The sequence below is a fragment of the Berryella intestinalis genome (assembly GCF_000814825.1).
GTDB lineage: Bacteria > Actinomycetota > Coriobacteriia > Coriobacteriales > Eggerthellaceae > Berryella > Berryella intestinalis.
The window spans coordinates 1,666,959-1,781,867 of record NZ_CP009302.1 but is presented as its reverse complement, the minus strand read 5'-3'; the positions used below and the strand labels follow the sequence as shown (position 1 = coordinate 1,781,867).

The following is a 114,909-nucleotide window of genomic DNA, read 5'->3' as shown; positions in this document are numbered from 1 at the left end:
TATCTGGTTCGCCCGACGACCGTCGAACAGGTGAAGTCCGTGGTCGATCTGTGCCGGGAGGGCGGCGTCGACCTGCATGTCATCGGGTTGGGCAGCGACCTTCTGGTGGCCGATGCGGGCTTGCGCGGCGTGGTTATGGAGCTGTCCGACAACTTCTCCGAGATTCATGTGGACGAACGGGGGCTGGTTTCGGCTCAGGCGGGGGCCAGCAACGCTTCGGTGGCCCAGGCGGCTCTGGAGGCTGGCCTGACCGGATACGAGTTCGCAAGCGGGATACCCGGCACGGTGGGAGGCGCCGCGATCATGAACGCGGGGGCCTACGGGGGCGAGTTCGCCGACGTCGCGCTTTCGTGCGCGTGCGTGACCCGCGAAGGCGAGCTGCACGAGGTTCGCGCGGCGGAGGCCGACTGGGGGTATCGCCACAGCCGTATGGACGACGAGGGCATGGTCGTGCTGGCCGTGCTTCTGAAGCTCGATCCCGGTGACAGGGACGAGATTCGGGCGCGCATGGACGACCTTGCGCAGAGGCGCTGCGCCAAGCAGCCCCTCGAGATGCCCAGCGCCGGTTCGACGTTCAAGCGCCCCGAGGGACATTATGCAGGCAAGCTCATTCAGGATGCGGGCTTGCAGGGCGTTGCGGTCGGCGGGGCCGAAGTGTCGAGGAAGCATGCGGGGTTCGTGGTGAACACGGGAGGCGCTACCGCCGAGGATGTTCGAGGGCTGATCGGGCTGGTCCGCGATTCCGTGTTCGACGAGTCGGGCGTGCTGTTGGAGCCCGAGGTTCGCATGTGGGGCTTCGATCGGTAGCAGAGCCGCTTCGCTTCCGTCCGACTTACGCGGGCTGGGCATAGACGAGGGTCCTTTCGTTTTCGGGGCTCATCCGGTAACTGCAGGTGCAGAATGTGAACAGCTGCCTGGTTGCGGGATGGGCCTCGTCTTCGTCGAGGACGAAGGCAGCACCCTCCCGCACCGTTGCAAGATACTCTGAAAATGCGTCCCCATCGGAAAACCGCAGGAGCTTCTCGGGGTTCGAGCCCGGCATGGTTCTTGCCCCGAATACGCTGAGGACGCGGACCTCGTCGCGCGAGAGCAGGTACACGGTGCGATGATCTCGGGCGAAGCCGATATCGGCGTACCGGGAGAAGTCGGCGAAAAGACGGTCGGACCATCCCATGTTATGCCCGCTTATCACCACGTGCCGGGCGTCGAGGCCCTCGGCGGCGCAGGCGGCGTCCAGGTAGGGGCATCCCGCCGGATCGGGGTGGCCCCACGCATCGTGGTCGAGGTAGAACAGCGGATCGGATAAGGGGGCCTGCGCCACCGGATAGCTGATATGCGTTCCGGGAACGTGGATCCATGCGACGATGTCGGGGTTCGCTGCGCTCCAGGCGTCCCAATCGACGACGGGGACGCCGCCTGCCCCGTCCGCCCCGCTGCCTTCCCCGCGAACTTGCTCGGCTATCGGCGCGAACCAGCCGCTTTCGGCGGAGGGGTCGTCGGGCCGAGGGGGCGATGATGCAAGGTCGCTTGCCAACGGCGCGAGGAACACCGCCGAAAGGAGCGCCGCCGACGTTATCCCGATCGTCGCCGATGCCCATTCGAGCTTTCGGGAGGTCGGCGTCGGGCCGAGCCGCCGCGCAGCTCGGCCCTCGACGGGTCTTCGCCGCCGCTTATCTGCGGCGCGGTATCTTAAGCGCGCCACCCGACATGCGCCTCCTTTTCAGCTCGCAGGTCAAGAAGACGGACCCGCATCCGACCGCGATCAGGCCGAGGAGCCCGGCGACCCACCAATACGGGATCAGGGCGTTGCCCGTCTTGTCGAAGGGCTTCCCGTCGCCGCGATCGTCCTTTGCCGGCTCGTCTCCTTTGGCGATGAGATGGCGCGTCGTGTTCGAGGTGTTCGGCAGGGGGTCGCCCTTCTTCCAACCGGGTTGATAGCGCACCTGGTTGTCGAGGTGGTCGATGCTCCCTTCCGGGTTTTCGCTGACGCGCACCGTGAAGGAGAGCGTGGTTGCAGATCCGGGTTCTATCCTGTCGATAATCCAGCTCACAGTGCGGCTCGATGCGTCGAAGGAGGCGGAGTGTCCGTCGGGGAGACCGCCTTCGACCAGCTCGCATCCGTCGGGGAGGGGGTCTTCGACGCGCACTTGGCTTGCGGCGTCGCTGTCAGGCGACCCTTTATGGGAGACGTCGATGAAATACGTTATGGTGTCGCCTGGTTTCACGAGGGTTCCGGAGCGGGGGTCCGATCGCTTCACGACATGGAGCTGGGCGGGTGCATGCGCTTTCTCCGCGACGGGGTGGACGGTGGTGCTGGTCGCGTTGTTCGGCTGCCCGTTTGCGGGATCTCCCGGCTTCGTCGAGGGGTCGCAGCCGCCGTAAAACGCGGTGTTCAGGATGACGGATCTGTTCTGAGCGGCCTCTTTCGATACCGTTGCGCGGAATCTCAGCTCGATTCTCTTGTGCGGCGGAAGGCTCGGCACGGTCCACTCCACGTATGCCCCGCTGCGATCCGACGCCTCGACGTAGGCGCCTTGCGCAGTTGCCGAGCCCTCGACGTAGGAGGCTCCTTCGGGGACGGGATCGCGTACGAGGGTGCGGGCGCTGGGGGCGCTTCCCGTGTTTTCCACCGTGACGAGATACTCGATCTCGTCGCCGGCTTTCACGGGCGTCCCCGAAGCCGGAACCGAATGCTTCTGCGCGGTGACGAGGTCTCCCGTTGTGGGAACGATATCGGGGGTCACGGGGGGAGACGGCGGCTGGGGCGGATCGATCGGCTGGGGAGGCTCGGGCCTCTCTATCCGCACCGACCCCTTCGCATCTGCGCGGTGCCGGTTGATGAGCGTTTCGGCGGTGTTCTCGACCGTGGAGGCCTCGGCATCGCCTTTCGCCGACGTTTCGATGACCAGATGGTACGTTTCTCCCGCGAGCGGCATGGAGCCGGCGAGCCAGGCCGGGTCGAACCGGTACGAGAGCTCTTTGCGCTCTGCGTTCCATTCCAGCTTCCCGGCGGCGCCGGTCACATCTTCTTTCTTGCCGTTTTGCTCCTTCACGACTTTGGCGGCTCGGTATTCCAGTGCATCGGGCAGATGATCGACGATTTCGAAGCGCCTGTACCTGCTGAGGACGTCTTCTCCGAGCGTGCCCACCTTCTGGCTGACATCCCATACGACGGGCTGGCCCGCAACGACGGTTTCCCGATCGGCCGTTTTCTGCGGCGCGGGAGGGGCTCCGGCTCCAAGGCTGGCGCTTGCGAAGCTGAACCAGCCGGTGAACGGGGCTTTGACGGTGAACCGCCCGTCTTGATACAGGGTGACGGCGTTTTTGGTGTACGTGGGCTTTCCCAGATGGTCCTCGAATTCGTTGCTGACGGGGTAGGCGTGGATGTACTCGGTGCCCCCTATCGTCACGGATTTCGTCCTCATATTGGTCTGCTGCGACAGGGCGATCTTTTTCGTGTCCTTTGCGGGAACGAGGACGCTTTCCGAGCAGATGTCGCCCGATGCGGGAAGGTCGGGATAGTCTTCGACCTTGGAGGGGGGATAGTAGTTGAGGGAGCAGAAGGTTAGGTAGCTGCCCGACAACTCGACGGGCCGCTTGTCCGAGCAGTAGAAGAACTCGATGCTCATGTCGGTGTCGCGCATGTTGAACAGATACCCTCCCGCGTAGAGCAGGTCGGGAAGCTGGATGACGGGACAGTCCAGCTTGGGCCAGATCTTGACGTACGTGCCGGCGATGGAGAACCTCGCGCCGATAGGCTCGTTCTCGTACACGCCGACGCAGGGGTACTCGAAGGTGGCCGAGATCTTGTCGCCCGGCTTCCAGGTGCGCCCCTCGAACTCGAACGTGGTTCCCTGCGTGGCGAAGTCGTCGCATCCGAAGAAGCTGTGGAGGCCGCCTCTGAGGATGGGGAGCGTGGCTTCGCCTCCGACCAGCTCGTCGTTCGCGTACAGTTTGGCGACATGGGTGGTTTTGCTGGCCGCAGGTTGGCTGTCGACGAGTCGCGCGGGCTGCCTCACGTTCATATGGTGTTCGGCGATGGAGGGATCGGACGAAAGTCCCGTCGATATGACCAGGGGGTTTCGTGCGTTTCCGTTATCGGCCTGGACGGTTTCTATCGGTACGGTCACGCAGAGCCCTTCCGGGACGGCGGAGGGGGCTGCCCATGCGGCAACCGCGACAAGCGAGGCGGCCAGGAACGCGGCGAGGCGCCGCTGCGGAGGGTGTTTCGCGCGCTGTGCCGACAGGGTGTCCGATCGTCTCATAAGGGCTCCTAACGTAGTTGTTGCGTCTCCGAATGACGACAGGCTAGAAGCCCGTTCTATCGGCGGGCCATCGGGCTTGAGGTCGATTCCCAACCGATCGCCTTTCGCGATGCGGTCGGTTTTCGGCGGGATCCGACGAAAACTGCTTTCGCTTTCGGGCGCTCCCAACTGTCCGCTTATCGGTTTATCCCCGCATTTGATCAAGACGGGCGCAGACAGTGCGTTCGTCTCGGTACAATGGGTCGGTTAAGACCCCGCCTTAACGGCGGTGCGGCACGACATGAAGGAGATCCCATGTGCGGAATCGTTGGGTATACCGGCTCTCGGCAGGTTGCGGGCATCTTGCTTGAAGGTTTGAAGCGGCTCGAGTACCGCGGTTACGATTCGGCGGGCGTCGCGGTTGAAAACGAGGGCTCGCTGCACGTGGTTCGCCGCAAGGGCCGTGTTGCCGAGCTCGAATCCGCCGTGAAGCAAAGCGAAGTGGTGGGAACCTGCGGTATCGGGCACACCCGCTGGGCCACCCACGGCCGCCCCAGCGAAGCGAACGCCCATCCCCATGCCTCCAACGACGGGCGCATCGCAGTGGTGCACAACGGCATCATCGAGAATTTCGCCGAACTGCGCGACGACCTGGCATCTCGCGGCTACGCATTCGGCAGCGACACCGATACCGAGACCGTCGCCCATTTGGTGGAAGACGCCTACGAGGGCGACCTTTTGGCCGCCGTGCGCACCGCGACCGAACAGGTCGTCGGTTCTTACGGGCTGGCGGTGACCTGTGCCGACGAGCCGGGCGTCATCGTGGCGACGCGCAAGGACTCCCCCCTCATCGTGGGGAAGGCCGAGGACGGGTGCTACGTGGCCTCCGATGCGATCGCGATGATCGACGCGACGCGCGACGTGGTGGTTCTCGAGGACGGCTGGTTCGTCCGGATGGACGGGGACGCCATCGAGTTCTTCGACGGGGCGCTGAACCCCATCGAGCCGACGGTGACGCACATCACCTGGGATATGGACGTCGCCGAGAAGGGCGGATACCCCGACTTCATGCTGAAGGAGATCCACGAGCAGCCGCGCGTCATCCGCGATACGTTGGCCGGGCGCCTGGTGAACGGCCGATTGGAAATCGACGAGCTGGGCATGAGCCCCGAGGAGCTGGACCTGATCGATCGCGTGTACGTGATCGCATGCGGGACGAGCTACCATGCGGGGCTGGTGGCAAAGGAGCTGATCGAGGGCTGGGCGCGCATCCCCACCGAGGTGGAGGCTGCAAGCGAGTTCCGTTACCGCAACCCCATCATCACGCCCACCACGCTGGTGGTGGCGGTGTCCCAGTCGGGCGAGACGGCCGACACGCTCGCGGCGATCCGCGACGCCCGTGTGAAGGGCGCGCGCGTGTTCGGCATCACCAACGTTTTGGGCTCTCCCGTTGCGCGCGAATCCGACGGCGTGATCTACACGAAGGCGAACAAGGAGATCGCCGTGGCGTCGACCAAGTCCTTCCTCGGTCAGATCGTGAGCCTTACGCTGCTTGCCCTGCTGCTGGCCCAGGCCAAGGGGAAGCTCAAGATGAACCAGATCCGCCTGCTCTTCCGCGAGCTGGCCGATACCGCCGAGCAGGTCGAATGGATTTTGGCCCACGCTGACGAGGTGAACGAGGCGGCGCGCGCCTGCGCCGAGGCCCGCTCCGCCCTGTTCGTGGGCCGCGGCATGGGGGCGGCCATTGCGCGCGAGGGTGCCCTGAAGCTGAAGGAGATCAGCTACCTGCACGCCGAGGCGTACCCGGCCGGCGAGATGAAGCATGGTCCGATTGCGCTTATCGACGAGGGATTCCCCGTAATCGTTGTCGCGACGAAGAGCCCCGTGTACGATAAGACCGTCTCCAATATGCAGGAGAGCAAGGCGCGTGGGGCGACCATCATCGCGATCGCCACGGAAGGCGACGAGGACATCAAGGCTCATGCCGACCACGTCATCTACATTCCGAAGGTGCGCGACGCGTTCTCGGCGATCACGGCGAGCGTTCCTTTGCAGCTGCTGGCCCGCACCATCGCCGTTATGCGCGGGTGCGACGTCGATCAGCCCCGCAACCTTGCAAAATCGGTGACGGTCGAGTAAGGAACACATGGGCGAAAACGAGCGAACGGCGGCCGGCGACATCGGAGCCGAGATGCAAACGCGCGAAGAGGCGCTCGAGGCCGTTGCGCGCCAATCGGCTTCGTTCGCCGACGGCACGGTGGGTCTGGGCGTCGATATCGTCGAGATCGACCGCATACGCCGGATCCTCAAAAGGAGCCCGGCGTTTTCGAAACGGGTCTTTTCGGACGAAGAACGCGCGTACTGCGAAGGGTCGTCCATCCCCGCCACCCATTTCGCGCTGCGTTTCGCCGCGAAGGAAGCGGTGGTCAAGGCGCTGGGCACCGGGTTCTCGCGCGGCATAGGCGTGCGCGACATCGAGGTGGGGCGCCTGGCTTCGGGCAGGCCCTGCGTCAAGCTGTACGGCGCGGCGAAAGAGGTGGCCGACGAGCTTGGCGTGCGCGAGATGCCCTTGTCCCTTTCGTTCACCCATACCGACGCGGTGGCGTGCGCTCTGGCCATCACCGAGCGCTCGGTGCGCGTCGCCGAGGAGCGCGTCGATCAGAAACGGCAGCTTGCGCGCAAATTCAAGGAGACGCGCAAGATCCTGGACGAGCTGTAGCCATGGGCTGCTTGCCGGACAGCCCGGATCGCGAAAGGCCGCGGCCGATGGGATTTACGATCGGGCGGGCCGCCGACCTGCTGCCGTTTCCCGCCTCCGACACGCACAAGTACGCGCGGGGGAAGGTCGTCGTGGTGGCCGGCAGCCCGCGATATCCCGGTGCGGCGGTCCTGGCGGCGCGCGCCGCCCAGCGGATGGGCGCCGGATACGTCGAGGCGGTCGTGTCCGCCCCGGCCGTTCTGCCCGTTCGGATAGCAGGCCCCTCGCTGGTCGTGTCCGATCGGGGCGAATGGGATCCCCCGGTTTTGGAATCGGGTCCGGGAAGGCCGCTGGCGGTGCTGGTGGGGTGCGGGTTCGATGCCGCAGGCGATGCCGGGGAGTGCGGCCGCCTGCTTCGGCTTGCGCTCGATCGGGCCGCGTGCCCCGTGGTCGTCGATGGCGGGGCCCTCGGTCTGGCGGCATGCGACGAGATGCGGCGCGCGCTGCGTCTCCGAGCGGGCAGGGGGGTCGCCACGGTGCTCACGCCCCATGCGGGCGAAGCCGCGCTTCTGGCCGAGGCGGCCGGGCTTCCTGGCGATTTTCTGTCAGACCCTCCGTGGAGGTTCTGCGAGCGCCTGGCGCAAGCTTATAGTGCCATAGTGTGCCTGAAGGGCCCCGACACCTTCGTTTCGGACGGAAGCGAAACGTATGCGATCGATCAGGGAGGGCCCGAGCTGGCGAAGGCGGGGACGGGGGATGTCCTTGCGGGAATGGCGGCGGCGCTTTCGGCGCAGCGGCAGGGGGATGTCCTGTGCGCGGTTACGACGGCTGCGCTGCTCCATGCGGAGGCCGGGCGCCTCGCGGCCGATCGGCGGACCTCGATCGGCGTGATCCCCGAAGATGTGATCGACGAGCTGGGCTCGGCCATCCAGCGGGTGGCTTCTTTTCGATAGGAAGGCGTTTCAGGTGAGCGACGAAACCTTGGACCTGTTCGACGGCGGCGAGACGGAGGGCAAAGAGCAGGTGCGCGAGCGCATCGAGGCGCTGCGGCGCGAGGTCGAGCACCATACCTACCTGTACTACGCCAAGGACGCCCCCGAGATATCGGACGCGGCGTTCGACTCGCTCATGCGCGATCTGCGCGAACTCGAGGCGGCGAACCCCGAGTTCTTCGACCCGTCGTCGCCCACCCAGCGCGTGGGCGGGTACGTGGGCGACCAGTTCGCCCCGGTTCGGCACGAGAAGCGCATGTATTCGCTGGACAACGCCATGGATCTTGCCGAGCTCGACGCATGGTTCGACCGCGTCGAGGAGTTCTTCGGAGAGCTTCCGGCGCTGAACTGCGAGCTGAAGATCGACGGTTCCGGTATCGCACTCACCTACGAGGACGGGGTCCTGGTGCGCGCTGCGACGCGCGGGGACGGCACCACGGGCGAAGACGTTACCGTGAATGTGCGTTCGATCAGGGACGTTCCCTTGCGCCTGAGGGCGGAGGGCCTGGAGGGGGTAGCCCGCGAGGGATCCCTCGAGGTGCGCGGCGAGGTGTACATGCCCAAATCGAGCTTCGAATCCCTCAACCGCGCGGCGGAAGAAGAGGGGCGCCCGGCGTTCGCCAACCCGCGCAACGCCGCTGCGGGCAGCCTGCGGCAGAAAGACGCTGCGGTGACGGCTTCGCGCGACCTGTCGACGTTCGTCTACGCCATCGCCGACGAATCGTCCGTGTCGGCGGCGGGTCAGTCCGATCTGCTCGCGTGGATGGGCGAGTCGGGCTTTCATGTGAACCCCGACGTCGAGCGCTGCTCGTCGAGAGGCGAGGTGAGGGAATTCTGCGAACACGCGCTCGAACTGCGCGAATCGCTTCCCTACGAGATCGACGGCGTGGTGGTGAAGGTCGATTCGTTCGCCTTGCAGACGGCTATGGGGTTCACGTCGCGTGCGCCGCGCTGGGCCATCGCCTACAAGTTCCCGCCCGAAGAGAAGACCACGGTCCTGCGCGATATCACCGTCCAGGTGGGCCGCACCGGCAAGCTGACGCCGGTGGCAGAGCTCGATCCCGTCGTGGTCGCCGGCTCCACGGTGGCGCGGGCCACGCTGCACAACGAAGACGAGGTGGTCCGTAAGGACGTGCGCATCGGCGATACCGTGGTGATCCGCAAGGCCGGAGACGTCATCCCCGAGATCCTCGGCCCCGTGGCGTCCCTGCGCCCCGGGAGCGCCGTTCCGTGGCGCATGCCCGAGGCGTGCCCGAGCTGCGGAAGCGCGGTCATTCGCGAAGAGGGAGAGGTCGACTACCGCTGCATCTCCATCGACTGCCCCGCCCAGTCGGTCGAGCGCCTGATCCACTGGGTGGGCAGGGGCGCGCTCGACATCGACGGCATGGGCGAGGAGATCGTGGGGCGCTTGGTGGAAGTGGGCCGCGTGACCGACGTCGCCGACTACTACACGCTCGACGAGGACGAGCTGGCCGCACTGGACATGGGGCGCCTCAACAAGGAGGGGCAGCCCATCCGGTTGGGCCGTACGGTGGCGAAGAAGCTGGTCGACCAGATCGACCAGAGCAGGCTCCGCCCGCTTGCGCGCGTCTTGTTCGGCCTGGGGATACGGCATGTGGGAAAGGCCACGGCCGAGACGATCGCCGCAGCGTACGGGACCATCGACGCGCTGATGGAGGCGACCGAGGAGGATCTGGCGGCGGTCGAGGGCGTGGGCCCCAAGATAGCCCACAGCATAAGCGCGTTTCTCCATACGCCGAAAAACGCCGAGGTGATCGCGCGGCTTCGCAAGAACGGCGTGGTGATGGCCGATGAGCCGGCCGACGGGGGAAACGAGCTTGCCCAGACCCTGGAGGGGCTGACGTTCGTGCTGACTGGAGCGCTGGTCGAGTCGGGCATGACGCGCGACGAGGCGGCCAGCGAGCTGAAGGCGCGCGGCGCGAAGGTGTCTTCGAGCGTCTCGAAGAAAACGAGCTACGTCATCGCAGGCGAGGCGGCCGGATCGAAATACGACAAGGCGGTCTCTTTGGGCGTGCCCGTGCTGGGGGAGGCCGATCTCATGACCATCATCGAGACGGGGAACCCTCCCGCCGCATCGTGATGTCCGCTCCTTAATTTATTCTACTAGAGAATAGTTTCGATTGACTATTATCCTCGTTCTGGGGATACTTAACCATGCAATAGCGGAGGTCGGATCCGCATCCGACCCCATTTGGGGGAAGCAAAACCAGAGGAGGACATCGAATGAAGAAGCGTGCGCTCGTTGCGGTGGCGTGCTCGGTCGCATTGGCCGGAGCCCTCGCGTTGACGGGGTGCGCCGGCACGGGATCGTCGGCGGGTTCGTCGGACCAGAAGTCGGATTCGTCTGCCCAGCCGGTCCAGCTCACCGTGTTCGCGGCTAACTCGCTGGAGAAGGCCCTGCCCGAGGTTCAGGCGCTGTATACGGCCAAGACGGGCGTGACGTTCGCCGACACGCAGTTCAAGGCTTCGGGTGACCTGGTCAGCCAGCTGCAGGCCGATTCCAAGGCGGCCGACGTCCTCATCACCGCCTCTACGGCCACGATGGACACGGCCGTCTCCAACAAGTCCGTCGACGAGTCCACGCGCCTCGATATGTTCAAGAACGACCTCGTGCTGGTCGCCGCTTCCGGCTCCGGCATCAAGGTCTCTTCGGTGGCCGATCTCGCGGGCGACTCCATCTCGTCGTTCGCCCTGGGCGAGCCCAACGCGGTTCCCGCCGGGAAGTACGCCGTTCAGTCCCTCGAGGCCGCAGGGCTGTGCACCACGGCAACGGATGATGCCAAGAAGATCTCCGTGACGTGGGCCGACACCGTTGCCTCCAAGGTGAACGCCGGCGCCGACAAGGTCGGCACGGTCGCCAAGTACGTGGCGAGCGGCCAGGCCCAGGTCGGGTTCGTCTACAGCTCCGACGTGTACCGCTACGACGGCATCGAGGCCATCTTCACGGTTCCGGCCGACACCCACAAGGCCATCAAGTATCCGGGGGCCGTGTGCGCCGACACTGCGAATTCCCAGGCGGCAGCCGACTTCCTGAAGTTCTGCATGGAGGACGTCGAAGCTCAGAAGGTGTTCTCGAAATATGGTTTCGAGCTTGCCGCGTAGATCGGCGGTCGGTTCTCGAGAGGATCCGAAGCACCGGCATCTCGCCGGTGCTTCTTCTGTACAGGGAGGACTCGTGCGTAGTTGTTCAACGGGGCGCTCGGCAGCCCGTGCGATCGGCAGGTTGGTCGCCGTCGGATTGACGGCCGCCTTCCTCGCGGCCGCATGCGCTTCGACCGCGTGCGCCGACGAGACTCCCGTCGGGGGAGCCTCGTCGGCGCGGATCGCGTCGGCGTCGGGCGAGGCGGATTCGCCCGCAGTGTTCGCGGACGCGGAGGGGCGGCCCCTTTCCGCAGGTACGGGCGATGCATCCGAAGTGGAGGGCGTCGTGTCGGTGTCCGAGGACTTCTCCGCCTCCACGCTCGAGCATTGCGATTTCGGGATCGAGTCGTTTTCCCGGCAGAACAAGGGGACCAACCGCGCCGTGGGCGGGGTCTCGATAGGGTACCGGTGGCCCATGGCCTCCGAGCGCGCCTTCGCTCTCGTTGCAACCCGTGATGCGGTCATCGTCTACGTTCCCGCTTCGGTCGCCTCCGAGCTGGGCGTAGACATCTCCGACAAGCGCTTCCAAAGCCGCTTCCTCGCGCAGGTCGAAGCGCTCGACCGGGGTGCGTCGAGCGGCGGGGCGCTCATCGATCCTTCGGGAAAGACGTGCTATTTCACCAGCAGCAAGACGGTGCTGGCGGGTGCGTTTTCGTACGGGTTCGCCCAGGAGGCGGAAGGGAGCTTCTACGCGACCAGCCGCCTGGACGGCTCCGACGACGGAAGCGCGGGCGGCCTGTTCATGGAGACCGGCCTGCTGAAACCTGCAGCCGATGTGATCGTGGTCGAGAAGCCCGAGGGCGCTGCGGCGGTCGCGGCGTTCTTCTCGTCCCTCGACTGGAGCCCTCTGTGGGTGTCGCTGCGCACGACGGGCGCCGCCATCGTGTTCATCTTCATCCTGGGCCTGTTCGCGGCATGGGCGACCATGAGGGTCTCCGATCGGCTGAAGGGCGTCTTGGACACCCTGTTCACTGTTCCCATGGTGCTTCCCCCGACGGTATGCGGCTTCCTGCTGCTCCTTCTGTTCGGAAACTCCACGGCGACGGGCCGTTGGCTCATCGAGCACGGCATCGACGTGGTGTTCACCTGGCAGGCGGCGGTCATCGCCTGCGTGGTGGTGGGCTTTCCCATGATGTACCGCACGGTGCGCGGGGCCTTCGAGAACCTCGACGCGGCCATGCTGGATGCGGCCCGGACGCTGGGGTGGGGCGAGGCGAAGGTGTTTTTCCGCCTCATGCTGCCTTTGGCATGGCCCTCCATCGCGGCGGGAACGGTGCTCGCGTTCGCGCGCGCCATGGGCGAGTTCGGCTGCACCCTGTTCTTCGCGGGAAACTATGCGGGGATCACGCAGACCATCCCCATCGCCATATACTTCGACTGGATGGGCGGCAAGTCGGATGTCGCCCTGTTCTGGGTGCTGGTGGTCATCGTCTTGTCGTTTTTGGTGATCCTCCTCATCAACGTGTACTCGTCGCGCACGCAGCGCTTCAAGAAGAGGTTGGGGGATTAGCGTGGCCATTTCGATCGACATACGCAAGAAGCTCGATGCGTTCACGCTCGAGGCGGCGTTCGAGGCGGGAAGCGAGACCCTCGGGCTTCTGGGGGAAAGCGGCTGCGGGAAGTCGATGACGCTGCGCTGCATCGCCGGCGTCGAGACCCCCGACGAGGGCAAGATCGTCGTCGACGGAACCGTGTACTTCGATTCGGCCGCTGGGATCGACCTGTCCGCCCAGCAGCGCAAAACCGCGCTGCTGTTCCAGAATTACCTGCTGTTTCCCCATATGACCGTCGAGCAGAACATCGCGGCGGGCATGGGGAAGGCGACGCGCGCCGAGCGGGACCGGGCCGTGGCCGAGCAGGTGCGCCGGTTCGCGTTGGCGGGTTTGGAGAAGCGCTATCCGCTCCAGCTTTCGGGCGGTCAGCAGCAGCGCGTGGCCCTGGCCCGCATGCTGGCGGCCCAACCGGGCATCCTCATGCTGGACGAGCCGTTCTCGGCCCTCGACCCGCACCTTAAGGCGGGGCTCGAGCAGAACCTCTCGCTTCTGTTCGATCGGTTCGAGGGGACGGTCCTGTACGTGAGCCACGACATCGACGAGGCCATCCGCCTGAGCGATCGGATCGCGGTCATCGAGCAGGGTAGGATCAAGGAGCTGTCAACATCGTCCGACTTGGTCGATTCGCCCAAATCCGTCGCCTCGCTCAAGCTTTCGGGCTGCAAGAACATCGTTTCGGTCGAGCGCGCCGCAGATGGCAGGATACGGGTCCCGGCATGGGGTGTCGAACTCGACGTTGATCGCCCCCTTCCTTCCCGAATCGGGAAGGCGGGTGTGCGGGCGTTTCGCATCGAACGGGCCGAAGGACCGGGCGTCAACTGCTTCCAGGTGAGGGTGAAGCACGCAATCGATTCCCGCTTCGACCGAACGTGCCTGGTCGATCTGGTGGGCAAGGAGGGCTCGGCCTGTCCTCTCGCAGAGGACGGCGAGCTTCTGTCCGAAAGCGATCTGGTGTGGCGCATAAGCAAGCTGGCTGAACACGAGGAGCGCCTGCCTCGGCCGGGCGATGTGCTGTGGGTGCGCATCCCTCCCGAGCAGATCTACGTCGTCTCCGATTAGCGTCAGAGCCTCGCGGGACGGACGGCCCCGTTTCGGGCCGTCCGTCCCGCGAACCGTGACGAACGGCAACGAATCGGTTTCGCCATCCTTACCGTGACGTGATTATGCGCACCCAAGAATGAATCGCGCGGCGGGTCGCGTATACTGGCGCGTAAGAATCGAGGGAGCCATGAAAGACGGACACGGCCGAACAATCGACTACCTGCGCATCTCGCTGACGGATCGGTGCAATCTCCGCTGCATCTACTGCATGCCGGAAGAGGGCATCGATCTCATCGAGCATGAGGACATACTGCGCATCGAGGAGATCCAGCGCATCGTTCGGGTCGCGACGCGTATCGGCATAAAGAGCGTCAGGCTCACCGGCGGAGAGCCCACTGTCCGCCGCGGCATCGAAGATCTGATCGGCGATATCGTTTCGCTGCCTGAGATCAGGAACGTGTCGCTCACCACCAACGGGATCCTGCTGCCCAAGATGGCGCGCCGGCTGAGGGAGGCGGGGCTTTCGCGTGTGAACATCTCGCTCGACACGCTCGATAGACGGCAATATGCCCAGATCACGCGCCGCGATCGCCTTCCCGAGGCGCTTGCGGGCATCGATGCCGCCCTGGAAGCGGGCCTCGACCCGGTGAAGATCAACGCGGTCACGGTGCGCAGCCTGAACCAGGATTACTTCGACTTCGCCAAGATGTCGATCGAGAGGCCCCTGCACGTCCGCTTCATCGAGTACATGCCGGTGGGCGAAAGCGCCGGCTTCGATGGCTTGGGCTGGGGCGAGCGGGATGTCTATCCCAGCGAGCAGCTGGTCGCAGACATCAACGCGCGAGCGGTCGAGCGGGGGTTCTTGCCGCTTGAGGCCCTCGACGGCGCGAGCGGTCCGATCGGGTGGGGTCCGGCCCGCTACTTCTCGTTTTCGGGGGCGAAGGGCACGGTGGGGGTGATTTCGCCCCGGTCGCGGCATTTCTGCGGGGATTGCAACCGCTTGAGGCTGACGGCTGACGGGAAGCTGCGGCCCTGCCTGTTCTCCGATCGCGAGTTCGACGTGCGCGCCGCTTTGCGCACCGGGGGAGAGGAGGCCGTGTATGCGGTATTCCTCGAGGCGCTGGGCGAAAAGCCCGACGATCACCACGATCGGGTCGGCACCGAGCGCGGTATGAGCCAGATCGGGGGGTAGGTCCGTTTTCGCAGGCGTTCCGACACCCCGTGGGCCACGGGCGCGGGGCCTGCCGTCACATCCGTTTCCAGAAGCGAGGAGCATCATGTCCGAACAGCAGCTTACCCATATCGACGACAAGGGCGACGTCCGCATGGTGGACGTGTCCGAGAAGGCCGACACCCAGCGCGTCGCCGTTGCGGAGGGGTTCATCTCCATGCGTCGGGAAACCCTCGACCTCATCGTCGAGGGCAGAGCCGCCAAAGGAGACGTTTTGGCGTGCGCCCGCGTCGCCGGCATCATGGCGGCCAAGCAGACCAGTTCGCTCATCCCGATGTGCCATCCTCTGAACATCACCAAAGCGAAGGTGGAGTGCACGCCGGTCGGCCCCGGGGCGCGCGATGACGGCAGGACGGGCATCCATGTCCTGGCGACGACGGGCGTCACCGGCAAGACCGGCATCGAAATGGAGGCGCTCACGGCGGCCGGCGTGGCCTGCCTCACCGTCTACGACATGTGCAAGGCGGTCGATCGCGGCATGGAGATCGGAGAGATCCGCCTTCTGCGCAAGGAAGGCGGCAAGACCGGTCTGTGGGAGCGCGACCCCGAGAAATCGTAGCGCTTGCCGTCGGGCGGCCGTCAGCGTCCCTCATTTGTTATACGCGCTTTACTTTATCGCCATCCGATGGTAGGTTAGCTGCGAGTACGGTTCGACTATCGAAGGCGTCGGGGTTTCGTCGGCGCTACATTTGGAGCGCTTATGCTAGACACACAGACCGCCCAGGCTGAAAACGGGGTCTCTCGGTGCCGGGCGGTTCGGTGCGCTTGGGCTGCCCTGGGCTTTCTCTGCTTCGGGCTTGCGGTAATCGGGTTCGTGGTGCCGCTCATCCCCTGCACTCCGTTCCTGCTGGTGTCCGCCTTCTCCTTCGCGCGCAGTTCGGAGCGGCTCGATCGGTGGTTCAAAACCACCAGGCTCTACCGCATGGTGCTGGAGAATTACGTCGCCAAGAAAACCATGACGCTGAAGGCCAAGCTCACCCTGCTCGTGCCGGTGACGATGCTTCTGGCCTTCGCCTTCGCGATGATGGGCTCCGCGCCCGTCGGACGCGCTATCGTGGCCGTCGTCTGGGTCGGCCACATCGTGTACTTCGGCTTCATCGTGAAGACCGAGAAAAGCGCGTCGTAGCCCGCCGTTTCCTCAGCGCGGCGCTTTTTCGCCCCCGTTTCGAAAAAAATAGCTCAATATGGGTCAGGAAACGCTCCCCCGATCCGTTTCGTAAGTGAAAGCGGAAATGCGAGGCGGCAACCGCAGGGCGGGCGGTCCTTTCGGGCCGGGGCGCCCTTGCGGCTGCGGCGAAGGAGGTAGACGGTGGGGCTGGGCGAGGAGCGCGACGACGAGGCGAGGGCCCGGCGGGCGGTGTCGCTGTACGCCAACCTTATCCTGAGGCTGTCGTATACCTATCTGGGATCGTCCCATGACGCAGAGGATGTGTGCCAGGTGGTTCTCATGAAGCTTCTGAACTGCGACACGCCGTTTCGGGATGCGAACCACGAGAAATCGTGGGTGATACGGGTGGCGTCGAATGCGTGCAAGGATCTTCTGAGATCGCGTCGCAGCGCACGGATCGTGGCGTTGGGCGAGGTGCCCGAAGTGGCCGCTCCCGAACCGGACGAGGCGTACCGCGAAGTGCTCGATCACATGATGGGGCTTCCCCTCGGGTACCGCGAGGCGCTGTTCCTCCACTACGTCGAAGGCTATTCGGCCGCCGAGATTTCCCGCATGCAGGGCAAGTCGGAATCTGCCGTGTTCAAGGCGCTGAGCCGCGGGCGGCAGATGATCCGCGAAGCGATCGAGGGAGGATGCGATGAACGATCCTAGGATGGGCGGTTTCGCCGAGCGCGAGGGCGAGGCGATCAGGGAGGCGTTTGAGGGCCTGTCGTTTTCCGACGAGCAGAAAGAGCGGCTGGCGCAGCGGCTCGCCGCGGGGGCGCCGTCGGCGAAGATCCTGCGGTTCTCGCCGGCGAAGCGGCGCTATCGCTTCGCCGTGGCCGCGGCAGTGGTCGCCGCGATGGCCCTGGGAGGCGGCGCCTATGCGGCGGCCGGAGGACTCGTCGGCGTCCAGCAGTTCGCCGACCGCGTGTTCAACGGAGCCCCGGCGCAGACCGAGCTGCTGGGCACGGTGGGCCATCCCGTCGGGGCCTCTGCGCAAAGCGGGGGCGTAACCGTCACGGCCGATGCGGTGATGGGCGACGCGCACGGATACGCGGTGGTGTACAGCATCAGCCGCGACGACGGCAGGCCCTTCGAAGGCGTCGAGCCTCTCGAAAACGGCCTTCTCCCCCTCGGATTCGACTATGCGGACCTGAACGTGGTCGGAATGAGCGGGGCGTACGGCGAATCCTATTTTTACGACGAAGATCCGTCCGACAACGCGATCCAGTACGTTGAGAAGATGACGGTCGATTCGCCCGCCGGGGGCTTGGTGGGCAAGACCCTGCGCAGCTCGTTTAAGGGCTTGTTCATCCTTCCCGCAGACGGGCAGCGTCGCTACCTGGCGGAAGGGGTGTGGGAATTCGGGTTCGAGCTGCTGTATTCCGACGCTTCGGTTTCGTTTCCCGCCGGACAGAGCATAGCCGTATCCGAGGGGGCGGCTACGCTGAGGGAGCTGTCGGTGTCTCCGATTGCGCTGTACCTTTCGTGGGAGGAAGCCTCGGCGCCCGACCCGGACGCCGACACTATGCCCGCGCCCGACGTGAAGGTGGTCATGAAAGACGGCAGCGTCGTCGCTTGCGATATCGAGCGCGCCGGCGGTTCCGCGGAACCCGGCGACGGCAAGGTCGTCTGGTCGCGCAACGTGTTCTTCGATCGGATCATCGATCCGAGCCAGGTGGAGTCGGTGCAGGTCGGCGGCGCATCTTTCAAGCCGGTGGCCTGAGGACGGGGCGGCGCCGACGCGCGAGTATAAAAAAGCACCCGGATCGGGTGCGTAACGAGGGGGCTGTGATCAGCCCCCTCTTCGATTTCAAGTGGTGCCCGAGGCGAGAGTCGAACTCGCACGAGTTTCCCCAACGGTTTTTGAGACCGCCGCGTCTGCCATTCCGCCACTCGGGCGCAGGGTTGAATTATAGCTCATGAGCCCAACCGATGCGAGCCGGTTCCCGTCATCATAATTTCCAAACGCCGGCTTCGCCGAAGCCGACCCCTTTTGTGCGCCCGGCGCATTCGGGGGGCTCCGTCGGCGTCGGGGCTTGTTCGAGCGCGGCCCGTGCGCCGGGGCGTGAGGGAGCGCGCCTACGCCTTGAACAGGTTGCGCTCGCGGATCTCCTCGCGCACCGTGCGCAGCATGAGGTCGGCGTCGTCGAGGCCCAGGTGCCGCTCTGCTTGGTCGGGAGCGAGGGTTCCGCGCCGCCGCGCCCAGTTCTCCAGCGCGGCCGGCTTCGCGTCGAAGGGCATGAACTGCGTTTCGCGGTCGAGGTTGCGGCAGATGTCCCGCGTGTCGATGGGGATGATGCGCCCGGCCTTGCGCCCTTCGGCATACCCTTTCAGGTTCAGCATGAACCACGAGTCCTCGAAGGCGGCGTTGTGGGCCATGTAGGGATGGGACTCCAGGACCTGGAGCAGCTTCGCCTGGAGTTCGGGGTTCTCGCGCAAAGGCTTTTCGTCCTTCACGTTGTCCCAGGTGATTTTATGGATGTTGGCCAGAGGGACGCCTTTTTGCTCGTACTCGGCGGGAAGCCCGCAGAACAGGCTGGCCGCTCCGTACGGCTCGGCGTCGGCTTTGAGCTCCATCAGCTCCCATCCTATGTTGATGATGCGGCCCCGATCGGGATGGCGCGAGGTGGTCTCGATGTCGATGCCCACCACGGTTCCGCACATGCCGTTTCCCCCGGCGTAGGCCGTGGCGATGGGCTGGCGGCGCTGGACGGTTTCCTTCAAGACGGTTTCGGGCCGGCAGCGGCGCAGCTTGGCGATGGCGCGCACCAGGTCGTCGTCGGACAGCCCGCGGGACAGGTTCAGCCCGCGCATGCGCTCGACACGGTCGCTTTCCAGCTGATCGGCCAGCTCTCGGTTGCGATCGGCCAGTTCCAGCACGAGGTCGAACCCGAATCCGGGGTTGTCCTGGGTCATGAAGGCCTCGGTGAGGATCTTGATGGCCTCTTCGTTTTTCGCGCATTCGGTTTCGATCGCCTCGTCTCCGAATGCCAGCAGGAAATCGGGGAAGGCGAAGGCGTTTGCGTGCTCGAGGGCCTGGTCGATGTTCATGGGAATCCCTTCGGTTCGGATGGGCGCGCGGTGCGTCCGCTCGCGGGTTGGTCGGGAATAATCCTAGCACGAGGGATGCCCTCTGGGCCGTTCGCGGTTAATCTAGGCATCGAGTCGATAGATGCGGCGTTCGCGCGGCCTCGTCGTCCGCGTCGCGCGGTTTTGCGCGAAGGCGGGCGCACGGGCGGGGCGGGCGTCGTTGGAACCGAAGCGGAAGGCGGGGACGGCATGGATGAACGCGAGCTGCTCGCGGCGGCGGACGAGTACCTGGAACGGCATTGGGACGATGTGCTGCGCGATATGGGGGAGCTCATCTCCATAGAGAGCGTGGAGGATCTGACGGCCGCGCAACCCGGCGCTCCCTTCGGTCCCGGCCCGCGCGCTGCCTTGACCTGCGCGCTGGACATGGCGGCCGGCTACGGCTTCGAGGTATGCGACTGCGAGGGGTATCTGGGCTACGCCGACGCGGTGGGGCTCAGCGCCACCCAGATCGGCGTGATCGGGCACGTGGACGTCGTTCCGGTGGGGTCCGGCTGGGCGTATCCCCCCTTTTCCCTCACGCGCAAAGACGGGTTTCTCCTGGGGCGCGGCACGAGCGACGACAAGGGGCCGATGGTCGTGGCCTTGCACGCCGCCCGCCTGGTCAAAGACGCGTGCGGTCCCTTGCCCTACACCGTGCGCCTCATGTTCGGGGCCAATGAGGAGACGAACATGAAAGACGTCGAGCACTACCGCGCGCATCATGCCGACCCGGCGTTTCTGTTCACGCCCGACGCGGAGTTCCCCGTTGGATACGGCGAAGCGGGCATCTGCAGCGGGACGGTCGAGGGCCCCGTCATCGAGGGCGGGGACATCGTGGAGTTCGAGGGGGGCGCGGCGGTGAACGCCGTGCCGGGGCAGGCCCGCGCGGTCGTGCGCAGCCCCCGCGCGCTGGCCTCGAGCGGCGAAGTGGAGGCGACGGCACTCGGGGACGGCATGTTCGACCTGTTCGCGCGGGGAAAAAGCGCGCATGCCTCGACGCCGGAGCTGGGACGCAACGCCATCGGGATCCTCGTGGGCTACCTGCTTGAAAACGGGGTGGGAACGCCCGAGGAGCGCGCGTTTCTGGAGTTCGAGCGAAGGCTGCTGTCGGCAAGCGACGGATCGGGCTTGGGAATCGAGGCGCACGATGACGATTTCGGCGACCTCACCTGCGTCGGAGGGGTGGCGTCGCTCGTAGACGGAGACGGGCGTCTGCGCCAGACGATCGACTGCCGGTATCCCACCACGACCTCGGCCGCCCTCATCGCCCAGCGCGTGGCCGCCGCCGCTTGCGAAGCGGGCGCGACCTTCTCGCTCGACCACGATAAGCGGCCGTTTCTGACGAGTCCCGATTCCGAGGCCGTTCAGGCGCTTTTGGGCGCGTACCAGCGCGTGACCGGGCGCGACGACGGGGCTTTCACCATGAAGGGGGGCACCTACGCGCGGCTGTTCACGCGCGCGGCCAGCTTCGGGCCCGAGATGCCCGACGAGGTCCGCCCTGCCTGGGTGGGGACGATGCACGGTCCTGACGAGGGGATAAGCGAGGAAACTTTGAAAGACGCGTTCAGAATTTACGTGTTGTCCCTCGCCGCTCTGATGAAATGCGCCCTGTGACCCACTCCGCTTGCTCTATAATCGGTGTCGTGTAACCAACCGCAGGACAGCCCTTTCGCCCAGGGGCTGGTGTTCGAGGAAGGTCCGCTGTGCTTAAAGCGATTATCGTTGACGACGAGGCCCCTGCCCGTTCCGAGCTCAGGTTTCTGCTTGACGAGCTTGGCCAGACCGAGGTTGTGGCCGAGGCCGCAAGCGTGCGCGAGGCTATCGAGAAGCTGAAGGAATACCCCTGCGACGTCATGTTCCTCGATGTGAACATGCCCGAGGCCACCGGGCTGAAGCTCGCCGACGGCCTGCAGCATCTGAAGTTTCCCCCCGCCGTGGTGTTCGTGACCGCCTACAGCGAGTACGCGCTGGACGCCTTCAAGGTGAATGCCGTCGATTACCTGGTGAAGCCCGTTGAAACCGAGCGCCTCGCCCAGGCCATCGCCCGCGTGCGCGAAAACGTCGCGCTGCACCTCCAGGCCCAGAAGTCCGAGCGCATCCCCGTCGAGAAGGGGGGCAAGAAGATCTTCATCCCCATCGACAGCATCCGCTTCGTCATGGCTCGCGACGACTACGCCTACCTGCAGACCGACGACGACCGTTACTTCTCCACGGTGAGCCTGGCTCAGCTGGAGAAGCGGCTGGACGGGCACGGCTTTTTCCGCGTGCATCGCGGCTACCTGGTGAACCTCTCGCTGGTCGAAGAGGTCGAGCCGGTGACCGGGGGAACGCTGTCCCTCGCGCTGAACGGCGTTGACGAGCGCATCCCCGTTTCCCGGCGCCGCGTGTCGCTTCTCAAGAAGGCGTTGGGATTGTAGCGGACGCTTCGTGTACGAGGGAAGGCCCCAAGCAGCGGTGCTTGGGGCCTTCTGTTTGGAGGATGGCGTTGGGGGCGCCGTCCGGGCCGTGGGAATCGGCCTGTCGGCGTTTTGGTAAAATGGCACACGTATCTGCATTTACGCGTTCCTCAAACGGACGAGAGGATTTCCTCAGATGATTTCCGTGGAAATGGAAAAACTGTACCCATCGGGCAAGACCCTGGTGAAAGAGCATATCGCGAGCCGTATCCACGCCAAGGACGCCTCGGTGTACGACTTCTCCGACGAGGCGCTGGAATGCGCTCGCAACTACATGGGCTGGACCGACCTGGCCAGCAACCCCCCGTGCCCGTTCGCCGATATCCGCGCATTCGCCCGCGAGGCCGTTGAGGCCGGGATGACCGACGTGGTCCTCATCGGCCAGGGCGGGTCGACCCAGGCTTCGATGACCATCACGAAGTACAACAAGGTGGATTCGTCCGACATCCGCTTCCGCACGCTGGACTCAGACTCCCCGGTGCGCCTGCGCGAGGTTCTTGCCATCGTGGATCCGAAGACCACGATGGTGGTCATCTCGTCGAAAAGCGGCGGGACCGTCGAGCCCCGCCTGATGCTGGCGGCGGTGCGCGAGGCGTTTTGCAAGACCCTGACCGAAGAGGAGATGCGCCGCCATCTGGTGGCTATCACCGACCCGGGGTCCGAGCTGGAGCGCCAGGCCCGCGAAGAGGGCTGGCGCGCGGTGTTTTCCGGCGAACCCACGGTGGGGGGCCGCTATTCGGCCCTGTCGGTGTTCGGCCTTCTGCCCGCCGCGCTCGTGGGAATCGACATCGAGCACATGATGGCCTGTGCCCTCGAGGCGGAGCGCGCCTGCAGCGAGGACTCCATCGACAACCCGGCCATCGGGCTGGCATCGTTTCTGTACGACAACTACCTGAAGGGCCGCAACAAGTTCTCGGTGCTCACGCAGAAGCGCGGCCGCGTTCTGGGCCTGTGGATCGAGCAGCTGGTGGCCGAGAGCCTGGGCAAGGAGGGCCAGGGAATCCTTCCCAACATCGAGGTCGACTCGCTTCTGCTGTCGTCGGATCCGGGCGACCGCAGCGTGGTGATGTACCAGACCAAGAACGATTCGTGGGACGAGATGCGCAACTTCGAGATGAGCCTCTCGTACGTCGACCCCACCATCCCGCGCATGAACTACCGCATCGAGTCGGTCGAAGAGCTGGCCGAGCACTTCGTGGTGTGGGAGTACGCCATCGCCATGTGCGGGTACCTCATGAAGGTCTGCCCGTTCGACCAGCCCGACGTGGCTTCGGCCAAGTCGGAGGTCCTGAACATCCTCGAGAACGGCGAGCCGGCTCCCGACTTCGTCGAGCACTTCATCGGCGCGTGGGACATGGGTGAGGCCGAGGTGCGCGTTGGGTCCCGCCTTGCGGGCCCGGGCACGATCCGCGAATCGCTGCGCACCCTGTTGGGGTCGATCGAGCCGGGGGATTTCTTCGCGCTGAACGCGTTTCTGCCGTTCACGGGCGAGGGTCGCCGAGAGGCGCTCGAGGTCGTCCGCCACGGCGTCGCCGAGGGGTTCGGCGTGGTGTCGTGCCTGGAGGTGGGCCCGCGCTACCTGCATTCGACGGGCCAGCTGCAGAAGGGCGGCCGCAACGACGGGGTGTTCCTCATCCTTTCCGCCGACGAGCTGAAAGACATTCCCTTGCGCGACACGGTGGCCCCGAGTTTGGGGGCGCTCGCCAAAGCCCAGGCAGTGGGCGATTTCGTGACGCTTTCCTCGCGCGATCGGCGCGTGGTGCACCTGCATCTTCCCGATAACTCCGGCGTCACGCTGCGCGCGCTGGCCGCCGAGGTGACGTCGGTGGTGAGGGAGATCCGGGAGCTGCGGGAGGCTTAAGGGCTGCGGAGAGCGGCGGATCCGGGGCGCGTGGCGCGGTTCGCTGTCGGTTCGGATGTCGAAGCGATCCTTCCTGCGAACGCGGGAGGGATCGTCTGTTTTAGGAGGTTGCTATGATCGAAGCTCTCGACATTCAGGTGAAAGGCGTCGTCCAGGGGGTCGGTTTCCGCCCCTTCGTCTACCGCTTGGCCAAGCGCTACCTGATCAACGGATGGGTGCTGAACGCCGTCGACGGGGTGACCATCCATGCCGAAGGGGAGCGGGAGCATCTCGACGGCTTCGTCATGGAGATAGCCGACAACGCCCCTGCGGCCGCCAAGGTCGAGCGCATCAAGATGCGCGATGCCGTGCTGGAGGGCTTCACCGAGTTCGAGATCAGATTCTCCGACGACGGGGCCGCCGAAGCGACCACGCTGGTATCTCCCGATCTGGCGACCTGCGAAGACTGTCGGCGCGAGCTGTTCGATCCCGACAACCGGCGGTACCGCTACCCGTTCATCAACTGCACGAACTGCGGGCCGCGCTTCACCATCATCAACGGGCTTCCCTACGATCGCCCGAAGACCTCGATGGCCGACTTCCCGATGTGCCCCCGATGCGCGAAGGAGTACGCCGACCCGCTTGACAGGCGCTTCCATGCGCAGCCGGACGCCTGCTTCGAATGCGGGCCCCATATCAGCTGGTGCGAGGTGGTCGACGGCACGGCGGGCGAGGTGACGTGGGGCGCGACGCGCGAATCGAGCGACCGCATCTTCTCCGAGGCGGTGCGGGTCCTGTCGGCCGACGGCATCGTCGCGGTGAAGGGCCTGGGCGGCTTCCACTTGGTGTGCGATGCATCCAGCGAGGAGGCGCTGGCCAAGCTGAGGGCGCGTAAGAAGCGCGACGGTAAGGCGTTTGCGGTGATGGTGGCCACGGTCGAGGACGCCCGCGCCTCGTGCGAGGTGGACGGCTCCGAGGCGGCTCTCCTCGAGTCGCCGGCGCGCCCCATCGTGCTTCTGCGCAAGCGGGCGGACGCCCGCTTGGCGGCGGGGTTGGCCGACGGCCTGCCCGATCTGGGCGTTATGATGCCCGCCACTCCGGTCCAGCACCTGCTCATCCACGACTTCGCCGAGGCGACGGGAAAGCGCATGCTGGTCATGACTTCGGGCAACGTCCACGACGACCCCATCGTCACCGACGATGGGGCGGCTCGCGTTGCGCTGTCCCGCATCGCCGATGCCATCCTGGGAAACGACCGGGCCATCGAGTCGCGCTACGACGATTCGGTCGTGCGCGTTCTGAGCGTTCCCGGCACGGATGCCGCGGGCGAGCCCAACCGGGCGGTTCAGTTCTTCCGCCGCGCCCGCGGGTTCGCGCCGGCACCCCTGCGGCTCGAGTTCCCCGGCGATGCGGCAAGCGCCCCTGCGGCCGAAGGCGAAGGGGCCCCTGCGCCTGCGGGCGAGCGGGGGGAGGCCGAAACGGGCTTTGGCTCCGATGCGCGCGGGGGCGGCGCCCCCTGCATCCTGGCCTGCGGGTCCGAGCAGAAATCGACGCTGGCCCTCACGCGCATCCCCGAAGTGTTCGTGTCCCAGCATATCGGCGACGTCGAAAACGTCGAGACCTACGATGCCTGGTTCGAGGCGAAGCTGCGCTACGAAAGCCTGTTCGAACTGAGCCCGACCGTCGCGGCATGCGATGCCCATCCCGAGTACCTTACGGCGAAATGGGCGCGCGAACAGGATATTCCCGTGATCGAGGTACAGCATCACCACGCTCACATCGCCTCGGTGATAGGGGAGCACGGCATCGACGGCGCGGTGTGCGGCATCGCGTTCGACGGAACCGGGTACGGCGCCGACGGGGCCCTGTGGGGCGGCGAGGTGCTGCTGGCCAACCGTTCCGACTACGAGCGCTTCGCGAACTTCTCGTACGTCCCGATGCCGGGGGGTGCGGCTGCCATCGAGAACCCGTTGCGCATGGCCTACGGCGTTTTATGGGCGTTCGACCTGCTGGACCACCCGGCGGCTCGGCGCGTCCTCGACGAGCTGGGGGATCAGGCCGCGGTATGCGACCAGATGATCGAGCGGGGGCTGAACGCGCCTTCCACCTCGTCGGTGGGCAGGCTGTTCGATGCGGCTGCCGCGCTTGCGGGGGTGTGCGCCCATCCCACCTACGAAGGGGAGGCCGCCATCCTGTTCGACGCCGCGCGCTGCGGTGAGTCCCGCGTCGAAGACGACGAGCGCTACCGTATCGCCATCACGAAGAACGCCGCGCTTCCCGACAGCACCGCCCACGACACCTCGGCGGTTCTGCTCGACGCGAGCCCGACGTTCTCGGCGCTGCTGGACGACCTCGAGGCGGGGGTGTCCGTCCAGACCGTCTCTCTGAGGTTCCACGCCGCCTTCGTGCGCGCGATGGTGGACGTCGCCGAGCTGGTGCGGGGTGTGTACGGGATCTCGACCGTTGCGCTGTCGGGCGGGGTGTTCATGAACCGCTACCTGGTCGAGCGCGGGCTTGAAGAGCTGGGAGCGGCGGGGTTCACCGTTGCCATCAACGCCGAGTTACCTCCGAATGACGGATGCATATCCTTCGGCCAGGCGGTGGTAGCATCGGCCGTGTGTTAGTACCGTGCAAACGGGCCGGAAGCGCGGGGTGCGCTGCGGCGAGAGGGGCTATTCTGGAATCGACCGGAAAGAGGGTTTGGGTATGTGCCTAGCGATTCCCGCTCGTATCACCGAGCTGAAAGAAAACAACATGGCCGAGGTGTCCATCATGGGCACGACGCGCGACATCTCCATCGACCTCACCCCCCAGGCGGGCCTGGGCGACTACGTGCTGGTCCACGCGGGCTTTTCCATCGAGGTGGTGGGCGAGGCCTACGCGAAGGAGACGCTAGCCCTCATCGACGAGATGTCCGAGCTGGTCGACGATTTCGAGGCCAGCTCCCAGGCGGCGGTCCGCTGATGGAGCGCTCGGCCGATCGGGGAGCCGGCGCTTCCGAGAAGGGCGCCGCGCGCATGGAAGAGGAGCTCGCGCGTTTCAAGGACCCCGTGCTTGCTCGCAGGATGCTCGACGCGATCGCAGCCTTTTCCCCTGGTGAAGCGGTGCTTATGGAAGTGTGCGGGACGCACACGGTATCCATCGCGCGCAGCGGCATCCGCGACCTGATGCCCGCGGGGGTGCGCCTCGCATCGGGGCCGGGCTGCCCGGTGTGCGTCACATCGAACAGCGACATCGACACCGTCATCGCCCTCGCGCGCGTTCCCGAGGTCATCATCGCCACGTTCGGCGATATGACTCGCGTTCCCGGATCTACGTCCAGCCTGCTGAAAGAGCAGGCCGACGGGCGCGACATCCGAATCGTGTACTCGCCGCTCGACGCCCTCAGAATCGCGCAGGACAATCCGGGTCGCGAGGTGGTGTTCGTGGGCGTCGGGTTCGAAACGACCACGCCCCTGGTGGCCATCGCCGTTAAGCGGGCGCTTGAGGAGGGGCTGGAAAACTTCAGCGTATTCGCAGCCCATAAGAATATGCCGGGCGCTATCGAGGCGATCATCGCCGACCCGAAGCTCAAGGTGTCGGCCCTCATCCTCCCTGGCCACGTGAGCACCATCATCGGTGCCGAGCCGTACCGGTTCCTGGCCGAGAAATACGGCATCCCCGGGGTCATCACCGGTTTCGAGCCGGTTGATATGCTCCAGGGCATCGCCATGATCATGCGCCAGCTGCACGAAGGCCGCGCGGCGATCGAGATCGCGTACGCGCGCGGCGTCATGCCCGAGGGCAACCCCGTGGCGAAGGCGGCCATCGACGAGGTGTTCGACACGTGCACGGCGACGTGGCGCGGTCTGGGACCCATCGAGGGGTCGGGGTACCGGCTGCGCGAGCGCTACGCGGGGTTCGACGCCGTATCGAAGCTGCGCCCCCAGGTCGAGCAGACGCGTGAGCCGAAGGGGTGCCGCTGCGGCGATATCCTGCGCGGCATCATGCGCCCCGACGAGTGCCCCTTGTTCAGGAGGGTCTGCACGCCGGAAAACCCCGTGGGGCCCTGCATGGTGTCCAGCGAGGGCAGCTGCGCGGCGTACTTCCGCTACTACTGATTCCGCCGACCGATCCCGCTTCCGGACGGGCCGTATACGGCATCCAGGAGCAATCGGGCGGTTTCGTCCCACGAGCATCGGTCTTTCGCGCGCCGATAGACGGCAGCTCCCTGGGAGGCGGTAAGCGCCCGGTCGGTCGCGGCGTCCCTCAGCGCCTGCGCCACCGTTTCGGGTCGGGCGTCTTGCAACAGGGTGCCGAAGCTCCGATCGGGGATCAGCTCGTCGGTGCCCCCCACATCGGTGACGATCGCGGGCGTCTTGCAGGCGGCGGCTTCGAGCAAAGCGGTGGCGAACCCTTCGGAGCGGGAGGGCAGGACCATCGCATCCGCTTGGGTCAGCAGGGCAGCCAGGTCTTCGCGCGACAGTTTTCCCAGCGTATGAACGCGTTTGCAGCCAAGCGCATCGATCGCGCTGCTTTCGGGCCCCGCCCCTGCGATCAGGGCATGCACGGGGGGCGCGTCGGTCCCTTCGAGTAGGGAGACCGCTCGGGCCAGCGCGAGCGCGCCTTTTTCGGGCACCAGCCTTCCGGCGAACGCCGCGATGAAGGCGCCGTCCTCAAGATGCAGCTCGGATGGGAAATCGCGATCGCTCGCGCACGAGGCGAACGCGTCGGCGTCGATGGCGTTGGGAAGCTCTCCGGACGAGGAGATACCGAAATGGCCCAGCCACGCGCTCGCTTTGCGGGAGACGGCGAAGAATGCGGGCCGATAGCGGACCACGCGCTTGGCCATGGCGTGCTCGACCGCGCGCACGGCCGGGTCGATGAACCCGTTTCCCATGGTCAGATGCGCCGAGCCATGCTCAACCACGATGCTTTTCGCGCCGATCCTGTCGGCGAGGGCCAGTCCCTCCAGCGAATGCGGATAGAACCGGGCGTGCACCACCACGCAGTCGATGGCCTGACGTTCGATCCAGTTCATGAGCCGGCGGTATTCGGCGTTTTTGAGGGGAACGGGGTAGCGGCCGCCCAGCAGGTTGCGGCAGGGGAGCCGCACGATGTCAAGGCCCGCTTCCGACGTGCGGGCTTCGAGCCCGTGGGTGTTCGAGGTGACCGTGATCACGCGCACGCCGCGTTCGACCAGGGTGCGCGCCAGGTGCTCTGTATACGACTCCACGCCGCCCACGTTCGGGGAGTACAGGGCGGAGAACATGCAGATGCAGCGTTGACGGTCCATGGCTTGCGGTCTCGGTTTCAAGGGGTGGAATGGATAAAAACACGATTAATGGTATCATGTAAAGTCTTTTGCGTAGGAGTCGATCGAGGATCGAAAGACGACGGATAGACAAGTGACGGGTGGCATGTCGGGAGGATTGCAAACGGGAGGGGGCGCGCGTGCCGAGCGCATCGCTCTTTTCGGTTTCTATTTCGCCTTCGTGATCGTCGGCGAGGCCGCGCTGCTGGGCGCGCTGTGCGCCCATTACCGCGATGGGTGGCTCACCTTTGCGACCGGTCTGGCCGTCGCATGCGCCGGAGTGGCGCTGGTGCTGTTCGTGCGCCTGTTCGACCGGCACCGCGCCAGCCCCGAGCATCTGTTCCTCGTTCTGGCCCCCGTCCTTCTGGGCGGCTTCGCCTTCTTCATGATGCCCTACGCGGTGCCCGACGAATTCACCCATATCCATCGCCTGTTCGACAACAGGGCGGGTCAAGAGTTCCTCAACGTTCCCGCCCAGCTGCATCAGGTCTACACGTTCATAGGAAACTACGAGCAGCTTGCCAGCGAGCTGGCCGTTTCCTTCGACTACACCCAGCTGAGGCAGACGGACTTCACCGTTGCGGCCTATTCGGAAGTAAACTACCTGATCCCGTCGCTGGTGGTGTCGGCGGGCAAGGCCCTCGGGCTGAACGCCTACGTGCTCATCTACCTGGCGCGCCTGTCGAACGCGGCTCTGTTCGCGCTGGCTGCGTGGTGGATCATCCGCCGCCTTCCCTCGGGAAAGCAGTTCGCGCTGGTGTTCCTGCTGAATCCCATGCTGTTGCAGCAGGAGGCGTCGTGCTCGGCCGACGCCCTGTGCAACATCGCCATCCTCTGCTTCCTGGCGCAGGTCATCGCACTGCGCGCCGAGGGGCGCATAGGGATCCCCTGGCATCAGTGGGCTCTGCTGGGCTTCTTCTTCTCGCTGGTGTTTCTGTGCAAGTACATCTACCTTCCCCTCACCGCTGCGGCGCTGGTCCTGCTCCCCCAGATCAAGAGGCGCTGGATACGCTGGGGGGTTCCGTTTGCCATGGCGGGGTTCGCCGTGTTCGCGGCCGTGTTCGTTCTGTCGAGCGGATACGGGCGCATCCTGGACGAGGCGTCCCACAGGCTGGCTCCCTCGGTGTTCGCCCAGCGGTTCGCCGAAACCGTCCAAGACCGCGGAATCCCGACGATATGCCAGTTCGCGGGCGAGAACCTGGGTTGGCCGTGCGACGCGCTCTACCCGGCTGCCGCTCACGTCCCGCTTGCGTGGGCCGCGTACCTTGCGGTTCTGGCGGTGGCGCTTCTGGCGAGCTTCGACGGCCGTCTGTCGCTTCCCTGGCACAACAGGCTGCTGTTTTTCCTTCTGGCCATCGCAGAGCAGCTCATACTGTTCACGGTGCTTCTGCTCGACGACCTCAGCGAGACGGGTCCGATCGGGGGTTTTCAGGGCCGCTACCTGATTCCCACGGTGTTTCTGGGCGCCGCCTCGCTGTTCTCCCTCAAGCGATGGCGGATAGGCGAGGCCCCGGTCCATCTGTTCGCGGTCGCGGTGCTTGCGCTGGATGCGTTGTCGTTGGCGTTCGTCATCATATGGTTCTGGTAGCGGATCGCGCCTCGGTGGCGGGGCCCGTCGTTTGGTAAGGTTGGGTATGGCTGATTTGAGAAAACGCGTGCTGGCGCTGGTGCCGGCCTACAACGAGGAAGGCAGCATCGTCTCTGCCATCGAGGACCTCAAGGCGCACGCGTCCGATATCGACTACCTGGTGGTCAACGACGGTTCGCGCGATGCGACCGCGTCGATCTGCCGGGAGCGCGGCTATCGGATGCTGTCGCTTCCCATCAACCTCGGTCTGACCGGGGCGTTTCAGGCGGGCATGAAGTATGCGCACGAACAGGCCTACGACTACGTCATCCAGTTCGACGCCGACGGGCAGCATTCGGCGGCCTACGTTTCCGACCTCGTTGCGTGCGCCGAGAGCACCGGCGCCGATATCGTGGTGGGATCCCGCTTCGTGAACTGCAGGAAACCGCTTTCCGCGCGCATGATGGGCTCGACCTTGATCACGGCCATGATCAAGCTCACCACCGGGCAGAAGATCCAGGATCCGACGTCGGGCATGAGGCTGTTCAGCGCCCGCGTCGTTCCCCTGTTCGCGCGCGATTCCGATTTCGGGCCCGAACCCGACACGCTTTCGTACCTCATGCGCAACGGGTTCGAGGTGCGCGAGGTTCCCGTCGAGATGAGGGAGCGCATCGCCGGGGAGAGCTACCTGAACTTCACGAAGTCGGTGTCCTATATGCTGCGCATGGGCGTCTCCATCCTGCTGGTGCTGTGGTTTCGGAAGAAGGGGGAGATATGCTCGTCTTCGTGCTCGTAACGGGGGCCATCCTCACGTTCGCGTTCATTCTCGTCAAGATCCGCCACGAGAAGCTGAAGGTCGACGAGGCGATGTTTTGGTTCTTCTTCGCATTGGCTCTGGTCATCCTATCGGTATTCCCGCAGATAGCGTTCTTCTTCTCGGATTTGCTGGATATCGAGTCCCCCTCTAATTTCGTGTTCCTGTGCGTTATCGCTATCCTGGTGGTGCGCGGGTTCTATTCGACCATGGAGCTGTCCAGCCTGAAGAAGAAGGTTGCCGAGCTCGCCCAGGACCGCGCGCTGAGGGATCTGCGCGATCGAGAGCTGTAGGAGGCGGACCGTGGAGCCGTTGGGTGTCGAAGAGGTGAAGGGCATCGAGCTCGAAATCTTGGACGAGTTCGTACGCGTATGCTCTGAGCAGGGAATTCGATACTACTTGGGGTACGGGACCCTGTTGGGCGCCGCCCGACACGAAGGCTTCATCCCCTGGGATGACGATATCGACGTCATCATGATGAGGGAGGACTACGAGCGCCTCGTCGACGGGTTCGATCGCTGGCGCTCGAGCGAGCGGTTCTCCGTGGCGTTCTACCGCGACGGGCGCTCGGTGTACCCGTTCGCGAAGATCGTCGATACGACCACGCTCGTGAAAGAGGACTTCGCGCGCAAGGACATCCGCACCGGGGTGTGGATCGACGTGTTTCCCTTCGACCGCGTCGACCCGGAGGACCTGCGGGCGTCCAAGCGCATCGCGCGCCTATCCCTGACGAGGTCGTTCATCGTGGCCGACCCCTCCGTGGGCTCGTCGCTTCTGGCGAAGGCCGCCAAGCGCATCGTGTGCCCCATCGCCCATCGGCTCGATGCGGTGAAGTACGCGCGCCTGATCGACCAGGTCGCCCGCGACGCGTGCGATCGGGATACGGGGTACGTGGCCGCCTTGGTAGACGACGGGTATCCGCCGCGCCCCGTTCCCGACCGGGTGTTCGCGTCGGCGGTCGAGCTTTCATTCGAAGGTCGCGCGCTTTCGGCGCCGGTGGGATACGAGGAGCTTCTGACCTTGCATTACGGCGACTGGAGGCAGGTTCCTCCCGAGGATCGCCGGGCCGTGCACGTAGCCGAAGCGTATCGGTTGCCGCGATGAGGGCGCCCCGTATCCGGCGCAGCGCGCCCGCTCCCGAAACGATACCCCCCCTGTCCATGAAGGGGAACATGCTGTGGAACTCGGTCGGCTCGCTTACCTACCTGGCCTGCCAGTGGTTGGTGACCGTGCTGGTCGTGCGCCTCTCGTCGGGCGGTTACGACGCCGCGGGTCTTCTGGCGCTTGCAATGTCGGTCGTGGGATTGTTCGGCACGCTGGCGAACTACAAGATGGGAACCTACCAGATTTCAGATGTGAACAGGGAAAACGATCTATCGGAATACCTGGGATTCCGCATCGTCATGCTGGCGGCCTCGTTCGTGCTCTGCATGGTCTACGCGTCTGCCACCTGTTCGTGGTACGCGCTGCCCACCGTCGCCCTGTTCTACTGCTTCAAGGCGGTCGGCCTGGTCATCGACGTGCTGCACGGAACCGACCAGCAGCATCGGCGGCTCGACTACGCGGGGATGTCGTTCATCCTCCAGGGCGTGTCCACGCTCGCGGCCTTCTCGGCGGTGTTCTACCTCACGCAGAACCTCGACCTGGCCATCGTTGCCATGGGCGTCGCCGCGTTTTCGGTCCTCGTGTTCTGGGATATCCCGCGCACGTCCCGGTTCGAGCCGGTGCGGATCAGGTTCACCGGCGACAAGATGCTCTTCTTCCTGAAAACCTCCTTTCCCGCCACGCTTGCGGCTCTGGCGGCCGGCTCCCTGTTCGTCGTTCCGAAGCAGATGCTGTCGTACCTGTCCGGGGACGCCGCCTTGGGCGTTTACTCGTCGGTGGCGGCGTTGGCGCTGGTGGTTCAGATGGGCGCGAACTATCTGTACGGCCCCCTGCTCGATGTGTTCCCCGCGCTGTATTTCGGCGGGAAGCGCGCGAGGTTCCTGAAGTTGTTCGCGCGGACGGCGCTCGGCATCGTCGGCGTGGCGGCCGTCTGCTCGGTTGCGCTGGCGCTGGCCGGGGCCTGGCTGCTCGAATTCCTGTTCGGAGAGAGCATCCTGCCGTACGTGTACCTGCTCCAGCCCATCCTTGCGGCCACGCTGGCAACGGCGTTCCTCTGGTTTTTCGGGGACCTGCTCATCGCGCTGCGTGACTTCAGGGGGAACCTGATCGGCAACCTGGTGGCCTTCGCGTCGGTCGCCGCTTTCAGCTACCCGTTCGTCAGGATATGGGATATGAACGGCGTGAGCTTCGCGGGCATGGCCGCCTGCGCGCTGGGTGCCGGGGTGCTGCTGCTGTTCATCGTGCGAAAGCTGCGGAAGTTCCCCGCCGGCTCCGAAGAAGGGCGGTAGCGGCCGGCTCCAGGGCTTGCCGTCGTGCGGGCGCGTCGGGGCCCGTTTGATTCGAGGAAGGTGCGACATGCGTGTTCTCCAGGTGATCGGCGCTATGGATCGCGGTGGTGCCGAAACCATGATCATGAACCTGTACCGCGCGATCGATCGCGATCGGATCCAGTTCGACTTCCTCGTCCACGAGCAGCGCGCCTGCGATTACGACGAAGAGATTGCCGACCTGGGCGGCTCGGTGTTCCGGGAGCTGCCGCGCTTCACGGTGGCCAATGCGCGGGCGTACCGCAAGGCGTGCCGCGGCTTCCTCGATCGGCATCCCGAGCATGCGATCGTCCATGGGCACATCGGAAGCAGCGCGCTCATCTACCTGCCCGAGGCTCGTCGGGCGGGCAAGATCGCCATCGCGCACAGCCACGCGCGGCATTTCCCCCTTTCCCCGACCGAAGCGCTGTTCCGCGTGCTGTCGCTTCCCGTGAGGTTTCAGGCCGACGGGTTTCTCGCGTGCTCGCTCGAAGCGGGGATCGACCGGTTCGGTCGCGCGGTGGTCGAAGGGGATCGGTTCTCTGTGCTGAGAAACGCGATCGATGTGGCGGCGTTTCAGTGCGACGAGCGCGGCCACGCAGCGGTCAAAGACGAGCTGGGCTGGGCGGATCGCGTCGTGGTGGGCCATGTGGGGCGCTTCGACCCGGTGAAGAACCATCGCTTTCTGATCGAGGCCTTCGCGCGGTTCAGACGGCGCGTGCCCGAGGCCCTGCTGGTGCTGGTGGGTCGTGGTGCGCTGGAAGACGAGGTGAGGGCGCATGCGGTGCAAAGCGGATGCGCAGACGACGTGGTGTTCTGGGGCGTGACCGACGACGTGGCGCGTCTGCAGAAGGCGTTCGACCTGTTCGTGTTCCCCTCGCTGTCCGAGGGTTTGGCCATGTCGGCCATCGAAGCGCAGGCCGCGGGCGTGCCTGCGCTGCTGTCGACCGGCGTGCCGGAGCTGTCGGTGATGGACGGCCGCATCGCGACCAGGCTCGATCTGGCGCAGGGCCCGCAGGCGTGGGCCGACGCCATGGTCTGCGCGCTCGAGCACCCCCTCGAACGCGCGTCCGGGGTGCAGGCGGTGCGCGCGGCGGGATTCGACATCGTGCGCACCGCGGCGTGGCTTGAAGAGTATTACCGCAGATTGGCAGGCGAATCTATGGAACCGACGGAGGATGGGCGAGCATGAGCTACGATCCGGAGACGCTGCGCAGGCTCCAGCTTTTCCAGCTGGAGATGCTGAAGGATATCGACCGCGTGTGCCGTGCCGAGGGGATCGCGTACTTCCTCGACAGCGGAACGCTTCTGGGTGCGGTGCGCCACGGGGGTTTCATTCCGTGGGACGACGACATCGACCTGGGGATGTCGCGCGCCGACTACGAGCGCTTCATGGAGGTGGCGCCCCGGGCGCTGGGGGAGCGCTATGCGGTGTCCGACCCCCGCACGTGCGCACAGCAGGCGGGCATGTTCGGCAAGGTTTGCCGAACGGGAACGCGCTTCCATACCCAAGAGACGCTTGATGCCGGCTTCGACCAGGGTATATTCATCGACATTTTCCCCTACGACGTCATGCATTCCGACCCCGGGGTCGCCCGCCGCCAGCGCGCACGGTGCCGAGCGCTGCAAAGCGAGCTGTACCTGCTGCATTCGGGCCGCGTCGGGGTTCCGCACACGGGGCTCCTCGGCACTGCTGAAAAGGCGGCCTGCCGGGTTGCGCATACGGTCCTGGGGCTTGCGTGCGACCACCGCCGCCTCGTCGAGCGGTTCGAGCGCGAGGCGGCGCGCGGAACCGAATCGCCGGGAAGCGAGTACGTCGCCCTCGCATGGCCTTCGATCGCCCTGCCCGCCGAGGGGTTCGGGCGTGTCGCCCCCATCCCGTTCGAGGGATGCGAGTTCTTCGGGCCGGCCGATCCAGAGCGCCATCTCTCCATCATGTACGGCGACGACTGGATGGAGCTGCCGCCCGTCGAGGCGCGGCGCAACCACGCTCCGCTCGTGCTTGATTTCGGGGACGAGGGGTAGCGTCCGCTCGGGGCGCTGGGCATGCGCCCTGCCCGAGTGCGGCGCGCCTTCGAGCGGGGCGCGGGTGCGCGTGGATGCGGCGAGCGGGCGTTGCTCTTGGGGGAAGCCTTTCCTACTTGAGGAGCGCGTGGCTGACGAAGTCGGAGATGCGGGCGCGGAACTGGTCTTTCGACACGGTCGGCTCGCCGTCGGGGCCGGTGGCGTACAGGGTGTCGGTGATGATGAGCCCCAGGATGCCGTTCGCCACGAAGGCGGGATCGAGGGATTCCCGGAACAGCCCGTCGGCTTTGCCGCGCTCGACCTGTTCGGCCAGAAGCTCGATGATCGCCTCGATCTTCTGCCGCATGTCGTTCGACCAGGTGCGCCCTTCGCGCCACAGCTCGTTCATGAGGAAGCGGGTGAACGAGCGGTCGTCGAAGGCGATGTCGACGAACTTGCCCAGCATGGCGGCCAGCGCCCCGGCCGCATCCTTCTCGCCCGCGCACGACTTCAGCTCTTCGAAGATCTGCTCGGTGCGGATGGCGAGGATGCTGCTCCCGATATCCTCTTTGCTTTTGAAGTGGTAGTAGGCGACGCCCTTGGACACGCCCGCTTCCTTGACGATCTCGTCGACGGTGGCGGCGCTGTAGCCCTTGCGGCTTATCACGCGCAGGGCGGCTTCGAGAAGCCGCCCTCTGGTCTGTTCGGATTTCTTCATCATCATGCGCTCATTCTAGCCGAGATTCTAACTAAGCGATATGGCGGGATGGAGGTCGGTCATGGTCACGTTGCGCTTGGCCCGCGCGACCAGCACGGTTCCCGCGAAGCTGGCGATGCCGATCCCCGCAAGGACGGCGGCGGCGCCCAGCATGGCGGCGGTGTCGAGGCCGGCCATGGCCTGGCGCAGCGATGCGACCGAGTACGTCATGGGCATGAACGGGCTGATGGCCTGGAAGAACGGCGGCGTCATCTCGATGGGGAAGGTTCCCGCCGCGCTGGTGAGCTGCAGCATGAGGAAGACGATGGCCACGACGCGCCCCGGCACTTTGAGAGCCGCGAAGATGAGCTGCATGAGCGCTGCGAACACCAGGGCGACCAAGATCCCGATCAGGTAGAACGCCGCGACGTTGTCGATCTGGAGGCGCAGGCCGAACTGCAGGGTCGCCAGCAACAGGAGCGCCTGGATGATGGCCATGACCGCCAAGGGCATGAAGCTGGAGAACGCGACCATGACCGGATGAGCTCCCGAGAGGATGAGGCGGTTGTTCAGCGGCTTGAAGATGAAGCCCACCATGAGCGCGCCAACCCACAGAGCAAGCGAGATGAAGTAGGGCGCGAAGCCGGTCCCGTAGTTCAGCACGTCGGTGTAGCGGCTCTCGTCGAGCTCGACCGGCGAGCTCATCATCTCCGAGCGCGCCTGCACGTTGTCGATGCGCATCGAGTCCTGCGCATCGGCCAGCGCCGACGCCAGCTCGCTCGATCCGTCCGTCAGGTCTCCCAGGCCGTCTGCGAGCTTCAGCTCGTTTTCGGCTAGGGTCGCGGCTCCGTCTTCGGCCTTGCCTGATCCGTCGGCGGCGGTTTGCGCGCCGTTAGCCAGCTTGGCGGCCCCGTCATCGAGCTTCACTGCTCCGCCGACCAGCTCGCTTGCGCCCGCGGCGGCGCTGTCGGCACCGTCTGCCACCTGGCGGCTTCCCGAAACGAGGGACTGCATGTTCGCGTCGACCTCGCCGGCTCCCTGTGCGAGGGCCTGCATCTTGGCATCGACCTGGCTCGCCCCGCTTGCCAACTGGCCGATAGCGCTTTTCAGGGCGGGCGCTCCTGTGATCAGGGGGGACACCGTGCTAGAAAGCGTATCGTATCCGCCTTTCAGCTGCCCTGCCGCATCCGAGAGCAGGTTCATGTTCGTCTGCAGCGACACCAGGCCCTGGGAGAGGTTGCCGGCTCCGGAGGAAAGACCGTTCAGCCCCGATTGCAGCCCGGCTGCACCGGCGGCGATCCTTCCCTCGGCGGTCCTCACTCCCGACGCCGCCTGCTGCGCTCCCTTGAGGTAGGCGATGGCCTGCTGGGTGGCGGCATCGGTGTTGCCCGAGCCCTGCAAGGTCGCAAGCGCCGCGTCGATGGCTGCGGACTCGCTGTTGCTCAGCCCGTAGAGCGTGGACGTGCCGGAATCCCCGGACGATCCGATGCCGGCCACCAGCGCGTCGGCGCCGCCCTTCAGCTGGTCGGCTCCGGAAGATACCTGCTGGGCTCCGCTTGCCAGCTGGTTGACGCCGCCGAACAGGGTGGTCGAGTCGGTGTCGGAGGACGTCCCCACCTTGGCCGATAGGGACGACAGCCCCTCTTTGAGCTGGTTGTCCGCAGCTTGCAGCTGCGCAACCTGGTCGGATGTGGGAAGGGCCGCGGTGGCCTCCCGCAGCTGGTCTGCTCCGGAGGATAGGGGCGCGGTGCCCTGCGTCCTCAGCTGATCGGCGCCGTTCGCTATCTTTTCGGTGCCCTGGCTCTTCAGTTGGCTGGCTCCCGAGGCGACTTGGCCCGCTCCGCTGGAAAGCTGGTCGGCGCCGCTTTGGAGCTTGGACGTTCCCGCGACGAGCGAGCTCGTCGCGCCCTTCAGTTCGCTTGCGCCCGAAGACAGGGTGCTCAGGCCGTCTGCCAGCGTTCCGAGGGCGGTGCGCAGGGTGAAGGCCCCGTCGGAAAGCTGGTCGGCCCCGTCCTGCGCGGTCTCGGCCCCGTCTGCGATCTGCCGGGCCCCGTCCACGGCTTGCCCCAGATCGTCGGCCCCGCTGTTGATGCTGCCGTAGGCGGTTTCCCAATACTCCTGCACCACGGCCTCGCTCACCTGGCTGCGCACCTGCTTCCAGGCGCTCGATCCCAGCTGGGAGGCCAGCATGTTGGTGGCCTCGTTGTAAGTTACCAGCATGCTGGCGCGCTCGGGCTCGTCGGTTTCGGCTGTGGCTATCTTTTCAGTGAAGTCGGACGGGATGGTGGCGACCATGTAGTAGGCGCCGTCCTCAAGCCCCCGCTCGGCCTCGTTCGCATCGACGAAGTTCCATTGGAATCCCTCGTCGGAATCTTGAAGGCGCTCTTTGACCTGCTGTCCGACGTTGCGCTGCTCGCCGTCGATGACGGCTCCCCGGTCCTCGATGACCACGGCGACGGGCACGGTGTCGAGGGTTTTGTAGGGGTCCATGAACGCGTAGAGGTACAGCGCCCCGTACAGCAGCGGGATCACGCCGATGGCTGCGATCACGACCTTCATGACGCCGCCCGACATGTTGTTCTTCACTTCGGACACGGCGAACCTTAAGCCCTTGAAAGCCATTGGCCTAGCTCCTTTCGCTGAGGTAGTACGCGTCATCCGCCGCTGCGGCCAGCTCCGGCTCGAGAACGCCGACGAGGACGGTGGCGTTGCGGGCCTTGGAGAAGCGCTTGATGTTATCGAGGATGGCGAAGGACTGGTCGAGCGTCAGCTCGCTTTCGATGTCGTCGACCACGATGATGTCGGGGTGGCCCACCCAGGCGAGCGCGACCCCCAATTCGACCAGCTTTTTCGAGGTGAGGTCGCCTATGGCCTTCGACATCTCCCCGTCGAGCCCCCACTCTGCGAGGTAGGATGCGACGTCGGCCTTGGCCGGGCGGCGTCCATACAGCTCGAATTCGGCGGCGACGGCGTCGGCCGTTTTCTGCGTGCTCGGAAGGTCGTTCAAGCCTTCGAACAGCCCGAGTCCCACGCGCCTCTGCGCCTTTGCGGATTGGCGGGGGAGGCGGTAGTCCAGGATGCGCAGGCTGCCCTTCGAGAACTTCATGCGCCCAGCGAGGGTGAGCAGCAGGGCGGTTTTCCCCGACCCGTTCTTTCCGCAGACGGCGAACGTGTCTCCCTGGCGAACCTCGAGGCTCACGTCGTGGTAGGGGGTTCCCAGAAGCGTGCTGAGGGTAAGGCCCTCGCAGCTGAGGACGGCCCCTCCTTCGGCGTAGGGCGTGATGTTCGCCCCATGCACGATGCGTTTCGATTTCGCGTTCACGGTTCTCCTTTTATACCGACTGATCAGTTTTTGAAGAGTATAGATCCGAGCTGCGGCGTCGCCATAAAAATGACCGAACGGTCAGAAAACATACACATTCCCTGAAAAAGGGCCAAAAAGACTTCGATGCCCTACGAGAAATTAAACGAATAAGTTAAAAACGTTCAATAATGCTCGATAGTTGCGAAACAGATGATTATCATCCATATCAGAATATACTGTTCAATGTCTCTGATCTGGGGAAATGATATCTTTAAGCCCTTGCGGGATCGGTTGAAAGCGGGAATAATTGATGGGTGCAGGCATTACTGCATGCAATTCGATTGCATGCGTTTTTGTCTGGGGAAAGCAATCGAAAAGGGATAAGAAAGGGGAGGTGCAGTATGGATATCTTTACCGACGTCGTTACGCTTTCGCGCATCCAGTTTGCGTTTACGGTAGCGTTTCATTTCGTGTTCGTGCCGCTGTCGATCGGCCTTGGCCTGATCGTCGCGATCTTCGAAACGAAGCATTACCGCTCGGGCAAACAGGAGGACGCGGCCGCCGCGAATTTCTGGCTGAAGATCTTCACTACTACTTTCGCAATCGGTGTTGCCACGGGCATCACCATGGAATTCTCGTTCGGAACGAACTGGGCGAACTACTCGCGCTTCGTGGGCGACATCTTCGGTGCGCCGCTGGCGGCCGAGGCCCTGTTCGCGTTCTTCCTCGAGTCGGTTTTCCTGGGAGTGCTGCTGTTCGGGCGCAAGCGCGTGTCGCGTAAGTTCTACATGGTGTCCGCATGGCTGGTCTGGGGCGGCTCCATGCTCTCCGCTCTCTGGATCCTCATTGCGAACTCCTGGATGCAGACGCCGGCCGGAGCCGAGCTCGCGGCCGACGGCTCGAAGGCGATCATCACCGACTTCTTCGCAGCCGCGTTCAACCCGTCTACCGCCGCGCGCTACTCGCACACGGTTCTGTCCCTGCTGGTTCTGGGCGCGTTCGTGTCCATCGCCATCGCGGGCTACTACCTGCTGAAGGGCCGCCACAAGGACTTCGCCGTCAAGACCGCCAAGGTCGGCGCCGTGGTCGGCTGCATCGCGACCGCGCTTCTGCTGGTGTCGGCTCACTCCACCGCCGTCGGCGTGGCAGAAGAGCAGCCCACCAAGCTCGCCGCCATGGAGGGCCAGTACGGTGACGAACCTGCCGCGCTGTACCTGTTCGGATACGTCGACGCCGAAAACGAGAAGGTCGTTGCGCCCATCTCGATCCCCGGCGGCACCAGCTTCCTCGCCACCGGCTCGTTCGATACGGTCATGCCCGGCTTGAACTCGCTGTCCGAAACCGAGAAGTTCGGCGCGCTCGATCCGCACGACATCCCGGTCAACGCGATCTTCCAGTCCTACCATCTGATGGTGGCCTGCTTCGGCCTGATCGCCCTGGTCCTGATCCTGGTGTTCGTGGGCCTCAAGAAGCCCGCTCTGCTCGAGAAGAAGTGGCTGCAGCGCCTGATGCTGATCGGCCCCCTCTTCCCGTTCGTCGCGATCCAGGCCGGCTGGATGACCGCCGAGGTGGGACGTCAGCCCTGGGTCGTCTATCCCTCCACCACGGGCCCCGACGGGGTGTCCCTCCTCACCGCCGACGCGATCTCGCCGTCGGTGTCGGCTCCCGAGCTGCTGCTGACCATGGGGCTGTTCATCCTGGTGTACGTGTTCCTGTTCGTGGCCTGGGTCCGCGTCATCGGGCGCTTCCTCAAGGAAGGCCCCCAGAACGTCGAGCTGCACAACGATGTTGCAAAGGACGGTGAGTAAGCATGGATTTCACTTTCCTGCAAGTGCTCTGGTACTTCCTGATCTTCCTGCTGATCGCCGGTTACTTCATCCTTGACGGCTTCGACCTGGGTATCGGCATCCTCGCTCCGTTCGTGGCGAAAAACGAGCACGAGATGGAGATCGCCCGCCGTGCGATCGGGCCGGTGTGGGACGGCAACGAGGTGTGGCTGCTGACCGCGGGCGGAGCCCTGTTCGCGGCGTTCGCCCCGGCGTACGCCACCACGTTCTCGGGCTTCTACCTCGCCATCATGCTGGTTCTGTTCGGCCTGATCCTGCGCGTGGTCGGCCTCGAGTTCGCGCATCGCGACCCCGCATGGCTGAAGGTGTGGAACGTGCTGTTCTTCGTGGGCTCGCTGTTCCCGGCCCTGCTCACGGGCGTTGCCGTCGGCAACATCTATGCGGGCATCCCCATGGATGCGGCCGGAAACTACATCGGCGTTCCGCTGTTGGGCCTGGTCACTCCGTTCACGCTGCTGTGCGGTTTGCTGGGGCTTTCCATGATGCTCGCGGCGGGGGCCTGCTGGCTCGCCCTCAAGGCGCCGCTCGGTTCCGACCTGCGCAAGCGCGCGGTTGCGATCCGCCGTCCGCTGCAGATCGCGGCGTGTGCGCTGTTCCTGCTGGTTTCGGTTTACGGCCACTTCGTGATCCAGCCCGCTATGGATCCGTCCCTGGGAATTCTCCGCTGGGCGTTCGCCCTGCTGTTCGTGGCGTCTCTGGTGGGCTCGTTCGTGCTCGCCGGGCGCGACGACGCGGATCTGCCCACCTTCGTGCTGCAGTCCGCTGCCGCGTTTTCCCTGGTGTTCCTGCTGGCGACTTCGATGTTCCCCACTCTGGTGGTCGCTTCGGCCGACAGCATCGGCCCTGCGCTGACCATCGCGAACTCCGTCGCCGCGGACTCCACGCTGTTCTGGATGACCCTCATCACGTGCGTGGGCGTGCCCTTGGTGCTCGCCTATCACGTGATCACGTACCGCCTCTTCGCGGGACGCATCACCGACGAGGATCTGGAAGGCGGCTACTAAGCCGCTGCGAATCTCGACGGCTTTTCGCCCCTTGGTGCTTCGGGTGGCGAATCCGAAATGAGGAAGGGCTCCGTCGCTTAGGCGACGGAGCCCTTTTTGCGCGCAGCATTCGTGGCCGATCGGGTAGATCGGCCGCATCTGAATTGTGCGGGCAGATTGGGCGTCTTTCCCAGTGGATTCCTCGTATGGTTCGTCGAAACGATGTGACGTTCGGTCCGATGGAAGACGCCCGATCTGCTAAAGTGGCGGGCATGAATGCTTCAGCGAAATCAGAGCCCGATCCAGGGCTTCTCTCCCACCTCAAGAAAACGTTGGGAATCGGCCGCCGTGCGCAGGTTTCCGAAGAGGACATCAAAACCCTCGTCACCGGCACCGACAACATCATCGACGACAAGAAGCGCATGATCGGGGAGATCCTCGATCTCGATGCGCTGGTGGTAAGCGATGTCATGACGCCGCGCGTCGACATGATCGGCGTCGAGGACACCGAAACCGCGCGCAACGCGCTCGACCGCATGCTCGGCACGGGGTACTCCCGCCTGCCGGTGTTCCACGAAGATCTCGACGACGTGGTGGGCATCGTCCATCTGAAAGACCTCATCCAACCCTGCGTCGAGGGGCAAGGCGATGCGCCCGCCGTCGATTTCGCCACCGAACCCTACTTCGTTCCCGAGTCGAAAGACATGTTTCCGCTGCTCAGAGAGATGCAAACGAATAGGCAACAGATAGCTGTGGTAGTCGATGAGTACGGAGGCACCGATGGTTTAATTACCATCGAAGACATCGTCGAGGAGATCGTAGGGGAGATCATCGACGAAACGGACACGGAGGATCCGTTCGTGGTGGCGGTTTCGGACGCCGAATGGGTCGTCGACGGGCGGTTCACGGTAGAAGAGGCGCGCGAACTGGGCTGGCCGGTGCAGGAGTCGGAGGGCTACGATACCATCGCCGGTTGGTTTATGGACGTGATCGACGTGGTTCCCCAGATCGGACGCGAGTTCACCATCGAGGGCTATCGCTTCAAGGTGGAGGGTATGCGCCGGCGCCGCATCCGTTCGCTGCGCGTGTCCAAAGACGCCGCATGCGGGTCGGAGGAGTCTGGTAGCGACGTTGCCGCATCCGCTCGCGGTTAGCATCCCCACAACGTGACGCGCCCCGGGGGCGCGCGGAGGGTTTACGGTGGAGAAGAAGCTTTTCAGAAGCGAGGACAGGATCATAGCGGGCGTGTGCGGCGGGTGCGCCGAAGCGCTTGGCGCGAGCACCGCCGTGATCCGCTTCATCGCCGTGTTGCTGCTGGTGGTAAGCGTCGGGTTCGCCGGCGCGGTGTATCTTGCCATGTGGTACTTCATCCCCAAGCGCGAAGACGCCTCGGCGATGTTGGACGTGGTGCCCGAGTCCGCCCGGTCCGATCGATACGGCGAGATCGGAGCCTCCGAGCGCGCGGGAGCACCCGAGCGCCCCGTCCCGCCGCGCAGGCTGATGGGGTGGGGGGATGTGTTTCGCCCGCGATCCCCCGACGACGACCTGTTCGGTCGCGACCGCCGCTCGCTGCCCACGGTGGCGCGCGTGGGCATCGCGATCGGGCTTCTGGCCATGTTCGCGGTCGTGGTGTCTTTGGGCATGCCGTTTTTCCCGGGGGCCGAATGGTGGCAGTTCTGGCCCCTTCTGCTGATCGCGTTCGGCGTGGTGCTCATCATCTTGCCGCTGCGCGACTTTGCGAACCGCTCGGCAATGCATCTGTTCGGCGTTTCGATGGTCCTGCTGGGCGGCGGCCTCACGCCCACGACGCTGGGCATGCTGTCGCTTATCACGTGGCTTAACGACATCATCGCGCTTTGGCCGGTGGTCATCGCGGCGTTTTGCCTGTTCGGACTGGGATATCGGCGGCAGTCGACCCCGCTTATGCTGGCCGGTGTGGCCCTCCACGGTGTCTTCGTGATCGCCGGCGTGCTCTTCTTCGCGGTGCCGGGCAGCCTGGAATGCATCGACTTCTCGCACATCGGCGGCGGCGTGGTCGCAGTCAATTCCGACGGTTCGGTGTGGCTCTTCTAACATCGAACAGAATCCGCAGGGTTTATGGAGAGGCGGCGCTCGGATTGTTGGCCGGGCAACCCATCTACGGTAAAATACCGCTCTGCATACGCAATCGTTTCAGATGCGCACTCAGCTGGATCATCCTCCAAACAGACCATCAGCTGACTCCGCGACTCGCGGCGGGATGGCTTTGTGCGCTGGAGCGTTTGCATACAGAGAGGAACAACGCCTAATGGCTTCAACGACCAAGCAACGGAAGCGCGTTGCGGCAGGCTCTATCGCCGGCGCAGTCGCTGCCGTCGCCCTTGTAGGGGTGATCGGCCTTAACGTTGCATCCGCTAACAGCGGAAGTACGCAAGCGGATCGGTTCGGCATCGAGATGGCCGCGCTGAGCTCCGCTTCCCCCGCTCCTTCGGGCGCTTTCGCGGCAGAGGCCGCCGACGCTTCGTACGGGGCCTCCACGCTTTCCCAATCGTCTCCGCGCAATATCGCCGCCGGCGTTTCCGCCATCGAGGAAGAGGAGAACGCCGCCGCCGAGGCCGAGCGCCAGGCGAAGGCCGCCGAGGACGCCGCCGGGCTGAACCGGGCGCGCAACGCGATGTCTGCCCAGGGATCCACCGGGGCATCCGCCGGTCTGTCCGAGGTGGACTGGACGGTGGGCCACGACGCGTTCGTGGAGGAATGGTCCGAGCGCATCGACGCCTTCTTGGCGGGATCCCCGCTGGCCGGCCAGGGCGAGAACTTCGCAGAGGCCGCCTGGGACAACGGGATCGACCCGCGCTGGTCGCCCGCCATCTCGAAAACCGAGAGCTCGCGCGGCGCGATCTGCTTCCTGCCCTACAACGCCTGGGGCTGGGGCGCATCGAGCTGGGATAGCTTTGACGAGTCGGTGAAGGCCCATGTTGCCGGGTTGGCCAAGGGCTACGGCTACACGCTTTCCAAGGGTGCCGCCGCCAAGTACTGCCCGCCTAACACCGACCACTGGTATGCCAGCACCCTGGCGTCGATGAAGAGCATCTAGGCTTTTCAGACCGCAGCCGACAAGGTAATCCGATATGAGACAATGGACCCGAGCGATCGCTCGGGTCTGTTTCGTTCTCTCATCTCGAAAGGGCTCGCATGAGCAACATCATCGTGGTCGGCTGCGGACGCGTGGGCTCGCAGCTCGCCAACATGCTTTCCGACAACGGGAGCAACGTGTGCGTCATCGACAAGAACGCCGAGGCGTTCGCCAACCTGGGGCGTAACTTCAACGGGTCGACCGTCCAAGGTATCGGCTTCGACGAGGACACCCTGGTGAAAGCAGGAATCGAGGACTGCGACGTCCTTGCGGCGGTCACCCAGTCAGACACCGCCAACCTCATGGTCACCGAGGTGGCCACCCACCTGTACGGAGTGCCCCACGTCATCGCGCGCCTGTACAACTCCGACCACGAGCGAGCCTACATGCAGCTGGGAATCGACTACGTGTGCGGCACGTCGCTGGTGGCCGAGGAAGTGTTCGGCAAAACCGTATCGGGACACGGCGCCCACCTCGACACGTTCGGGGAATACGAGGTTCTGCGCTTCTCGCTGAACCTCAAGCACCTCGACCGCAAGACCATCCGCGTTTCCGAGATGGAACGCGTGCACGATATCCGCATCGTGGCCTTCGAGCGCGCCGACGGGTCGGCCTCGTCTATCCCGACGGGCGATTCGGTGCTCTACCACGGCGATACCGTGCTGGCATGCGTTCGCCACGAGCTCATCGATCAGTTCTCCGTGTACATACAGGGGTAGGGGGAGGCCATGCGCGTAGTAATCTCGGGCGGCGGCAAGGTGGGCGAATACCTCGCCACCGTGCTGCTTGCCAGCGGCAACGAGGTCACCATCATCGAGCGCGACGCCGATGTGGCCGACCGTCTGTCCATGCTGCTTTCGGGTCGCTACCTCGTCATCGTCGGCGACGGGTGCGACTCGAAAAGCCAGGAGGACGCGGGTATCCGCCGCGCCGACGTGTTCGTCGCCACCACCGGCCAAGATGACAACAACCTGGTCGCGTGCGAGATCGCCCAGCGCGTGTTCAACGTGCCGCGCGCCGTCGCACGCGTGAACGCCCCGAAAAACCAGCGCATCTTCCGCACGCTGGGGATAGAGAGCGTATCGTCCACCCAGCTCATCGCGAACCTCATCGAAGAGGAAACCCTGCTGGGTTCGATGAGCACCATCACGTCGCTTACGCACAGCAACGTGCTGCTCACCGAGATCGTCGTCCCGCGCTTCCGTAACCACGCCGAGGAAGAAGGCGTGCTGGTGGCCGATCTGGACATGCCGGAGGGAAGCATCATCGCGGCCGTCGCGCTGTCCGACCGCATCGAGGTGGTCGGCCCCGAGACGGTGGTGCATCCCGGCGATCGGGCGATCGTCATAGCCGATCAGGAGGCCGTCGACGATGTTCGCGATATGCTGAGAAGCTTGTAGCCCCCCGGATGCGCCCAGGTCCGAGCGCCTTTGCGGGCGCTTCGGGGTCCCGGCGCCCCGCACCTTAAGAAACCGTGTTTTCAAGCCGCCGAGGCGGATTCGATAGGAAGGAACAGCATGATCGGCCGTTACACCCGCCCCGAGATGGGGGCCATCTGGGAAACCCAGAACAAGTTCGAGATCTGGAAGGAGATCGAGATCCTGGCGTGCGAAGCGCAGGCCGAGCTGGGAGCGGCGGGGATCACGAAGGAAGAGGCCGCTTGGATCCGCGAGCACGCCGATTTCACGGTCGAGCGCGTCGACGAGATCGAGAAAACCACGAACCACGACGTCATCGCGTTTCTCACCAACATGGCCGAATACATCGATGCGGACATCCCCGAGGGCTCCGAGCCGCCCAGCCGCTGGGTGCACTACGGCATGACCTCGTCGGATCTGGGGGACACCGCTCTGTGCTACCAGATCGTGCAGGCGTGCGACATCATCCTCGCCGACATCCGCCAGCTGGGCGAGACCTGCCGCCGTCGGGCGTTCGAATTCGAGGACACGTTGTGCGTCGGGCGCACCCACGGCATCCATGCGGAGCCGATGACCTTCGGCATGAAGTTCGGAAGCTGGGCGTGGATGCTCAAGCGCGCCGAAGAGCGCATGCTGCAGGCCCGCGCGATGGTGGCCTCCGGCGCCATTTCGGGCGCGGTGGGATCGTATTCAAACATCGATCCGTTCGTCGAGCACTACGTGTGCGAAAAGCTGGGGTTGACCCCCGACCCCCTGTCAACCCAGGTCATCGCACGTGACCGTCATGCGCAGACGATGTGCTCCCTGGCCGTGGTGGCCTCCGAGCTGGAGGCGATAGCCACGCAGATCCGCCTTCTGCAGCAGTCCGACGTGATCGAGGCCGAGGAGCCGTTCAAGAAGGGCCAGAAAGGCTCGTCTGCCATGCCGCACAAGCGAAACCCCATCACGGTCGAGCGCGTGTGCGGCCTTTCGCGCATCGTGAAGGCGAACGCCCAGGTTGCTCTCGACAACGTCGCCTTGTGGTACGAACGCGACATCAGCCATTCGGGCGCCGAGCGCGTGGCGCTGGCCGACAGCTTCATCGCACTCGACTACATGTTCGGCAAGATGCAGCCCCTTTTGGACGGCCTGTTCACGTATCCCGCCAAGATGGAGCACAACCTATGGCGCACCCGCGGGCTGATATTCTCGTCGAAGGTGCTGTTGGCCCTGGTGCAGACGGGCATCACGCGCGAGGACGCCTACGTTATCGTCCAGCGCAACGCCATGGCGGTGTGGGAGGACATCCAAAACGCGGTGGACGGTCCTACGTATCGCGAGCGCCTCGAGGCCGATCCCGATGCGCGCCTCACGGCCGAGCAGCTCGACGCCATCTTCGATCCCCGGGCGTTCCTCATGCGCAAGGATGTGATATTCGCCCGCTTGCGCGAACTGAGCTTCGAGGCGTAGCGGAGCGCGAGGCGCGGCATAGGATGGGATGCACGGCCCGATCGCCCGATAGGCGGTCGGGCCTTTTCGTTGACTGTTTTGGCTGGTACGTCGAAAAAAGGTTCGCTTAAGGTTTTTGGCAATCCGATGTGATGATCAGTAAAACAGTCTACGTTGATCATCTGCGTCGTATTAATTTGATAAACTGTGGCCTTCCATTCCCAGGAAGGAGATGACATTGAACCGCCCCGATCTTAAGAACCTTGCTGCGAGCCGCGGTGCCCGCGCTGCCTGCGCCGTCTCTCTCAGCCTTGCGGTCACCGCCGCGTTGGCGCCCCTTCCCGCGTTCGCCCAGACGGCTCCCGCCCCGGCTGCTTCCAGCCCTGCCGCATCCGCGCCTTCGGCTAATCCCGCAGGTGCTCAACAGCCCCAGTGGCTCGCGGTTACCCTGTATGATGGGCTGACGAACCAGCCCGTTTCGATGGATGTGAACCAGAAGGTGAGCATCACGCTGAAGAACCTCGAGGACGGTAAGACCTACAAACTCGCTACCCTGGATGCAAAGACGCAGCGCGTTCAGGACGTTCCCGCCGGCCGCTACAAGATCACTGTGCAGATCGGCTCCACCGAGTACCGCGGGTCGATGCTTGCGGCCGGTTCCGCGGACACCCAGCTTACGGGAACCGATACCGTGACCATGAACAACACCGGCGATCTCGGATTCGGCATATCGAACCTCAAGCTGACCCTCCTTCCCGCCTACACCCGCATCTACGACCCGCAGCCCCAGCCGATCGAGGTCGAGCAGGGCGGTGACGTGAAACCGGAGATGGGCATCGTCGACCTCGACAAGTACGAGGGCGCTGTCGTTTCTTGGGAGGACGGTAAAGCCGTCGACACCTCCAAGCCCGGCAGCTTCACCAAAAAGGCGGTCGTTCGCTACGCCGACAATTCCATGGATGTCGTCGAGGTGCCCATCACGGTGAAGGAGAAGGCCGCCGAGAAGCCCTCCGATCCGGCCAAGCCCATCGACAACCCCGGCGCTCCCTCCAAGCCCATTGACGGCCCGGCTGCCCCGACCGAACCCAAGACCGAACCCAAGACCGAACCCAAGACCGAACCCAAGACCGAACCCAAGACCGAACCCAAGACCGAACCCAAGACCGAGTCTATGGTCAATGAGGCTCAGAAGACCTCCGACAACCAAGTCGGGTCCAAGAGGGTCGTGGCTCCCGTCATGAGCGCAACCAACGGCGCCGTTAAGAAAACGGTGATGCCGCAGACCGGCGATGCGTCCCTGTTCGCCGCCGCCACTGCTGCTGTGGCCGGCGCTGCCGCCGCGGGCGCCTTCGGATTCGCTCTGAAGCGCCGCCGATAGCCCCTTGCCCGGCTCTCAAGGGTTTCACTCGCAGTCGCCCTCTTTGCTTCGGCAGAGAGGGCGACTTTGCGTTCGAGGTCGGTTTTTCGGGGTTAGCTTGCCGGGCTCCATATCTTCACGCGGCAGACCTGCGTTTTCTCGGCGTTCACCGGCTTGTAGTCGATGCTGGTGAATGTGACGAGTCTCGTGTGCGCCCCTGTGGTGGCGGTGTATTCGCCGTAGGTGTCCGCACCGTCGTCGACGTCGATGGTGAAGTACTTCCCGCTTTTCAGGTTCGCCAATGCAACGGCATAGGTCGATTTCACGACGAGGAAGTCTCCGCACCAGCAGGGAGGGGCGGAAGGGGTGCGTCCGAACCGGAACCACGGGGCCGTATCGTAATCGCCCCCGCGGGTATCGTTTATGGGGCAGTAGGTTCCCATTTGGGACAACCCCCCACCCGAATTGTAGATGCGCTCCAGCGAGAACGAGAAGCCCTGCGGCCCGTAGGCTACGGAAAGGGGCGTCATGCCGGCGGGCAGCACGACGGAGTCCTCCTGTTCGCGCGAGGCGGCTCCGAAGTACAGCAGCTCGAAATTGGCAGAGCTTTCGGCCGATCGGGCGGCGAACGACACGCCGTTTGCCGCCGCGTACAGGGGCGTGGGGGAGTTCTTGTTCGCGGTATGGATCTCTTGCGCGTCGTCCGTCCCGAACGCGCAAGCGTACAGCGCGCAGGAGCCCTTCACGATCCCGTCCACCGCTTTCGGGTTCACCAGCCAAAAGGCGGACGATCCGGATGCGGCGAGCGTCGGGGTGTCGGTGGATGCGTCGCCCGAGGCCGCCAGGACGGAAGGACCCGCCTTGGTTCCGTTGAGCGTAGCCGTGTAGATGCGCCAGGTGCCGTCGAGGATGTTCGCTTCGGTCCATACTATCCCCGCAGAACAGGCCCGCACGTCGTATATCTCGAAGTGCTCCGAGAGACCCACCGGGTTTTCGATCACGGTGACCGGATCGTTCGCCTTGCCGATCTCGATGACGCCCACGCGGGCGAGGGGGCTTCCCGTATCGGTGGGGATGAGGCAGGCCGCCACCGCGTCGTCGCTGGCGAATACGAGCGATCCCAAAGGCAGGTCGAACGAGGCGGTTTGGCGCAGGTGCGAGCTGTAATCCTCGATCAGCTCGAAATCGTCGAGCGTTTTGACGGAACTTTCCGGCACGTCGAGCGACGCGACCTGGCGGTTTTTCGCCTCGGAGTTGGACGTGGCGATCTTGACGCCGCCCGCCACCAAGGCGATGGCGCCGACGCCCGCCGCCCCGTAGAGGAACTTCCGGCGGGATATAAGCGTCTGTTCGCCGTCGGGAGCTGCGCCCCTGTGGCGGCGCTTGGGGTTTGCCGAGTTCAGGTGGCTTACGCGTTGGGTGCGGGCGCGCGACGAGGGCCGCCCCGCCGAACGGGAGGGGCGGCTCGCGCGCATTCCGTTGTTTCTTCTAGAACTGCTCATCGTATTGTTGATTTTGTCATTTAAAGGACTCTCTGCGCTGTTTAGCTGGGAATTGTTACAATAACCCCAAATGCAGCGCGCTACCTCGATGCGTCCGGATGCGCTGCGTCGACTTCTTTTCCTATACGAGGATGAGGTGATCTTGCTATGAGCAACGAAACACGTCGCATTCTTCTGGTTGAAGATGAAAAGGCCATCCGCGATGCGGTAACCGCGTATCTCGAGCGCGAGAACTACTGGGTGACCGCGGTGGGCGACGGCCAGGAAGCCCTCGACGAGTTCGGGAAACACCATTTCGACCTGGTTATCCTCGACCTCATGCTCCCCCGTGTCCCGGGCGAGCGTGTATGCCGCGCCATTCGCGACAACTCCGACGTTCCCATCATCATGCTGACCGCCAAGGGCGAGGTCGAGGATCGCATCATCGGTCTCGAGCTGGGTGCGGACGACTACCTCATCAAGCCCTTCAGCCCCCGCGAGCTGGTTGCCCGCGCTCGCGCCCTGCTTCGCCGCGTCCATGCCGATTCCGAGCCTCAGCGCGAGGTTCTCGAGTTCGGCGACCTCACCATCGACGTTTCCGGTCACAAGGTGTTGGTCCTGGGCAGCGAGGTCGATCTTACGGCGAGCGAGTTCAAGCTGCTCACCACGCTGTCGCGCTATCCCGGACGCGTTTATTCGCGCATGGAGCTGGTCGAGAAGGTGCTGGGCTACGACTTCGAAGGATACGAGCGCACCATCGACAGCCATGTGAAGAACCTGCGCGCCAAGATCGGCGACAACCCGCGCCATCCCAAGTGGCTGCATACCGTTCACGGTGTGGGTTACCGGTTCGAGGATCCCACGGCAACCCCTTCCGACGAATAGCGCCCCGGTTGCGCGATTCGCAGGCATCCCGCGTGCGGGACGCCTCGTAAGGAACAGCCGTGTCCGATCTCACCCAACAACAGGAACCGTCCTTGCACGAGCCATCTCGGGCCAAGCGCTTCGCCGTGCTGGCGCGCCTTACGTACACGACGCGCATGACGGTGTACTTCGCCCTGATCGCGGCGATGACGGCGCTTATCGCCATCGGCGTCGTTTCGTTCGTGTGGGAGCAGTACTTCCAGATGTACACGCGCGACAACATGCAGGCGCTGGCCGACTCGACCGCCGAGCAGATCGCCCTGCGCTACGTTCAGTACGGCTCTTACAATTCTTCGTCGGTGGCGCCGGCCGACTATGCGGTCAGCGTGTACCGCGGCGTGGGCGTGCAGGTGGTCGATGCCGACGGCAAGGTGGTGTACGACTCCACCATCATCGAGGCGGTCGACGGCGATGGCAGCAGCGTCGAGCTGCCCTCGCTTGCCCCCAAGCACGGCACGGGCAACACCGCACGTTCCCCCATCGTCGTCTCCAACCAGGCCATCGGGTCGGTGCGCGTGTGGGTGGAGGGTTCGGACACGCTGCTGCGCGATGCGGACCGAGAGTTTCGCGACCGTTCGTACCAGGCTATGATCTGGGCGACCGTCATCGCCATCATCCTCGCGTCGCTTATCGGGTACCTGTTCGCGCGCAACCTCGTGCGCCCCATCAAGCGCATGACCGATACCGCCATGGCCATGAAGGAGGGCAACCTGTCCGCCCGCACCGGCCTGACCGGCGACGACGAGGTGGCCGAGCTTGCGAAAACCTTTGACGCGATGGCCGAATCCGTCGAACGCGACCGGCAGCTCGAGCGCCGCCTCACCACCGACGTCGCCCACGAGCTGCGCACCCCGCTTATGGCCATCCAGTCTACGGTCGAGGCGATGGTCGACGGCGTGTATCCCGCCGACGAAGAGCATCTCGATATCGTGAACTCCGAAGTCCAGCGCCTCAGCCGCCTGGTCGACTCCCTGCTGAAGCTCTCGCGTCTCGAGAACCGCTCCATGCCTCTGAAAGAGGAGCTGGTGGACGTGGGCGAGCTTATCGCGGGCATCGTGACCACGCACGATTCGTATGTGCGCGAGTCCGGGCTGACGCTGGTCTACGACGCCGATCCGGGCGTGTGCGTCATGGGGGACCCCGATATGATCCGCCAGGCAACGGCGAACCTCATCTCCAACGCTGTTCGCTATACGCCGGAGGGCACCATCACCGTCAGCGTCAAGCGCGAGGGAAGCATGGCGGCTATCGCGGTGTCCGATACGGGCGTGGGCCTGTCGCCCGAAGAAGCCAAGATGGTGTTCGATCGATTCTGGCGGGCCGACGAGCACCGAAACCGCGAGAGCGGCGGTTTGGGCATCGGGCTGTCGGTGGTGAAGGAGATCGTCGAGCGGCATCACGGGCGCGTCGGCGTCGAAGGGGAGAAGGGCGTTGGAGCCCGCTTCACCCTCTACCTGCCGCTGTACGACGAGCGGTCCAAGCAGAAGCAGGCCCGCAAGCGCTCGTAGCGTTTTTAGCGAGAAAACATGCCGATGACGTGGTCGCGCAGCCGATCATGCGGGATAATGGCGCCTATCTGTTGGTTGGCGAGCGCGAAGGGAAGCGAGCGACTGTGAGCGTAATCGACATCAAGCCCGATGCTCAGGGCAAAGTGAGGGATCTATACGATCTGGGGGACAAGCTGCTGCTGGTGGCGACCGACCGCATATCGGCGTTCGACTACATCCTTCCCGACGAGATCCCCGGCAAGGGCATCGTGCTCACGCAGCTGTCGTGCTTCTGGTTCGAGCTGCTGGACGGCGTGGTGGAAAACCATCTGGTGTCGTCCGACGTGGCCGACCTGCCCGACCAGTTCAAGCCCTACGCCGATTACCTGCGCGGGCGCTTCATGCTGGTGAAGAAGGCCGAGATGTTCCCCGTCGAGTGCATCGTGCGCGGCTACCTTGCCGGCAGCGGTTTGAAAGAATACGGCGCCCAGGGAACCGTGTGCGGGATACCGCTGCCTGCGGGTCTGGTGAACTCGTCGAAGCTGGCCGAGCCCATCTACACGCCCTCGACGAAGGCCGAGGTGGGAGGCCACGACGAGAACATCAGCTTCGAGCGCAGCGCCCAGCTCATGGGCGAGGAGGATGCGGCTGCGCTGCGCGACCTGTCGCTTAAGGTGTACACCGCCGCGCGCGACCACGCGGCCGAAAACGGGATAATCATTGCGGATACGAAGTTCGAATTCGGCCGCGTCGACGGTAAGATCGTCCTTGCCGACGAGGTGCTTACGCCCGATTCCTCGCGCTTCTGGCCCGGCGACGCCTACGAAGAGGGCAAAGACCAGCCCAGCTTCGACAAGCAGTTCGTGCGCGACTGGCTGAGCGCCAACTGGGATCGCCAGGGAAACCCGCCCCACCTTCCGCAGGACGTCATCGAAAAGACCGCCGAGAAATACGTGCAGGCCTACGAGAAGATCACCGGCCGTTCGTTTTCGTACTAGGCACGCAGCAACCCAAGGAGCAATTCGAGCATGAGTCAGCGCAATCCCCTCAACGAGCGATACACCAGCGAAGACAAGATCGGCAAGACGCGCAAGAGCGCCGCATCGGCCAAGCCGGCGGCCAAGCGCGCAGCAACCGTGCGTTCGGCGCCTCAGAAGTCGAAGAAGGAGCGCCGAGCCGAACAGCGCGAACGCGAGCGCAGGGCCGATGCGAAGCGCTATCGTGCCCAGCAGGACCTGTACAACGTGCCCACCGAGGAATACAAGCGGCTGCGCCGCACTTGGTGGATCGTGCTGGTGGCCGCTATCGCCTGCACGGTTCTGTCGTTCGCCCTCTCCACCATCAGTGGGCTCGAAGCCGTTTCGACGGCGTTTCTGGTTGTGGGGTACGCCCTGATCCTGCTGGCTCTCTACATCGACTTCGGAAAGACCCGCAAGCTGCGCAAGCAGTACGCCGCCCAGGTCGCGGGCAACAAGTCGAAGGCGGCGCGCGCCGAACAGAAGCGCGCCAGGGCCGAACAGCGCGCCCTCGAGGCGGAGGCGAAGGAGAGCCCCCAGGATGCCGAAGGGGAGGAGCCTCAGAAGAAGGGTCTGTTCTCGAAGCTGTTCAAGCGGTAAGTAGGCGCGCGAGCAGGGTCTTCGGGAGATTCTCGGGACCGAAAAGCGCACCTGATTTCAGCGGGACCCCGGATGCTTCCAGTAGAAGCGTCCGGGGTCCCGCTTTCGTTTGGGTTAAGTGTGAGTTTCTCCGTACCTGCTCACCTCTGATACGGAGGGGATCGAAAGGCCTGCCATCTGTTTTCTCCCTCGTCTACGTTAGACAAGTTCTTATTGCTTGATCAGCCTGTTCTCAGCATATGGTTGTCGGGTTATCAGTAACCGGTCAAAAAATAGCAACTTTCTTTAAGAAAATAATCTTCACTTTTAAAAAACAGCGAATTACTCTAAGTAATAGGATTGCATTAACGTAACACCAATAGTAGGGAGAAACATGCAGGGTGAGACAAGGAAGGGTTTTTTCGCGGGGTCCTCGAGATTGAAGAAAGCATCCGCTCTTTTCATTGCGTTTGCCTTGGCGTTGCAGACTTTCGGGTTTGCGAGCAACGTCGCATTTGCTGCGGGTACGTCTCCGACCGTGACGCTCGCTGCCGAAAATGTACCGGTAACACCTGTTATTAGCGGTAACGATCTAGCTCCATATCCCACGTTCTTCATCATGGGCAAGCCCACGACCGGTTTCAATGTCGATGGGAGCAAGACGGCTCCTGCGATCGTAGGGCTGCACGATACAATGAAGATTACCGCAAGCGACACTGATGGAACGCTGAACAGGTTCTATATCTTCGATTCGAACAATAAGGAAGCGGAAGCTCATTCCAACCCGCTTACGGTAACCCGCTCCGGTTCGAATGCACTGTACATTTCAGGTCAGTACAACTGGGAGCCTGGCGGATTGTATACGCGTTTTGCTCGGGCCATAGACAACGATAACAATGAAACGGCCCAGGGTTTCCGCTATATCGCCTACACCGATGAGGTTGTGGATAAGGATCCGATTCAGAAAAAAGACACGGACACCTTCGTGAATGACGAGGTGTTTGCCAAGATGAGGCTATCGACCAGCACCCCTTCCAAGGGCAACTCCTTCGATCAGCCCGCTGATTTCAAGAAGTACTTCCAGGATAACCTTGCAGCCAAATACGGCGTTCGCAGCATAGTGGGTTACCAGCAGGTAGACGGTGCGGACTTCGTTGCGGGAACCGATGTTTCGAAGTTTCCCAAGGTTGGTACGTACGATATCGAGGTAATGACCACAAACCCCCACGGCCAATCTGTGTATAACCTGGTGAGGGTCGTTTTTGCTGATACCACTAAGCCTGAACCCCCCGTATTGCCCGATCTTTCCGGGCGCGCTAACACTACCGACGAGATCTCGGTAGCCGCCGAAGCCGGAACCATTGTGCGTTTGTACGATAAGGACGGTAAACTCTTGGGTCAGGCTACAGCCAATCAGGACGGTGTCGCAAAGATCACGCCTACCTATCCTGTTCCCGAGGGTCGCGTTACCGCTACCGCGATCGATGCGGCCGGGCTTGAGTCCGAACCAGCCGAAGGCAACGCAACAGCGACCAAGGCCCCTGCTATCACGATTCCCGTAGCCGATCCGTCCTCTCTTACTCAGCCCGAGAAAGATGCGGTTAGAAAAGCCGTTGAAGATGCAAATAAGGGGAATTTTCCTTCTGGCACTCAGATCGAGGTCGGTTCCGATGGAACCGTGACGGTTAGGTATCCGAACGGAGCCGTTAATACCATCCCGGCCGAGAAGACCGTCAAGCAGTCGCTCGCCGCGGTCAGCGACCCGGCGGCCCCGGCCCAGCCCCTGCCCGTCGCCGACCCCTCGGCCCTGACCCAGGACGAGCGCGACGCCGTCAGGAAGGCCGTCGAGGACGCCAACAAGGGCCGCCTGCCCGAGGGCACCCAGTTCTCCGTGGCCGCCGACGGCGCGGTGACCGTGACCTACCCCGACGGCACGACCGACTCCATCCCGGCCGAGAAGACCGTCAAGCAGTCGCTCGCCGCGGTCAGCGACAAACAGGTTCAGAATTCTATGGATGAAAAGATTGTTGGTAAGAGCGTGCGCGTGCTTCCCGCAACCGGGGATCGTACCGGCGTTATCGCTTCGACCTCTGCACTTCTTTCTATGCTTGGTCTTGGTCTGGTTCTTCTTTTAAGAAGAGGGAAAGAAGATCGTTAGTTTTCTAGCGGCATAGGTTTGTCGAGGGAGGGCAGGTATCCTGTCCTCCCTTTTTGTATTGAGGAAGAGTTCTTAATCGAACACCCTTAGGTATCCCTTAGGCGGCGTCGAAGGCCGATGCCTCGTTTCCGGTCTGGGCTTTTGCATGGGTTTTGCGCGTGAGGAAGTAGAAGATGGGGGTGTCAAGCGCGGCCATCGCGAACTTGAGGATGTACTGGCCCACCATCATAGCCCCGAGCGTGGGAAGCATGGCGGGATCGAACAGCCACCCGAAGCCGAACCCGAAGCTGATGCCGATGAACACCACGGTGTCGATTATCTGGGAGGTCATAGTGGAGGCGTTGTTCCAGATCCAGCGCTTCTTCGGGGCGGTCGCCTCGTCTTTGGCCATGAAGCGGTTGCGCAACCGGTGAAACACCTGGACATCCCACGATTGTGACAGCAGGTACGCGGTCATGCTGCCGACGACGAACACGGCGTTTTGGCCCAGCAGGATATCGTAGGCCGATTGCATGTCGGGATTCACGGCGGGGAGGGCCTGCGTGATGATTATGAGAACGAGGGCGATAAGCTGGCAGGCGAAGCCGCCCCATACGATGGTCTGAGCCTCTTTGCGTCCCCAGATCTCGCCGATCACGTCGGTCATAAGATAGGTGATGGCGTAGCACAGCGCGGCGCCGGGAACGGCGATAGTGCTTCCGAACAGGGGGATTCCGGTTTGGACGGTTTTGGCGGTCACCATGTTCGAGACCACCAGCGACACGGCGAACACCATGGCGCACAGCATAAGGTTGCGGTTCGTTCTCTTCATTTGTCATCCTTAGTTTTTTATGGTTGGATTTCGCGAACAACCCCCGCCGGAGCGGGAACGCGCCGTTTGGCGCGGGTGCCTATTCTAGGCGTATTCCAGCGGATCGTCCATACCGTTTGCCCGAAAAGCCGCGATGCGGTCGATGCAGGTCCCGCATGTTCCGCAGGGTTTCTCGTTCCCTTCGTAGCATGACCAGGTGAGATGGTAGGGCACCGCCATGTCTAGGCCGCATTTGACCACGGCTGCCTTGTTCACGTTTGCGAACGGGGCTTCCAGCGAGACGAGCCCGTAGGTTCCCAGCTCGACGGCGCGCCCCATGGCGGCGACGAATTCGGGCGAGCAGTCCGGGTAGGCGCTTCCCGCCGCATCGTCGGCATGGGCCCCCAGGTAGAGAAGCACAGGGCGATCGGGATAGACGGATAGGGCGAATGCGGCGGCGGCGGAGAGCATGAGCCCGTTGCGGAATGGGACGTACGTGCTGACGGGACCTTCTCCGCGCTCTTCGATCTGCCGGCCGTAGCTTTCATGTTCGATGGCGCGGGAGCTGTGGGCCATAAGCGCGTTGGTCGACGCCGCAAGCACGTTCGAAAGATCGAGCGTGCGCTGAGCCACCTGGTAGTATTTGGCAACGGCGCGAGCGCTTTGCAGCTCTCGGACATGCTTTTGGCCGTAGCTCACGCCCAGCGCCGTCACGTTCTCGGCGCCGAACCGATCGACGGCCAACGCAAGGCAGGTGGTGGAATCGATGCCTCCGCTCGAAAGCACGACGGCGCACGAGGCGGCGGAAACAGAGCCGTCCATCAGCGAGCACCGTCTCCCGTATCGAGGTCGGAAAGCTGCTCGAACATGCGGCCCTTCGCCATCCCCTCGTAGCCGAAATCGGGGTTTGCCCAGTTGGCAAAGGGATAGATCGAAATCCCTCCGCGCGGATAGAACATGCCGCGCACCTCGATGTACTTGGGCTCCATAAGCTTCACCAGGTCGTTCAGGATCACGTTCGTGACGTCTTCGTGGAAGTCACCGTGGTTTCGGAACGAGAACAGGTACAGCTTCAGCGACTTGCTCTCGACCATTTTGATATGGGGGATGTAGTTGATGTAGAGGGTGGCGAAGTCGGGCTGCCCGGTGATGGGGCACAGCGTTGTGAATTCGGGGCAGCGAAACGTCACCATGTAATCACGCTCGGCGTGCTTGTTCTCGAACGTTTCCAAAACGGTGGGATCGTAGTCGGACGAATAGACGGTGCCCTGGTTGCCCAGAAGGGTCAGACCTTCGCTCTCTCGGTTTTCTGAAGCCACGTGACGCCTCTCTCTCGGGTGTTTTGCGCTACGACTATAGCAATACTGTGTGGGCTCTCGGTGGACGAGGTCCCCCATCCCTATAATGGACTCTTTGCAAGCGGCGTCCGACGCCGGCCGTGCCGACCGAAAGGAGCCGGATGCCGGCACACGATCTCCGCCCTGTGCGACCAAGGCCCCGTAGGGAGGCCCGCGTCCGATTCGCGATCGCGGCCCTGGCGGTGCTCGCGGTTGTATTCGCGCTGTTCAACATCACAAGTTGCCTATCGTCGAGCCAGGTCGCCCCGCAGGGCGCGTCGGTTGTGGAAGGGGAGGGCGCAAAGGCGCTCCCGTCGCTTCCCCGCAACCAGTACCGCTGGACCAACCTCGAGCGCAGCGGGGATCGGCTGGCCTATGCGGTGGACGGTCAGGTGCTCTCCCGCATGGGGGTGGACGTTTCCAGCAACCAGGGCGCTGTGGACTGGAACGCGGTGGCAAACGACGGCATCGAGTTCGCCTACGTTCGCCTAGGGTATCGCGGAACCGCGACGGGCACCATGATGATCGACGAGGATTTCGAGGCGAACCTGCAAGGCGCGCAGGCAGCCGGCTTGGACTGCGGCGTGTACTACTTCTCCCAGGCGATCAGCGTGGAAGAGTCGCGCGAGGAGGCCCAGGCGGTTGTCGACCAGCTGAAGGGCCGATCGCTCCAGCTTCCCGTGGTGTTCGACTCGGAAACGAACGCGGCGGGCACGGGAACGTCGCGTACGGCCGATCTGGATAACGAGCAGATGAGCGATATCGCCCTGACGTTCTGCGAGAGCATCGAGGCTGCGGGATACAAGCCCATGGTGTACGGAAACGCTTCCGACCTGCAGCGCTACGACCTGTTCCGGGTCATGAAGTACCCGTTGTGGTGGGCCGAATACGACGCTACGGTCCCCACCACCATCCTGGATTTCAAGGTTTGGCAGTATACCAGCAAGGGGAGCGTCAAGGGGATCCCCGGTTCGGTGGACTTGAACATCGAGATGTCGAGGGTCGGCTAGGGCGCCTTTACTCCGCGAAGGCGTGCGGCTATTCGCAAACGTCCAGTTCCCAGTGGCGGATGTCCAGCCATCGTCCGAATTTGAAGCCGACTTCGCGCAGGGTTCCGCAGTATTCGAACCCGAACCGCTCGTGAAGCCGCTCGCTCGCGTCGTTTCCGCCGGTTATCACCGATACGATGCGGTGGGTGCGCTCATCGGACCGCGCGGTTCGTATCAGGTGGTCCATGAGCGCCGCTCCGATCCCGCGGCCGCGCCCGTCGGGATGGACGTACACCGACAGTTCGACGGTGGGGTCGAAGGCGTCTTTGTCCCGGTAGGGCGACAGGCAGGCGTACCCGCGGACGACCCCGTCGCATTCGGCGACGACGAGGGGGTGGTTGGCGCGGTTGTGTCGCAGGGCGAAAGCGCGCCATGCATCTGCGCCGACGGGCTCGATATCGAAGGTGGCCACGCCGTGCTCGACTTCGTGGTTGTAGATGGCCCGCGTCGATTCCAGGTCGGAGGGGGAATCGGGCGATAGAGGGCGGATGACCAGGCTGTTGGCGGCACGGTCATCCGAGGCGGGGCGGTTCGCCCCGTCGGCCGCGGGATCGGCGGTATGCGGGCTATCGGCGCTCGGCAAAGGGAATCGCCTCGTTGGATTCTTCGTCCAGGTTCCCGTCGAACACGTAATGCTTGGTTTCGCGTGCGACGATACCGGACAGGGCCAGCGTGATGAGGATGTTGGGAACCGCCATCAGCGCGTTGGTGATGTCGGAGACGGTCCAAACGACGTTTCCGAGGCCGACGGCGCCCAAAAACGTCGCGACGACGTACATGATCTGGTAAACCTTGATGCCCTTCTGGCCGAACAGATAGGCGACGGCGCGGTTCCCGTAGTAGTACCAGCCGATGATGGTGGAAAACGAGAACGCGATGATGCCCAGCGCCAGAATGGGGGCGCCGATATAGGGGATCTTCTCGAACACGAGGCTGGCGAGCTGGGTGCCGGTGATGTGCTCGATGGAGGCGACCGTGCCGACCAGCTCGGGGTTGGCCAGCAGGGTGGATACGATGACGATGCCCGTGAGGGCGCAGATGACCACGGTGCTCCAAAACGCGCCGGTCATGGCCACCAGCGATTGCTGTGCGGGGTTCTTGCTCTGGGCCGCCGCGGCGATGATGGGAGCCGAGCCGAGGCCGCTTTCGTTCGAGAACAGGCCGCGCGCGCAGCCGTACTGGAGGGCGACCATGACGCCGCTGCCGACGGCGCCTCCGAACGCGGCGCGGGGCGTGAAGGCGCACAGCACGATCTCCTGGAGCGCGGGGACGATGAAGGCGCTGTTCATAACCAGGATGGCGATGCATCCGCCCGCGTATCCGACGGCCATGACGGGTACGAGGAACTCGCAGACCCGCGCGATGGACTGCACGCCGCCGATGATGACGATGGCGGCGAGCGCGGCGATGACGATGCCCACGGCGAAGGCCGGCGCCGCGGTATGGGAGGTGATGATGCCGGTCATGGCATTGGACTGGACCGCGTTGCCGATACCCAGCGCGGCGATGGCGGCGAACACGGCGAACAGCACGGCGAATACGCGTGCGAACAGGGGTGTCTTCCCGTTTTTGCGGAACGCCCGCTCCCAAGCGTACATGGCGCCGCCCAGCATGCTGCCGTTGGCGTCTTTCACGCGGTACTTGATGGAGATGAACACCTCGGAGTACTTCGTGGCGATTCCGAAGATGCCCGTGATCCACATCCAGAAGATGGCGCCCGGGCCGCCGGCGAGGATGGCGGTTGCGACGCCGACGATGGAACCGGTGCCGACGGTGGCCGCAAGCGCCGTGGCCAGCGCGCCGAAGTGGCTGATGTCGCCCTCGCCGTCGCCCTGGCTGTTAAGCGACATCTTCACGGCCAAGGGGAGCTTGCGCTGGATGAAGCCGGTGCGCACGGTGAGGAAGAGATGCGATCCCAAAAGCAGAAGGATCATGGCAGGCCCCCATACGAGGGCGTCGATCGACTCCAGAATTTCCATACGGGCTCTTTCGTGTTCCCGCTGCGCCCGACTCGCGGTGCCGGCACGGCGATTGAATGTGATGACGGGAGAACATACTAACACTGCTCCCGTGCCGCTTTTACCGCTGATGCGCGCCGAAAACGGTTAGCGGTGCCCGCTGCTCATAATTACCATAAGGGATGTCCCCTCGCTCAGCGCGACGGAGAACCGAGAAGGCCGCAACCCCGCCTCCACCGCGTCGAGCCGGTCGGGTGTTCCTCTCAAGTGCTGCACAGACTGCCACCTTTATGATCTGGTGCGATAATCCCACGGTCACGCTCAGTTTACAAAGTATAAAGGTCATCTTTAGCTATGTGATAATGTCGCAAACTTCGAAAGGAGGCCGTATTGGATTACATCGCTACGTTTCTTGAGGGAATCCTGACTTTCGTCTCGCCCTGCCTGCTGCCCATGCTTCCCCTGTACCTCGCGTATTTCGCCGGTTCCTCGGCCGAATCGTCCGAAACGGGGAGCGCGGCTTCTTCAGGGGCCTCGCGTGCGACTAAGACCACGGTGGTGAACGCGCTCGGTTTCATTTTGGGCTTCACCTTGGTCTTCGTGGCGCTCGGCGCGCTGGCCGGCGGCCTCGGGGGCGTGCTTATCAGGCATGCGACCTGGGTCAACGTGATATGCGGCCTGATCGTCATCCTGTTCGGGCTCAACTTCGCCGGCGTTATCCGCATTCCCTTCCTGGAAGGGACGCATCGGCTCTCGACCAAGGTGACGCTGGTGTCGTTTCCCTCGGCGATTCTGTTCGGCATCGTGTTCTCGCTTGGATGGACGCCGTGCGTGGGTGCGTATCTGGGTTCCGCCCTTGCGCTCGCTTCGACCCAGGGTTCGGTCATGCAGGGGATCACGCTGCTTCTGGCGTATTCGGCCGGCCTGGGCGTTCCGTTCCTCATCAGCGCGCTTGCCATCGACAAGCTGTCGGGGGCGTTCTCTTTCATCAAAAGGAACTACCGCATCATCAACCTGGTGTGCGGCGTGTTCCTCATCGTGATGGGCGTGCTTATGATAACCGGACAGCTGACGGCGCTTATGTCGATCCTGAATCCCTAATCCTCGTTTGACCTGCGGTGGGTATCCGCCGCATGAAAGGAGTGCGCTTTATGGAAAAACAGACGAACCGCCGCTTGAGGACCGCTGCGATCGCGGTTGCGCTGGTCGCCGTGATCGGCGGGGCCGCCTTCGCCTACAACACCGTGTTCGCCCCGTCGAAGATGGGAGGGGCGGAAACCGCCCGCAGTGCGTCCGGTAACGAAAGCTCCGCTTCCTCGAGTGCGCAGCCGGGCAGCGGACCCTCTTCGGGATCGGCCGAATCTTCGGGGGGAACCAAGGTAGGCGGAAAGGCGGCGGACTTCTCGTTCTCGGATGCCGACGGGAACAAGACCAGCCTGTCGGCCATTCGCGACGGGAAGCCGACGGTCGTGAACTTCTGGGCCACGTGGTGTCCGTATTGCATCAAGGAGATGGGCGCGTTCCAGTCCCTGTACGAGCGCTACGGCGATAGGGTGAACTTCGTCATGCTGAACGTGGCCGACACCTCGGGCGAGGCGACGGCGGGGAAGGCCTACGTGAAGGACAAGGGGCTTTCGTTTCCGGCGTATTACGACCTCGAGCACGCGGGGAGCAGGGCCTACAACGTAAGCGGCCTTCCCACGACGCTGATCATCGGGGCCGATGGGACCCTTCTGTACAACGGTGCCGGGGCGATCAGCGAGGACGATTTCGCCAAGAAGATCGAGGCGGCGCTGTAGCCGCAGCTACGCTCGATTCCGCTGCTTTTCCTCACGGGCGCGCTGCTTTTCCTTGTGTTTGAGGTACTTGCGGTGCGCCTTCATGCGGGCCTCGCGGATACGGAGGATCTCTTCGTGATGGAGGCGCCTGCGGTCGGTGAAGCTCAGGCCGCGCACTTCGTCGCCGCGCAGGCGGCGGATGCTCTCGATGCGCTCGGCTATCGCGTCGATGCGCGGGTCGTCCTCCGCGAACCCGAGGGATTCCGCCATGATGATCGCGACGTCGCGAGCGGGGGCGTCCGAGTACACCATCCGCTCGACTTCGAAGCGCGTTCCGAGGTCGACGAGCCGGCGCTTTCCGCCCGCGCTGCGATCCTGCTGGTCCCCGGCCGCCTCGAGGCCGATCTTGTGGACGGTTTGGGCGTCGACCACCTGGTAGGCCAGCTGGCCGACGAGCGGCATGAGGAATACGGTGATGGCGCCTGCGGCGACGAAGGTGGAGGCGAATTCCTGGGGCATCGCGTCGGCCCGCACGGCGATCGAGGTCACGGCCACGATGAGGGGCAGCGCCGTCGTGCAGTAGATGGCGACCGATGCGCGGTTCTGCGCGGGCATGCCGCGCGTTTCCCGATGGATGCTGGTTGCGACGAAGATGGGGATCGTCCTGATCACGACGAGGGCCACGATGAGGGCAACGAGCAGGATAGGCTGGGCGAACACGCCTGCGAGGTTGATCTTCGCGCCCGATACCACGAAGAACACCGGGATGAAGAAGCCGAATCCGATCGCGTCGAGCTTGTGTTCGAGCGCATGGTCGCCGTCGGGCATGATCGAGCGCAGGGTGAATCCGGCCGCGAATGCACCTAAGACGATATCGAGGTCGAAGATGGCCGAGACGGTGACCAGCAGTATCAGCAGCCAGATGGTGAGGCGGACGAACGTTTGGGACGTGGTGTCGGCCTTCGCCTCGATGGATCGGTAGAAGCGGCTTCCGCGCTCGCGCACGACGGTGGCCCGCCGTGCGATGAGCACGCACAAGACGGCCAGGCCCAGCAGGATGACCGCGCTCTTCCAAGCGCTGCGGGCCGACAGAAGCATGACGATGGCGATGATGGGAGCCACTTCTCCCCAGGTCCCGTAGCTGATGATGCTGTCTCCCACCGCGGTTCCCAGAACCCCGCGCTCTTTGAGGATGGGCATGAGCGTGCCGATCGCGGTGGTGGTGAGCGCGATCGCGAGGGCGAAGTTGGCCAGCGACCCGAACCCGACGTCGGGAAGGGCGGCCCCGAACACCAGCGCGAGGGCGAAGCTCGCTGCCCAGGTGGCAAGCCCGGCGCGCCCCTGCGAGCCGGTCAGGGAGTCGGGGTTGATCTCGTACCCGGCCAGAAGGAACAGAAACGCCATGCCCAGTTCGGACAAGAGCGACACCGATTCGTCGACGGCGAACAGATCCAGGCCGTAAGGTCCCAGAACTGCGCCTATCACCAGGAGGAACACCGTTTCGGGGATGATCTTTCCCGGGATGCGGTCGGCGAACACGGGACAGAGCGCCCCGATGGTCACGATGACGAACAGCGATACGAAGTCGAATTCCATGAGGGGTCCTCGGTTGCCTTGTTTTGCGTCGGGTGCGGATGAAGCGCTGCGCTACGACTCGTTTTCACGTGCGACGAGGCGCGCGGCCCCGTAGCGTTCGCGCAGCACGGGTTTTTCGATCTTTCCCGTGGGATTGCGCGGCACGTCGGCGAATATATAGGTACGCGGGCGCTTGTACCGGGGCAGCCTGATGCAGAACTTCCTCAGGTCGTCTTCGGTCAGGTCGGCGCCGGGCTTCGCCTCGACCACGGCGCACGAGATCTCTCCCAGGCGCGCATCGGGAAGCCCGATGACGGCGACGTCCTTGACGGCGGCATGCCCGCGCAGGAAGTCCTCGATCTGAACGGGATAGATGTTCTCGCCGCCCGAGATGATGACGTCTTTCTTCCGATCGACCAGGTAGATGAACCCGTCTTCGTCGACCTCGGCCATATCTCCGGTGTAGAGCCATCCGCCGCGCAGCGTTTCGGCGGTCGCCTCGGGGTTTTTGTAGTAGCACACCATCACGCCGTCGCCGCGCAGGCACAGCTCGCCCGCTTCATGGGTTCCGGCGGTCACGGGCGTCCCGTCCTCGCGGCGCACCTCGGCCTCCCAGCCGTATCCGGGCACGCCGATGGCGCCCAGGTGATCGAGGTTGTCGACGCCCAGGTGAACGCTTCCCGGTCCCATGCCCTCGGACAGGCCGTAGTTGGTGTCGTACTGATGGGCGGGGAAGTACTCGGTCCAGCGGCGGATGAGGCTGCGGGGAACGGGCTGGGCTCCGATGTGCATGAGGCGCCACTGGTCGAGGGAAAGCGCGTCGATGTCGATATCGCCGCAGTCCAGGGCATCGAGTATGTCCTGGGCCCAGGGAACCAGCAGCCACACGATGGTGCAGCGCTCCTCCGAGGCGGTCTGCAGGATCCAGTCGGGGCGCACCCCGCGCAAAAGCACCGCGCGCGAACCCGAGGCCAGGCTTCCGAACCAGTGCATTTTGGCGCCCGTGTGGTACAGCGGCGGGATGCACAGGAACACGTCGTCGGCCGTCTGCCCGTGATGGCGCCGCTCGACCTCGGCGGCGTGGACGAGTCCCCGATGGAGGTGGAGGATCGCCTTGGGGAACCCGGTGGTTCCGCTTGAGAAGTAGATGGCCGCCTCGTCGTCGTCTGAGAGGCTCACGCCCGGCTCGACGGCTGGTTGGTTCCATATGCAGCTGAAATAGCTCTCCGCCCACGAGGGGCATGCTTCTCCTACGTAGAAGAAGCGCTCGATGCGCGGAACGTCGCCCACGACCTCTTCGACGCGCTCGAGGAATTCGGGCCCGAGGACGAGGGTCGAAACATCGGCCAGGTCCAGGCAGTACTTGATCTCATCGGCGGTGTAGCGGAAGTTCATGGGAACCACGATGGCCCCGGCTTTCAGGATGCCGAAGTATATGGGCAGCCATTCCAGGCAGTTCATCAGGAGGATGCCCACTTTGTCGCCGCGCTTCACCCCCGAGCTTATCAGCAGGTTCGCAAAGCGGTTCGCGTTCTCGTCGAACTCGCGCCATGAGATCTCGCGCCGATAGCGCTTCGAAGGGTTCGGCTCGACCAGCTCGTACTCGCGCCACGTCACGCCCCGGCTCTCGCGCCTTTCGGGGTTCACTTCGACCAGCGCGATATCGCTCGGTTTCGTGCGCGCGTTGTCGATGAGGTACTGGGTGATGGGCATGATCGATCCTCTTCGGGGGTTGGGTCCAGCGGTTCCGTCGGTATCGAAAACCAGTATAACGCGGTTGCCTGCGGCTCAGAAAAACGTGCATCGGGTACGCATAAAAGCGCCGGGGGAACACGGGGCTTCGGCGCAGGGAGGGGGCGATGCCGACGGCGAACCGCCGCAGAGGGGGTGATGCCGACGGCGAACCACCGCGTTTTCGAGGCCGGAATACGACGAAGGGCCGCACGTATGCGGCCCTTCGGAGGTGCGTCCTCCCGGGTTTTCGGGGGAGGGCTGTGGTTCGGTCCCGGTGCGGGGCTATTCGACGCCGACGATGACGTCGGTGGATTTGACCAGCGCAACTGCGTCGGAGCCGACGGTCAGGCCCAGCGATTCGATGGCTTCGTTGGTGATGGAGCCCGAGATGCGAACCCCTTCGGCGGTTTCGACGGTGATGTGCCCGTTGACGGCTCCCTCGGAGACGGCGACGACCTTGCCGCAGATCTGATTGCGGGTAGAGATCCCGGCGATCTTCTCGGATCCGGCGGCGAACATGACATTGGTTGCCTTCACGATGGCCATGGCCTCTTTGCCGGCCTCGAGGGCGAGGTCCCTGACGGCCTCGGAGGTGATGTTCGCCTTGACCATGTCGTTTCCGACCTTGATGGCGACGATGCTGTTGACAGCGCCCTCGGTGACGGATTCGACGGTTCCCTTCAGCTGGTTGCGCGCGGAGAGTTTCATGGCTTCTCGACCTTTCTGAGACGGTTTTCGTTTAATGGTTGGGCGGGTTCGTTTCCCGACCTGTTGGGTTCAGTATGCGCCCGAACGCGGTCTCGTCGATGCGGGGAACGGGTTTGTCAGCGTTCGTGTCACGATTCATCATGGTTCGTTTTATCCGACCGTTGGGAAGTCGGCTCATCGGCTCATTTTATGGGCGAGAAGAGAGGCGGAAGGATCTATAATCATTAGGAATTACTTATCTTTTGAAAGGGGGCGCCGAACGTGGTCGATCGGATGGACACGCTGTCCCACAGGGTTTCGTCTGCGATCGCGGCGGCGCTCTGGGCGGCTTCGGCGCTCCCGTTTATCCTGACGGGTGATGCCGTCGTCCCGACCGTCGTGCAGCTGGTCCTCGTAGCAGCCCTGTCCGCGGTGAATTTCAAGGTCGGGCTCCCGCAGCGCAACGAGATCGTCGCGTTCTCGCTTGCCTGGGCGGCTCTTCACACGGTTTGGCTGATCACCCACATGCGCATCGCGCTCATCGTCGCCCAGCTGGTCGTTGCGGGCATGTGCCTGTTCGTTATCTTCCTCTCGCACCCGAAGCGGTATGCGGATCGCACGCCCTCCAGCAAGGCCGCGTTCGCGGCGGCCTTGCTGGCGTGCGCGGCGCTGCAAGTGGGCATCGTGCTGCTGATGATCTCCTATCTCGACGTCCGTATGTCGGCGTCGGGGCCGGCGTTCGATGATATGCCCGTTCGAGAGGCTCCCGTCCGCTCGTGCGAAAGGCCCACGCGCTTCGAAGTGGTCGAAAGCTCCGACCTCGGATTATAGCGTTCGCCCTTTCGGGCCCTTTTGGCGATAAATGCCTTTTACCTGGTGCTTTGGAAAGATTACCCCACCGGGGTAATGGTCAGGCGGCCCTTGCGGGGCCACTATATCCCCACGGTCTTCGAGAGGAAGAATGAAAGGGGAGGCAATGACCGACAGCACCGACATCGGCGTCGAGCAGGATGCGCCCGCATCGCAGGATGCGAACGCTCCGCGCGCGTCGAAGAGGAACAAGTTCATGATCCCGGGAGTCACGCTGGGCGTGATCGTCGTGTTGGGAGCCGCGTTCTTCGTGTGGCACAACACGCCCGGGTTCTGCAACGCCATCTGCCATGCGCCGATGGACACGTACGTCGAGACGTACAACGACCCCGCACCCGGCATGGGGGTGGCGGCTCATGCCGCGGCGGGCAAGTCGTGCCTCGATTGCCACGAGGCAGAGCTCACCCAGCAGGTGACCGAGGTTATGTCGTTCGTATCCGACGACTTCGCGACCGACGCCCACGGGTACCTGGTTCCCGAGAACGTCAAGGCCGACGGCGACTTCTGCCTGCGGTCGGGATGCCACGACTGGAACGACGTGGTCGCATCCACCGCCGGTTTCGAGGGGAACGACGCCAAGTACAATCCGCATGCCAGCCACCAGGACGGCGTGCTGGAGTGCAGCGACTGCCACAAGATGCACCGTCAAAGCGCGCTCGAGTGCAACGAGTGCCATGCTCTGAACGCTCCTGAAGGATGGGGGAAGTAACCATGACCGCTCAGTTTTCTCGACGCACGTTTCTTAAAAGCGCCGGCATCGGCGCGCTGGGCGCGGTCGCGGCCGGTTCGCTGTCCGCATGCGGCAACGGGGTGAAGGCCGAGACTCCGGCCAACGCTTCGGTCGGGGAGGTGGGCGTCCCCTCGTGGCTGGGCGCCGCGCCTGAAATCGCCGAGCGCGACATCACCGAGACCATCGAGACCGAGGTTCTGGTCTGCGGTTGCCGCACGGGCGGCCTGCCCGCCATCATCTCGGCGGCCGAGCACGGAGCCAAGGTGCTGGGCATCGACCGCGCCGCGAGCGTGCCCAACCCGCGCGAGGACATCGGCGCGATCGATTCGAAGCTCCAGAAGGATTCGTTCGCCCAGTTCCCCGAGTTCGAGATCGACAAGTTCGAAGCCATCGAGGACATCATCCGCTATTCGAACGGGTTCGCCCGCTTCGACCTGGTAAAGCTGTGGGCCGACGAATCCGGAGCCATGCTCGACTGGATGACCGAGATCGTCGAGCGCGACGGCCGCCTGCGCATGGACCTCGAGGGCGGCCTGCCCCCGGAGGGATCCCCGTTCAAGGCCTGGGTGACCGGGCACAGCCCCAACAAAACCGAGCTGGGCAAAGAGGATAAGTCGTTCTCGTTCGGCGTGTCGCTCAAAGAGTACGCCGAAGAGAAGGGCGCCCAGTTCCGCTGGCAGACCGAGCTGGTGAAGCTCGAGCAGGACGAAACCGGGCGCGTGACCGGCATCATCGCCACCGACGTCGCCGACGGCCACTACCTGCGCATCAAGGCATCGAAGGGCGTGATCATCTCGACCGGCGGCTACGGCAACAACATGGAGATGATGGCCGCGCGTCAGCAGTACAACCAGGAGCTGCGCATCCCCGTGCCCGCTCGCGGCGGCAACCCCACCGGCCAGGGCATCAAGGCGGCGCTGTGGGCCGGCGGGCGCATGGACGCCATGGGCGCGGCGGTTACGTTCAACCGCGCGTGCTGCAAGCCCGACGAGACGGCCGGTATGGGAAAGTCCGATCCTAGCGACGACCCCAAGGCCCAGAACTGGTTCTGGTTCGGCGAACAGCCCTTCCTGAAGATCAACCTGCTGGGCAAGCGCTTCTGCAACGAGTCCGGTCCGTACGACTACATGCTGCATTCGGCCTGGCAGCAGCCGTACCACACCTACGTGGACATCTTCGACTCGGACTACGCCGCCAAGGTGAAGCAGATGGGCGAGGTCGGCTGCTGCCGCCTGTACCCCTTCGACAACGGGGCGCCCTCCAACCGCCCGATCACGTCCATGCCCGACAACTTCGAGCAGCTGATCAACGACGGGTACCTCCAGCGCGCCGACACGATGGAAGAGCTCGCCGAGAAGCTGAACCTCCCCGTCGAGCAGACCGTCGCCACCTGGAAGCGCTACAATGAGATGGCGAACAACGGCAAGGACGAGGACTACAACAAGGAGAAGGCGCGTATGATCGCCCTCGACCAGCCTCCCTATTACGGCGTGCGCACGGGGTCGTGGTTCCTGGCGACGCTGGACGGCGTCATCATCGACACGAACATGCACCCCGTCCGCGAGGATGAAAGCCCCATCGAGGGCCTGTACATGACCGGCGATGCGTCCGGCGGCATGTTCGCGGTGAGCTACCCCAACCTGTTCACGGGCCTGGCCTGCGGACGCACGATGACCTTCGGCCGCCGTGCCGGCATGCTGGCCGCAACCGGGCAGGCGTAAGCGGGCGCTACCGAGCGCGAACCGCGCCGCGTTGCACCGAAGGCGCTTTCGGTCGCCCTGTTTCGACGCGTGCGGCGACACTCGGAGAGCGGTCGATGCTCGACGGTTTGGTAGAATTGGGCCGCCCTGGGTTTCCAGGGCGGCTTTGCCGTGTGAAGGGGGTGCCGGTTGGCGATGGCTCGCGCAGAGGGGGATAGATCCCTTTTCTTGCCGTTGTTCTGGCGCAACACCGTGGCGTTCGCCTGCATCCAGCTGTGCTTCCTGCTGCTGGACACCTTCGTTTTATCCCAGGCGGCGTTTCTCGACAAAGGCCTGGTTCATGCGGTGTCGCGCGGCACCGAAGGACTGGGCCTTCTGGCGTTCGGGGTCCTGGCGACGTTTCGCCCCCGCATGCTGCGCATGTATACGCTGGAGAAGCTGTTCGTTGCCATCGGGGTCCTCGCGGCGATCTTGTTTCCCCTTGCGATCTGGACTTACGATGCAACGCTCGTGCTGGTTGCCATGACGTTGTTCTCGCTGGGCGTGGGGTGGATAGCGGTGTCGTGCGGCGTCGTGGTGTCGCGGATGAGGGAGGACCAGCTTGCGGCCTGCGTGACCGTTTCGCTGGTCGCGTCGTTTTCCGTGTCGTTCCTCTGCTGGATATCCCCGGTGGCGGTGGCGATATTCCTGTGCCTGATATCCCCGGCGGTGTGCTTCTCGCTGATCCGCGCCGAGGCCATCTCGATGTTCGAAGAGGCCCGTGCGGGCGAAGCTCCGGCAGACCTTGCCATCACCCAGCCCAGTACGTTCATTCCCCTGGTCAGTCAGGTGTTCGTGGCGCTGTTCCTGTTCAAGTTCATGTTCGGGGCCTCGCTGCGCCTGGGAAACGGCGACGGGGGCGCTCCGTTCACGGCGGCGATCTCCATCCCGGTCGTGGTGTTTTTGGCCGTGTACGGGCTTTTGGGCCCGCGCAAAGCGAAGACCGACCAGCTCATCCGCATAGCCGTTGTGGTGATGGTGTCGGGTTTGGTGCTGCTGCCCATCGCCCAGCCCTCGGTGCGCTACCTGTGCGCCGCGCTTGTCTCGGCAGGGAGCGGCATTCTCGACTTGGTGATCTACTACCTGCTGCTCACCATGGCGAACCGCAACCGGCATAACGCGGTATCGGTTATGGCCTGGGGCATCGGGCTCATATCCGTCGGCACGGCCCTGGGGTCGTTTCTGGGCGCCTTCATCAACCGCACGACGCGCCAGAACCCCGAGTCGCTAACGCTCATCTGCGGTGCCCTCATCGTTATCCTCGTGGGCTACACCCTGCTGCACCTGGTCGATTTCAGTTTCAGGAAGCTCATCGACTCGGTGGTCCAGGCGGTGGAGGAAAGCCCCGAACGGCTCGTTTCGACTGCGGAGGATTTCGAGGAACGGTGCCGCGCCATCGCGCAGGAAGGCGAGCTGTCACCGCGCGAGTCGGAGGTGTTCCTTCTGCTTGCCCGCGGACGCAACCGCGAGCATATCGAAGAGCAGCTGGTGATATCGCGCAATACGGTGAAAGCCCATGTCAAGCATATATATTCCAAACTCGGAATCCACAGCCAGCAGGAGCTGATCGATCTGATCGAGGCGCGCGGCGCATGACGCGCCTTGGCGCGGGATGCGCCGCCTGGGCACGGGGCCGTGCAGGCGGCGCTCGCGCGGCATGCGAAGGTTTCGGGCCCAGGCGGGTCGGTTGCGCTTTCGCCTAGAAGTTGTCGTAGACGAACTGCACCGGGGCGTTGAGCCCCGAGAACACCAGCAGCCACACGATGAGGAGGGTGCCGGCCGCGACGAACGCCCCGGCGCCGATCGCCACGATCAGGGGGTGCGTCTGAGCGAAACCCTCGATGACCTGGCGGGCCTGTGCGATGGGGCGGGCGGGTTTCCTAATCATCTCCGTTGCTCGCTTTCAGATCGGCTTCGGAAAGCCCTTCGGCCTCTCCGAAGGAGCCTCCGCCAAGGAACTCGTCGTCGCGGTCGTTGACGTAATCGTAGAAGGCCTTCTCGATGCGGACCCAGCCCACCCAGCCCGGATGGGTCATGTCGCATAGGAAGTACTTCTCGTATTCGCAGCTCGAGAAGTCGGCGTAGGGGTACCCGGCCTCGTCGCAGATGGAGCGGATGCGCGCGTAGTAGCCCTGGCGCTCCTCGACCGTGACGTTTTGGCGGTCGTACCACGACCCGTGCACGGGAAGCATCACGATAAGCGGTTCCCATCCGCATTCCCTGCAGACGCGCATGAAGCAGCGCAGGTCTTCGTATTCGAGGTCGGCCTGGCTGAACGTCTCATCTTTCTCGCTGTTCAGCGGCGCTTTCTGATTGTAGTAGCTGTTGTATATGCCGTATTCGTTGTTGGTGCACTTCGCTTTCCCGACGGCGCGACCCTGCTCTATCAGGGCGTTCCAGTCGGGCTCGACCGGGGTCGTGGAATCGCGGCGCTCGGCCGTCTTGTAGGGGGCCTCGGCGTTCAGCCACCTCACCTGTCTCCGCGCGTTCAGCTGGTTTCCGAAGGTGAAGATCTGGTCGTTCAGCGCGTCGATGAACGTGTCTTTGTTCGCCGCCGCCAGCGAGGTGTCGTCGATCTTCAGCTCTTTCAGGCGCTTGCGCACGTAGGCCTTCGTCTCGTCCGAGACGTTGGGGTTGTCGCAGAATTGGCGGTACAGCTCGTAGGAGAAGCTGCGCTTGAACGCCCATTGGGCGCCGTTGCCCTTGAAGAACCACTGGGGCGACAGGATCAGCGCGATCTTCTTCTTCGGGGTGGTGCCGTCGTAGGCGCCCGCGGCGATCGCCTGCCAGAGGCTCTGGTCGAAGGCGGTTCCTACCACGGTCATATCCACGCCGGTGTTGTGCTCGCCGAACACGGCGGCCGGAACGGTGGGCACCAGGCTTTTCGGGGTGGCGAACTCGGACGACCCGAAGGCCAGGTAGGAGTTCGGCGACATGTTCTGCGTGACGAAGGAAGGGTAGCGCGACCGGGTGTCCGAATAGATGTAGTCGTATAGCTTCCGGTCGTCGGCCTTGCCCAGGCCGGGCAGGATCGCGCACAGCCCCCCGACCGCCAATGCGGCCGCGAGAAGCCCGGCGAGCACCGCGCGCAAAAGCCTCATGCCGCTGCCGGCCTTCTTCTTACCGCATGCGGCCTCGTTGACGGGGTCGGTGTGCGTCCGCATCGTTACAGCCGCGCTTCCACCTGGGAGATGATCAGGTTAACCGTGTTCATCTCCTCGCGCGCCACCTCGGTGGGGGCGATGGATACGCCGAAGTCGTCTTCGATGCACACCAAAAGCTCCACTGCGGCCATCGAGTCGAGCAGGCCGAGCGCGAACAGGTCCTCGTCGCGATGCGAGAGCACCGCGTTGCTCTCGCACACCTCTTCGAGCAGTCCGAGCATGCGGAATTCGAGTTCTTCGTGGGAGATGCTAGCCATGGCTACCGTCCTTTCAAAAGCAGCGATATCTGTCCGGAGAACAGGGCGAACCCGAGCATCACCAGCTGGATGGTGACGATCCAGGAAAGGATCTTGTACCAGGTCCTATCCTTGTTCTTCTTATAAAACGACGATTTTTTCTGGTACAGCTCGCACAGCGCCAGAAGCGCACCGTGGTACACGCCGTACGCGAGGTAATTCGGTGTCAATCCGTGCCAGGCGCCCATGAGCGTCATGTTCACCAGGTAGCCGCACAAAGAGGTGTGCAGCCGCTTCTTGAACAGCTTATGCTTCATGGCCGCTCGGGCGAACCGCATGAACACGAAGTCGCGCAGCCAGAAGGAAAGCGTCATGTGCCAGCGGTTCCAGAAGTCCTTGATGTCCACGGCGATGAAGGGCGCGCGGAAGTTGCGGGGGGTCCTGACACCCAGGCACCAACTGGCGCCGATGGCCATGAGGCTGTATCCGGCGAAATCGAAAAACAGGTAGAGGCCGTACGAGTAAGCCGTTTTCACCTGCAGGAGCAGCTCCCAGAAAAACGGGCCGGAACCCCAGGGCGCAAACGAGTAGGCCTTGTACAGCAGCCCCGCGATGAACAGCTTGTACACCAGCCCCGCGACGATCAGCAGGATGCCGCGGGCAAGCATGCCGGCGTATTCGTCCCGCGGGCGCACCGCATAGGCGTCTTCGAGGAACCGCCGGCTGCGGTCGATGGGGCCCGAGGTGAACGTGGGGAAGAACACGAGGAAGGAAAACGTGTCGAGCGGCTTCATCCGGTCGATGATGCCGTCGTGGATTTCGAGCACCATCTGGACGGATTTGAACGTCAGGTACGAGATGCCCAAAAAACCCAGGAGGCTCTGGTCGAATACGGCGCTCACCTTGTACACGACCAGCGGCGCCAGCGCAAGGGCCAGCGCGACCCAGAAGCGCTTCCTCGATGCGGGCCTGCGTACGAGCCATTGGATGCTTGCGCACGATAAGGCCAGGTAGCCGGCAGCATAGAGCCCTTCGAGGGGGGTCTTGCAGAACAGGCAGGCGATGAGCGCAACCGAGGCGACGGCGCCGTAGCGCCCGAGCGGCTTTTCGGCCAACCCCAGGATGGCGGCCGGGATTATGGCTGCTACCAGCAGGATGAAGAAGCTGGGGTCCGCATAAAACGACATGCGCGCGCCTTATCGTCCCATGGCGGCCAACGCGCGGCGGTCGATCTTGGCGTTGGGAGTGAGGGGCATGGACTGCAGGCGGCAAAAGGCGCGGGGAACCATGTAGGCGGGGATGCGCCCTGCCAGCCGGGCCTTGAGGTCCTGGGCGAGCTCGAGTCCGTCGAGCTCGCAGGCACTGTTCATGACGACGAACGCCTTCAAGCTTCTGATCTGGTCGTTCCTGATGACGGGGATGACGGCTGCCTGCTCGACGCCTTCGAGGGACGTCAGGTTGCATTCGATGTCGCCCAGCTCGATGCGGAAGCCGTTCATCTTCACGAGATGGTCGAGCCTTCCCTCGAAGCGCAGGTTTCCCCGCTCGTCGAGGGAGCCCTGGTCGCCGGTGCGGTACCCGCGCACAGGCGTTTCGTTGGACAGGTGCGCGGCGAAGAAGGCCGCCGCGGTTTTGTCGGGGCTGCGGTAGTACCCCTTGGCCACCGTGTCGCCCACGATGACGATCTCGCCCGATTCTCCCGCCGGCTTCCGCTCGCCCGTTTCGGGGTCGATGATGCGCAGTTCGGTTCCGGGCCGGGCGGAGCCCACGGTAAGGGGGTCTTCGCTGTTCAGATCGGCCTCGCCGATCTCTGCGTAGGTAACGGCCACCGTCGATTCGGTGGGGCCGTACGTGTTGACGACGAGCGCCCGGTCGAAGCGCTGCCTCAAAGCGCGCGCCGTTCGATGGTGCAGGGTCTCCCCGCAGAACAGGAACAGCCGCGCGTGCGGCAGGATATCTTGGGAAAACGAGGGATCGACCAGGCACATATCGGCAAACGACGGAGTTGAGATCCACACGTCGACCTGCGATCCCCGCAGGTCGGAGAACAGCAGCCCGTAGTCGTGGGTAGTTTCGGCCGAAACGGCGTGCAGGCACCCCCCGGTGACAAGCGCGCCCACCACCTGGTACTCGGAAAGATCGAACGAGTAGGGGGCCTGGTCGAGGAAGACGGCGCCCCCTTCGCGCACGACGGGGAAGGTCTTCATCCAGGCGGCGAACCGCTCGATGTTGTTCGCGGTGATCTCGATGCCCTTGGGTACGCCGGTCGAGCCCGAGGTGAAGATGATGTAGTGGGTCTCCTCCCCGGAAACCCAGAGGTCCTCAGGCTCGTCTTCGACGGAGCCGTCTCCGTTCGCCGCGTCCGCAGCGCTCAGGAAGCGGTTCGCGGGCATGGCTTCTAAAAGATCGCAGGGCGCCTGTTCAGCGCAGATGATAGGGGGGAAATCAAGCTGACGGGCTATGTCGACGACGCGCGAGCTGGGAAGCTCCGAGTCGATGGGGACGAATGCGTGGCCCGCGCGCAGGCAGGCGAGAAACGATACGACCATCAGCGACGACTTGTGGCCGTACACCATGACGGGCTCGCGGCCGGACGTCTTTTCGCGCAGCTTCCCGGCGATCCGCCCCGCCATATCCCACGCTTGCCCGTATGTGACCTCCCGTGCACCGGCCATGCGATGGATCGGCGCGCCCGGGTTTTCGAGCGCTGTCTTTCGAACGCTGTTCAGAATCACGTTGGTCATCGGTTCGTCCTGGGCTTCGCGCTGAATCATCAGCATTGCTTACGGGATCGGTTCGGCATTCTAGGACCGGAACTTTAAGCGGACTTTAAGATGGACCGCCTTCAAGGATTCTCGACATACCCGGCTGTTAGAATGGGGGAAAGGCGGGCTCGCGTTTTGGCATCCGCTTTGTCGAAAGGAGGGCTTCCTCGTGAAGCTGCTGGTTGTTGATGACGAGCGGGACCTCGCGCTTTCCCTCAGGGCCATCCTGACCCATGCGGGCTACGAGGTCGATACGGCGCACGATGGAGCCCAGGCGCTGAGGCGGCTCGATTCGGGCGGATACGACGCCGTGGTCCTCGATGTGATGATGCCCGAGGTGTCCGGCCTTAAAGTGGTGTCGAAGATGCGCGCTGCGGGCGACGACACGCCCGTCATCCTGCTCACGGCTCGCTCGACGGTGGACGACCGGGTGGAGGGGCTCGACACGGGCGCCAACGACTACCTGGTCAAGCCCTTCGCCGCAAAGGAGCTGCTCGCGCGCATCCGCGCCGTGACCCGCGATCGGGCCAAGACGGCGTCTGCCTCGGCGTCCTTCGGCGACTTCTCCGTCGATCGCGAGGCGTTTCGCCTGAAGTGCGGCGAGCGCTCGATCGACCTCACGGCTCTCGAATGCAAGCTGCTCACCTTCCTGGTCGAAAACTCGCATCGGAAGGTTTCGGGCGAAGAGCTGAAGCTGAAGATATGGGGCGGCGATTCCCTTTCCGATATGGGGAGCGTATGGGTCAACGTGTCGAATCTGCGTAGGAAGCTGCGCGAAGCGGGGTCGCATATGGTGATCTCCACGGTGCGCGGAGTCGGTTACTATCTGGAGTCTTCTCATGAACATCCCCGAAAATAAGGAAGAGCGCGGCAAGGCGAAGCCCGCCATGCCGCCCGAGATCTGCCGACTGCGCAGGCTCTACATCGCGGTGGCGCTCGCTTCGTCGGTCCTGGTGCTGTCCATGGTGCTCGCCTTCACCAACATGGTGAACTGGCAGAGCATGTGCGTCGGTCTGGACGGTTTGGTCGACTATATCGTCTCGGAGGGCGGCGAGCTCGAGGAGCCGGTGCAGATCGAGGAGATCCCCCTGGTCGCCGAAGAGGAAACCGACCCGGTGACCGATATCCTGTTCCCCGAAGCCTCAGAGCTTGCCTACGAAACGCGGTACTTCACGGTGACGCTGGACGAATCGGGCGACGCCGTTGCGGCCAACACCGCGCATGTTGTGACCATCGACGAGGCCACGGCGCTTTCCATGGGCGAAGAGGTCGCACAGGGCAAGGCGCGGCGCGGTTTCGTGGGCGATTTCCGCTACGTGGTCACGCGGCTGGGGGGAGAGCGCACGGCGGTGTTTCTCAACGTGCGCGCCGAGCTGGCGTCTTTCTGGTCGTTCTTCTCGTCGAGCATGATGGCGGGGGCCGCCGGCGTGCTGATGGTGCTCCTGATATCCATCCCGCTTTCGGCGCGCGCGGTGAGGCCCGTGGCCGAGAGCCAGGCGGCGCAGAAAAGGTTCGTCACCGATGCGAGCCACGAGATCAAGACGCCGCTTGCGGTCATCCTCTCGTCGGCCGACATCTTGGAGATCGAGCACGGGGAAAGCGCATGGATCGATTCGATCAGGAAGCAGGTGGGCCGTCTCGACAGCCTTGCGGGGAAGCTGGTGCTGCTCTCCCTGGTCGACGAAGGGCGCGGCGATCTGGCCAAGGCTCCGTTCGATCTCGCGAAGCTTTTGAGCGACAAGGTGGATGAGTTCAAGGCGGTGGCCCTCGCCCAGGATCGCGGCATCGTCCTCAGCGCTCCTCCGACGCTCGAGTACGAGGGCGATCGCAACCGGATCGATCAGCTCCTGGGCATCTTGCTGGACAATGCGCTGAAGTACTCCACGCCCGGTTCCGACGTGCGGGTGTCGCTGTTCAAGCCCGAGGGGGGATCGGTTTCGCTGCGCGTTTCCAACCAGGTCGACTGCATCGAGCCCGGGCCCCACGACGAGTTCTTCCGCCGGTTCTACCGGGCGGACGGGGCCCGCAGCTCGACGGGCGGGCACGGCATCGGGCTGGCGGTTGCCCGCGCCATCGTCGAATCCCACGGTGGCTATCTGTCTGCGAACAGCCCCGATAGCCGCTCGTTCGAGATCGAGGCGGTTCTGTAGGGGCTGGGGCGCGGGCTGTGCGGGTCCGCCCCGCTTGTCGGAGCCGAGCCCGCCTTCGGCATGCGGCGCCCGGGCCTGCTGCTGCGGCACCCGGGCTTGCGGCTGCGGCGCCGACCGGTGCGGACGGCTCCCTCAAAACCGGCCTCGGGAAGCGTTGCTGCTGCTCAGCCGCTGTTCTTATGATGCGCTGGACAATGTGCGCCCAAGGTCGGGCAAAGCTTCTATAATGGACGCATTTGTTGCATGACGAGACGGGCCCCACCTTGCGCCCCGATCGAGCGAGGAAAGACGGACCATGAAGCCTTACAACCCGCATGAACTCGAACCGCGCTGGCAGAAGACCTGGGACGAGACCGGTCTCGACTCGGTGGGCGAACGCACCGACAAGCCGAAGAAGTACGTTTTGGAGATGTTCCCGTATCCTTCGGGCGACATCCATATGGGCCACGTGCGCAACTACACCATCGGCGACGTGGCCGCGCGCTACGCCCGCATGCGTGGGTTCGACGTGCTCCATCCGATGGGGTGGGACGCGTTCGGCCTCCCTGCCGAAAACGCCGCCATCAAGCGCAACAGCCACCCTGCGACGTGGACGTACGCGAATATCGACACGCAGAAGGCCAGCTTCAAGCGCATGGGCTTCTCTTATGACTGGAACCGCACGGTGGTGGCGTGCGACCCCGAGTACTATCGCTGGGGACAGTGGATCTTCCAGAAGTTCTGGGAGCGCGGCCTGGTCGAACGTCGCGAGTCTCCGGTCAACTGGTGCCCGAGCTGCAAGACGGTGCTCGCAAACGAGCAGGTCATCGACGGTAAGTGCTGGCGCTGCAGCAGCGAGGTCGAGAAGCGCAACCTCACCCAGTGGTACTTCAAGATCACCGATTACGCTCAAGAGCTGCTCGACGACCTGGACAAGCTTCCCGGCTGGCCCGAGCGCGTCAAGCAGCAGCAGGCCAACTGGATCGGCCGTTCCGAGGGAGCCGAGGTCGACTTCATTCTGTGCGATCGCGAGGGCAACGTCCCCGATCAGCCCTCCGAAGACGACATCGTCACGGTGTTCACCACGCGTGCGGACACGCTGTTCGGATGCAGCTTCTTCGTGCTCGCGCCCGAATATGCCGGACTGCGCGACCTTGTGGCCGGTATGGAGCAGGAGCAGGCGGTTCTCGATCTGGTCGAAGAGGCCAAGAAGGTGTCCGCAGTCGAGCGCGCCCAGGGAAACCGCGAGAAGCACGGCGCTTTCACCGGCCGCTACGTGGTGAACCCGGTCAACGGCGAGAAGGTGCCGGTGTGGGTGGCCGACTACGTGGTGGCCGACTACGGCACGGGCGCGGTCATGGCCGTCCCCTGCGGCGACCGCCGCGATTTCGAGTTCGCGCGCAAGTACGACCTTCCCATCGTCCCCATCATCCTCGGGCAGGACGATCCGCTGTACGCGCAGCTGAAAGACCAGCGCGAACGCGTCGTCGAGCAGGTTGACTGGGACGAGCCGTACGCAGCGGAAGGCGTGCTGGTCCAGTCGGGCGAGTTCACCGGAATGGTGGGCGGAAAGCATTCCGAGGGCGAGGAAGCCGTGGTGAAGCGGCTCGAGGCTGCGGGGCGCGGTCGCCGCAAGGTCGAGTTCCGCCTGCGCGATTGGCTGATCAGCCGCCAGCGCTATTGGGGCAACCCCATCCCCGCGATCCATTGCCCCGATTGCGGCGTCGTGCCCGTTCCGGAGGAGGATCTGCCGGTCCGTCTTCCCGAAGACATCGATCTGGCGGCAGGGGAGACGCTTGCCCAGCACGAGGGCTTCGTGAACTGCACTTGCCCGAAATGCGGGGGGCCCGCCCGCCGCGAGACGGACACCATGGACACGTTCACGTGCTCGAGCTGGTATTACCTGCGCTATGCCGATCCGCACAACGAAAAGGCCCCGTTCGATCCGGCCGTTGCGAACGGCTGGCTTCCGGTCGACCAGTACATCGGCGGCATCGAGCACGCCATCCTTCACCTGCTGTACAGCCGCTTCTTCACGAAAGTGCTGCGCGACATGGGGATGCTCGATTTCGACGAGCCGTTCACCAACCTGCTGACGCAGGGGATGGTGCTGGACGGCAAGGGCGAGGTCATGTCCAAGTCGAAGGGCAACGTCATCGCGCCGGAGGATATGATCGCATCGTACGGCGCGGATGCGGTGCGCGCCTACATCCTGTTCATGGCGCCGCCCGACAAAGAGCTGCTGTGGAACGAGGACGGCCTGGCCGGCCTGTTCAAGTTCCTGAACCGCGCGTGGCGCCAGGTGTTCGACCTTGTCGGGTCGGCCGGTGAGGACACCCTGTTCGCAGGGGGCGACTCCGATGAGTCGCGCGTGTCCGACTTGCGCGCGCAGCTGAACCGCGAACGCCATCGCGTGGTTGGAAAGGTGGTCGACGACTTCGACCGCAACAATTTCAACACGGCGATCGCCGCCATCATGGAACTGGTGAACGCGACGGGCGATTACCTGCGCGCCGCTTCGCCCGAGGCGCGCGTCGCAAGCGAGGAGACCCGCGCGTTCGACCACGACATCGCCGAGACCCTCGTGAAGCTGCTCGCTCCCATCGCCCCCCATATGTGCGAAGAGCTGTGGGCGTCGGCTCTGTGCGGGAGCGGGTCCATCCATCAGCAGCCCTGGCCGACGTTCGATCCGGCCCAGGCCGCGCGCGACGAGGTGGAGCTTGCCGTCCAGGTGAACGGCAAAGTCAAAGCCAAGGTGACCGTCGCCGCCGACGCCGCAGAGGAAGATGTGAAGGCTGCCGCCCTGGAGGCTGCCGCCGCGGCCGTCGCCGGCAAGACCGTGAGGAAGGTCATCGTGGTCAAGGGACGCCTCGTCAGCATCGTGGCGGGCTAAACGGACTTCTTCCGCGCCGCACCTGCCGGCGGGCTTTCGGGGCCTGCGTTTCGGGCGTCGCTTCATGCGGTGTTTGATAATCGCAGGTCAAGCGCTGTACCTAGTTTGCATGACAAGGGGATTTCTTCGGAGATCCCCTTTTTCATCATTTTGCACGATAGCCAAAGCCCCCGTTTGAGCGCATAGTTCCCACTGCAACGCGTCGCCGCGCATCGGCTCGAATCGCAGGGGGAGAGAGGCCCCTTCGATCCTTTTCCCGCAGCGACGTTTCACGTCAAGCGCTATCCGCGATACCACGAAGAGGAGTCCTGTATGAAGTTTCTCGGTCTCGGCGTTCCCGAACTCGTTATCATCCTGGTCGTCATCTTGCTGATCTTCGGCCCCAAGAACCTTCCAAAGCTCGGAAGCGCCGTGGGCAAAACGGTGAAGAACCTGCGCTCGGGGATGAAAGAGGCCGATACGGCCGACGAGGCGATCGAGGGCGAGGTCGAAGAGGTCGTCGAGGAAGCCGTCGAGGAGAAGCCCCGCAAGGTCGTGAAGAAGGTCGAGGCTGCCCGGGACGACGAATAGGGTTCTCGTCGAGGCATGTATATGATGCGCTCGGGGCGCGGGATCGGAAGGTCCCGCGCCCTTTTTTTGCTACCATGAAGGCGTAGGTTTCGGCTTTCGTTCTCGAAGAGGAGCGCGTTGATGGCACAGCAGGCGGGCGTGTTCGAAGCGCTGTCCCCGCGCCGTACGGTGGGGTTCGCCTGCAACCAGGCCTTCATGTTCTACGTGCTGTACATGGGCTTCAACCGGTCGTTCGAGGTCGGCGGGCTGTCGTTCGAGCGGGCCGAGCTGTTCTTCATGCTGGCGGCCCTGGTCGTCGGCTTCTCGCTGTTCCGCCGCGCCGGCGCGGGGTTTCGCCGGGTCGCTTTGGCCAAACCGGCTCTCTACGTCTGCGCGTTCGTCGCCTCGGCGGCTTCGCTCGCGTCGTCTCTGCTTCCCGAGCACTCGGTCGCGTGGGTTGTCCCCGAAGGCCTGCTTGTGGGGATGCCCATCTCGTTTCTCCTGATCGCCTGGGGTCTAACGTTCGGGCGCGAGCGGACGGCCGTAACGGTGTCCGAGGTTTTCCTCGCTTCGCTCATCGGCGGCGCCGTGTGCCTTCTGTTCTCGCTCGTCGGATCGTCTTCGATGCTCTCAGCCGCTTTCGCGCTGCTTCCCTTGGCCAGCGTGTTCAATATCGACGTTCCCGCCTGGGAGGGCGGTGCGTTCGCGATCCCGTCAGATCTGGCGGAGGGCGCCGACGAGAAGGGCAGGCTGTCCGCCAAGATCATGGCGGGGACGTTTCTGTTCGGCTCTGCGGCGGGGCTGATGGAAACGTACGGGACCGATCCCGGATCGGCGACGATGCCGTTTCATACGGCGTCGTTCGTGGTGTTCTGCGCGTTTCTCATAGGGAGCCTCTCGTTGCTGCTGTCGCACGGGTTCGGCCGAGGGGCGGCGCTGAACAAGTCGTACCGCCTGGCGATCCTCGTGGTCATGGTGGGCATTCTGGTGGTCGGGTGGCCCGTGGCCGACCTTTCGCCTACGCCCGGCAAAGCGTACGTTTTGGCGGGGTATCTGGGCTTGGAGGCCGTTCTGATCTCGCTGTTCCTTGTGCTCGCCGAGATCCTCGAGGTTGATTCCAGCCTGGCGTTCTCGCAGGGGTTCGCGGCCCTGTTCGCCGGCGAGCTGGCGGGCTTGCTTCTGGGCAACGTGAACGATCTGGTCCTGGCGTCTCTGGTGCGCGACATGCCGGTTGCCGCGGGCGCGATCGATTCGGCTTCGTACCTTTCCGTGGTCCTTGCGGGAGGGTTGGTGCTGGTCGCTTATGTGTTCCTGTTCACCGAGCGCGATTTCGACAGCCTGTCGGAGATCGTTACGAAAGAAGACGCGTTCGAGCGGACGTGCGAGGCCATCTCCTCCCGCTTCGAACTGTCCCACCGCGAGTCCGAGATACTGGCGTTCGCCCTGCACGGGCGCACCAGCGAGCGCATCGCCCAGGAGCTGACGGTCAGCAAGTCGACGGTCGACACGCACCTTCGCCGGATATACGCGAAGACGGGCGTTCACAGCCGCCAGGAGCTGCTCGATGTGGCCGAGTCGATGGGCAAGGCCCTGTGAGCCGAACCGCCGCGGTGCGCTACAGGCGGCTCGGGTCCATATGCAGCGCGGCCTGCACGAGGTCCTTGGTGCGGGCGGGGATCTCGCGTATCTCGTAGCTCATCTGGTTCTCGTAGGATCCCCGATCGGCGGGGACGCCGACGACGTCGCATCCCAGCAGCCTTGCGGAAGCGATCGCGCGCGGAAGGTGGTAGTTCTGGGTGACGACGGCGACGGACTGGACGCCGTAGACGTAGCGCGCGCGGTACATGCTCTCATAGGTCGAGAGGCCGGCGTCGTCACGGACGATGGCCGACTCGGGAACCCCGAGGTTCACCAGGTAGTTCTTCATGGTCTCGGGTTCGTTGTTGTACACGGTGCTGCCGTCCCCGGACACGATGATCGTCGGCGCGATGCCCGACGCGTACAGGCCGGCCGCCGTCTCCAGGCGATCGCGCAGGATGTCGGAGGGGGTGCCGTCGGTGAACACCGACGCCCCCAAGACCACGACGGCATCGCACGTCCCCCGGAGCCGGGCCTGCTCGGCTGACGTGATGGACGGTGTCGCCGAGGTCACGACATAGGCATTGGTCCCCCCGACGACGAGGACGGCGCCGAGCAGGCATGCGCATACGGCCTTTGCGCAAAAGGCGAAAAAGCCGCCGATGTTCGATCGAGCCACGCGTTATCACCTGGTTTTCTGCTACGTTTCGACTGAAAAGAGAAAGGCCATCGGTGATAGATGGCCTTGTCGCTTGTGGTGGTCGATGCAGGATTTGAACCTGCGACCTTGTGCTTGTAAGGCACCTGCGCTCCCGCTGCGCCAATCGACCGAATCGCCTTTCGGCGGAGGTTGATTCTCTCACACAAAGCCCGCCCGCGCAACGATCGGGCGCGCCTCTATTGCGCTCCGAGCTTCTTCGGGGCGGTTCGCGGTGGCGTTTCACCAGGCTGTTCGTTATCTGATGGATTGTCGTTGGGTTTTCGGGTCGTTTCGGCGGCTATTCGTTTGCTTTCCGGGAAAGCGCAGGGAACTTCGACGGCGGATCCGATGCGCCGCGGCGGCTTTCGGGATGGTTCGCGGTCTGGTTTCGCGATCATACTCTGCCTCACGCACGATGCGCGATGGGAGGGTTCATGTCGAAGAAGGCGAATACGGTGGTGGCGGTTGCCTGCGCTGTTGCTGCGGCGCTTTGCATGTTTGTCTACCTTTCGGGTTTGCGGGGGGAGGCGAAGGCCGCCCAGGACGAGGCGTTGGAGAAGTACGGCGGGCAGCTCGTCGATGTGTACGTGGCCCGCACCGACATCGAACCGGGCCACGTCATATCCGCATCGGATCTCGAGCCGAAGACCAGCGCCGCCCATCTGCTTCCCGACGGGGCGATCATCGAGCTCGATCGCGTGGTGGGCCGCAAGCCCACGAGCGTCATATGCAAAGGGGAGGTGTGCGTCGAGCGGCGGTTCGAAGAGGGTTCGTCTGCGCTCGAAGTGCCTGCGGGAACCGCAGCCCTCAGCCTGCCGGCGAAAACGGTGCAGGCGCTCGGCGGCGCCCTGAAAGAGGGGATGAGGGTCGATGTGTACGCATCCGGCGGGTCGTCCACGGCGGCCATCGCGCGCGATGTTCTGGTGCTCGCCACATCTGCGGGAGGCGAGGGGGAGGGCAAGGGCGCGGAGCGGCTGGAATGGGTCACGCTCGCTGTGCGCCCCGAAGTGGTTCAAGAGCTGGTGGCGGCCTCGGAAAAGACCAAGCTCTGCTTCGTCCTCCCGTCTGACGCCGAAGGCGCTTCACGGGATGACCGATCGGATGTCGGGAAAGAGGGGGCCGCATCGCGCTTGTCGGATGCCGCGCCTTCCGTTTCGGGAGAAAGGAGCGTCGCATGAGCGAAATCCTGCTGTGCGCGTGTCGAGAATCGCTTTCAAACCCTGGTGAGCTGGGGCTGTCGGGAGAAGAGTTGCTTTGCGTCCCCTGGCTGTCCAGTGCGGAGAGCGGGGAGGAGGCACGGTCCTTGATGAGGGGGCCGGGGATACGCGAGGCGTGGGTGGTCGATCCGTCCGACATCGAGCCGATCAACCTCGCTGCTTCGCTGAAGGTGGATCGTCCCGACGCCCGCATATGCCTGGTTTCCTTTTCGGACAGCGGTTCGCTCAGAAGCCGCGCCCGCGCTGCGAACATCGATGCGCTCTACAACCGCGCCCTGTTCGTGAAGCGCTACATGCAGGCGAAGTGCGCGGCCGCCGACGCGAATCGGTCTTTGCATCAACCCGAGCCGACGAAGGCACAGCCCGTGCCCGCTTCCTCGCCCGTACCCGAAAAAGCCGCTGGATCGGGCGCTTCCCTTTCGGTGGAGACGGGATCGGATGGGGTCGGCCCGGCGACCGACCGCCGGCGCGAGAGGGAGGTTTCGACGCGGTTGCCGCAAAGCTCTGCGGGTCGCGGCTTCGTGATGTCCGTCGTCAGCGGCAGCGGAGGCGCGGGGAAAAGCACGGTGGCGGCGCTCAGCGCCCTTCAACTGAGCGCTCGGGGCCTGAGCGTGGCCCTGCTCGATGCGGACCTCCAGTTCGGCGATGCCTCGGGTTTGCTGGGATCTTGCGATCCGCTATCGGTCGAAGAGGTCGCCCGGCATCCCGAGGTGCTCGGGAAAAACGCCGACGGCAAGGCGGTTACGCTGGTGTCGGCAGGCGATCGGCCCGAATGCGCGGAGGAGATCGCGGGGCTGCTTCCCGCGGCCATCGACGCTTTGGCGGGCTGCTTCGACGTCGTGGTAGTGAACACGGGGTCGTTTTGGGACGAGTCCCATGCGGTGGTCCTCGAGCGGTCCGAAAAGGTGCTGCTCCTCATCGACCAGCGGTTCTCCTCCCTCAAGGCGGCGAGGCGCTGCCTCGATCTGTGCGCACGCTGCGGCATCCCGACGGTCCCGTTCGTCTTGGTTGTGAACAAGGTCTCCCGCAACTGCAGGATCTCGCTGGAGGACGCCTCCGGTTTCTTCGACGACGCCCCGACCGCTTTTTTGCGCGATGGGGGGTCGGATGTCGAGGAGATGCTGTCGGCGGGGATGTCAGACGAGCTTCTGTCGTCGCGCAACGAGCTGTGCTCGTCGCTTGCGCATCTGCTCGACGGGGTTCTTCCCTTTGCGAGCATCGCAGATGGCGGGCCCGACAGGGAGAAGCGCCCCGCGCTGTTCTGCTGGGGATCGAGGAGGAGGGCATGAGTCTTCTCGAGAGAAGCCGGGCGTGCGAGCGGGGAAGGGGTCGGGATCGGGTTTCCAGCGCCGCCGTTTCGACGGCGGGATTTCGAGCGGATGTCGAGCGCGTCATCTCCGCCGAGAGGATAGCCGCTTTGGCGGCCCAGGATCCCGTGCGCGCCCGTGCCGAGGTGAAAAGCGCATGTCGACAGGTTTTTTCGTGGCCGAGGTGGGTAGACGTCGAAGCCGAGGACCGGGTCGGGCTTGAAAACTCCCTGATCGATCAGATATTCGGATTCGGCTTGATCGAAGGCTACCTTGCCGATCCCTCCATCACCGAAATCATGATCAACGGCACCGATGGGTTGTTCTACGAACGCGAGGGGGTTCTGTTCGCCGCTCCGGTGCGTTATGCCGATGAGGCCGACATACGGGCTCTGATCGATCGCGTGCTCGGCCCTTTGGGAAGACGGGTCGACGAATCGTCTCCGCTGGTGGATGCGCGTCTTCCCCAGGGTTATCGGGTGAACGTCGCCATGCCGCCCATCGCCTTGCGCGGTCCGTCGGTCACCGTGAGGAAGTTCCCCGAGAAGGTGATGACGCTCGAGGACATGGTCGAGCGCGGCAGCGTTGAGCCGCAGCTCGAGCGCTTCTTGCGGCGAGCGATCGAGGCCAGAAGGAGCATTGCGGTTACCGGGGGAACCGGTTCGGGCAAAACCACGCTGTTAAACGCCCTTTCTTGCTGCATATCGCCTCGCGAGAGGATCGTGACGGTGGAGGACTCGGCGGAGCTGCGGTTCTTAGACCATCCTCACGTCGTCGGCTTGGAGGCCCGGCCGCGAAACACCGAGGGGGCCGGATTGGTGACCATCCGGGATTTGGTGGCTAATGCTTTGAGGATGAGGCCCGATCGGATCATAGTCGGCGAATGCCGCGGACCCGAGGCACTCGACATGCTCCAAGCGATGAACACGGGTCACGAGGGATCCCTCACCACCCTTCACGCCAATTCGCCGGAGGATTCTATCTCGCGCCTGACCATGATGGTGAGGTTCGGGATCGACCTTCCCGTCGACGTGATCGAATCGAGCATCGCAACGGCCCTCGATCTCATCGTCCATGTGAAGCGCTCGTCCGATGGGAGGCGCTTCGTATCCGACGCCGCCGCGCTTACGTTCGATCCCGATCAGCGACGTTGCTGCGTCGGGCGCTTGTACGAGAGGCCGTCGTTTGAGCAGGACGGAGTGTGGGGCGCAGCGGCATCCGATATCGCGGGGGCCTGCGGGGATCCGCTTGCCGCTGCATGGGAGGAGGCCTGATGGGCTTTTCGGTTCTTGTGGGCGCCCTAGCGGTCGCCTGCAGCTTCCTATCCGCTCTCTTCGCTGCCCGCGCCCTTTTCTGCGGTTTGCCCCGACGCGGGCCGAAGGGCGGCGTCCGCGCTGGGGGAATCCTGGTCGAAGGCGTGCGGGGCTTGAAAGGGCCGTCTCGCACCATCCTCGGGTTTTCGCAGGTAAAACGCTTGATCGACGTCGAGTGCCGCTTTTTGGAGCGGAAGGGCGTCGCGGCGTCCCCCCAGGGTGCGGCAAGCGCGGCGATGCTTGCGCTGATCTCGTCGTGCGCGGTGGGCTTGCTCGTCTCCGGCTCTGCATTGTTCGGATGCCTCGCTCCCGTCTTGGTTTCGGCGGTCGGGCTCATCCATGCAAGGACCGAGGAAGATCGCGAGAGGCAGCGGGTTCGGGAGGCGGTTCCGGAGGTGCTCGAGTCGATGGCCGACTGCTTCGGTTCGGGGTACAGCCTCATGCAGGTGTTCGGCTATCTGGCCGAACGGTCAGACGACGCGGTTTCCCCGGCGTTCAGGGAAGGGTATGGGATCTTGAGGACGGGAGGGACGGCGGAAAGGGCGCTTCTGTGCCTTAAGAACCTGTCCGATTCAGCGGATCTCGGCTTCGTGTCGGTGGCCCTCGCCGTGCACCATCGATCGGGCGGCTCTATCCAGGCGACGCTGAAGACGGCGGCGGATTCGGCCAAAAGCGAGCTGGCGTTGAAGCGCTCGCTGCGTTCCCAGACGGCCCAAGCCCGCTTGTCGGCGCGCATCGTTTCGATTATGCCGCTTGTGTTGGTGTCGGCCTTTTCGTTCGCGAGCCCCGGCTTTCTGATGCCGTTCGTCTCGAGCCCTCTGGGATGGGCCCTGTTCGTCTTGGCCGTTTCCATGCAGGCAGGGGGGATCTTCCTCGTCAGACGCTCGCTGCGCGTAGGGGATGGCCTATGAGCGCCCTGGCGGTGCTCCCCGCGATCGCGTCGGCGCTTCTGTCGGTGTCGGCCGGCATAGGGGTTCATGGGATGCTCGAGCGCCTGAGAAGGAAGCGGGTGAGGAGGATCGTGTGGGGGCCGAACGTCGCGGTCCGCAGGCGCGCGCGGCTTTGCCCCGGATTGGAATACGCTGCGCGCCTGAGCTCCCTTCCTTTCGGCGATCTCGCGCTGCACAAAGCGCTTCCCCCTATCTCGGCGGGTTCGGAGCGGAGGTTTCGCGAGAGCATCAGGAGGACGGGGTATTCGGACCGCGTGACGTTTGCGGGGTATCGCGAAGCGCGCATCCGGCTCACGTTGGGCGCGGCTGCGGCGGGGCTGCTGTTCGGTCTGGTTTTCTCGACCGATCTGGGTGTCGTTCTGGGCGCTCTCTCGGGCGCGGGGGGATCGCGCCTCATATACGGAGAAATGGTACGAAAGCGCAGGCAGCGCCAGCGCGAAGCGGAAAGCCATCTTTCGGAGATGTTGGAGGTTGTTTCGCTGGGGATGAGGAGCGGGCTGACGTTCGATCTCAGCTTCGCCCTCTACACCGAGCATTTCGACTCTTCTTTCGCCCGGGATTGCCGCGCGGCGCACAGACGGTGGATCTCCGGCCTGGCGACGAGAAGCGACGCCCTGGTTGATCTGGCCGACTACTACGACAGCGATCAGCTGGCCCGAACGATAGAGAGCATCAACCGATCGCTTTCCCTCGGAACCGAGCTGTCGGCGCGCCTTGCCGACATCGCTGCCGTTGCGCGCGAGAAACGAAAGGCCGAGTTGGAAGAGGAGGTGTCGAAAGCTCCGGTGAAGATGATGATCCCCACGGGGACGCTTATCTTGCCGGCTATGTTGCTGCTGGTTATGGGGCCTGTTCTGCTGGAACTGGCCCATGATGTCAGGTTCTGATGGTTCTACGAGACAAGGGGAGGCACATGGAGAAGGTTATGGGGAAAAACGCGGGTGCAACGTGCGCTTCGAGGGTTCGGCATGCGGAGCGGCTCTCGAGGGAGCTGATCGGGCGTTTGCATGCGAAGGCGGTGACGGCCGGGAAAAACGACACCGGTCAGGGAACGACGGAATACGCGATTCTGGTGGGAGTGCTGGTGGTGATCGCGATCGTGGCGATCGTCGCTTTCCGCCCGAAGCTCCAAGAGCTCTGGAACGCCATCGCCGAAGGGATGGGGCAGCTATGAGCCCGGGCCTCCGATCGCTTTTGTCGGAATCGGGCCAGTCAAGCGTCGAATTCTGCCTGGTCTCGGCGGTTCTGTTCTGTATCGTGTCGGGGATTGCCTTGCTTTGGAGGGCGCTGTCGTCGGGCGTGTTCGTCGAGCATGCCGTGACGGTGGCCTCCCATCACGTGCAGGGGGTAGCCCCCGGTCTTATCGCCGACATCTTCTTGTATTGACGGTATGCGAGTGCGAAGGGGAGAAGCGATGTTTGCGCATGGATCCGCCCGGTTGAGGGGCGGCTGCGGCGGGCAGGGTACGGTCGAGGCCGCATTCGCCCTGCCCGTGCTGCTCGCCTTGATGGTTCTGGCGGTTCAGCCGGGCATATACCTTTACGACCGCATGGTGATGCAAAGCGCGGTGGAGGAGGGCTGCAGATTGCTCGCCACGAGCGACGGGCAGGGATGCGACGAGGCGTCGGTTCGGTCGAGCGTGACTCATCGGCTCCTCGCCATTCCCAGCGAAGAGCACTTCCATGTGCGCGAAGCCGACGGGGGATGGGACGTCGCGGTCGAGGGCTCGGCCGCCTCTTCCGAGGTGGGAATGGAGATCTCCACGAAGGTGAGGCCGCTTCCGCTGATCGACCTGGGAGGTCGCGCCCTAGGAGCGCTCGACGGCGACGGGTATATGACGATAACGGTTCGGGCGAGCCGGCCGACGCAGCCTTCATGGGCGGCGGCTTCGCCTGTGGGAACCGATCCCCGATCGTGGGTGGGAGCGTGGTGCCGATGAGGATCCTTCCTCTGAGCGCGCGCGAAACGGCGTTCTTCGATGAACGGGGGTTCACGACCTCCGGGATGGCGGTCGCGCTTCTCCTTTCCCTCTCGCTGGTTTTCACGGCGAGCCAGGTCTATCAGGTGAATGCGGTCTCGGCTCGGGTGCAAGACGTTGCCGACTCTGCGGCGCTTGCCGCTCAGGGGCAGGTGGCGGAATACGTTTTGGCAGCTCGCGTCTGCGACGCCGTCTTGTTCTCCCTTTCGGTCGGGGGGCTGGCATGTGCCGGTGCGGGCGTTGCGTGCCTGTGCGTTCCCGGAGGCGCTGCGATCGGGGACCCCCTGATCGGGGCCAGCAAGTCTCTGTTCGAAAGTCGTGCGAGGTTCTGCCGCAGTGCGAAAGAGGGGTTGGAATCGTACCAGAAGGCGCTTCCCTTCCTTGCGGCGCTGCGGGCGACGGCGGTTGCGTCGTCGAACAACCGGGAAGGTCGGCACCGCTATCTGGCGATCGCCGTTCTGGTCCCGTTTTCCGGAGAACCGATTGAATGTGACGACGATATCGGATCGTCCGAGTTGTCCGAAGATATCGATCGGGACTCCGATGAGCTGGAGCAGGCCGCAACGCGTGCGGACGAGGAGGCCCGCAAGGTAAACGATGCGAAGGAGAGGGGGTTTGCCGCGGACTGCGGATCGGAGGGGTCCTCGAGCATGTTCGAGCGCGCTTCTGCCCTCGCCGGTCTGAACGGGCGGGAGAACCCCCGCTACAGCAGCATCGATGCGTGGAACTTCGGGGTGGGGCTCTCTCGCGCCCGGGCATACTATCGCCAGCGCCTGGCAAGCGAGCGCCCCCTGGGATCGAGCGACGAGGAGCGTATGAAGTCGTATCTGCGCTCGTGCTTCTACCGCTATGCGATTCGCGAGCTGGCCTCGGCGTTCGTGAGGGATGCCGAGGACGGTTTCGAGGCGTCGCTTCCGCATTTCCCGCGCAACACCGCCGAGATGCGCGCGACGTCGCTGTACACCGACGAGCTTTTCTGCGAGGGAACGTCTCCCGAAGGGCGCCGCGTCGTGTTCGCCTATCCCGAAGCCGCCGCCGGATCTCCCACGGTTCCGATCTCTTTGCAGCGCATGGAGGCCGAGGGCATCCCCTCGTATCCGGACGGCCTGTTTTCGGCGTCGGATATGGGTCGCGTGGCGGCGGCATCGACCTCGATCGATAACGGGTTCGAGCACTATTTCAGGGAGTTCGTCGAAGCCGCCGAAGACTATGAGCGGGCGAGAAAGCAGCTCGCTCCTTTGGAAAAGGAGGTGAAGCAGACGGCGGACGGGCTGTTTTCGAGGATTCGCAGCGTGTTGGAAGAAGCCGTGGCGGCTCGCATAACGCCGCTTCCCCCTGGAAGGAACGGCGCGATCGCAATCGTGACGGACGTAGAGGGAGCTTCGGTATCCCGCCTGGCTCCCGCGCCGTTCGTGGATTCCGACGCGTTTTTGGGAAACCGCACGGCCGTGGCGGGGGCCACGCTTCTCGAAGAGGCGTCGGATGAGGGGAGCACGGCTCTCAGCTCGCTTCTCGACGGAGTCGCGGAGCGGTTCGGGTCCTCGCTCCTTTCGTCCGAAGCGCTTGCATGTTGGTCGGATATCCTGCGCGGGTACGCGCGCGGGAAGGAGGGCGTGGTCTCCGCTGTAAAGGACCTGCTCGACTCCCTTCCCTTGGGCAGTGCGAGCGGCTTGGGCGATTGGGCGGCAGACGGGCTTTCGTCCTGCATCGAGTCGGTGGGGCTCGATCCTCCCAAGCTCGCTGCGGTCAAGCCGGTCCTCGTCAACTCGGGGTCGGTGGCCGCTTCGTCGGACGATCCGGCCGCCGCGAACTACCTTTCGATAAAAAAGGCGGTGGTCGAGCATCCGCTTGCGGGTTCGCGGCCTTTCCCTTCGCTGATCTCGGCCATTCAAGGCGAGATGAACGACCGTTTGGAGGGCGTTCCCGAAACGATCGAGGTCGCTTCCATAGAGGTGGCTGGAACCGACGTCCCTATAGAGATACCCGTTCCCGATTCGGTGCGCGATTCTGCCTCGGAGGTGTTTCGGGAGGCCCTCGATCGCCTGAGGGGACTCGAACCAAGCGAGTACGGGGGCGGCGTATGGGATTGATCGGAAGGGGCTTTCCGAGCATCGTCAACCAGAGGGGCCAGATGACCGTGGAGCTGGCGGTGGTGTTTCCCGCCATGCTGGCCGTTTCCCTCGTGGTTTTCAACGCGGTGAGGTACCTGGGGGATTGCGCGTCGTTCGATCGGGCTTTCCATCAGGAGGTTCGCGTGGCAGCGGCTGCCCCCGCCTATGGTCAGACCATGGAGGACGGGTGCCTGCTCGTGGAGGATGCGCTCAGGCGGCAGTGCGGCGACGGGGAGGAGTGCTCCGTCACGGCCGAGCGCGACGAGTGGGGCTTCGTTCGGTTCCGCGGACACATGGAGTTCACACCCTCACTCTTCGGGCTTTCGATGCGCTCGGGGTTTCTCGGAATCGACTTCCAGCCTGCGGTTCACGAAGTCGAGTTTTCCGTCGATCCGTACAAACCGGGGGTGGTTCTGTGAGGGATCGCTGTCTCAAAGCGGGCGTATGCGTCGCGCTTTTCCTATTCGCAATAGCCGCTTCGGGCTGGATCGGGAGATGGGCGGAAAGGGTCGCCGCACCGTCTCTCGAGGCGGTGCGGGGCAGCTGTGCGGCTGTTGGGCGGGTGATGTCGGGCGAGGATCCTTCGGGCGTCGGCGATCGATTCGAAGGTCCGCTTCCCGACGGCCTCGGGTTCATCGAAGGCGAGCGAAACGTGATGAGCGCAGACGGGGTCGTCGGGTACAGCGTCGATCTTCCGGTCGAAGACGCGCGGAGCTCGTTTGCCTGGAAGGCGGAGCGCTCGGGCTGGAAATGCTATCCGTGCGAGCCGGCGGGCCTGGCGTGCGAGAGGGGCTGCGGAGAAACGCGGTGGGCGTACGCCGCGTTCACCTCGATAGGGGAAGAGACGAGCGTGGTAGTGAGCTATCAGACAGGAGGTTGATATGGGTGACAACACGGGGCAGGGGTTTCCCGTCGAGACGGTTTCGGTTGCCGGAGGGTTTGCCGAGCGCATGAGGGGGCTGATAGGCCAGTCTGAAAAAGGAGGGGTGGTGATGCTGAGCCCCTGCTGCGATATCCATACGTTCGGGATGCGCGCCGATCTGGACGTGGCGTTCGTGTCGAAAAGCGGGGTGATCATCGAATCCCGCCGATCGGTGAAGCCCCGGACGAGGATCAGGTGCCGCGGCGCCCGAGCAGTTCTAGAACGGTTCTCGGACAGAAGGAGGCCTTGGTTCTCGGAAGGTGATGAACTGTGCATCACCTGCGGAAACGCCTTTGTCGGCAGAAGTTCTGGCGAACGGCTGCCCGATGGGGCCGCGCGGTAGCGGCCCGGATGGGATCGATCGCGCCGTCTACGGGGATGGCGCACGACGGAAAGGAAGCGGGATGAAGAAATGTCCGGTTTGCGGGGCGATGTCGTTCGACGACGCCCCTCTGTGCTACGGATGCTTGCACGATTACTCGAAACGGGACCCAAAGACCCCGGAAGGCGGGGATGCGGGCACAGGAGCCGCCGAGGCTCCGTCGCCTGCGGTTTCGGAGGAGGGAGGCTCTTTCGCGGAAGAACGGCATGTGCGGGGCGAGAACCTCGTGTTGCGCATGAGCGCGTCCGCTCCGCGCCCGTACACCGTCGAAGCCTGCCCCGACGGCTCTCTCCGCCTCACGTTTTCGCCGGGATGGTCGTGCTCGGTGATGGAGGGGGCGCATGCCTGAGTTCCGGTCGATCGCCGTCCTCGCCTGCGCGGCCGTCGTCGCTTTCTCGATGGCCCGCTGCGTTGCGATCGACCTGAGGGAACGGCGCATTCCCCGCCTGTATTGCTACGCGATCGCGTTTTTCGGATCGATCCTGCAGCTTGTGTCGCTTGGGATGCGCAGTCTTGTCGATGGGGCGGTTTTCGGTGCGTTTTCGGTTCTGTCGGCCCTGGTCCTGAACCGTCTGCTGTCACGCGAGGGTTCCGTCGATGCCATCGGGGGCGGGGATATCCGCTGCATGTTCGCCCTGAGCCTTGCCACGGGGTCGTGCGCCCCGGTTGGATTTGCGGCTTGCTTTCTGTGCGCGGCGGCATTCGGACTGATAGCGGGGAGGCGCGGTCGCGGGACGAGAAAAGAGACGATACCTCTGGCACCGCCTCTTTCGTTATGGCTGGTCTGCGGGTTGTTCTGCCCGCTTTACGCCTTGAACTTCTGAGCGAACAGCTTCAGGGCGTATTCGTTCAGATCGCGGTCGATTTCGAGGTACGAATCGAGCAGGGCGTCGCCTTCGGGGGTGAGCGTCGAGCCGTGGGCTCCGTCTCGGTCGAGCAGGCGGATGCCGAGGGTGCTCTCGGTATCCTTCATGATGCGCCACGCCTTGCTGTAGGCCATGTGCATGTCTTTCGCGGCGGCGTTCAGGGAGCCCTTCTCCCTCACGCCCAGGCAGAGGTCGGCGACGCCGCGGCCGAACATCGATCCGCGGGAACCGCCTTCCACGGAGATGGCGATGCGCACAAGCGGAGACAGGTTGGTGTTCTCGAACATTTTCCCCTCGATTCTTCGGTTGCGTCGGCTCGAATTCGATGCGTCAGACCAGCATATAGCTTATCGCGCCGATCGGACAGATCCTCTGTTATGCACGTGCGAAACGAACACCCCGATTCTAACAGTGCGTTTCGGTTCGTACCGATTCGAACGGTTTCGAACGGCGGGAGCCGCCGTGCATGGAGGCGCGGACCGGTCGTCCCGTGCTTCGCCGTGACGACCCGGGTCCGTTCGGGTCGTTTGCGATCAGCGCTTCGAAAGGTATTCGACCAGCGCTTCCTCGATGCGTTCGGCGCCGCCCTCGATCACCTCGGTGAAGCGGATGGGCAGCCCGTCCAGCTCGGCGAGGCCCATCGGGACGTCCGAGCCGCCGGTTTCGCTTGCGATGAGGGCGTTCAGCTGGCACCCTGTGAGCGCCGCGACGTCGGCGGGCAGCGGATCGGTCGGCTTGAGCCCGTGAAGCGCCCGGTACACGTTGTCGCCGAACTTGGCCCAGTGGGCGGTGCTGGCGATGATCACGGGAACATCGTCGCTGCGCAGGTTGCAGGCCGCTTTGTAGGCAACCGCCGTATGGGGGTCCATCAGGTAGTCGTAGCGCTCGTAGGCGTCTCGGATGGCGTCAAGGCAGGTTTCGTTGTCGACCGAGTCGGCAACGAGGTGCGCGCGCACCGCTTGGAAGGTGTCGCGGTCGATGCGGAAGCGCTTCTCGGTCGCGAGGTCTTCCATCCAGCCGCGTATCGCATCGCTGTCGCGCCCGGTCAGCTCGAACAGCTGCCGCTCCAGGTTCGACGACACCAGGATGTCCATCGACGGCGTCGGGGTCTTGACGAAGGGCCGCTCCGAGATGTCGTAGGTGCCCGTGTTGATGAAATCGGTGAGCACGCGGTTCTCGTTGCTGGCGCACAGGAGCATCCGGATGGGGCAGCCCATGCGCTTGGCGTAGTACGCCGCGAGGATGTTCCCGAAGTTTCCGGTGGGCACGCAGACGTCGACCTCGTCGCCGGCGCGCAGCGCCCCTTTCGCCACGAGCTCGGCGTAGGCCGAAACGTAATAGACGATCTGGGGCATCAGTCGTCCCCAGTTGATGGAGTTGGCGCTTGACAGGGCGATGCCGTAGTCGGCCTCCAGCCGATCGGCGAACGCACCGTCTTTGAAGACGTTCTTGGCCCCGGTTTGGCAGTCGTCGAAGTTCCCCGCGACGCCCCAGACGACGACGTTGTCTCCGCGCTGCGTCGCCATCTGCTTGAACTGGATGTCGCTCACGCCCCCGTCGGGGTACATGACCCCGATGCTCACGCCTTCCACTCCGCTGAATCCCGCGAGCGCGGCTTTCCCGGTGTCTCCCGACGTCGCGACCAGGATCATGTGCTCGACGCCCAGCTTGCCCTCCGCGCGCAGCTTTCGGGCGCTGGCGCTGAAGAACAGCGGAAGGCACTGGAGCGCCATATCCTTGAACGCGCTGGTGGGACCGTGCCAAAGCTCGAGGATGTGCGTCGAGTCGTCGAGGGAGATCACCGGCGCGACCCTTTCGTCGTCGAAGTTGTCCCCGTAGGCTCGTTCGCACAGCGCATCGATCTCGGCTTCGGGAAGGTCGATGCCGAACGCGCGGTAGACCCGGCTTGCGCGCTGCGCGTAGGGCACGTGCGCCAGGTCGCAGATCTCATCGATTTCCATCTTGGGAATGGCGGTGGGGACGTACAGTCCTCCGCCCTGTGCAAGGCCGTTCACAACGGCTTCGGTGAACGCAACGCCTTCGGCGCAGGCTCCTCGCGTGTCGATGAAAAGGTTTTCGGCCATGTTCGTCCCTCTCGTTTCGGGCCATCGGTCAGGGCGGTGGAGAACGTAACCCCTACTTTACCCGACTATCAGGAAAAACGAACTCGCTGCTGGGTGTCGGCGGCGGAATCGGACAAATCTTCTATCAACGGCGCTTCCCGATCATGTGTGCAGGCGAATCCGAGGGTCGGTCCGATGCGGGTTCCGCCGATGGGGAGATGTGATGGAATCTCTATCTAACTCTCTCATCTATCTGGCTTTATGTTGAGGAAAGCGCAAGTTCTGTATTTATTTCCCAATTTGTTTGCCGTAGAATACTCAATGGTGTTCGATTGATTTAACATCTAACGGTTTCTTGACGCGCGCCCTGTCCGGTCGCGCGGAACCGTCCGAAAACGCCGGGAACGATTCGCCTTGCAGCCAAGCCGAGCCGCCCCCGACGATCTTTCGGGCAACGAGGCCGCCTGCTTGCCGGGCGGAAGGGGGAAGGAGGCGATCGGCCCATGAGCGAGACGATGGAGCGGCCGCTTGCATTCGCCGATCAGGGATCGACGGTGCGCATATCGGGAATCAAGCTGAAGAGGCAGGACACGGTCCACCACCTCGAGAACCTCGGCTTCGTCGAGGGCGGGGAGGTTCGCGTTGTGGCCGACCAGCTTGGGAACCTTATCGTCGAGATCAAAGGATCGCGTGTCGCCATCAACCGCGCGACGGCCATGAAGGTCATGGTCAGCTAGCGATTCCGCTCGTCTTCAATGGAGGGAGCGCCTATGTCGGGGCTCCCCGTGGGGAATAGGTCTGCATCGTTCACGCATCAACGAAAGGAGAAACGAGGACATGGCCGAAGAAGTTCGGGAGAGAACCCTTCGCGATGTCGCAATCGGGGACAAGGCGGTTGTGAAGCGACTTGTGGGTTCGGGCGCGATCAAGCGCCACATCATGGATATGGGCATCACCAAGGGGACCGAGGTGTTCGTGCGCAAGGTGGCTCCCCTGGGCGATCCCCTGGAGCTGACGGTTCGCGGTTACGAGCTGTCGCTGCGCAAAAGCGAAGCCGAGTGCGTGCTGGTCGATTAGCGCAAACCTTCTGCGCAGCGTTCGCGCGGCATGTGTCCGGCGTTGTTGAAAAGGTACCTTCATCAGGTAGTTTCTCAATGTGGTCAGAACTTTGCGCCAGCTGCGCCTGTCTTCTATCCGAAAACGTGTGAAAGGACTTCGATGTCGATTCGCATAGCGCTTGCCGGCAATCCGAACTGCGGCAAGACCACGCTGTTCAACGCGCTTACCGGAGCGCGGCAGTACGTGGGCAACTGGCCCGGCGTCACCGTCGAGAAGAAGGAGGGTCAGTACCGGGCGAACAAGGACGTGACCATCACCGACCTTCCCGGCGTGTACTCGCTTTCCCCTTATTCGCCCGAGGAGATCGTCACGCGCGACTACCTGCTCGACGGCCGCCCCGATGCGGTGATCAGCCTGGTCGACGCAACCAACCTCGAGCGAAACCTGTACCTCACCACGCAGGTGATCGACCTGGGGCTTCCCGTGGTCATCGCCGTCAACATGATGGACCTGGTGGCGAAAAACGGCGACAAGATCGATCTGGACAAGCTTTCGAGCAAGTTCGGCTGCCCGGTCGTTCCGGTGTCGGCCCTGAAAAACGACGGCCTCGACAAGCTCCTCGATGCGGCGATCGACGCCGCCCGAAGCAAGCGCGTGCCCGCGCCCACGGTGCGGTTCACCAACGACGCCGAGGACGCCATCGAGAAGGTCGGGGCGATCCTGGCCTCGCGCGTTCCCGCCGAGACCGTGCGCTGGCATGCCATCAAGCTGCTGGAGGGCGAGGAGCGCACGCTCGACTCGCTGAAGCTTCCCGCAGCCGACGTCCAGGCGATCGACGCGATCCGCGAGGGCCTCGAGAACGCACTGAACGACGATGCCGAGTCGATCATCACGTCCGAGCGCTACGACATGATCGGGGACGTGGTGTCGGAGGCCTATACGCGCTCGATGCGGGGCATGTCCACGTCTGAAAAGGCCGACCGCATCCTCACCAGCCGCATCTGGGGCCTTCCCATCTTTATCGCGATCATGTACCTCGTGTACTACATCGCGATCTCCACCGTGGGAACCGCGGCTACCGACTGGGTGAACGACAACCTGTTCAGCGACGGTTGGCTGATAACCGGAACCGAGCAGTTCGAAGAGGACAAGGGCGCCTTCGACGAGGCTAAGGGCCAGATCGACGCCTACATCGCAGCCGCCGAGGAAGCGGGTATCGACACCGAGGCCGTCAGCGCCGCCCTCAAGGCCGAAGAGCCCACCGAACAGGATGCGCAGGCCATCGCCGCCTTCCTCGAAAGCGCCGAGGAAGCGCAGGTGGAAGGGGTCTACGAGGCCAAGGACGAGGAGACCGGGGAAACCACGGTGACGCCCGTTTCCGCCGAAGGGTTCGCCGAAGCGCTCGAAGTCGAAGAGCCCAACCCGGCCGATTACGGCGCCTACATGCCCTCCATTCCGTCCGTCGTGACGGGGTGGCTGGAGTCCATCGGGGCGTCCGACTGGGTGAAGGGCCTCGTCATCGACGGCGTCGTCACCGGCGTCGGCAGCGTTTTGGGCTTCCTGCCCCAGATGGCCGTTCTGTTCCTCGAGCTGGCTATCCTCGAGTGCTGCGGGTACATGGCGCGCATCGCGTTTTTGATGGACCGCATCTTCCGCAAGTTCGGCCTGTCCGGTAAGTCCTTCATCCCCATCTTGGTGGCCACCGGCTGCGGCGTGCCCGCGGTCATGGCGACCAAGACCATCGAGGACGAGCGCGACCGCCGTCTGACCATCATGACCACGACCATGATCCCCTGCTCGGCGAAAACCCCGATCATCGCCCTGATCTTCGGCTCCATCGCCGGCGGGTCGATCCAGAACGCCACCTGGGTGTCGCCCCTGTTCTACTTCATGGGCATCATCGCCATCATCGTGTCCGCCATCATGCTGCGCAAGACCCGCTGGTTTGCCGGCGAAGCCTCTCCGTTCGTCATGGAGCTTCCCGCGTACCACATCCCCGCGGCGCGCACCGTCCTCATGTCGGTGTGGGATCGCTGCAAGGCGTTCATCATCAAGGCGGGCACCATCATCTTCGTCTCGTCGGTCGTCGTGTGGTTCCTGCTGAACTTCGGGTTCTACGAGGGCTCGTTCGGCATGCTCGACACCGAGATGGACGGCTACATGCGCTACTCGCTCATGGCCGCGCTGGGCAATGCCATCGGCTGGATCTTCATCCCGCTGGGATTCGGCGGCTGGGAGACCGCCGTCACCTCCATCACGGGCTTGGTGGCGAAGGAGAACGTCGTGGCCACCGTCGGCATCATCACGGCCCTCGGGTCGGATGCCTCCGACGCCGATCCCAGCCTGTGGGCCGCGTTCGCCGCGCTGTTCAACGGCAATGTGAACGCCATGGCCGCGTTCTGCGCCTTCAACCTGCTGTGCGCCCCGTGCTTCGCGGCCATCGGCGCGATCCGCAACCAGATGGCGTCCGCGAAGTGGTTCTGGGCCGCGATCGGCTACATGACCGTGTTCGCCTGGGTGATCGGCCTCATCATCTTCCAGTTCGGCTCCGCCCTGTCCGGCGAGATGAACGTGGTCGGGTTCGTGGCGGCGTGCGTGCTTCTGGGCGCGATCCTCTTCCAGGTGTTCCGCCCCATGCCGCGCTACGATGCGAAGAAGGCCGATAGCGAGAAGTAGCCTCGGAGGCGCGTGGCGACGGTTCCGGAGGCGCGGTTACGGCCGCGTAACGCCCCGTGCGAACGGGGTGCGAGGACGGGGCCGTCTGCCATAGTTAGCTATAGGTAAGTTTTGCCGCAGGGCGGGCCGTGCCTGCCCTGCGGTGCATTCGGGATGAAACGGAGGTCGACGATGGCGGACTTCTCTCTGACGCCGGGAACGCTTTTGGTTCTGGCGCTTCTCGCGGGATGGTTCTATCTGGCGGTGCGACGTCTTTTCAAGAAGGGCTCGTGCGACGGGAAAGCGTGCTCGCATGGCTCGTGCAGCTGCGGGGGAGGTTGCTCTTCGGCCGACAAGATGATGGCGGACGTGGATGCCGCGCTTGCGAAGGAAGGGCGCTGATCGACGAGTGCGCGAGCCTTCCTGCCCGACCGGCGCCCCGATGTCCCGATCGGTAGCGGCTCGATCGTCCCGTCGGTTCTATCGTCCCGCCTGATGAAAGCCCTGGCGGTTCGTCATTGAGGATCTTTTGAGCCGTCCTTTCGGCCGCTGCGGTCCAAGCGATCGCTGCGCGGTTATGGAGAAGCCGTGAAACGGAAGTAAGCTACAAAATACTTGTTGACGCTTCCTAGGTGTAAACCTAAACTAACAAATGTCGGAAGTCGGAACGGCGGAGAAGATCCGAACGGCGACGCAGCCGGAAACGGCCGACGGTACGACCTGATTAGCTGACCCGGTGGTGGAGATTCCTCTCGTCTGATCATCCACCACACAACGAGCTGGCGAGGGACCCACCCCCCTCTCTCTTCCCTCGCCAGCCACTTTTCTTCGACGGCTCGGCCGTCTTTTTGTTTTCCCTGGTGAAATCGGCTGCTCGAAACGATGCGGGAGATCGGTGACCGCGGTGTACTTTCGGTTGCGCGGCCCTTTTTGATGGTAGAATTCATCCAGATCGTATAGGATTCGCAACCATCTTCAGCAACGGGGGTCTCATCATGGAGAAGATGTCCAAATCGCACGAGGACTACCTCGAAGCGATCGTCATGCTCGGCGGAACCGACGAGGTGTCCGTTCGTTCGGTCGATATCGCCAAGAAGCTCGAGGTGTCGAAGGCCTCCGTGAACAAGGCCGTCTCCCTGCTCAAGGAAAAGGGCCTGGCCGACCAGCCCTACTACGGCGACGTGACCCTCACCCACGAAGGGTACGAGTACGGTCGGTCCGTGCTGGAGCGCCATCACCTCCTGTTCGCCTTCCTCACCCAGGTTCTCGGCATCGACGACGAGCGCGCCGATGCGGAGGCGTGCTTGATGGAGCATGCGATCTCCGACGAGTCCTTCGAAAAGTGGCGTGCTTATTTCAAGGAGCATGGCCTCAAAGCGGAGATCTAGGCCGGACGCACCCGTTTTCCAGCACCCGCCTGTGCTATTCTCTACTCGGTTTCACGCATTACACCCACCTTCAAACGACAAACGATGCATGAAAGAGGCCGCTCCTGCCCGCGCACAGCAACATAGTCTCGTTCGATGAAGCGAAACGTTCTTCGCGCGCGCTTTCCCTCGCGCAGGGTTTCCCCAGGCACGCTCAGCGAACCGGCCCCTCGTCACCCGCGCCCTCCGAACCCCGGTCTTCCCGCGGGGCCTTCGCATCGTCCCGGCGCCGCCTCGACGGCGCTTTCCGCACGCCTTCCGACGAGCCGCTCTCGGCGCTTCCCGACGAGGATTCCGACGATTCTCCCGATAAGGGGGCCTCTCGCGCTTCGCGCCGTCGCCAGCGGGAGAAGAAGCGCGCTGCCCGGCTTTTCGAGCGCCAGTTCGGATCCGACGCGGACCGCCCCTCGTCCCGTGCCGCCGACGCCCCCCGCGCCGCGGTCTACGAGGGAAAGATGGGCCGCCAGGCGCGCAGGACGTCGCATATGCAGTCCGCCGCTTCGGCGCTGCCCGCTTTCGCCCGATTGCGCTCTCTGGACGTGCTGGGGCGCTTCGAGCTGCCGCGCGGCCCCTTCGTGGCCGCCGCCTCCATCGTCATGACGGTGTTCGTGGCGGCGTTCCTGTACGCCCCCGCTCAGAGCTACTACCAGGCCATGCGCGAGAATCAGCGGCTTGAGATGGAGTACGCGGCCCTGCAGAGCCGCAATGCGGCGATCGAGGCCCAAAACGACTCGCTTTCCACGGCAGCAGGCGTGGAAACGGCGGCCCATGAGGAATTCGGCTGGGTGAAGAAGGGCGAGCAGACCGCCAACGTTTCCGGCCTGTCGTCCGAGTCGGAGTCCGCCGGCTCGCTCACCACCTACCAAAGCGAGGTCAAATCGGCTGACATCGCGCCGCCGACGACCTGGTACTCGCCTTTGCTCGACGTCGTCTTCGGCGTCTCGTAGCCCTTTTCTCCCAACGTCTAAGGAGGCCTCGTGGCTTTGATGCTCGCTCCGGTCGACGAGAACGGCCGTATCGTCGCGCCTGACGGCGCCCGTCTGCGCGCTTCGATCGATATCGGCACGGTGACCTGCCGCATGCTGGTCGCGCTGGTCGACGATCGGGGGGCGCTCTACGAGATCGAGCGCCTGTACCGCATCACGAACCTCGGAGAGGGCGTCGACACGTCCAAAGCCCTGCTGCCCGAGGCGATCGAGCGGGTGCGCTGCGCGATCGCGTCGTTCAAGTCCCAGCTCGCCCGCTACGAGCGCGACCTGGGTTGCAAAGCCGACATCCGGGCCGTCGCCACGTCTGCGGCGCGGGATGCCCGCAACGGCTCCGATCTGGTGCGCGCCCTTGCAGGCGAGGGGGTCGACCTGCGCATCATCTCGGGCGACCGCGAGGCGTCCCTTTCGTTTTCCGGGGTGTCGCGGGAATTTCCGGGACAGTCCATCGCGGTGATCGACATCGGGGGCGGCTCCACCGAGGTGGTGGCGGGCCGTGCGGGCGGCGGGATCGCACGCGCCCGCTCGTTCGACATCGGATGCCGTCGCGCGACCGAGAAGCTGCTGGGCGAGGGCCGCATCGATCCTGCGGATGAGGCCCGGCTTCGCCAGTGGATCCGCAGCGAGATGGAACCCCATTTCAAGCAGCTGGGCGAAGCGGGGCTGCTGGACGGACGATTGGTCGGGGTGGCCGGGACGGCGACGACGATCGTGTCGGTGCGCGACCGCATGGAAAGCTACGACTGCACGAAGGTGCACGGGGCCGTGGTCACGAGGGAGCAGCTGGGCGACCAGCGCCTCATGCTCGCCGATATGCCGCTTGAAGAGCGCCAGCGCGTGGTGGGCCTCGACCCGAAGCGCGCCGCGGTGATCGTGTCGGGGCTCGTCATCATGGAAGAGGTCATGGACATGGCCCGGATCGGGGAGTTCACCGTCAGCGAATCCGACATCCTGCAAGGTGTCATTTTGGCTGTAGACTTCGATTAACGGCTTCGCCCCGTTTGAATTTTGATACAGTTACTCAATCGTGTGGACGCACGGTTGCGGGAGCGTGGCGGAATTGGCAGACGCAGCGGACTTAAAATCCGCCATCTTCGGGTATGTGGGTTCGAGTCCCACCGCTCCTACCAGTCTAGACGGTTCGGAATCAGGAGGGCGACCGGCGTTTTCTCCGTCGGATGCGGCGCAGGCCGCGGGATCGGCCCTCGCATGTCAGCCATCAGGAAATGGGGCAGCGGGCAGTACATGATCGACATCGACAACACGCTCAGCTCGAAGGGTCTTCCCGACAGCTTCCAAGACTATCTCGACCGTTACGCCGATGTGGTGGGGGAGGCCATCAACGCCTACATCCCGCAGGCGTCGCATCCCGATATGGATACGTTTCTGTACGGTCCCCTCACGGAGTACAGCAGGAACGGCGGCAAGCGCCATCGGCCTCTCATCTGCTTCGCAGCCGCCCGCGCGGTGGGGGGGCAGGCCAACCGTGCGCTCAGCGCCGCCGCGGCCATCGAGCACTTTCACACCGCGGCGCTCATCCATGACGACATCGCCGACGACGCCGAGCTGCGTCGGGGCGAACCCTGCCTCCACCTCACCGAGGGCCTGGGGCTTTCCATCAACATGGGGGATCTGGGGCTCACGCTGGTGAACGGCACGGTGGTGAAGGATCCGCTGCTGGACGCCGAGACCAAGGTGCGCGTCATCTCCGAGCTCATCGACATGACCCGCCGCACCATCGAGGGGCAAGCGCTCGACATCGGGTGGGCGCGCGACGGCCGCTACGATCTGACGGTGGACGACTATCTGGTCATGGCGACGCACAAGACCGCCCACTACTCGGGGGCCGTTCCGCTTGCTCTGGGCGCGATCGTGGGCGGCGGCACCGACGCCGAAGTCGAGGGCCTGCGCAATTTCGGCCTGGACACCGGCTTGGCGTTCCAGATCCAGGACGATATCCTGAACCTGGTGGGCGCGGCGGAAAGCACGCAGAAGGGGTTCCGCGACGACATCACCGAGGGCAAGCGCACGCTGGTGGTGGTCCACGCGCTTCAGAACTCCCAACCCGAGGTTCGCGACCGTCTGATCGACATCCTTTCGTCCAAGACGAAGGACCCGGCTGTTCTGGACGAGGCGGTGGAGCTGCTGAAGGCTTCGGGCAGCATCGATTTCGCCCGCAACTACGCCGAGAGCCTCACCAGCATGGCCAAGATCCGCCTCGCCGACACGCTTGCTCCCTCCGTCTATCGGGACCTGCTGATATCCATGGCGGACTTCTTCGTGCACCGCTTGAAGTAAGCGCGCGGCGGGGTTTTGGCCCCTCGCTCCGTTCGTCGGAGCCGCGGCGCGCCGGCGCGGGGCCTTGTTCGAGCGCGCGTCGATTGTTGCTTTGGTGTGCCGCACCGTGCGAGCGCGGCATGAAAAGTCGGGGTGATATACCATGGCGCATATGGAAACGATTAGATTGAACAATACGGGAAGCGCGGTCGAGGACGTTCAGCAGCGCCTGGTGGTAGTCGGGTTGCTGGATGAATCGGACGTCGACGGCGTCTTCGGGCCCTCCACGGCCTCGGCGGTGCGCGCGTTCTGCGCGCAATCGGGACTTCCCTCTGGCGACGAAGTGGACGATAAGGTGTGGGCCGCTTTGGTGGATGCGACGTATCGCCTGGGAGACCGCACGCTTTACCTGCGGCTCCCTCACTTCCACGGCCGCGATGTGCTCGACCTTCAGCAGGCGCTGGGGGCTTTGGGGTTCTCGTGCGGCAACGACGACGGGATCTTCGGCGCCCATACCGAAGACGCGCTGCGCCGATTCCAGCTGAACATGGGGCTGCCGTCGGACGGCATCGCCGGGGCGTACACGTACGCCTGCATCAGGAACCTCCATCATTCATGGGAGGGCAAGGGCACCATCAAGCTGCCGGTGAACCTCGGCTTCGCCCGCGCCGCCAACGTGCTGGAGAGCCGGTCGCTGTGCCTGTTCGGCACCGACGGGTTCACGCGCAGCGTCGCGTCGCGCATGTCCAACCTCGCGCTTGCCACCAACCCCGCGTCGCGCATCGTGAGCGCCGAGGCCCTCTCGGTGCTCCCCAGCGAGGACATGCTGCTCGTGCACATCGTGCTGCCCGGCGAGGAGTCGGCCGAGGGGACCCCGCGCGTGGCCTACGGGGGAGAGGGCTCGCTCGCACGGCGCCTCGATTCGGCGCTCTCGCGCGCCACGGTCGCCCAAACTTCGCGCATTGCAATCGAATTACCGGGTTCTACTTGGGAGGATGCGGGAGAGGACCGCTCCGCCCAGCATTACGCGATCACGCTGCTCGACGCGCTGTGCGCCGCGTTGTCCTAAGCGCGCTCGCCCGATAGAAGGAGAGAGACATGGCTCGTCCCATGAACATGGCCGAGAAGATCCTGGCGGCCCATGCGGGCTTGGATGAAGTGGTTCCCGGCCAGCTGATCGAATGCGATCTCGACCTGATCCTTTCGAACGACGTTACGGCCCCCATCGCCATCAAGGAGTTCAGGAAGATCGGCCTGGACAAGGTGTTCGATCCCACCAAGATCGCGCTCGTCCCCGACCACTACGTTCCCGCCAAGGACATCAAGTCGGCCGAACAGGCCAAGATCGTGCGCGACTTCGCTTACGAACAGGGCATCACCCACTACTACGAGGTCGGCTGCATGGGGGTCGAGCACGCGCTCCTTCCCGAGCAGGGCGTTGTGGGCGCAGGCGATCTGATCATCGGCTCTGACAGCCACACCTGCACCTACGGGGCCCTCGGCGCGTTTTCCACGGGCGTCGGCTCGACCGATGCCGGCGTGGGCTACGCCACGGGCCGCGCCTGGTTCAAGGTTCCCGAGTCGCTTCTGTTTCGCATCGAAGGCGAGCTTCGCCCGGGCGTGAGCGGCAAGGACGTCATCTTGCATATCATCGGCCTCATCGGCGTCGACGGCGCCCTGTACAAGGCGATGGAGTTCACGGGAAGCGCCATCCGCTCCATGAGCATGGATTCCCGCATGGCGATCTCGAACATGGCCATCGAGGCGGGGGGCAAGGCCGGCCTCATCGAGGTGGACGACATCACGCGCGCCTACATGGACGGCCGCGTCGAGCGTCCCTACACCGAGTACCACAGCGATCCGGATGCGCGCTACGAGCGCGTGTACGAGATCGACGCGGCCGACATCGAGCCGACGGTCGCATGGCCGCACCTCCCCTCGAACACGCATCCGGTGAGCGAATCGCGCCATATCGCCATCGATCAGGCGGTCATCGGCAGCTGCACGAACGGCCGCATCGAGGATATGCGCGCCGCCGCCGAGGTCCTGCGCGGCCGCACCGTCGCACCGAACGTGCGCTGCATCGTGATCCCCGCGACCCAGCAGGTCTACCGCCAGTGCATGGAAGAGGGCCTCATGGGCGTCTTCCTCGATGCGAACTGCGCCGTTTCCACTCCCACGTGCGGCCCCTGCCTGGGCGGCTACATGGGCATCCTGGCGGCCGGAGAGCGCGCCATCGCCACCACCAACCGCAATTTCGTGGGCCGCATGGGCCATCCCACGAGCGAGGTGTACCTGGCTTCCCCGGCGGTTGCCGCCGCCAGCGCGGTGCTGGGCCGCATCGGTTTGCCGGAAGATATCGACTAAGGAGGACGCGGCATGGAATTCAAGGGACGCGCTCATAGGTACGGCCGCGACATCGACACCGACGTCATCATTCCGGCGCGCTATCTGAACACGTCGGATCCGGCCGAGCTTGCCAAGCACTGCCTGGAGGATCTCGACGTCGACTTCGTCAAGAACGTGAAGCCGGGCGACATCATCGTGGCCGACGAGAACTTCGGCTGCGGCTCTTCCCGCGAGCATGCGCCCATCTGCATCCGCGCGGCGGGCGTCGACGCGGTCATCGCGAAGAGCTTCGCGCGCATCTTCTACCGCAATTCGATCAACATCGGGCTGCCCATCATGGAGTGTCCCGAGGCGGTCGACTCCATCAAGGCGGGGGATGTGGTGAGCGTGGACGCCGATGCGGGCGTCATCGTGAACGAGACCACGGGCGAGTCGTTTCAGGCCCAGCCGTTTCCGCCGTTCATCCGCGAGATCATCGAGGCGGGCGGCCTGATCGAGCGTACGAAGAAGGTCGTGGGAACCAACTAGCGCCCACGAGCGGCCCGCAGGCGGGCGCTTCCATAAAGTTTGTGTTTCCGGCGGCGGGATTCAATCGGGTCCCGCCGCTTCGCATTCGGAGCAGCCGTACAATAGCGGGAAACCTCAACAGTGCGCGGTGCGCATGGACGAAAGGGCGAGCATGGCCAATTACAACGTTTGCACGCTGCCGGGCGACGGCATCGGCCCCGAGATCATCGCCGAGGGCATCAAGGTCCTCGATGCGGTGGGCGCCAAGTACGGCGCGACGTTCAGCTATGACGAGCGGCTCATCGGGGGAGCTGCCATCGACGCGACCGGAAACCCGCTTCCGGAAGAGACGCTGGAAGCCGCCCGAACCGCCGACGCTGTGCTGCTGGCTGCGGTGGGAGGTCCGAAATGGGACACCACCGATTCGTCGAAGCCCCGTCCCGAACAAGGGTTGCTGGCTATCCGCAAGGGGCTGGGGCTCTACACCAACCTGCGCCCGGTGCGCACGTTCGCCGCGCTTTCCGACGCTTCCTCGCTGAAGCCCGAGGTCATCGACGGCGTCGATCTGATGATTGTGCGCGAGCTGACGGGTGGGCTGTACTTCGGCAAGCGCGAGCGCTTCTTCGACGAAGACGGCGCCGGCGCAGACGGGGCCAAGGGGCAGCGCGCCTACGACACGCTCGAGTACCGCGAATACGAGATCGAGCGCATCGCCCGCCAGGCGTTCGAGATGGCGAAGGTGCGCAACGGGCGCGTCCACTCCATCGACAAGGCCAACGTGTTGGATACCAGCCGCCTGTGGCGCGAGGTGGTCCACCGCGTGGCGGCCGAGTACCCCGAGGTCGAACTGATCGACATGCTGGTGGATAACACGGCCATGCAGCTGATCGCCTATCCCCGCCAGTTCGACGTCGTGGTGACCGAGAACATGTTCGGCGATATCCTGTCCGACGAGGCGTCCATGCTCACCGGATCGCTGGGGATGCTGGCCAGCGCGAGCTTGGGCGACGGCACGGCGCTGTACGAGCCCAGCCACGGAAGCGCGCCCGATATCGCGGGGCGCGGCATCGCCAACCCGCTGGCGCAGATCCTCTCCGTCGAGATGATGCTGCGCTACAGCTTCGACATGGCCGACGCCGCCGACGACATCGCCCGCGCGGTCGCCGAGGTCTTGGACGAAGGGTGGCGCACGGGCGATATCAAGCAGGCCGACACCGATCCCAACCAGGTGGTGGGAACGGAGCGGATGGGCGATCTGGTGGTCGCCCACCTGTAGGACCTTCCGCGCCGTCGAGCCGATCTAGCCCTGGTTGCGTTCGACGAACGCTTTGACGGCGTCACTGGCGTAGCGGGCCGTGCCCTCTTTGAACCGGTCGATGTTCTTTCGGAATTCGGGGTTGGCGTAATAGCCGGCCCCGATGTGCCCGAACACCTCGATCGTGCAGTCGAAGGCATAGCTCCTTATATGGCCCAGCAGGGTTTCTGCCAGAGCGAGGTTTTCCGGCGCGTCGGCGGGAAGCCCGTTTTCCAGGTTGTCGGCCAATGCGAAGAACACCTGGTTGAATGCGGTTTCCACCTCCGGTTCCCTCCCTTTCTGTCGAGAGAGCGCCCCATCGATCGCTTCGTCGCCGTAGCGCTTCCTGGCCTCTTCGGTGTACTTAAGGCCGTCTTTCCAGGAAAGGCCCGAGAATTTCTCTTCGGTGGTCATGGTCGTTTCTCCTTTGTGGTAGCGAATGGTTTTTTCCAGGGTGCGTATGAGCGATGCAAGCCGGCGTTGCTCGCCTTTCAGGAGGGAGAGCTGCTGTTCGAGCATGCCGATCCGGTCGGCTTTCGCCCGTTCGAGCAGATCGCGCGCATCGCTCAAGGAAAAGCCCAGGTACTTGTAGAACAGGATGCTCTGAAGCGCTTCAAGATCCTCCTCGGTGTAATAGCGGTACCCGTTTTCTCCCTTGTGCGGGACGAGCAGGCCGATGCGGTCGTAATGGTGCAGCGTGCGCACGGACACGCCCGATATCGCAGCGGCTTCCTTGATCAGATACACGGTTCCTCCTTTCGCGATCATGTTGTAAACCCTACCCTAACGTAAGGGTCAAGCGTTTTTCCGAAAATTGTTCCAAACAGCGGTGATCAGGTGATCTTATGATCCTGTGATACAATGCCGACATGGGAAAACAGATCGGGGACATCGGCTCTGAGCGACCGTGCGTTGACGAGCACCTGCATACCGGGTCGCTTTCGGCGTTCAGATCGGTTCACCTCTCCACTCTCGTTTTCGCCTTTTTCGGTATCGGCTTCTATCGGCTGTGGTACCAGTTCAACTTCTACAACCTGCACTTCTCCGTCGATCTCGGGATGGTCACGGTCGCCGCCAACGTCGTGCGCGTAGGTGTGATCTTCCTGCTGGTGCTGTTGGTTCATCGAGCTGGGTTCACGCGCGCCAGGCGCGGGGTCTTCGTCTGGTCGGGGTTCGTCCTCATGACCGCTTCGAGCCTTCTGTACCTGATCGATCTGTTCTTCGGCCAAGCGTCTTTCGAATCTTTGCGCATCGTCGTCGGAGGTATCGGCCTGGTGGGTGGGGAAGTGATATGGATCTTCTTCCTCGAGCGCCTGAAGCCTGCGCAGGTGTTCCTGTACGCGGCGGGCGGTCTGGCGCTTTCCTGCGTTCTGTCGCTTGCGATGGGGTACCTCGATCCCGCTGTTGCCGGGATGGTGAACCTGTTCGTGCCCGCTTTCTCGGTGTTTTCGTATTGGCAGGCGATGTCGGAGCTGGATAAGTGCCCCAACCCGGCCGATCGCGACGCGCTGTACGAAGAGCCCCGGCAGCTTTTCGGGATCGTGCAGATCGTAGCGGCCTTCTTTCTGTACGCGCTGTTGCTCGGCGTCGCTCTGGGATACCCTGATGGGAGATTGCGCGAGCTATCCCAAACGGCACGGTCCGCCCATCAGGTCCTCGTCGTCGTTTTGCTGTGCGTTGTGGTGTGGTTCGTCCTCGTTAGGGGCAGAGGGTTCAAGCTCTCGGGCTACTGGCTTTTCCAGAATACGCTGATGATGGCGAGCATCTGCTTTTTGATGAGCGGCGCTCACCTGGCCGAGGAAGCCAGCACGTTTCTCCTCACCAACGCCATTACGTGTTTCTACATCCCGTTGGTGTATTTCATATGCCTGATCGCCCGCCATGTCCGATGGCCGGCGACGCTGGTGTACGCGGCGGTGTACGGAGGGTCGCTCCTATTCATGGCCTGCGGGCGGATCGTGGTGTACTTCGTCGGCCCGACGCTCGACCACAGCTTGTGGCTGCTGATCGTGATGGCGGTTTTGGTGTTGGTCGAATCCACCCTCGTCATTAGGCCGCGGCTTATGGGGGATACGGTGCTGGGGTTCGAGTTGGACAGGATCGAAGCGAAGGGACCGGTGGCCGGTCGGCCCCCTTCTCCTTCCCTGGGTGTACGGGGCGGTTCCGATTTTGCCGCAGCATACGGTCTGACCGAGGTCGAAGCATCGATCATTCGGTTGATCGCCCAAGGTAGGAGCAGGAGCTTCATCGCAGACACGCTCAACTACTCGGAGAACACCATCAGGAACTACACGCGTTCGGCGTATCGCAAGGTGGGGGTTCATTCAAAGCAGGAGCTCATCGATAGGGTGGTGGAATTCTCCAACGATCGGGGCCCGACGCGGGAGCGCGGATGAGCGCGCCCCCGCTTGACGGGAGATGTCTAGTTGCCTGTCGCTAGAGCAGCCTCGGCCGCGTTCTTTCCAGCGGCCCGCCCGAACGTCACGCAGTCGGCGATGGCGTTTCCGCCGAGGCGGTTGCTTCCATGGATGCCCCCGGTGCACTCGCCGCATGCGAACAGGCCCTGAACAGCCGATCCGTTCGCATCGAGCGCACGGGTGTCCACGTCGATGCGGATACCGCCCATCGTGTGGTGCACGGTGGGGACTTTGCGGCAAGCGTACCAGGGTCCTTCGGTCAGCTCCTTGTCGGCGGTGTTGTTCGCCTTGAAGCCGAAGGGATCCTCGGCCTGCCCCGAAACCGTCTTGTTGTAGCCGTCGATCGAAGCTTGCAGCTTCTCGGGATCCATGCCGCACGCTGCGGCCAGGTCCTTCACGCTTTCCCCCTTCACGATATGCTCGAGAGCCAGCATGTTCTCGATGGTGGCTCCGTTGGCATCGGGTTCGGTTTCGGAAGGATAGCGCACCTTGTTCACGACGATCCAATAGGTTGAATCGGGCTGGGCGAAGATGGCCTTGCATAGGGTGTCGCGCTCGGCCCCTTCGTTCACGAACCGCTCGCCGTCCTTGTTGACGAAGATGCGGTTGCGACCCGAGGTGCGGATGTCTTCCATGAGGCCGGTGCCGGGCGTGCCGCAGGGGTGCAGCTGGATGTCGGGCAGGCCCACCAGCTGGGCGCCCGCATCCTCGGCGAGCTTCAGGCCCTCTCCCTGCGCACAGGGCTTGATGTTGGTGCAGCCGATGGTGTCGTCGAGTTTCACGTCGGCCCACACGCCGGTGTTCACCTTCTGTCGGTACTCGACGTTTGCGCCGAATCCGCCCGTGGCCACGACGACGGCCTTGGCCTTCACGGTGATTTCGTCTTTCTTGCGGTGCAGGCCCTTGATCCCTGCAACGGCGCCGTTTTCGACGATGAGGGAAGTGACCTGGGTTTCATGCAGGATGGTCATCTGGTCGGCGTGGGCCTCGGCGAAAGCCTGGAAAGCGCGTATGTAGGTGTTGCCCGAGGGAGTGGCCGGATAGTGGCTGCGCTCGCCCAGCGATCCTGTGGCAGACCCCACCTTCTCCTTGAATTGGACGCCCAGAGATTCCAGCCAGTGCACTGAATCGAGGGCGTTGTCTACGAGGTAGCGGATGAGCTCGGGTGTGCCCTGCTCGTGACCCCCCTTGAACGTGGTGTCGTAGAACTTGTCGACGGAGTCATCGATGTTCTGCTTGCTCT

General features: G+C 64.0%; 105 protein-coding genes and 3 tRNA genes (2 of these 108 running past the window's edge). 80 read left to right on the top strand and 28 right to left on the bottom strand.

What is annotated here, in order from left to right; translation table 11 throughout:
* On the top strand, nt 1-807 hold the 3' portion of the coding sequence (gene murB, locus JI75_RS07840; protein ID WP_039690043.1) for a UDP-N-acetylmuramate dehydrogenase. 111 nt of this gene lie to the left of the window's left edge; the window shows 807 of its 918 coding nt (coding positions 112-918); the start codon falls outside the window, past its left edge; the stop codon is at nt 805-807.
* A gap of 25 nt (nt 808-832) precedes the next feature.
* Here murB and JI75_RS07835 read toward each other — a convergent pair whose 3' ends face one another.
* The gene (locus JI75_RS07835; RefSeq protein ID WP_082019881.1) at nt 833-1,702 is read right to left on the bottom strand and encodes a class B sortase; all 870 of its coding nucleotides are present in this window, start codon (nt 1,700-1,702) and stop codon (nt 833-835) included.
* Entirely contained in the window at nt 1,671-4,265 is a 2,595-nt protein-coding gene (locus JI75_RS07830; RefSeq protein ID WP_039690042.1) for a DUF7927 domain-containing protein, read from the bottom strand. Before JI75_RS07830 ends, JI75_RS07835 begins: the two co-directional genes overlap by 32 nt.
* 294 nt (nt 4,266-4,559) lie before the next feature.
* On the opposite strand from JI75_RS07830, the gene glmS reads away from it, so the two are divergent.
* The 12 genes from glmS to JI75_RS07770 all read left to right on the top strand — a co-directional run bounded on the left by glmS (nt 4,560) and on the right by JI75_RS07770 (nt 17,797).
* A complete protein-coding gene (gene glmS, locus JI75_RS07825; protein ID WP_039690041.1) occupies nt 4,560-6,383 on the top strand; it encodes a glutamine--fructose-6-phosphate transaminase (isomerizing) in 1,824 nt (607 codons plus the stop codon).
* Between the two features lie 7 nt (nt 6,384-6,390).
* Nucleotides 6,391-6,963 (top strand): holo-ACP synthase, encoded by a 573-nt coding sequence (gene acpS / locus JI75_RS07820; protein ID WP_240993164.1) that lies wholly within the window; start codon nt 6,391-6,393, stop codon nt 6,961-6,963.
* A 47-nt stretch (nt 6,964-7,010) separates the two neighbouring features.
* Entirely contained in the window at nt 7,011-7,895 is an 885-nt protein-coding gene (locus JI75_RS07815) for an NAD(P)H-hydrate dehydratase (protein ID WP_039690827.1), read from the top strand.
* 28 nt (nt 7,896-7,923) lie between these two features.
* Nucleotides 7,924-10,035 (top strand): NAD-dependent DNA ligase LigA, encoded by a 2,112-nt coding sequence (gene ligA / locus JI75_RS07810; RefSeq protein ID WP_039690826.1) that lies wholly within the window; start codon nt 7,924-7,926, stop codon nt 10,033-10,035.
* A 143-nt stretch (nt 10,036-10,178) separates the two neighbouring features.
* On the top strand, nt 10,179-11,057 hold the full coding sequence (modA, locus tag JI75_RS07805; protein ID WP_039690040.1) for a molybdate ABC transporter substrate-binding protein: 879 nt from the start codon (nt 10,179-10,181) through the stop codon (nt 11,055-11,057).
* Between the two features lie 73 nt (nt 11,058-11,130).
* On the top strand, nt 11,131-12,606 hold the full coding sequence (gene modB / locus JI75_RS07800) for a molybdate ABC transporter permease subunit (RefSeq protein ID WP_240993163.1): 1,476 nt from the start codon (nt 11,131-11,133) through the stop codon (nt 12,604-12,606).
* Nucleotide 12,607: 1 nt separating this feature from the next.
* Nucleotides 12,608-13,708: a sulfate/molybdate ABC transporter ATP-binding protein gene (locus JI75_RS07795; protein ID WP_039690038.1), complete on the top strand. Its 1,101-nt coding sequence runs from the start codon at nt 12,608-12,610 to the stop codon at nt 13,706-13,708.
* Nucleotides 13,709-13,877: 169 nt separating this feature from the next.
* Nucleotides 13,878-14,882 carry a GTP 3',8-cyclase MoaA gene (gene moaA / locus JI75_RS07790; RefSeq protein WP_039690036.1) on the top strand — a complete coding sequence of 335 codons (1,005 nt, stop codon included), beginning with the start codon at nt 13,878-13,880 and terminating at the stop codon, nt 14,880-14,882.
* A gap of 85 nt (nt 14,883-14,967) precedes the next feature.
* Nucleotides 14,968-15,480 carry a cyclic pyranopterin monophosphate synthase MoaC gene (gene moaC, locus JI75_RS07785; protein WP_039690034.1) on the top strand — a complete coding sequence of 171 codons (513 nt, stop codon included), beginning with the start codon at nt 14,968-14,970 and terminating at the stop codon, nt 15,478-15,480.
* Between the two features lie 141 nt (nt 15,481-15,621).
* Complete coding sequence (locus JI75_RS07780; RefSeq protein WP_052241696.1) at nt 15,622-16,047, top strand: YbaN family protein; 426 nt, start codon at nt 15,622-15,624, stop codon at nt 16,045-16,047.
* 183 nt (nt 16,048-16,230) lie between these two features.
* Nucleotides 16,231-16,740, top strand: a complete 510-nt coding sequence (locus JI75_RS07775; RefSeq protein ID WP_240993162.1) for an RNA polymerase sigma factor — start codon at nt 16,231-16,233, stop codon at nt 16,738-16,740.
* On the top strand, nt 16,727-17,797 hold the full coding sequence (locus JI75_RS07770; protein ID WP_082019826.1) for a DUF4179 domain-containing protein: 1,071 nt from the start codon (nt 16,727-16,729) through the stop codon (nt 17,795-17,797). The genes JI75_RS07775 and JI75_RS07770 overlap by 14 nt, the downstream gene beginning before the upstream one ends.
* 92 nt (nt 17,798-17,889) lie before the next feature.
* On the opposite strand, the gene JI75_RS07765 is transcribed toward JI75_RS07770, so the two are convergent.
* Together JI75_RS07765 and JI75_RS07760 are read right to left on the bottom strand one after the other, a co-directional pair.
* A tRNA-Leu gene (locus JI75_RS07765) sits at nt 17,890-17,973 on the bottom strand.
* A gap of 180 nt (nt 17,974-18,153) precedes the next feature.
* Nucleotides 18,154-19,125 carry a 3'-5' exonuclease gene (locus tag JI75_RS07760; RefSeq protein ID WP_039690032.1) on the bottom strand — a complete coding sequence of 324 codons (972 nt, stop codon included), beginning with the start codon at nt 19,123-19,125 and terminating at the stop codon, nt 18,154-18,156.
* Nucleotides 19,126-19,353: 228 nt separating this feature from the next.
* Here JI75_RS07760 and JI75_RS07755 point away from each other — a divergent pair, with 228 nt between their 5' ends.
* The 6 genes from JI75_RS07755 to hypD all read left to right on the top strand — a co-directional run bounded on the left by JI75_RS07755 (nt 19,354) and on the right by hypD (nt 27,542).
* Nucleotides 19,354-20,760 carry a Sapep family Mn(2+)-dependent dipeptidase gene (locus tag JI75_RS07755; protein WP_039690030.1) on the top strand — a complete coding sequence of 469 codons (1,407 nt, stop codon included), beginning with the start codon at nt 19,354-19,356 and terminating at the stop codon, nt 20,758-20,760.
* A gap of 89 nt (nt 20,761-20,849) precedes the next feature.
* On the top strand, nt 20,850-21,563 hold the full coding sequence (locus JI75_RS07750) for a LytR/AlgR family response regulator transcription factor (RefSeq protein WP_039690028.1): 714 nt from the start codon (nt 20,850-20,852) through the stop codon (nt 21,561-21,563).
* 175 nt (nt 21,564-21,738) lie between these two features.
* The gene (locus JI75_RS07745) at nt 21,739-23,463 is read left to right on the top strand and encodes a glucose-6-phosphate isomerase (protein ID WP_039690026.1); all 1,725 of its coding nucleotides are present in this window, start codon (nt 21,739-21,741) and stop codon (nt 23,461-23,463) included.
* A gap of 113 nt (nt 23,464-23,576) precedes the next feature.
* Nucleotides 23,577-26,066: a carbamoyltransferase HypF gene (locus JI75_RS07740; RefSeq protein WP_039690024.1), complete on the top strand. Its 2,490-nt coding sequence runs from the start codon at nt 23,577-23,579 to the stop codon at nt 26,064-26,066.
* Nucleotides 26,067-26,148: 82 nt separating this feature from the next.
* On the top strand, nt 26,149-26,406 hold the full coding sequence (locus JI75_RS07735; protein WP_039690022.1) for a HypC/HybG/HupF family hydrogenase formation chaperone: 258 nt from the start codon (nt 26,149-26,151) through the stop codon (nt 26,404-26,406).
* Between the two features lie 53 nt (nt 26,407-26,459).
* Nucleotides 26,460-27,542: a hydrogenase formation protein HypD gene (hypD, locus tag JI75_RS07730; protein ID WP_039690819.1), complete on the top strand. Its 1,083-nt coding sequence runs from the start codon at nt 26,460-26,462 to the stop codon at nt 27,540-27,542.
* Here hypD and JI75_RS07725 read toward each other — a convergent pair.
* Nucleotides 27,536-28,717: a glycosyltransferase family 4 protein gene (locus JI75_RS07725; protein WP_052241694.1), complete on the bottom strand. Its 1,182-nt coding sequence runs from the start codon at nt 28,715-28,717 to the stop codon at nt 27,536-27,538. The genes hypD and JI75_RS07725 overlap by 7 nt on opposite strands.
* A gap of 124 nt (nt 28,718-28,841) precedes the next feature.
* Here JI75_RS07725 and JI75_RS07720 point away from each other — a divergent pair, with 124 nt between their 5' ends.
* The 7 genes from JI75_RS07720 (at nt 28,842) to JI75_RS07690 (ending at nt 35,552) form a co-directional block, all read left to right on the top strand.
* A complete protein-coding gene (locus tag JI75_RS07720; RefSeq protein WP_039690021.1) occupies nt 28,842-30,323 on the top strand; it encodes a DUF2142 domain-containing protein in 1,482 nt (493 codons plus the stop codon).
* 46 nt (nt 30,324-30,369) lie between these two features.
* A complete protein-coding gene (locus tag JI75_RS07715; protein WP_039690020.1) occupies nt 30,370-31,098 on the top strand; it encodes a glycosyltransferase family 2 protein in 729 nt (242 codons plus the stop codon).
* Nucleotides 31,077-31,409: a DUF2304 domain-containing protein gene (locus JI75_RS07710; protein WP_039690017.1), complete on the top strand. Its 333-nt coding sequence runs from the start codon at nt 31,077-31,079 to the stop codon at nt 31,407-31,409. The genes JI75_RS07715 and JI75_RS07710 overlap by 22 nt, the downstream gene beginning before the upstream one ends.
* 10 nt (nt 31,410-31,419) lie before the next feature.
* On the top strand, nt 31,420-32,220 hold the full coding sequence (locus JI75_RS07705) for a LicD family protein (RefSeq protein WP_039690016.1): 801 nt from the start codon (nt 31,420-31,422) through the stop codon (nt 32,218-32,220).
* 56 nt (nt 32,221-32,276) lie between these two features.
* Nucleotides 32,277-33,509, top strand: a complete 1,233-nt coding sequence (locus tag JI75_RS07700) for a lipopolysaccharide biosynthesis protein (RefSeq protein WP_240993161.1) — start codon at nt 32,277-32,279, stop codon at nt 33,507-33,509.
* Nucleotides 33,510-33,576: 67 nt separating this feature from the next.
* Nucleotides 33,577-34,719 carry a glycosyltransferase gene (locus tag JI75_RS07695; RefSeq protein WP_052241693.1) on the top strand — a complete coding sequence of 381 codons (1,143 nt, stop codon included), beginning with the start codon at nt 33,577-33,579 and terminating at the stop codon, nt 34,717-34,719.
* Nucleotides 34,716-35,552 (top strand): LicD family protein, encoded by an 837-nt coding sequence (locus JI75_RS07690; RefSeq protein ID WP_039690014.1) that lies wholly within the window; start codon nt 34,716-34,718, stop codon nt 35,550-35,552. Before JI75_RS07695 ends, JI75_RS07690 begins: the two co-directional genes overlap by 4 nt.
* A gap of 112 nt (nt 35,553-35,664) precedes the next feature.
* Here JI75_RS07690 and JI75_RS07685 read toward each other — a convergent pair whose 3' ends face one another.
* The 3 genes from JI75_RS07685 to JI75_RS07675 are packed head-to-tail and all read right to left on the bottom strand — an operon-like array spanning nt 35,665 to nt 39,550.
* Complete coding sequence (locus JI75_RS07685) at nt 35,665-36,255, bottom strand: TetR/AcrR family transcriptional regulator (protein WP_039690012.1); 591 nt, start codon at nt 36,253-36,255, stop codon at nt 35,665-35,667.
* Nucleotides 36,256-36,276: 21 nt separating this feature from the next.
* Nucleotides 36,277-38,850 (bottom strand): YhgE/Pip domain-containing protein, encoded by a 2,574-nt coding sequence (locus tag JI75_RS07680; RefSeq protein WP_039690010.1) that lies wholly within the window; start codon nt 38,848-38,850, stop codon nt 36,277-36,279.
* Between the two features lie 4 nt (nt 38,851-38,854).
* Nucleotides 38,855-39,550, bottom strand: coding sequence for an ATP-binding cassette domain-containing protein (locus tag JI75_RS07675; RefSeq protein WP_052241691.1), 696 nt, complete (start codon nt 39,548-39,550; stop codon nt 38,855-38,857).
* A gap of 383 nt (nt 39,551-39,933) precedes the next feature.
* On the opposite strand from JI75_RS07675, the gene JI75_RS07670 reads away from it, so the two are divergent.
* The 9 genes from JI75_RS07670 (at nt 39,934) to JI75_RS07630 (ending at nt 49,701) form a co-directional block, all read left to right on the top strand.
* Nucleotides 39,934-41,340 carry a cytochrome ubiquinol oxidase subunit I gene (locus JI75_RS07670; RefSeq protein ID WP_039690009.1) on the top strand — a complete coding sequence of 469 codons (1,407 nt, stop codon included), beginning with the start codon at nt 39,934-39,936 and terminating at the stop codon, nt 41,338-41,340.
* 2 nt (nt 41,341-41,342) lie between these two features.
* Nucleotides 41,343-42,383, top strand: coding sequence for a cytochrome d ubiquinol oxidase subunit II (gene cydB, locus JI75_RS07665; protein WP_039690008.1), 1,041 nt, complete (start codon nt 41,343-41,345; stop codon nt 42,381-42,383).
* Nucleotides 42,384-42,634: 251 nt separating this feature from the next.
* Nucleotides 42,635-43,516 (top strand): hemolysin family protein, encoded by an 882-nt coding sequence (locus JI75_RS07660; protein ID WP_240993160.1) that lies wholly within the window; start codon nt 42,635-42,637, stop codon nt 43,514-43,516.
* Nucleotides 43,517-43,562: 46 nt separating this feature from the next.
* Nucleotides 43,563-44,435, top strand: a complete 873-nt coding sequence (locus JI75_RS08855; protein WP_052241689.1) for a PspC domain-containing protein — start codon at nt 43,563-43,565, stop codon at nt 44,433-44,435.
* 361 nt (nt 44,436-44,796) lie between these two features.
* Entirely contained in the window at nt 44,797-45,438 is a 642-nt protein-coding gene (locus JI75_RS07650) for a CMP-2-keto-3-deoxyoctulosonic acid synthetase (protein ID WP_240993159.1), read from the top strand.
* 98 nt (nt 45,439-45,536) lie between these two features.
* Entirely contained in the window at nt 45,537-46,196 is a 660-nt protein-coding gene (locus tag JI75_RS07645) for a potassium channel family protein (RefSeq protein WP_039690006.1), read from the top strand.
* A 9-nt stretch (nt 46,197-46,205) separates the two neighbouring features.
* A complete protein-coding gene (locus JI75_RS07640) occupies nt 46,206-46,877 on the top strand; it encodes a potassium channel family protein (protein ID WP_039690002.1) in 672 nt (223 codons plus the stop codon).
* A 117-nt stretch (nt 46,878-46,994) separates the two neighbouring features.
* Nucleotides 46,995-48,344, top strand: coding sequence for an adenylosuccinate lyase (purB, locus tag JI75_RS07635; protein WP_039690001.1), 1,350 nt, complete (start codon nt 46,995-46,997; stop codon nt 48,342-48,344).
* A gap of 211 nt (nt 48,345-48,555) precedes the next feature.
* Complete coding sequence (locus tag JI75_RS07630) at nt 48,556-49,701, top strand: Rib/alpha-like domain-containing protein (protein ID WP_144299293.1); 1,146 nt, start codon at nt 48,556-48,558, stop codon at nt 49,699-49,701.
* A 92-nt stretch (nt 49,702-49,793) separates the two neighbouring features.
* Here the strand turns inward: JI75_RS07630 and JI75_RS07625 are convergent, their stop codons facing one another.
* Nucleotides 49,794-51,182: a twin-arginine translocation signal domain-containing protein gene (locus JI75_RS07625; protein ID WP_144299292.1), complete on the bottom strand. Its 1,389-nt coding sequence runs from the start codon at nt 51,180-51,182 to the stop codon at nt 49,794-49,796.
* A gap of 147 nt (nt 51,183-51,329) precedes the next feature.
* Between JI75_RS07625 and JI75_RS07620 the strand changes: the two genes are divergently transcribed.
* The 5 genes from JI75_RS07620 (at nt 51,330) to JI75_RS07600 (ending at nt 57,325) form a co-directional block, all read left to right on the top strand.
* The gene (locus JI75_RS07620; RefSeq protein ID WP_039689997.1) at nt 51,330-52,046 is read left to right on the top strand and encodes a response regulator transcription factor; all 717 of its coding nucleotides are present in this window, start codon (nt 51,330-51,332) and stop codon (nt 52,044-52,046) included.
* Nucleotides 52,047-52,105: 59 nt separating this feature from the next.
* Complete coding sequence (locus JI75_RS07615; RefSeq protein WP_338058745.1) at nt 52,106-53,593, top strand: sensor histidine kinase; 1,488 nt, start codon at nt 52,106-52,108, stop codon at nt 53,591-53,593.
* 104 nt (nt 53,594-53,697) lie between these two features.
* Nucleotides 53,698-54,570: a phosphoribosylaminoimidazolesuccinocarboxamide synthase gene (locus JI75_RS07610; RefSeq protein WP_039689995.1), complete on the top strand. Its 873-nt coding sequence runs from the start codon at nt 53,698-53,700 to the stop codon at nt 54,568-54,570.
* 30 nt (nt 54,571-54,600) lie between these two features.
* The gene (locus JI75_RS07605; protein WP_052241687.1) at nt 54,601-55,188 is read left to right on the top strand and encodes a hypothetical protein; all 588 of its coding nucleotides are present in this window, start codon (nt 54,601-54,603) and stop codon (nt 55,186-55,188) included.
* A 373-nt stretch (nt 55,189-55,561) separates the two neighbouring features.
* Nucleotides 55,562-57,325, top strand: coding sequence for a MiiA motif-containing surface protein (locus tag JI75_RS07600; protein ID WP_039689992.1), 1,764 nt, complete (start codon nt 55,562-55,564; stop codon nt 57,323-57,325).
* Between the two features lie 97 nt (nt 57,326-57,422).
* Here the strand turns inward: JI75_RS07600 and JI75_RS07595 are convergent, their stop codons facing one another.
* From JI75_RS07595 to queF, 3 genes are all read right to left on the bottom strand, one after another.
* Nucleotides 57,423-58,136: a queuosine precursor transporter gene (locus JI75_RS07595; protein WP_039689990.1), complete on the bottom strand. Its 714-nt coding sequence runs from the start codon at nt 58,134-58,136 to the stop codon at nt 57,423-57,425.
* Between the two features lie 84 nt (nt 58,137-58,220).
* Nucleotides 58,221-58,937 (bottom strand): 7-cyano-7-deazaguanine synthase QueC, encoded by a 717-nt coding sequence (queC, locus tag JI75_RS07590; protein WP_039689987.1) that lies wholly within the window; start codon nt 58,935-58,937, stop codon nt 58,221-58,223.
* Nucleotides 58,937-59,434, bottom strand: a complete 498-nt coding sequence (queF, locus tag JI75_RS07585; RefSeq protein WP_039689986.1) for a preQ(1) synthase — start codon at nt 59,432-59,434, stop codon at nt 58,937-58,939. The genes queC and queF overlap by 1 nt, the downstream gene beginning before the upstream one ends.
* Nucleotides 59,435-59,655: 221 nt before the next feature.
* On the opposite strand from queF, the gene JI75_RS07580 reads away from it, so the two are divergent.
* A complete protein-coding gene (locus JI75_RS07580; protein ID WP_240993158.1) occupies nt 59,656-60,462 on the top strand; it encodes a glycoside hydrolase family 25 protein in 807 nt (268 codons plus the stop codon).
* A 28-nt stretch (nt 60,463-60,490) separates the two neighbouring features.
* Here the strand turns inward: JI75_RS07580 and JI75_RS07575 are convergent, their stop codons facing one another.
* On the bottom strand, nt 60,491-61,084 hold the full coding sequence (locus JI75_RS07575) for a GNAT family N-acetyltransferase (RefSeq protein ID WP_205911725.1): 594 nt from the start codon (nt 61,082-61,084) through the stop codon (nt 60,491-60,493).
* Nucleotides 61,068-62,480, bottom strand: coding sequence for an alanine/glycine:cation symporter family protein (locus JI75_RS07570; RefSeq protein WP_039689983.1), 1,413 nt, complete (start codon nt 62,478-62,480; stop codon nt 61,068-61,070). Before JI75_RS07570 ends, JI75_RS07575 begins: the two co-directional genes overlap by 17 nt.
* Before the next feature lie 369 nt (nt 62,481-62,849).
* Between JI75_RS07570 and JI75_RS07565 the strand changes: the two genes are divergently transcribed.
* Both JI75_RS07565 and JI75_RS08850 read left to right on the top strand, forming a co-directional pair.
* Complete coding sequence (locus JI75_RS07565; protein ID WP_039689982.1) at nt 62,850-63,560, top strand: cytochrome c biogenesis CcdA family protein; 711 nt, start codon at nt 62,850-62,852, stop codon at nt 63,558-63,560.
* A gap of 50 nt (nt 63,561-63,610) precedes the next feature.
* On the top strand, nt 63,611-64,258 hold the full coding sequence (locus JI75_RS08850) for a TlpA family protein disulfide reductase (RefSeq protein WP_052241686.1): 648 nt from the start codon (nt 63,611-63,613) through the stop codon (nt 64,256-64,258).
* Between the two features lie 6 nt (nt 64,259-64,264).
* On the opposite strand, the gene JI75_RS07555 is transcribed toward JI75_RS08850, so the two are convergent.
* The 3 genes from JI75_RS07555 to JI75_RS07545 all read right to left on the bottom strand — a co-directional run bounded on the left by JI75_RS07555 (nt 64,265) and on the right by JI75_RS07545 (nt 68,254).
* On the bottom strand, nt 64,265-65,833 hold the full coding sequence (locus JI75_RS07555; RefSeq protein ID WP_052241685.1) for a cation:proton antiporter: 1,569 nt from the start codon (nt 65,831-65,833) through the stop codon (nt 64,265-64,267).
* 51 nt (nt 65,834-65,884) lie between these two features.
* Entirely contained in the window at nt 65,885-67,525 is a 1,641-nt protein-coding gene (locus JI75_RS07550) for a class I adenylate-forming enzyme family protein (RefSeq protein WP_039689980.1), read from the bottom strand.
* 303 nt (nt 67,526-67,828) lie between these two features.
* On the bottom strand, nt 67,829-68,254 hold the full coding sequence (locus JI75_RS07545; RefSeq protein ID WP_039689978.1) for a TOBE domain-containing protein: 426 nt from the start codon (nt 68,252-68,254) through the stop codon (nt 67,829-67,831).
* Nucleotides 68,255-68,515: 261 nt separating this feature from the next.
* On the opposite strand from JI75_RS07545, the gene JI75_RS07540 reads away from it, so the two are divergent.
* From JI75_RS07540 to JI75_RS07525, 4 genes are all read left to right on the top strand, one after another.
* Entirely contained in the window at nt 68,516-69,064 is a 549-nt protein-coding gene (locus JI75_RS07540) for a hypothetical protein (RefSeq protein WP_039689976.1), read from the top strand.
* 145 nt (nt 69,065-69,209) lie between these two features.
* Nucleotides 69,210-69,812: a cytochrome c3 family protein gene (locus JI75_RS07535; RefSeq protein WP_052241684.1), complete on the top strand. Its 603-nt coding sequence runs from the start codon at nt 69,210-69,212 to the stop codon at nt 69,810-69,812.
* Between the two features lie 2 nt (nt 69,813-69,814).
* Entirely contained in the window at nt 69,815-71,554 is a 1,740-nt protein-coding gene (locus tag JI75_RS07530) for an FAD-dependent oxidoreductase (protein ID WP_039689974.1), read from the top strand.
* 207 nt (nt 71,555-71,761) lie between these two features.
* Entirely contained in the window at nt 71,762-73,168 is a 1,407-nt protein-coding gene (locus JI75_RS07525) for a response regulator transcription factor (protein ID WP_158407637.1), read from the top strand.
* Between the two features lie 103 nt (nt 73,169-73,271).
* Here JI75_RS07525 and JI75_RS07520 read toward each other — a convergent pair whose 3' ends face one another.
* From JI75_RS07520 to dltA, 5 genes are read right to left on the bottom strand one after another with little or no spacing between them, the layout of a single operon-like run.
* Nucleotides 73,272-73,460, bottom strand: a complete 189-nt coding sequence (locus JI75_RS07520; protein WP_039689969.1) for a hypothetical protein — start codon at nt 73,458-73,460, stop codon at nt 73,272-73,274.
* Entirely contained in the window at nt 73,453-74,736 is a 1,284-nt protein-coding gene (gene dltD, locus JI75_RS07515) for a D-alanyl-lipoteichoic acid biosynthesis protein DltD (RefSeq protein ID WP_052241683.1), read from the bottom strand. The genes JI75_RS07520 and dltD overlap by 8 nt, the downstream gene beginning before the upstream one ends.
* A gap of 2 nt (nt 74,737-74,738) precedes the next feature.
* Nucleotides 74,739-74,993 (bottom strand): D-alanine--poly(phosphoribitol) ligase subunit DltC, encoded by a 255-nt coding sequence (dltC, locus tag JI75_RS07510; protein WP_039689968.1) that lies wholly within the window; start codon nt 74,991-74,993, stop codon nt 74,739-74,741.
* Between the two features lie 2 nt (nt 74,994-74,995).
* Nucleotides 74,996-76,159 (bottom strand): D-alanyl-lipoteichoic acid biosynthesis protein DltB, encoded by a 1,164-nt coding sequence (dltB, locus tag JI75_RS07505; RefSeq protein ID WP_039689967.1) that lies wholly within the window; start codon nt 76,157-76,159, stop codon nt 74,996-74,998.
* A gap of 9 nt (nt 76,160-76,168) precedes the next feature.
* Entirely contained in the window at nt 76,169-77,746 is a 1,578-nt protein-coding gene (dltA, locus tag JI75_RS07500; protein ID WP_158407636.1) for a D-alanine--poly(phosphoribitol) ligase subunit DltA, read from the bottom strand.
* 160 nt (nt 77,747-77,906) lie between these two features.
* Here dltA and JI75_RS07495 point away from each other — a divergent pair, with 160 nt between their 5' ends.
* The 5 genes from JI75_RS07495 to JI75_RS07475 all read left to right on the top strand — a co-directional run bounded on the left by JI75_RS07495 (nt 77,907) and on the right by JI75_RS07475 (nt 84,904).
* On the top strand, nt 77,907-78,596 hold the full coding sequence (locus JI75_RS07495; protein WP_039689965.1) for a response regulator transcription factor: 690 nt from the start codon (nt 77,907-77,909) through the stop codon (nt 78,594-78,596).
* Nucleotides 78,577-79,887 carry a sensor histidine kinase gene (locus JI75_RS07490; protein ID WP_039689962.1) on the top strand — a complete coding sequence of 437 codons (1,311 nt, stop codon included), beginning with the start codon at nt 78,577-78,579 and terminating at the stop codon, nt 79,885-79,887. Before JI75_RS07495 ends, JI75_RS07490 begins: the two co-directional genes overlap by 20 nt.
* Nucleotides 79,888-80,182: 295 nt before the next feature.
* Nucleotides 80,183-82,759 (top strand): leucine--tRNA ligase, encoded by a 2,577-nt coding sequence (gene leuS / locus JI75_RS07485; protein ID WP_039689960.1) that lies wholly within the window; start codon nt 80,183-80,185, stop codon nt 82,757-82,759.
* Nucleotides 82,760-83,071: 312 nt separating this feature from the next.
* On the top strand, nt 83,072-83,329 hold the full coding sequence (tatA, locus tag JI75_RS07480; RefSeq protein ID WP_039689958.1) for a twin-arginine translocase TatA/TatE family subunit: 258 nt from the start codon (nt 83,072-83,074) through the stop codon (nt 83,327-83,329).
* 120 nt (nt 83,330-83,449) lie between these two features.
* On the top strand, nt 83,450-84,904 hold the full coding sequence (locus JI75_RS07475) for a helix-turn-helix transcriptional regulator (RefSeq protein WP_052241682.1): 1,455 nt from the start codon (nt 83,450-83,452) through the stop codon (nt 84,902-84,904).
* Between the two features lie 19 nt (nt 84,905-84,923).
* Here JI75_RS07475 and JI75_RS07470 read toward each other — a convergent pair whose 3' ends face one another.
* Together JI75_RS07470 and JI75_RS07465 are read right to left on the bottom strand one after the other, a co-directional pair.
* Entirely contained in the window at nt 84,924-85,565 is a 642-nt protein-coding gene (locus JI75_RS07470; RefSeq protein ID WP_052241681.1) for a SanA/YdcF family protein, read from the bottom strand.
* Nucleotides 85,566-85,641: 76 nt separating this feature from the next.
* Nucleotides 85,642-85,716: transfer RNA gene (locus tag JI75_RS07465), tRNA-Val, on the bottom strand.
* A gap of 304 nt (nt 85,717-86,020) precedes the next feature.
* Between JI75_RS07465 and cpaB the strand changes: the two genes are divergently transcribed.
* The 14 genes from cpaB (at nt 86,021) to JI75_RS07395 (ending at nt 96,590) form a co-directional block, all read left to right on the top strand.
* Nucleotides 86,021-86,764 carry a Flp pilus assembly protein CpaB gene (cpaB, locus tag JI75_RS07460; RefSeq protein WP_082019818.1) on the top strand — a complete coding sequence of 248 codons (744 nt, stop codon included), beginning with the start codon at nt 86,021-86,023 and terminating at the stop codon, nt 86,762-86,764.
* Nucleotides 86,761-88,092: a CpaE/TadZ family protein gene (locus JI75_RS07455; protein ID WP_082019817.1), complete on the top strand. Its 1,332-nt coding sequence runs from the start codon at nt 86,761-86,763 to the stop codon at nt 88,090-88,092. Before cpaB ends, JI75_RS07455 begins: the two co-directional genes overlap by 4 nt.
* Nucleotides 88,089-89,384 carry a TadA family conjugal transfer-associated ATPase gene (locus tag JI75_RS07450; RefSeq protein WP_052241679.1) on the top strand — a complete coding sequence of 432 codons (1,296 nt, stop codon included), beginning with the start codon at nt 88,089-88,091 and terminating at the stop codon, nt 89,382-89,384. Before JI75_RS07455 ends, JI75_RS07450 begins: the two co-directional genes overlap by 4 nt.
* Complete coding sequence (locus tag JI75_RS07445) at nt 89,384-90,334, top strand: type II secretion system F family protein (protein ID WP_052241678.1); 951 nt, start codon at nt 89,384-89,386, stop codon at nt 90,332-90,334. Before JI75_RS07450 ends, JI75_RS07445 begins: the two co-directional genes overlap by 1 nt.
* The gene (locus tag JI75_RS07440; protein ID WP_052241677.1) at nt 90,331-91,260 is read left to right on the top strand and encodes a type II secretion system F family protein; all 930 of its coding nucleotides are present in this window, start codon (nt 90,331-90,333) and stop codon (nt 91,258-91,260) included. The genes JI75_RS07445 and JI75_RS07440 overlap by 4 nt, the downstream gene beginning before the upstream one ends.
* A 26-nt stretch (nt 91,261-91,286) precedes the next feature.
* On the top strand, nt 91,287-91,547 hold the full coding sequence (locus JI75_RS07435) for a hypothetical protein (RefSeq protein ID WP_240993157.1): 261 nt from the start codon (nt 91,287-91,289) through the stop codon (nt 91,545-91,547).
* On the top strand, nt 91,544-91,759 hold the full coding sequence (locus JI75_RS07430) for a hypothetical protein (protein WP_039689953.1): 216 nt from the start codon (nt 91,544-91,546) through the stop codon (nt 91,757-91,759). Before JI75_RS07435 ends, JI75_RS07430 begins: the two co-directional genes overlap by 4 nt.
* Before the next feature lie 28 nt (nt 91,760-91,787).
* The gene (locus JI75_RS07425; RefSeq protein WP_144299288.1) at nt 91,788-92,312 is read left to right on the top strand and encodes a TadE/TadG family type IV pilus assembly protein; all 525 of its coding nucleotides are present in this window, start codon (nt 91,788-91,790) and stop codon (nt 92,310-92,312) included.
* Nucleotides 92,288-94,441 (top strand): molybdenum cofactor biosynthesis enzyme, encoded by a 2,154-nt coding sequence (locus tag JI75_RS07420; RefSeq protein WP_158407635.1) that lies wholly within the window; start codon nt 92,288-92,290, stop codon nt 94,439-94,441. The genes JI75_RS07425 and JI75_RS07420 overlap by 25 nt, the downstream gene beginning before the upstream one ends.
* The gene (locus JI75_RS07415; RefSeq protein ID WP_052241675.1) at nt 94,432-94,881 is read left to right on the top strand and encodes a hypothetical protein; all 450 of its coding nucleotides are present in this window, start codon (nt 94,432-94,434) and stop codon (nt 94,879-94,881) included. Before JI75_RS07420 ends, JI75_RS07415 begins: the two co-directional genes overlap by 10 nt.
* 146 nt (nt 94,882-95,027) lie before the next feature.
* Complete coding sequence (locus JI75_RS07410) at nt 95,028-95,342, top strand: hypothetical protein (protein ID WP_039689951.1); 315 nt, start codon at nt 95,028-95,030, stop codon at nt 95,340-95,342.
* A gap of 1 nt (nt 95,343) precedes the next feature.
* A complete protein-coding gene (locus JI75_RS07405) occupies nt 95,344-95,727 on the top strand; it encodes a DUF192 domain-containing protein (protein ID WP_052241674.1) in 384 nt (127 codons plus the stop codon).
* Nucleotides 95,728-95,788: 61 nt separating this feature from the next.
* Nucleotides 95,789-96,115, top strand: coding sequence for a hypothetical protein (locus tag JI75_RS08845; RefSeq protein ID WP_052241673.1), 327 nt, complete (start codon nt 95,789-95,791; stop codon nt 96,113-96,115).
* Nucleotides 96,108-96,590 carry a prepilin peptidase gene (locus JI75_RS07395; protein ID WP_052241672.1) on the top strand — a complete coding sequence of 161 codons (483 nt, stop codon included), beginning with the start codon at nt 96,108-96,110 and terminating at the stop codon, nt 96,588-96,590. The genes JI75_RS08845 and JI75_RS07395 overlap by 8 nt, the downstream gene beginning before the upstream one ends.
* On the opposite strand, the gene JI75_RS07390 is transcribed toward JI75_RS07395, so the two are convergent.
* A complete protein-coding gene (locus tag JI75_RS07390; RefSeq protein WP_039689949.1) occupies nt 96,572-96,919 on the bottom strand; it encodes a winged helix-turn-helix domain-containing protein in 348 nt (115 codons plus the stop codon). The genes JI75_RS07395 and JI75_RS07390 overlap by 19 nt on opposite strands.
* Before the next feature lie 246 nt (nt 96,920-97,165).
* Entirely contained in the window at nt 97,166-98,716 is a 1,551-nt protein-coding gene (thrC, locus tag JI75_RS07385; protein ID WP_039689946.1) for a threonine synthase, read from the bottom strand.
* Between the two features lie 482 nt (nt 98,717-99,198).
* Between thrC and JI75_RS07380 the strand changes: the two genes are divergently transcribed.
* The 13 genes from JI75_RS07380 to leuB all read left to right on the top strand — a co-directional run bounded on the left by JI75_RS07380 (nt 99,199) and on the right by leuB (nt 111,231).
* Complete coding sequence (locus JI75_RS07380) at nt 99,199-99,432, top strand: FeoA family protein (protein ID WP_240993156.1); 234 nt, start codon at nt 99,199-99,201, stop codon at nt 99,430-99,432.
* A gap of 100 nt (nt 99,433-99,532) precedes the next feature.
* Nucleotides 99,533-99,772, top strand: a complete 240-nt coding sequence (locus JI75_RS07375) for a FeoA family protein (protein WP_039689944.1) — start codon at nt 99,533-99,535, stop codon at nt 99,770-99,772.
* Nucleotides 99,773-99,913: 141 nt separating this feature from the next.
* Nucleotides 99,914-102,430, top strand: a complete 2,517-nt coding sequence (feoB, locus tag JI75_RS07370; RefSeq protein WP_039689939.1) for a ferrous iron transporter B — start codon at nt 99,914-99,916, stop codon at nt 102,428-102,430.
* 171 nt (nt 102,431-102,601) lie between these two features.
* Nucleotides 102,602-102,811, top strand: a complete 210-nt coding sequence (locus JI75_RS07365) for a hypothetical protein (RefSeq protein WP_039689938.1) — start codon at nt 102,602-102,604, stop codon at nt 102,809-102,811.
* A gap of 593 nt (nt 102,812-103,404) precedes the next feature.
* Entirely contained in the window at nt 103,405-103,797 is a 393-nt protein-coding gene (locus tag JI75_RS07360) for a metal-dependent transcriptional regulator (protein WP_039689937.1), read from the top strand.
* 524 nt (nt 103,798-104,321) lie between these two features.
* The gene (locus JI75_RS08840; protein WP_158407634.1) at nt 104,322-104,783 is read left to right on the top strand and encodes a septum formation initiator family protein; all 462 of its coding nucleotides are present in this window, start codon (nt 104,322-104,324) and stop codon (nt 104,781-104,783) included.
* Nucleotides 104,784-104,822: 39 nt separating this feature from the next.
* Entirely contained in the window at nt 104,823-105,809 is a 987-nt protein-coding gene (locus JI75_RS07350; protein WP_052241670.1) for a Ppx/GppA phosphatase family protein, read from the top strand.
* A 58-nt stretch (nt 105,810-105,867) separates the two neighbouring features.
* A tRNA-Leu gene (locus JI75_RS07345) sits at nt 105,868-105,952 on the top strand.
* A 115-nt stretch (nt 105,953-106,067) separates the two neighbouring features.
* Complete coding sequence (locus tag JI75_RS07340; RefSeq protein WP_039689936.1) at nt 106,068-107,120, top strand: polyprenyl synthetase family protein; 1,053 nt, start codon at nt 106,068-106,070, stop codon at nt 107,118-107,120.
* Nucleotides 107,121-107,271: 151 nt separating this feature from the next.
* A complete protein-coding gene (locus tag JI75_RS07335) occupies nt 107,272-108,168 on the top strand; it encodes a peptidoglycan-binding domain-containing protein (protein WP_338058744.1) in 897 nt (298 codons plus the stop codon).
* 29 nt (nt 108,169-108,197) lie between these two features.
* Nucleotides 108,198-109,466, top strand: coding sequence for a 3-isopropylmalate dehydratase large subunit (gene leuC / locus JI75_RS07330; RefSeq protein WP_039689934.1), 1,269 nt, complete (start codon nt 108,198-108,200; stop codon nt 109,464-109,466).
* A gap of 12 nt (nt 109,467-109,478) precedes the next feature.
* Complete coding sequence (gene leuD, locus JI75_RS07325) at nt 109,479-109,976, top strand: 3-isopropylmalate dehydratase small subunit (protein ID WP_039689930.1); 498 nt, start codon at nt 109,479-109,481, stop codon at nt 109,974-109,976.
* Between the two features lie 151 nt (nt 109,977-110,127).
* Nucleotides 110,128-111,231: a 3-isopropylmalate dehydrogenase gene (gene leuB / locus JI75_RS07320; RefSeq protein WP_039689928.1), complete on the top strand. Its 1,104-nt coding sequence runs from the start codon at nt 110,128-110,130 to the stop codon at nt 111,229-111,231.
* Nucleotides 111,232-111,255: 24 nt separating this feature from the next.
* On the opposite strand, the gene JI75_RS07315 is transcribed toward leuB, so the two are convergent.
* Nucleotides 111,256-111,996: a MerR family transcriptional regulator gene (locus JI75_RS07315; protein WP_039690765.1), complete on the bottom strand. Its 741-nt coding sequence runs from the start codon at nt 111,994-111,996 to the stop codon at nt 111,256-111,258.
* A gap of 122 nt (nt 111,997-112,118) precedes the next feature.
* On the opposite strand from JI75_RS07315, the gene JI75_RS07310 reads away from it, so the two are divergent.
* Nucleotides 112,119-113,645, top strand: a complete 1,527-nt coding sequence (locus tag JI75_RS07310; protein WP_052241669.1) for a helix-turn-helix transcriptional regulator — start codon at nt 112,119-112,121, stop codon at nt 113,643-113,645.
* 26 nt (nt 113,646-113,671) lie between these two features.
* Here JI75_RS07310 and JI75_RS07305 read toward each other — a convergent pair whose 3' ends face one another.
* A protein-coding gene (locus JI75_RS07305) for a flavocytochrome c (protein WP_039689926.1) crosses the window boundary here: on the bottom strand, nt 113,672-114,909 show its 3' portion. The gene runs 619 nt beyond the window's last position; the window shows 1,238 of its 1,857 coding nt (coding positions 620-1,857); its start codon lies beyond the right edge, outside the window — the gene reads right to left on this strand; the stop codon is at nt 113,672-113,674.

Coding starts and splice junctions, on each gene's coding strand:
- JI75_RS07830 (WP_039690042.1), bottom strand. CDS start 4,265: ATGAGACGATCGGACACCCTGTCGGCACAGCGCGCGAAACACCCTCCG.
- glmS (WP_039690041.1), top strand. CDS start 4,560: ATGTGCGGAATCGTTGGGTATACCGGCTCTCGGCAGGTTGCGGGCATC.
- acpS (WP_240993164.1), top strand. CDS start 6,391: ATGGGCGAAAACGAGCGAACGGCGGCCGGCGACATCGGAGCCGAGATG.
- JI75_RS07815 (WP_039690827.1), top strand. CDS start 7,011: ATGGGATTTACGATCGGGCGGGCCGCCGACCTGCTGCCGTTTCCCGCC.
- modA (WP_039690040.1), top strand. CDS start 10,179: ATGAAGAAGCGTGCGCTCGTTGCGGTGGCGTGCTCGGTCGCATTGGCC.
- moaA (WP_039690036.1), top strand. CDS start 13,878: ATGAAAGACGGACACGGCCGAACAATCGACTACCTGCGCATCTCGCTG.
- moaC (WP_039690034.1), top strand. CDS start 14,968: ATGTCCGAACAGCAGCTTACCCATATCGACGACAAGGGCGACGTCCGC.
- JI75_RS07780 (WP_052241696.1), top strand. CDS start 15,622: ATGCTAGACACACAGACCGCCCAGGCTGAAAACGGGGTCTCTCGGTGC.
- JI75_RS07770 (WP_082019826.1), top strand. CDS start 16,727: ATGAACGATCCTAGGATGGGCGGTTTCGCCGAGCGCGAGGGCGAGGCG.
- JI75_RS07760 (WP_039690032.1), bottom strand. CDS start 19,125: ATGAACATCGACCAGGCCCTCGAGCACGCAAACGCCTTCGCCTTCCCC.
- JI75_RS07755 (WP_039690030.1), top strand. CDS start 19,354: ATGGATGAACGCGAGCTGCTCGCGGCGGCGGACGAGTACCTGGAACGG.
- JI75_RS07745 (WP_039690026.1), top strand. CDS start 21,739: ATGATTTCCGTGGAAATGGAAAAACTGTACCCATCGGGCAAGACCCTG.
- JI75_RS07740 (WP_039690024.1), top strand. CDS start 23,577: ATGATCGAAGCTCTCGACATTCAGGTGAAAGGCGTCGTCCAGGGGGTC.
- JI75_RS07735 (WP_039690022.1), top strand. CDS start 26,149: ATGTGCCTAGCGATTCCCGCTCGTATCACCGAGCTGAAAGAAAACAAC.
- hypD (WP_039690819.1), top strand. CDS start 26,460: ATGGAAGAGGAGCTCGCGCGTTTCAAGGACCCCGTGCTTGCTCGCAGG.
- JI75_RS07725 (WP_052241694.1), bottom strand. CDS start 28,717: ATGGACCGTCAACGCTGCATCTGCATGTTCTCCGCCCTGTACTCCCCG.
- JI75_RS07720 (WP_039690021.1), top strand. CDS start 28,842: ATGTCGGGAGGATTGCAAACGGGAGGGGGCGCGCGTGCCGAGCGCATC.
- JI75_RS07715 (WP_039690020.1), top strand. CDS start 30,370: ATGGCTGATTTGAGAAAACGCGTGCTGGCGCTGGTGCCGGCCTACAAC.
- JI75_RS07710 (WP_039690017.1), top strand. CDS start 31,077: ATGCTCGTCTTCGTGCTCGTAACGGGGGCCATCCTCACGTTCGCGTTC.
- JI75_RS07700 (WP_240993161.1), top strand. CDS start 32,277: ATGAAGGGGAACATGCTGTGGAACTCGGTCGGCTCGCTTACCTACCTG.
- JI75_RS07695 (WP_052241693.1), top strand. CDS start 33,577: ATGCGTGTTCTCCAGGTGATCGGCGCTATGGATCGCGGTGGTGCCGAA.
- JI75_RS07690 (WP_039690014.1), top strand. CDS start 34,716: ATGAGCTACGATCCGGAGACGCTGCGCAGGCTCCAGCTTTTCCAGCTG.
- JI75_RS07685 (WP_039690012.1), bottom strand. CDS start 36,255: ATGATGATGAAGAAATCCGAACAGACCAGAGGGCGGCTTCTCGAAGCC.
- JI75_RS07680 (WP_039690010.1), bottom strand. CDS start 38,850: ATGGCTTTCAAGGGCTTAAGGTTCGCCGTGTCCGAAGTGAAGAACAAC.
- JI75_RS07670 (WP_039690009.1), top strand. CDS start 39,934: ATGGATATCTTTACCGACGTCGTTACGCTTTCGCGCATCCAGTTTGCG.
- cydB (WP_039690008.1), top strand. CDS start 41,343: ATGGATTTCACTTTCCTGCAAGTGCTCTGGTACTTCCTGATCTTCCTG.
- JI75_RS07660 (WP_240993160.1), top strand. CDS start 42,635: ATGAATGCTTCAGCGAAATCAGAGCCCGATCCAGGGCTTCTCTCCCAC.
- JI75_RS07650 (WP_240993159.1), top strand. CDS start 44,797: ATGGCCGCGCTGAGCTCCGCTTCCCCCGCTCCTTCGGGCGCTTTCGCG.
- JI75_RS07645 (WP_039690006.1), top strand. CDS start 45,537: ATGAGCAACATCATCGTGGTCGGCTGCGGACGCGTGGGCTCGCAGCTC.
- JI75_RS07640 (WP_039690002.1), top strand. CDS start 46,206: ATGCGCGTAGTAATCTCGGGCGGCGGCAAGGTGGGCGAATACCTCGCC.
- purB (WP_039690001.1), top strand. CDS start 46,995: ATGATCGGCCGTTACACCCGCCCCGAGATGGGGGCCATCTGGGAAACC.
- JI75_RS07630 (WP_144299293.1), top strand. CDS start 48,556: ATGACATTGAACCGCCCCGATCTTAAGAACCTTGCTGCGAGCCGCGGT.
- JI75_RS07625 (WP_144299292.1), bottom strand. CDS start 51,182: ATGAGCAGTTCTAGAAGAAACAACGGAATGCGCGCGAGCCGCCCCTCC.
- JI75_RS07620 (WP_039689997.1), top strand. CDS start 51,330: ATGAGCAACGAAACACGTCGCATTCTTCTGGTTGAAGATGAAAAGGCC.
- JI75_RS07605 (WP_052241687.1), top strand. CDS start 54,601: ATGAGTCAGCGCAATCCCCTCAACGAGCGATACACCAGCGAAGACAAG.
- JI75_RS07600 (WP_039689992.1), top strand. CDS start 55,562: ATGCAGGGTGAGACAAGGAAGGGTTTTTTCGCGGGGTCCTCGAGATTG.
- JI75_RS07595 (WP_039689990.1), bottom strand. CDS start 58,136: ATGAAGAGAACGAACCGCAACCTTATGCTGTGCGCCATGGTGTTCGCC.
- queC (WP_039689987.1), bottom strand. CDS start 58,937: ATGGACGGCTCTGTTTCCGCCGCCTCGTGCGCCGTCGTGCTTTCGAGC.
- JI75_RS07570 (WP_039689983.1), bottom strand. CDS start 62,480: ATGGAAATTCTGGAGTCGATCGACGCCCTCGTATGGGGGCCTGCCATG.
- JI75_RS08850 (WP_052241686.1), top strand. CDS start 63,611: ATGGAAAAACAGACGAACCGCCGCTTGAGGACCGCTGCGATCGCGGTT.
- JI75_RS07555 (WP_052241685.1), bottom strand. CDS start 65,833: ATGGAATTCGACTTCGTATCGCTGTTCGTCATCGTGACCATCGGGGCG.
- JI75_RS07550 (WP_039689980.1), bottom strand. CDS start 67,525: ATGCCCATCACCCAGTACCTCATCGACAACGCGCGCACGAAACCGAGC.
- JI75_RS07545 (WP_039689978.1), bottom strand. CDS start 68,254: ATGAAACTCTCCGCGCGCAACCAGCTGAAGGGAACCGTCGAATCCGTC.
- JI75_RS07535 (WP_052241684.1), top strand. CDS start 69,210: ATGACCGACAGCACCGACATCGGCGTCGAGCAGGATGCGCCCGCATCG.
- JI75_RS07530 (WP_039689974.1), top strand. CDS start 69,815: ATGACCGCTCAGTTTTCTCGACGCACGTTTCTTAAAAGCGCCGGCATC.
- JI75_RS07520 (WP_039689969.1), bottom strand. CDS start 73,460: ATGATTAGGAAACCCGCCCGCCCCATCGCACAGGCCCGCCAGGTCATC.
- dltD (WP_052241683.1), bottom strand. CDS start 74,736: ATGCGGACGCACACCGACCCCGTCAACGAGGCCGCATGCGGTAAGAAG.
- dltC (WP_039689968.1), bottom strand. CDS start 74,993: ATGGCTAGCATCTCCCACGAAGAACTCGAATTCCGCATGCTCGGACTG.
- dltB (WP_039689967.1), bottom strand. CDS start 76,159: ATGTCGTTTTATGCGGACCCCAGCTTCTTCATCCTGCTGGTAGCAGCC.
- dltA (WP_158407636.1), bottom strand. CDS start 77,746: ATGATTCAGCGCGAAGCCCAGGACGAACCGATGACCAACGTGATTCTG.
- JI75_RS07490 (WP_039689962.1), top strand. CDS start 78,577: ATGAACATCCCCGAAAATAAGGAAGAGCGCGGCAAGGCGAAGCCCGCC.
- leuS (WP_039689960.1), top strand. CDS start 80,183: ATGAAGCCTTACAACCCGCATGAACTCGAACCGCGCTGGCAGAAGACC.
- tatA (WP_039689958.1), top strand. CDS start 83,072: ATGAAGTTTCTCGGTCTCGGCGTTCCCGAACTCGTTATCATCCTGGTC.
- JI75_RS07475 (WP_052241682.1), top strand. CDS start 83,450: ATGGCACAGCAGGCGGGCGTGTTCGAAGCGCTGTCCCCGCGCCGTACG.
- cpaB (WP_082019818.1), top strand. CDS start 86,021: ATGTCGAAGAAGGCGAATACGGTGGTGGCGGTTGCCTGCGCTGTTGCT.
- JI75_RS07455 (WP_082019817.1), top strand. CDS start 86,761: ATGAGCGAAATCCTGCTGTGCGCGTGTCGAGAATCGCTTTCAAACCCT.
- JI75_RS07450 (WP_052241679.1), top strand. CDS start 88,089: ATGAGTCTTCTCGAGAGAAGCCGGGCGTGCGAGCGGGGAAGGGGTCGG.
- JI75_RS07445 (WP_052241678.1), top strand. CDS start 89,384: ATGGGCTTTTCGGTTCTTGTGGGCGCCCTAGCGGTCGCCTGCAGCTTC.
- JI75_RS07440 (WP_052241677.1), top strand. CDS start 90,331: ATGAGCGCCCTGGCGGTGCTCCCCGCGATCGCGTCGGCGCTTCTGTCG.
- JI75_RS07435 (WP_240993157.1), top strand. CDS start 91,287: ATGGAGAAGGTTATGGGGAAAAACGCGGGTGCAACGTGCGCTTCGAGG.
- JI75_RS07430 (WP_039689953.1), top strand. CDS start 91,544: ATGAGCCCGGGCCTCCGATCGCTTTTGTCGGAATCGGGCCAGTCAAGC.
- JI75_RS07425 (WP_144299288.1), top strand. CDS start 91,788: ATGTTTGCGCATGGATCCGCCCGGTTGAGGGGCGGCTGCGGCGGGCAG.
- JI75_RS07415 (WP_052241675.1), top strand. CDS start 94,432: ATGGGATTGATCGGAAGGGGCTTTCCGAGCATCGTCAACCAGAGGGGC.
- JI75_RS07410 (WP_039689951.1), top strand. CDS start 95,028: ATGTCGGGCGAGGATCCTTCGGGCGTCGGCGATCGATTCGAAGGTCCG.
- JI75_RS07405 (WP_052241674.1), top strand. CDS start 95,344: ATGGGTGACAACACGGGGCAGGGGTTTCCCGTCGAGACGGTTTCGGTT.
- JI75_RS08845 (WP_052241673.1), top strand. CDS start 95,789: ATGAAGAAATGTCCGGTTTGCGGGGCGATGTCGTTCGACGACGCCCCT.
- JI75_RS07395 (WP_052241672.1), top strand. CDS start 96,108: ATGCCTGAGTTCCGGTCGATCGCCGTCCTCGCCTGCGCGGCCGTCGTC.
- JI75_RS07390 (WP_039689949.1), bottom strand. CDS start 96,919: ATGTTCGAGAACACCAACCTGTCTCCGCTTGTGCGCATCGCCATCTCC.
- thrC (WP_039689946.1), bottom strand. CDS start 98,716: ATGGCCGAAAACCTTTTCATCGACACGCGAGGAGCCTGCGCCGAAGGC.
- JI75_RS07380 (WP_240993156.1), top strand. CDS start 99,199: ATGAGCGAGACGATGGAGCGGCCGCTTGCATTCGCCGATCAGGGATCG.
- JI75_RS07375 (WP_039689944.1), top strand. CDS start 99,533: ATGGCCGAAGAAGTTCGGGAGAGAACCCTTCGCGATGTCGCAATCGGG.
- feoB (WP_039689939.1), top strand. CDS start 99,914: ATGTCGATTCGCATAGCGCTTGCCGGCAATCCGAACTGCGGCAAGACC.
- JI75_RS07365 (WP_039689938.1), top strand. CDS start 102,602: ATGGCGGACTTCTCTCTGACGCCGGGAACGCTTTTGGTTCTGGCGCTT.
- JI75_RS07360 (WP_039689937.1), top strand. CDS start 103,405: ATGGAGAAGATGTCCAAATCGCACGAGGACTACCTCGAAGCGATCGTC.
- JI75_RS08840 (WP_158407634.1), top strand. CDS start 104,322: ATGCAGTCCGCCGCTTCGGCGCTGCCCGCTTTCGCCCGATTGCGCTCT.
- JI75_RS07350 (WP_052241670.1), top strand. CDS start 104,823: ATGCTCGCTCCGGTCGACGAGAACGGCCGTATCGTCGCGCCTGACGGC.
- JI75_RS07340 (WP_039689936.1), top strand. CDS start 106,068: ATGATCGACATCGACAACACGCTCAGCTCGAAGGGTCTTCCCGACAGC.
- JI75_RS07335 (WP_338058744.1), top strand. CDS start 107,272: ATGGAAACGATTAGATTGAACAATACGGGAAGCGCGGTCGAGGACGTT.
- leuC (WP_039689934.1), top strand. CDS start 108,198: ATGGCTCGTCCCATGAACATGGCCGAGAAGATCCTGGCGGCCCATGCG.
- leuD (WP_039689930.1), top strand. CDS start 109,479: ATGGAATTCAAGGGACGCGCTCATAGGTACGGCCGCGACATCGACACC.
- leuB (WP_039689928.1), top strand. CDS start 110,128: ATGGCCAATTACAACGTTTGCACGCTGCCGGGCGACGGCATCGGCCCC.
- JI75_RS07310 (WP_052241669.1), top strand. CDS start 112,119: ATGGGAAAACAGATCGGGGACATCGGCTCTGAGCGACCGTGCGTTGAC.